General features: G+C 74.1%; 106 protein-coding genes, 3 tRNA genes, 1 other RNA gene, 2 pseudogenes and 1 riboswitch (2 of these 113 only partly in view). Of the genes and pseudogenes, 55 read left to right on the top strand and 57 right to left on the bottom strand.

Translation table 11 applies throughout. From position 1 onward, the window contains the following. The 3 genes in view from Q1A09_RS12375 to Q1A09_RS12365 are tightly spaced (at most 40 nt apart) and all read left to right on the top strand, a layout consistent with a single transcriptional unit that may run on beyond the window. Positions 1 to 421, top strand: the 3' portion of a protein-coding gene (locus Q1A09_RS12375) for a 1-acyl-sn-glycerol-3-phosphate acyltransferase (RefSeq protein WP_299955313.1). It extends 245 nt beyond the left edge of the window; the window shows 421 of its 666 coding nt (coding positions 246–666); its start codon lies off the left edge, out of view; the stop codon is at positions 419 to 421. Positions 422 to 425: 4 nt separating this feature from the next. After that, entirely contained in the window at positions 426 to 1,925 is a 1,500-nt protein-coding gene (locus tag Q1A09_RS12370; protein WP_299955312.1) for a cobyric acid synthase, read from the top strand. A 40-nt stretch (positions 1,926 to 1,965) separates the two neighbouring features. After that, complete coding sequence (locus Q1A09_RS12365) at positions 1,966 to 2,436, top strand: hypothetical protein (protein WP_299955310.1); 471 nt, start codon at positions 1,966 to 1,968, stop codon at positions 2,434 to 2,436. 77 nt (positions 2,437 to 2,513) lie between these two features. Here Q1A09_RS12365 and Q1A09_RS12360 read toward each other — a convergent pair whose 3' ends face one another. Beyond that, positions 2,514 to 2,903: a thioesterase family protein gene (locus tag Q1A09_RS12360; protein WP_299955308.1), complete on the bottom strand. Its 390-nt coding sequence runs from the start codon at positions 2,901 to 2,903 to the stop codon at positions 2,514 to 2,516. A gap of 39 nt (positions 2,904 to 2,942) precedes the next feature. Here Q1A09_RS12360 and Q1A09_RS12355 point away from each other — a divergent pair, with 39 nt between their 5' ends. Next, complete coding sequence (locus Q1A09_RS12355; protein WP_299955306.1) at positions 2,943 to 3,563, top strand: MSMEG_1061 family FMN-dependent PPOX-type flavoprotein; 621 nt, start codon at positions 2,943 to 2,945, stop codon at positions 3,561 to 3,563. 99 nt (positions 3,564 to 3,662) lie between these two features. Then, positions 3,663 to 4,139 carry a hypothetical protein gene (locus Q1A09_RS12350; RefSeq protein WP_299955304.1) on the top strand — a complete coding sequence of 159 codons (477 nt, stop codon included), beginning with the start codon at positions 3,663 to 3,665 and terminating at the stop codon, positions 4,137 to 4,139. On the opposite strand, the gene Q1A09_RS12345 is transcribed toward Q1A09_RS12350, so the two are convergent. Then, positions 4,136 to 4,693 carry a GNAT family N-acetyltransferase gene (locus tag Q1A09_RS12345; protein WP_299955302.1) on the bottom strand — a complete coding sequence of 186 codons (558 nt, stop codon included), beginning with the start codon at positions 4,691 to 4,693 and terminating at the stop codon, positions 4,136 to 4,138. The two genes, Q1A09_RS12350 and Q1A09_RS12345, sit on opposite strands and share 4 nt — an antisense overlap. Positions 4,694 to 5,032: 339 nt before the next feature. Beyond that, on the bottom strand, positions 5,033 to 5,593 hold the full coding sequence (locus tag Q1A09_RS12340) for a nucleotidyltransferase domain-containing protein (protein ID WP_299955300.1): 561 nt from the start codon (positions 5,591 to 5,593) through the stop codon (positions 5,033 to 5,035). Positions 5,594 to 5,924: 331 nt separating this feature from the next. Here Q1A09_RS12340 and lepB point away from each other — a divergent pair, with 331 nt between their 5' ends. Both lepB and Q1A09_RS12330 read left to right on the top strand, forming a co-directional pair. Then, positions 5,925 to 6,692: a signal peptidase I gene (gene lepB / locus Q1A09_RS12335; RefSeq protein ID WP_299955298.1), complete on the top strand. Its 768-nt coding sequence runs from the start codon at positions 5,925 to 5,927 to the stop codon at positions 6,690 to 6,692. Positions 6,693 to 6,720: 28 nt separating this feature from the next. Then, entirely contained in the window at positions 6,721 to 7,353 is a 633-nt protein-coding gene (locus Q1A09_RS12330; RefSeq protein ID WP_299955296.1) for a hypothetical protein, read from the top strand. 68 nt (positions 7,354 to 7,421) lie between these two features. Here the strand turns inward: Q1A09_RS12330 and Q1A09_RS12325 are convergent, their stop codons facing one another. After that, complete coding sequence (locus Q1A09_RS12325) at positions 7,422 to 7,622, bottom strand: hypothetical protein (RefSeq protein WP_299955294.1); 201 nt, start codon at positions 7,620 to 7,622, stop codon at positions 7,422 to 7,424. A gap of 231 nt (positions 7,623 to 7,853) precedes the next feature. Between Q1A09_RS12325 and Q1A09_RS12320 the strand changes: the two genes are divergently transcribed. Continuing rightward, positions 7,854 to 8,474 (top strand): type II toxin-antitoxin system PemK/MazF family toxin, encoded by a 621-nt coding sequence (locus Q1A09_RS12320; protein WP_299955292.1) that lies wholly within the window; start codon positions 7,854 to 7,856, stop codon positions 8,472 to 8,474. A 9-nt stretch (positions 8,475 to 8,483) separates the two neighbouring features. Here Q1A09_RS12320 and Q1A09_RS12315 read toward each other — a convergent pair whose 3' ends face one another. The 6 genes from Q1A09_RS12315 to Q1A09_RS12290 form a co-directional block, all read right to left on the bottom strand. Next, positions 8,484 to 8,690: a hypothetical protein gene (locus Q1A09_RS12315; protein ID WP_299955290.1), complete on the bottom strand. Its 207-nt coding sequence runs from the start codon at positions 8,688 to 8,690 to the stop codon at positions 8,484 to 8,486. Between the two features lie 150 nt (positions 8,691 to 8,840). Beyond that, the gene (locus tag Q1A09_RS12310; RefSeq protein WP_299955288.1) at positions 8,841 to 9,905 is read right to left on the bottom strand and encodes an AI-2E family transporter; all 1,065 of its coding nucleotides are present in this window, start codon (positions 9,903 to 9,905) and stop codon (positions 8,841 to 8,843) included. Between the two features lie 62 nt (positions 9,906 to 9,967). Continuing rightward, positions 9,968 to 11,023 carry an AbrB family transcriptional regulator gene (locus tag Q1A09_RS12305; RefSeq protein WP_299955286.1) on the bottom strand — a complete coding sequence of 352 codons (1,056 nt, stop codon included), beginning with the start codon at positions 11,021 to 11,023 and terminating at the stop codon, positions 9,968 to 9,970. Positions 11,024 to 11,135: 112 nt separating this feature from the next. Then, entirely contained in the window at positions 11,136 to 11,429 is a 294-nt protein-coding gene (locus Q1A09_RS12300) for a transcriptional regulator (protein ID WP_299955284.1), read from the bottom strand. Beyond that, a complete protein-coding gene (locus tag Q1A09_RS12295; RefSeq protein WP_299955282.1) occupies positions 11,426 to 11,908 on the bottom strand; it encodes a hypothetical protein in 483 nt (160 codons plus the stop codon). The genes Q1A09_RS12300 and Q1A09_RS12295 overlap by 4 nt, the downstream gene beginning before the upstream one ends. After that, entirely contained in the window at positions 11,905 to 12,351 is a 447-nt protein-coding gene (locus Q1A09_RS12290; RefSeq protein ID WP_299955280.1) for a hypothetical protein, read from the bottom strand. The genes Q1A09_RS12295 and Q1A09_RS12290 overlap by 4 nt, the downstream gene beginning before the upstream one ends. 64 nt (positions 12,352 to 12,415) lie before the next feature. Then, positions 12,416 to 12,547, top strand: a riboswitch (cobalamin riboswitch). Positions 12,548 to 12,586: 39 nt separating this feature from the next. Here Q1A09_RS12290 and Q1A09_RS12285 point away from each other — a divergent pair. The 7 genes from Q1A09_RS12285 (at position 12,587) to Q1A09_RS12255 (ending at position 22,079) form a co-directional block, all read left to right on the top strand. Then, a complete protein-coding gene (locus tag Q1A09_RS12285; protein ID WP_299955278.1) occupies positions 12,587 to 14,686 on the top strand; it encodes a putative cobaltochelatase in 2,100 nt (699 codons plus the stop codon). A 73-nt stretch (positions 14,687 to 14,759) separates the two neighbouring features. Beyond that, complete coding sequence (gene cobO / locus Q1A09_RS12280) at positions 14,760 to 15,374, top strand: cob(I)yrinic acid a,c-diamide adenosyltransferase (protein WP_299955276.1); 615 nt, start codon at positions 14,760 to 14,762, stop codon at positions 15,372 to 15,374. 49 nt (positions 15,375 to 15,423) lie between these two features. Then, positions 15,424 to 16,812, top strand: a complete 1,389-nt coding sequence (locus Q1A09_RS12275) for a cobyrinate a,c-diamide synthase (protein WP_299955275.1) — start codon at positions 15,424 to 15,426, stop codon at positions 16,810 to 16,812. A gap of 129 nt (positions 16,813 to 16,941) precedes the next feature. Then, the gene (gene cobC, locus Q1A09_RS12270; RefSeq protein WP_299955274.1) at positions 16,942 to 18,318 is read left to right on the top strand and encodes an Rv2231c family pyridoxal phosphate-dependent protein CobC; all 1,377 of its coding nucleotides are present in this window, start codon (positions 16,942 to 16,944) and stop codon (positions 18,316 to 18,318) included. Next, a complete protein-coding gene (cobT, locus tag Q1A09_RS12265; protein WP_299955340.1) occupies positions 18,315 to 19,403 on the top strand; it encodes a nicotinate-nucleotide--dimethylbenzimidazole phosphoribosyltransferase in 1,089 nt (362 codons plus the stop codon). The genes cobC and cobT overlap by 4 nt, the downstream gene beginning before the upstream one ends. Next, positions 19,400 to 20,647: a uroporphyrinogen-III C-methyltransferase gene (gene cobA, locus Q1A09_RS12260; protein WP_299955273.1), complete on the top strand. Its 1,248-nt coding sequence runs from the start codon at positions 19,400 to 19,402 to the stop codon at positions 20,645 to 20,647. The genes cobT and cobA overlap by 4 nt, the downstream gene beginning before the upstream one ends. Before the next feature lie 109 nt (positions 20,648 to 20,756). After that, positions 20,757 to 22,079 (top strand): alpha/beta hydrolase, encoded by a 1,323-nt coding sequence (locus Q1A09_RS12255; RefSeq protein WP_299955271.1) that lies wholly within the window; start codon positions 20,757 to 20,759, stop codon positions 22,077 to 22,079. A gap of 62 nt (positions 22,080 to 22,141) precedes the next feature. Here the strand turns inward: Q1A09_RS12255 and Q1A09_RS12250 are convergent, their stop codons facing one another. Next, complete coding sequence (locus Q1A09_RS12250; protein ID WP_299955269.1) at positions 22,142 to 22,864, bottom strand: (2Fe-2S)-binding protein; 723 nt, start codon at positions 22,862 to 22,864, stop codon at positions 22,142 to 22,144. A 113-nt stretch (positions 22,865 to 22,977) separates the two neighbouring features. Between Q1A09_RS12250 and acs the strand changes: the two genes are divergently transcribed. The 3 genes from acs to Q1A09_RS12235 all read left to right on the top strand — a co-directional run bounded on the left by acs (position 22,978) and on the right by Q1A09_RS12235 (position 26,579). Further along, complete coding sequence (gene acs / locus Q1A09_RS12245; RefSeq protein WP_299955267.1) at positions 22,978 to 24,948, top strand: acetate--CoA ligase; 1,971 nt, start codon at positions 22,978 to 22,980, stop codon at positions 24,946 to 24,948. Between the two features lie 173 nt (positions 24,949 to 25,121). Continuing rightward, the gene (locus tag Q1A09_RS12240) at positions 25,122 to 25,634 is read left to right on the top strand and encodes a phage holin family protein (protein ID WP_299955265.1); all 513 of its coding nucleotides are present in this window, start codon (positions 25,122 to 25,124) and stop codon (positions 25,632 to 25,634) included. Positions 25,635 to 25,649: 15 nt separating this feature from the next. Then, on the top strand, positions 25,650 to 26,579 hold the full coding sequence (locus Q1A09_RS12235) for an alpha/beta fold hydrolase (RefSeq protein ID WP_299955263.1): 930 nt from the start codon (positions 25,650 to 25,652) through the stop codon (positions 26,577 to 26,579). 81 nt (positions 26,580 to 26,660) lie between these two features. On the opposite strand, the gene Q1A09_RS12230 is transcribed toward Q1A09_RS12235, so the two are convergent. The 5 genes from Q1A09_RS12230 to nth all read right to left on the bottom strand — a co-directional run bounded on the left by Q1A09_RS12230 (position 26,661) and on the right by nth (position 30,541). Next, positions 26,661 to 27,842, bottom strand: coding sequence for a MarP family serine protease (locus Q1A09_RS12230; RefSeq protein WP_299955261.1), 1,182 nt, complete (start codon positions 27,840 to 27,842; stop codon positions 26,661 to 26,663). A 5-nt stretch (positions 27,843 to 27,847) separates the two neighbouring features. Beyond that, on the bottom strand, positions 27,848 to 28,237 hold the full coding sequence (locus Q1A09_RS12225) for a plastocyanin/azurin family copper-binding protein (protein ID WP_299955259.1): 390 nt from the start codon (positions 28,235 to 28,237) through the stop codon (positions 27,848 to 27,850). A 134-nt stretch (positions 28,238 to 28,371) separates the two neighbouring features. Beyond that, positions 28,372 to 29,139, bottom strand: a complete 768-nt coding sequence (locus tag Q1A09_RS12220; protein WP_299955257.1) for a CoA pyrophosphatase — start codon at positions 29,137 to 29,139, stop codon at positions 28,372 to 28,374. Beyond that, positions 29,136 to 29,732: a TlpA disulfide reductase family protein gene (locus Q1A09_RS12215; protein WP_299955255.1), complete on the bottom strand. Its 597-nt coding sequence runs from the start codon at positions 29,730 to 29,732 to the stop codon at positions 29,136 to 29,138. The genes Q1A09_RS12220 and Q1A09_RS12215 overlap by 4 nt, the downstream gene beginning before the upstream one ends. After that, positions 29,729 to 30,541 (bottom strand): endonuclease III, encoded by an 813-nt coding sequence (nth, locus tag Q1A09_RS12210; protein WP_299955253.1) that lies wholly within the window; start codon positions 30,539 to 30,541, stop codon positions 29,729 to 29,731. The genes Q1A09_RS12215 and nth overlap by 4 nt, the downstream gene beginning before the upstream one ends. Positions 30,542 to 30,759: 218 nt before the next feature. On the opposite strand from nth, the gene Q1A09_RS12205 reads away from it, so the two are divergent. Further along, positions 30,760 to 31,044 carry a hypothetical protein gene (locus tag Q1A09_RS12205; RefSeq protein ID WP_299955252.1) on the top strand — a complete coding sequence of 95 codons (285 nt, stop codon included), beginning with the start codon at positions 30,760 to 30,762 and terminating at the stop codon, positions 31,042 to 31,044. A gap of 162 nt (positions 31,045 to 31,206) precedes the next feature. Continuing rightward, the gene (locus tag Q1A09_RS12200) at positions 31,207 to 31,881 is read left to right on the top strand and encodes a Crp/Fnr family transcriptional regulator (RefSeq protein ID WP_299955339.1); all 675 of its coding nucleotides are present in this window, start codon (positions 31,207 to 31,209) and stop codon (positions 31,879 to 31,881) included. Between the two features lie 98 nt (positions 31,882 to 31,979). Here the strand turns inward: Q1A09_RS12200 and Q1A09_RS12195 are convergent, their stop codons facing one another. The 3 genes from Q1A09_RS12195 to Q1A09_RS12185 form a co-directional block, all read right to left on the bottom strand. Further along, positions 31,980 to 32,786, bottom strand: coding sequence for an NUDIX hydrolase (locus Q1A09_RS12195; protein ID WP_299955250.1), 807 nt, complete (start codon positions 32,784 to 32,786; stop codon positions 31,980 to 31,982). Positions 32,787 to 32,937: 151 nt separating this feature from the next. After that, complete coding sequence (locus Q1A09_RS12190) at positions 32,938 to 33,408, bottom strand: RidA family protein (RefSeq protein ID WP_222192654.1); 471 nt, start codon at positions 33,406 to 33,408, stop codon at positions 32,938 to 32,940. Between the two features lie 10 nt (positions 33,409 to 33,418). Then, a complete protein-coding gene (locus Q1A09_RS12185) occupies positions 33,419 to 33,592 on the bottom strand; it encodes a hypothetical protein (protein ID WP_299955246.1) in 174 nt (57 codons plus the stop codon). Between the two features lie 109 nt (positions 33,593 to 33,701). Between Q1A09_RS12185 and Q1A09_RS12180 the strand changes: the two genes are divergently transcribed. The 4 genes from Q1A09_RS12180 (at position 33,702) to Q1A09_RS12165 (ending at position 39,496) form a co-directional block, all read left to right on the top strand. Beyond that, positions 33,702 to 34,661 (top strand): ArsA-related P-loop ATPase, encoded by a 960-nt coding sequence (locus Q1A09_RS12180; RefSeq protein ID WP_299955244.1) that lies wholly within the window; start codon positions 33,702 to 33,704, stop codon positions 34,659 to 34,661. Next, a complete protein-coding gene (locus Q1A09_RS12175) occupies positions 34,658 to 35,872 on the top strand; it encodes an ArsA family ATPase (protein ID WP_299955242.1) in 1,215 nt (404 codons plus the stop codon). The genes Q1A09_RS12180 and Q1A09_RS12175 overlap by 4 nt, the downstream gene beginning before the upstream one ends. A gap of 153 nt (positions 35,873 to 36,025) precedes the next feature. Then, positions 36,026 to 37,150, top strand: a complete 1,125-nt coding sequence (locus Q1A09_RS12170; RefSeq protein WP_299955240.1) for a fatty acid desaturase — start codon at positions 36,026 to 36,028, stop codon at positions 37,148 to 37,150. Positions 37,151 to 37,282: 132 nt separating this feature from the next. After that, positions 37,283 to 39,496: a transglycosylase domain-containing protein gene (locus Q1A09_RS12165; RefSeq protein ID WP_299955238.1), complete on the top strand. Its 2,214-nt coding sequence runs from the start codon at positions 37,283 to 37,285 to the stop codon at positions 39,494 to 39,496. Between the two features lie 103 nt (positions 39,497 to 39,599). Here Q1A09_RS12165 and Q1A09_RS12160 read toward each other — a convergent pair whose 3' ends face one another. Then, a complete protein-coding gene (locus Q1A09_RS12160; protein WP_299955236.1) occupies positions 39,600 to 40,052 on the bottom strand; it encodes a GatB/YqeY domain-containing protein in 453 nt (150 codons plus the stop codon). A gap of 66 nt (positions 40,053 to 40,118) precedes the next feature. On the opposite strand from Q1A09_RS12160, the gene Q1A09_RS12155 reads away from it, so the two are divergent. From Q1A09_RS12155 to Q1A09_RS12135, 5 genes are all read left to right on the top strand, one after another. Beyond that, a complete protein-coding gene (locus tag Q1A09_RS12155; RefSeq protein ID WP_299955234.1) occupies positions 40,119 to 41,024 on the top strand; it encodes a metallophosphoesterase in 906 nt (301 codons plus the stop codon). A gap of 72 nt (positions 41,025 to 41,096) precedes the next feature. Then, positions 41,097 to 41,173 (top strand) — tRNA-Pro (locus tag Q1A09_RS12150). 102 nt (positions 41,174 to 41,275) lie between these two features. Next, positions 41,276 to 42,652 (top strand): hemolysin family protein, encoded by a 1,377-nt coding sequence (locus Q1A09_RS12145; RefSeq protein WP_299955233.1) that lies wholly within the window; start codon positions 41,276 to 41,278, stop codon positions 42,650 to 42,652. Next, on the top strand, positions 42,649 to 43,740 hold the full coding sequence (locus Q1A09_RS12140) for a hemolysin family protein (RefSeq protein WP_299955232.1): 1,092 nt from the start codon (positions 42,649 to 42,651) through the stop codon (positions 43,738 to 43,740). Before Q1A09_RS12145 ends, Q1A09_RS12140 begins: the two co-directional genes overlap by 4 nt. A 4-nt stretch (positions 43,741 to 43,744) precedes the next feature. Then, positions 43,745 to 45,550, top strand: coding sequence for a prolyl oligopeptidase family serine peptidase (locus Q1A09_RS12135; RefSeq protein WP_299955230.1), 1,806 nt, complete (start codon positions 43,745 to 43,747; stop codon positions 45,548 to 45,550). A 291-nt stretch (positions 45,551 to 45,841) separates the two neighbouring features. On the opposite strand, the gene Q1A09_RS12130 is transcribed toward Q1A09_RS12135, so the two are convergent. Both Q1A09_RS12130 and Q1A09_RS12125 read right to left on the bottom strand, forming a co-directional pair. Then, entirely contained in the window at positions 45,842 to 46,873 is a 1,032-nt protein-coding gene (locus Q1A09_RS12130) for an aspartate-semialdehyde dehydrogenase (RefSeq protein ID WP_299955228.1), read from the bottom strand. Further along, positions 46,870 to 48,135, bottom strand: a complete 1,266-nt coding sequence (locus Q1A09_RS12125) for an aspartate kinase (RefSeq protein ID WP_299955227.1) — start codon at positions 48,133 to 48,135, stop codon at positions 46,870 to 46,872. Before Q1A09_RS12125 ends, Q1A09_RS12130 begins: the two co-directional genes overlap by 4 nt. Before the next feature lie 83 nt (positions 48,136 to 48,218). Here Q1A09_RS12125 and Q1A09_RS12120 point away from each other — a divergent pair, with 83 nt between their 5' ends. Beyond that, positions 48,219 to 49,808 (top strand): phospholipase, encoded by a 1,590-nt coding sequence (locus Q1A09_RS12120; protein ID WP_299955225.1) that lies wholly within the window; start codon positions 48,219 to 48,221, stop codon positions 49,806 to 49,808. A gap of 236 nt (positions 49,809 to 50,044) precedes the next feature. Beyond that, positions 50,045 to 51,730 (top strand): 2-isopropylmalate synthase, encoded by a 1,686-nt coding sequence (gene leuA, locus Q1A09_RS12115; protein ID WP_366139779.1) that lies wholly within the window; start codon positions 50,045 to 50,047, stop codon positions 51,728 to 51,730. A gap of 30 nt (positions 51,731 to 51,760) precedes the next feature. Here leuA and Q1A09_RS12110 read toward each other — a convergent pair whose 3' ends face one another. The 12 genes from Q1A09_RS12110 to Q1A09_RS12055 all read right to left on the bottom strand — a co-directional run bounded on the left by Q1A09_RS12110 (position 51,761) and on the right by Q1A09_RS12055 (position 65,812). Continuing rightward, a complete protein-coding gene (locus tag Q1A09_RS12110; protein ID WP_299955221.1) occupies positions 51,761 to 52,726 on the bottom strand; it encodes a hypothetical protein in 966 nt (321 codons plus the stop codon). A gap of 155 nt (positions 52,727 to 52,881) precedes the next feature. After that, on the bottom strand, positions 52,882 to 53,355 hold the full coding sequence (gene mnhG / locus Q1A09_RS12105) for a monovalent cation/H(+) antiporter subunit G (RefSeq protein ID WP_299955219.1): 474 nt from the start codon (positions 53,353 to 53,355) through the stop codon (positions 52,882 to 52,884). Continuing rightward, entirely contained in the window at positions 53,352 to 53,687 is a 336-nt protein-coding gene (locus Q1A09_RS12100; RefSeq protein ID WP_299955217.1) for a monovalent cation/H+ antiporter complex subunit F, read from the bottom strand. The genes mnhG and Q1A09_RS12100 overlap by 4 nt, the downstream gene beginning before the upstream one ends. Beyond that, a complete protein-coding gene (locus Q1A09_RS12095; RefSeq protein ID WP_299955216.1) occupies positions 53,684 to 54,268 on the bottom strand; it encodes a Na+/H+ antiporter subunit E in 585 nt (194 codons plus the stop codon). The genes Q1A09_RS12100 and Q1A09_RS12095 overlap by 4 nt, the downstream gene beginning before the upstream one ends. Beyond that, on the bottom strand, positions 54,265 to 56,040 hold the full coding sequence (locus tag Q1A09_RS12090; protein ID WP_299955214.1) for a Na+/H+ antiporter subunit D: 1,776 nt from the start codon (positions 56,038 to 56,040) through the stop codon (positions 54,265 to 54,267). The genes Q1A09_RS12095 and Q1A09_RS12090 overlap by 4 nt, the downstream gene beginning before the upstream one ends. Then, positions 56,037 to 56,564 (bottom strand): Na(+)/H(+) antiporter subunit C, encoded by a 528-nt coding sequence (locus tag Q1A09_RS12085; RefSeq protein WP_299955213.1) that lies wholly within the window; start codon positions 56,562 to 56,564, stop codon positions 56,037 to 56,039. The genes Q1A09_RS12090 and Q1A09_RS12085 overlap by 4 nt, the downstream gene beginning before the upstream one ends. Beyond that, on the bottom strand, positions 56,561 to 59,488 hold the full coding sequence (locus Q1A09_RS12080) for a Na+/H+ antiporter subunit A (RefSeq protein WP_299955212.1): 2,928 nt from the start codon (positions 59,486 to 59,488) through the stop codon (positions 56,561 to 56,563). Before Q1A09_RS12080 ends, Q1A09_RS12085 begins: the two co-directional genes overlap by 4 nt. Positions 59,489 to 59,626: 138 nt before the next feature. Next, the gene (locus Q1A09_RS12075; protein ID WP_299955210.1) at positions 59,627 to 61,483 is read right to left on the bottom strand and encodes an ABC-F family ATP-binding cassette domain-containing protein; all 1,857 of its coding nucleotides are present in this window, start codon (positions 61,481 to 61,483) and stop codon (positions 59,627 to 59,629) included. Positions 61,484 to 61,526: 43 nt separating this feature from the next. Further along, the gene (locus Q1A09_RS12070; protein ID WP_299955209.1) at positions 61,527 to 62,171 is read right to left on the bottom strand and encodes a dihydrofolate reductase family protein; all 645 of its coding nucleotides are present in this window, start codon (positions 62,169 to 62,171) and stop codon (positions 61,527 to 61,529) included. Between the two features lie 70 nt (positions 62,172 to 62,241). Then, complete coding sequence (locus Q1A09_RS12065) at positions 62,242 to 63,162, bottom strand: transglutaminase family protein (RefSeq protein WP_299955207.1); 921 nt, start codon at positions 63,160 to 63,162, stop codon at positions 62,242 to 62,244. Continuing rightward, on the bottom strand, positions 63,159 to 64,109 hold the full coding sequence (locus Q1A09_RS12060) for an alpha-E domain-containing protein (protein ID WP_299955205.1): 951 nt from the start codon (positions 64,107 to 64,109) through the stop codon (positions 63,159 to 63,161). The genes Q1A09_RS12065 and Q1A09_RS12060 overlap by 4 nt, the downstream gene beginning before the upstream one ends. Continuing rightward, positions 64,103 to 65,812, bottom strand: a complete 1,710-nt coding sequence (locus Q1A09_RS12055; RefSeq protein WP_299955203.1) for a circularly permuted type 2 ATP-grasp protein — start codon at positions 65,810 to 65,812, stop codon at positions 64,103 to 64,105. Before Q1A09_RS12055 ends, Q1A09_RS12060 begins: the two co-directional genes overlap by 7 nt. Before the next feature lie 649 nt (positions 65,813 to 66,461). Between Q1A09_RS12055 and Q1A09_RS12050 the strand changes: the two genes are divergently transcribed. Next, complete coding sequence (locus Q1A09_RS12050; RefSeq protein ID WP_299955201.1) at positions 66,462 to 66,620, top strand: hypothetical protein; 159 nt, start codon at positions 66,462 to 66,464, stop codon at positions 66,618 to 66,620. After that, positions 66,613 to 67,668 (top strand): annotated as a pseudogene (locus Q1A09_RS12045) (MFS transporter); the annotation flags it as partial. The gene Q1A09_RS12050 and the pseudogene Q1A09_RS12045, both read left to right, overlap by 8 nt. A 504-nt stretch (positions 67,669 to 68,172) precedes the next feature. On the opposite strand, the gene Q1A09_RS12040 reads toward Q1A09_RS12045, so the two are convergent. From Q1A09_RS12040 to Q1A09_RS12025, 4 genes are all read right to left on the bottom strand, one after another. Beyond that, entirely contained in the window at positions 68,173 to 69,444 is a 1,272-nt protein-coding gene (locus Q1A09_RS12040; RefSeq protein WP_299955199.1) for an MFS transporter, read from the bottom strand. Between the two features lie 69 nt (positions 69,445 to 69,513). Beyond that, positions 69,514 to 70,083, bottom strand: coding sequence for an NADPH-dependent FMN reductase (locus Q1A09_RS12035; protein ID WP_299955197.1), 570 nt, complete (start codon positions 70,081 to 70,083; stop codon positions 69,514 to 69,516). Positions 70,084 to 70,116: 33 nt separating this feature from the next. Then, positions 70,117 to 71,157 carry a LacI family DNA-binding transcriptional regulator gene (locus tag Q1A09_RS12030; RefSeq protein WP_299955195.1) on the bottom strand — a complete coding sequence of 347 codons (1,041 nt, stop codon included), beginning with the start codon at positions 71,155 to 71,157 and terminating at the stop codon, positions 70,117 to 70,119. 410 nt (positions 71,158 to 71,567) lie between these two features. Beyond that, the gene (locus Q1A09_RS12025; protein ID WP_299955193.1) at positions 71,568 to 72,596 is read right to left on the bottom strand and encodes a LacI family DNA-binding transcriptional regulator; all 1,029 of its coding nucleotides are present in this window, start codon (positions 72,594 to 72,596) and stop codon (positions 71,568 to 71,570) included. 199 nt (positions 72,597 to 72,795) lie between these two features. Between Q1A09_RS12025 and Q1A09_RS12020 the strand changes: the two genes are divergently transcribed. The 7 genes from Q1A09_RS12020 (at position 72,796) to Q1A09_RS11990 (ending at position 80,554) form a co-directional block, all read left to right on the top strand. Then, positions 72,796 to 74,115, top strand: coding sequence for an ABC transporter substrate-binding protein (locus Q1A09_RS12020; RefSeq protein ID WP_299955191.1), 1,320 nt, complete (start codon positions 72,796 to 72,798; stop codon positions 74,113 to 74,115). Positions 74,116 to 74,261: 146 nt separating this feature from the next. Then, positions 74,262 to 75,245 carry a carbohydrate ABC transporter permease gene (locus Q1A09_RS12015; RefSeq protein WP_299955190.1) on the top strand — a complete coding sequence of 328 codons (984 nt, stop codon included), beginning with the start codon at positions 74,262 to 74,264 and terminating at the stop codon, positions 75,243 to 75,245. Positions 75,246 to 75,254: 9 nt separating this feature from the next. Then, positions 75,255 to 76,163: a carbohydrate ABC transporter permease gene (locus Q1A09_RS12010; protein ID WP_299955188.1), complete on the top strand. Its 909-nt coding sequence runs from the start codon at positions 75,255 to 75,257 to the stop codon at positions 76,161 to 76,163. Between the two features lie 49 nt (positions 76,164 to 76,212). After that, positions 76,213 to 77,310 carry an ABC transporter ATP-binding protein gene (gene ugpC / locus Q1A09_RS12005; protein WP_299955185.1) on the top strand — a complete coding sequence of 366 codons (1,098 nt, stop codon included), beginning with the start codon at positions 76,213 to 76,215 and terminating at the stop codon, positions 77,308 to 77,310. Between the two features lie 115 nt (positions 77,311 to 77,425). Beyond that, positions 77,426 to 78,823, top strand: a complete 1,398-nt coding sequence (locus Q1A09_RS12000; RefSeq protein ID WP_299955182.1) for a GH1 family beta-glucosidase — start codon at positions 77,426 to 77,428, stop codon at positions 78,821 to 78,823. After that, the gene (locus tag Q1A09_RS11995; RefSeq protein WP_299955179.1) at positions 78,820 to 79,545 is read left to right on the top strand and encodes an SDR family oxidoreductase; all 726 of its coding nucleotides are present in this window, start codon (positions 78,820 to 78,822) and stop codon (positions 79,543 to 79,545) included. Before Q1A09_RS12000 ends, Q1A09_RS11995 begins: the two co-directional genes overlap by 4 nt. 61 nt (positions 79,546 to 79,606) lie before the next feature. Further along, complete coding sequence (locus tag Q1A09_RS11990) at positions 79,607 to 80,554, top strand: glycoside hydrolase family 88 protein (RefSeq protein WP_299955176.1); 948 nt, start codon at positions 79,607 to 79,609, stop codon at positions 80,552 to 80,554. A 112-nt stretch (positions 80,555 to 80,666) separates the two neighbouring features. Here Q1A09_RS11990 and Q1A09_RS11985 read toward each other — a convergent pair whose 3' ends face one another. From Q1A09_RS11985 to Q1A09_RS11965, 5 genes are all read right to left on the bottom strand, one after another. Further along, the gene (locus Q1A09_RS11985) at positions 80,667 to 82,352 is read right to left on the bottom strand and encodes an ABC transporter ATP-binding protein (RefSeq protein WP_299955173.1); all 1,686 of its coding nucleotides are present in this window, start codon (positions 82,350 to 82,352) and stop codon (positions 80,667 to 80,669) included. Further along, positions 82,349 to 83,425: an ABC transporter permease gene (locus Q1A09_RS11980; RefSeq protein WP_299955170.1), complete on the bottom strand. Its 1,077-nt coding sequence runs from the start codon at positions 83,423 to 83,425 to the stop codon at positions 82,349 to 82,351. The genes Q1A09_RS11985 and Q1A09_RS11980 overlap by 4 nt, the downstream gene beginning before the upstream one ends. Positions 83,426 to 83,427: 2 nt before the next feature. Then, positions 83,428 to 84,534, bottom strand: a complete 1,107-nt coding sequence (locus Q1A09_RS11975; protein ID WP_299955167.1) for an ABC transporter permease — start codon at positions 84,532 to 84,534, stop codon at positions 83,428 to 83,430. A 117-nt stretch (positions 84,535 to 84,651) separates the two neighbouring features. Then, positions 84,652 to 86,292 carry an ABC transporter substrate-binding protein gene (locus tag Q1A09_RS11970; protein ID WP_299955164.1) on the bottom strand — a complete coding sequence of 547 codons (1,641 nt, stop codon included), beginning with the start codon at positions 86,290 to 86,292 and terminating at the stop codon, positions 84,652 to 84,654. A 182-nt stretch (positions 86,293 to 86,474) separates the two neighbouring features. Further along, complete coding sequence (locus tag Q1A09_RS11965; RefSeq protein ID WP_299955161.1) at positions 86,475 to 88,592, bottom strand: TPM domain-containing protein; 2,118 nt, start codon at positions 88,590 to 88,592, stop codon at positions 86,475 to 86,477. Positions 88,593 to 88,920: 328 nt separating this feature from the next. Between Q1A09_RS11965 and Q1A09_RS11960 the strand changes: the two genes are divergently transcribed. Continuing rightward, positions 88,921 to 89,274, top strand: coding sequence for a Rieske (2Fe-2S) protein (locus Q1A09_RS11960; RefSeq protein WP_299955158.1), 354 nt, complete (start codon positions 88,921 to 88,923; stop codon positions 89,272 to 89,274). A 14-nt stretch (positions 89,275 to 89,288) separates the two neighbouring features. Here the strand turns inward: Q1A09_RS11960 and Q1A09_RS11955 are convergent, their stop codons facing one another. The 5 genes from Q1A09_RS11955 to Q1A09_RS11935 form a co-directional block, all read right to left on the bottom strand. Continuing rightward, positions 89,289 to 90,110 (bottom strand): MetQ/NlpA family ABC transporter substrate-binding protein, encoded by an 822-nt coding sequence (locus tag Q1A09_RS11955; protein ID WP_299955155.1) that lies wholly within the window; start codon positions 90,108 to 90,110, stop codon positions 89,289 to 89,291. Positions 90,111 to 90,147: 37 nt separating this feature from the next. After that, the gene (locus Q1A09_RS11950) at positions 90,148 to 90,807 is read right to left on the bottom strand and encodes a methionine ABC transporter permease (protein WP_299955152.1); all 660 of its coding nucleotides are present in this window, start codon (positions 90,805 to 90,807) and stop codon (positions 90,148 to 90,150) included. Further along, positions 90,804 to 91,892, bottom strand: a complete 1,089-nt coding sequence (locus Q1A09_RS11945) for a methionine ABC transporter ATP-binding protein (RefSeq protein ID WP_299955149.1) — start codon at positions 91,890 to 91,892, stop codon at positions 90,804 to 90,806. Before Q1A09_RS11945 ends, Q1A09_RS11950 begins: the two co-directional genes overlap by 4 nt. 517 nt (positions 91,893 to 92,409) lie before the next feature. Next, positions 92,410 to 93,009 carry a recombination mediator RecR gene (gene recR, locus Q1A09_RS11940; RefSeq protein WP_299955146.1) on the bottom strand — a complete coding sequence of 200 codons (600 nt, stop codon included), beginning with the start codon at positions 93,007 to 93,009 and terminating at the stop codon, positions 92,410 to 92,412. 43 nt (positions 93,010 to 93,052) lie between these two features. Next, on the bottom strand, positions 93,053 to 93,394 hold the full coding sequence (locus tag Q1A09_RS11935) for a YbaB/EbfC family nucleoid-associated protein (protein ID WP_299955143.1): 342 nt from the start codon (positions 93,392 to 93,394) through the stop codon (positions 93,053 to 93,055). A 77-nt stretch (positions 93,395 to 93,471) separates the two neighbouring features. Between Q1A09_RS11935 and Q1A09_RS11930 the strand changes: the two genes are divergently transcribed. Genes Q1A09_RS11930 through Q1A09_RS11920 form a run of 3 tightly spaced genes read left to right on the top strand, consistent with a single transcriptional unit; the run spans position 93,472 to position 96,427 of the window. Further along, positions 93,472 to 94,707, top strand: coding sequence for an MFS transporter (locus Q1A09_RS11930; RefSeq protein ID WP_299955140.1), 1,236 nt, complete (start codon positions 93,472 to 93,474; stop codon positions 94,705 to 94,707). 56 nt (positions 94,708 to 94,763) lie between these two features. After that, positions 94,764 to 95,246 (top strand): cation:proton antiporter regulatory subunit, encoded by a 483-nt coding sequence (locus Q1A09_RS11925; RefSeq protein WP_299955137.1) that lies wholly within the window; start codon positions 94,764 to 94,766, stop codon positions 95,244 to 95,246. Next, complete coding sequence (locus Q1A09_RS11920) at positions 95,246 to 96,427, top strand: cation:proton antiporter (RefSeq protein ID WP_299955135.1); 1,182 nt, start codon at positions 95,246 to 95,248, stop codon at positions 96,425 to 96,427. The genes Q1A09_RS11925 and Q1A09_RS11920 overlap by 1 nt, the downstream gene beginning before the upstream one ends. A 45-nt stretch (positions 96,428 to 96,472) precedes the next feature. Here the strand turns inward: Q1A09_RS11920 and Q1A09_RS11915 are convergent, their stop codons facing one another. Next, on the bottom strand, positions 96,473 to 98,893 hold the full coding sequence (locus Q1A09_RS11915; protein ID WP_299955132.1) for a DNA polymerase III subunit gamma and tau: 2,421 nt from the start codon (positions 98,891 to 98,893) through the stop codon (positions 96,473 to 96,475). Positions 98,894 to 99,063: 170 nt separating this feature from the next. Here Q1A09_RS11915 and Q1A09_RS11910 point away from each other — a divergent pair, with 170 nt between their 5' ends. Next, positions 99,064 to 99,585: a SigE family RNA polymerase sigma factor gene (locus tag Q1A09_RS11910; protein WP_299955129.1), complete on the top strand. Its 522-nt coding sequence runs from the start codon at positions 99,064 to 99,066 to the stop codon at positions 99,583 to 99,585. After that, positions 99,582 to 100,457: a hypothetical protein gene (locus Q1A09_RS11905; RefSeq protein WP_299955126.1), complete on the top strand. Its 876-nt coding sequence runs from the start codon at positions 99,582 to 99,584 to the stop codon at positions 100,455 to 100,457. Before Q1A09_RS11910 ends, Q1A09_RS11905 begins: the two co-directional genes overlap by 4 nt. 7 nt (positions 100,458 to 100,464) lie before the next feature. On the opposite strand, the gene Q1A09_RS11900 is transcribed toward Q1A09_RS11905, so the two are convergent. Both Q1A09_RS11900 and ffs read right to left on the bottom strand, forming a co-directional pair. After that, positions 100,465 to 101,133 carry a YceI family protein gene (locus Q1A09_RS11900; RefSeq protein ID WP_299955123.1) on the bottom strand — a complete coding sequence of 223 codons (669 nt, stop codon included), beginning with the start codon at positions 101,131 to 101,133 and terminating at the stop codon, positions 100,465 to 100,467. Between the two features lie 73 nt (positions 101,134 to 101,206). Continuing rightward, positions 101,207 to 101,302: signal recognition particle sRNA small type (gene ffs / locus Q1A09_RS11895), an RNA gene on the bottom strand. A 60-nt stretch (positions 101,303 to 101,362) separates the two neighbouring features. On the opposite strand from ffs, the pseudogene Q1A09_RS11890 reads away from it, so the two are divergent. Continuing rightward, positions 101,363 to 102,187 (top strand): annotated as a pseudogene (locus Q1A09_RS11890) (EamA family transporter); the annotation flags it as partial. Positions 102,188 to 102,253: 66 nt separating this feature from the next. Here the strand turns inward: Q1A09_RS11890 and Q1A09_RS11885 are convergent. After that, positions 102,254 to 102,338 (bottom strand) — tRNA-Ser (locus tag Q1A09_RS11885). Positions 102,339 to 102,476: 138 nt separating this feature from the next. Between Q1A09_RS11885 and Q1A09_RS11880 the strand changes: the two genes are divergently transcribed. After that, positions 102,477 to 102,824, top strand: coding sequence for a hypothetical protein (locus Q1A09_RS11880; protein WP_299955120.1), 348 nt, complete (start codon positions 102,477 to 102,479; stop codon positions 102,822 to 102,824). A gap of 22 nt (positions 102,825 to 102,846) precedes the next feature. After that, a complete protein-coding gene (locus Q1A09_RS11875; RefSeq protein WP_299955117.1) occupies positions 102,847 to 104,709 on the top strand; it encodes a serine/threonine-protein kinase in 1,863 nt (620 codons plus the stop codon). 107 nt (positions 104,710 to 104,816) lie between these two features. Here Q1A09_RS11875 and Q1A09_RS11870 read toward each other — a convergent pair. From Q1A09_RS11870 to Q1A09_RS11855, 4 genes are all read right to left on the bottom strand, one after another. Then, positions 104,817 to 104,904, bottom strand: a tRNA-Ser gene (locus Q1A09_RS11870). A 10-nt stretch (positions 104,905 to 104,914) separates the two neighbouring features. After that, positions 104,915 to 105,355, bottom strand: a complete 441-nt coding sequence (locus tag Q1A09_RS11865; RefSeq protein WP_366139778.1) for a nucleoside deaminase — start codon at positions 105,353 to 105,355, stop codon at positions 104,915 to 104,917. A 100-nt stretch (positions 105,356 to 105,455) separates the two neighbouring features. Then, positions 105,456 to 106,094 carry an HAD-IA family hydrolase gene (locus Q1A09_RS11860; RefSeq protein WP_299955111.1) on the bottom strand — a complete coding sequence of 213 codons (639 nt, stop codon included), beginning with the start codon at positions 106,092 to 106,094 and terminating at the stop codon, positions 105,456 to 105,458. After that, on the bottom strand, positions 106,091 to 106,615 hold the full coding sequence (locus Q1A09_RS11855) for a tRNA adenosine deaminase-associated protein (RefSeq protein ID WP_299955108.1): 525 nt from the start codon (positions 106,613 to 106,615) through the stop codon (positions 106,091 to 106,093). Before Q1A09_RS11855 ends, Q1A09_RS11860 begins: the two co-directional genes overlap by 4 nt. Positions 106,616 to 106,627: 12 nt before the next feature. On the opposite strand from Q1A09_RS11855, the gene Q1A09_RS11850 reads away from it, so the two are divergent. Then, positions 106,628 to 107,572, top strand: a complete 945-nt coding sequence (locus Q1A09_RS11850) for a prephenate dehydrogenase/arogenate dehydrogenase family protein (RefSeq protein ID WP_299955106.1) — start codon at positions 106,628 to 106,630, stop codon at positions 107,570 to 107,572. Between the two features lie 81 nt (positions 107,573 to 107,653). Continuing rightward, on the top strand, positions 107,654 to 107,887 hold the full coding sequence (locus tag Q1A09_RS11845) for a DUF2630 family protein (RefSeq protein ID WP_299955103.1): 234 nt from the start codon (positions 107,654 to 107,656) through the stop codon (positions 107,885 to 107,887). A 99-nt stretch (positions 107,888 to 107,986) separates the two neighbouring features. Here the strand turns inward: Q1A09_RS11845 and Q1A09_RS11840 are convergent, their stop codons facing one another. Beyond that, complete coding sequence (locus Q1A09_RS11840; RefSeq protein WP_299955099.1) at positions 107,987 to 109,204, bottom strand: CdaR family transcriptional regulator; 1,218 nt, start codon at positions 109,202 to 109,204, stop codon at positions 107,987 to 107,989. 271 nt (positions 109,205 to 109,475) lie between these two features. Between Q1A09_RS11840 and Q1A09_RS11835 the strand changes: the two genes are divergently transcribed. The 4 genes in view from Q1A09_RS11835 to Q1A09_RS11820 are tightly spaced (at most 45 nt apart) and all read left to right on the top strand, a layout consistent with a single transcriptional unit that may run on beyond the window. Next, complete coding sequence (locus Q1A09_RS11835) at positions 109,476 to 110,279, top strand: ABC transporter ATP-binding protein (protein ID WP_299955096.1); 804 nt, start codon at positions 109,476 to 109,478, stop codon at positions 110,277 to 110,279. Then, a complete protein-coding gene (locus Q1A09_RS11830) occupies positions 110,272 to 111,042 on the top strand; it encodes an ABC transporter ATP-binding protein (RefSeq protein ID WP_299955093.1) in 771 nt (256 codons plus the stop codon). The genes Q1A09_RS11835 and Q1A09_RS11830 overlap by 8 nt, the downstream gene beginning before the upstream one ends. Positions 111,043 to 111,087: 45 nt before the next feature. Then, a complete protein-coding gene (locus tag Q1A09_RS11825; protein ID WP_299955091.1) occupies positions 111,088 to 111,972 on the top strand; it encodes a branched-chain amino acid ABC transporter permease in 885 nt (294 codons plus the stop codon). Between the two features lie 2 nt (positions 111,973 to 111,974). Next, positions 111,975 to 112,661, top strand: partial view of a branched-chain amino acid ABC transporter permease gene (locus tag Q1A09_RS11820; protein ID WP_299955090.1) — the 5' portion only. It continues 477 nt past the right edge of the window; the window shows 687 of its 1,164 coding nt (coding positions 1–687); it begins with the start codon at positions 111,975 to 111,977; the stop codon falls past the right edge of the window.

Below are 112,661 nucleotides of genomic sequence, written 5' to 3'. Positions count from 1 at the left end.
CCTCGGCGCGCTGCCGGTCGAGCGGGAGGCGTCCCGCGCGGCGCAGGCCGCGCTGGACACCGCGATGGAGGTGCTCCGGGCCGGTGGCGCGTTCGGCATCTACCCGGAGGGCACCCGTTCCCGCGACGGCCGGCTGGCCCGCGGCAAGACCGGGGTCGCCTGGCTCGCGCTGACCGCCGACTGCCCGGTCGTCCCGGTCGCCGTCCGGGGCACCGACAAGGTGCAGCCGGTCGGCGCGCGGTGGCCCCGGCCGCAGCGGGTCTCGGTGACCTTCGGCGAGCCGCTGACCTTCCCCGAGCACCGCGGGCTGGCCGGCAAGGGCAAGGCCCGGCGCGAGGTCACCGACCAGGTGATGGAGGCGATCGCCGAGCTCTCCGGCCAGGAGAAGGCCGGCTGGGGCAACACCCCGACCGCCGCGTGACCCGATGAGTGGCGCCCTCCTGGTCGCCGGCACGACCTCCGACGCCGGCAAGTCGGTGGTCACCGCCGGCATCTGCCGCTGGCTGGTGCGCCAGGGCGTCTCGGTGGCGCCGTTCAAGGCGCAGAACATGAGCAACAACTCCATGGTCACCGCGGACGGCGCGGAGATCGGCCGGGCGCAGGTGATGCAGGCCGCGGCCGCCCGGGTCGAGCCCGAGGCCGCGATGAACCCGGTGCTGCTCAAGCCGGGCGGGGAGAACGCCAGCCAGGTCGTCGTCCTCGGCAAGCCGGTCGCCGACGTGACGGCGCTGTCCTACCGGCCGATGAAGGCGGCGCTGCTGGAGCAGGCGCTGGCCTGCCTGGCCGACCTCCGCTCCCGGTTCGACGTGGTGGTCTGCGAGGGGGCCGGCTCCCCCACCGAGATCAACCTGCGGGCCGACGACATCGCCAACATGGGGCTGGCCACCGCCGCACAGCTGCCGGTGGTCGTGGTCGGCGACATCGACCGCGGCGGGGTGTTCGCCGCCCTCTACGGCACGGTCGCGCTCATGCCGCCGGCCGACCAGGCGCTGGTGGCCGGGTTCCTGGTCAACAAGTTCCGCGGCGACGCCCGGCTGCTCGCCCCCGGGCTCGACCAGCTGGCGGCGCTCACCGGCCGGCCGACGCTGGGCGTGCTGCCCTGGCGCACCGGCCTGGAGCTGGACGTCGAGGACTCCCTCGGCGTCGACGTCCAGCGGGCACCCGCCGGCCCGCCGCACGGCGAGGACGTGCTCCGGGTGTCGGTCGCCCGGCTCCCCCGGCTGTCCAACTTCACCGACCTGGACGCGCTGGCCGGCGAGCCGGGCGTGCTGCTGCGCTACGCCACCCGGCCCGAAGAGCTGGCCGACGCCGACCTGGTGGTGCTGCCCGGCACCCGCTCGACCGTGGCCGACCTGCGCTGGCTGCGGGAGACCGGGCTGGCCGACGCCGTCTCCCGCCGCGCCGCGGAGGGCCGGCCGGTGCTCGGCATCTGCGGCGGCCACCAGATGCTCGCCCGCACGATCAGCGACGACGTGGAGTCCCGGGCCGGCGTCGTCCCCGGGCTGGGCCTGCTGCCCACCGACGTCACGTTCGCCCGGGACAAGACCCTCGGCCGGCCGGCCGGGACGGCGCTCGGCCAGCCGGTGCGCGGCTACGAGATCCACCACGGCATCGCGGTCGTCGACGACGGCGCCGAGCCGTTCCTGGACGGCGCCCGGGCCGGCGCGGTCTTCGGGACGACGTGGCACGGTGCACTGGAGTCCGACGGGTTCCGCCGGGCCTTCCTCACCGAGGTCGCCCGGATCGCCGGCCGCCGCTTCGTGGTCGCACCGGACACCGACTTCGCCGCGGTCCGGGAGGCCCGGCTGGACGTCCTCGGTGACCTGATCGAAGAGCACGCCGATACCGACGCGCTGTGGCGGCTGGTGGAGTCCGGCCCGCCGGCCGGGCTGCCGGTGCTGGCGAGCGGGCTCAGCCCGCGCTGACCCGGGCCCGGACGTCGTCCGGGAGCATGCACTGGGAGCCTTGACCGGCGCGTTCCTGCAGTGCTGCGGCGGGATCGCCCGGCATCCTCTGTGTCGTGAGGATGGCGTTCGGCCCACGGCCCAGCGGCCGTACGGGATGAGCAGACCGATCACCGGGCTGCCCCGTCGACGGGTACTTCCGGGCCTGGTGCTCGTGTTGCTGGCCGCGGTGGTGACCGTGGGCGCGCTCGCGATCGCCTGGGCACCGGCGATCGGAGATGGCCGCAGCCAGGTCTGCCTCGACCGCGGCGCGCCGTATGCCCCGCCCTACGAGAGCTGGGGCGTCGAGCCTGCAGGGTCCTGGCTTCCGCTGGGGGTCGCCTGCACCTGGACGGACCCGACCACCGGCAACGTCATCCGCCAGGATCCGGCCTGGACGCCGACGGTCCTGGCCGGAGCGAGCTTCGTGTCCGGACTGGCGTGGGTCGCAGCCGTCGGCTGGCGCAGCCGTCGGCATCCAGCCACGGCCTGACGGACTGCAGGCCGCTACGCCGCCCCGGCAGTGCCCCGCTGCCGAGTCACGCACAGCGCACCACCCTGCTGCCGAGCTCAGCCCGCGCTGACCCGCGCCCGGACGTCGTCCGGCCAGGGTGCCGGGCGGCCGTCGGCGGTGGCCACGTAGGTGGTGCGCACGGTGCAGCAGACCCGCTCGCCCACCCGCACGGTGAACAGCACGGTGAGGCTGGTGCGGCCCAGCTGCTCCAGCTCGGCGTCCACGACCACGGTGTCGCCGTACCGGACAGAGGAGACCCAGTCCAGGGCACTGGCCTTGACGTAGTACTCGAGCCCCCAGGCGTCCAGCGCGCCGTAGGGCAAGCCGATCCCGGCCCACCAGGCGTTCAGCGCCTCGTCGGCCCAGGTCAGGTAGTGGGCGTTGAACGCGACGCCCTGCTGGTCGCACTCGGCGAATCGGACGGGAGCACTCCAGACCTCGGGCACGAGGGGGCAGGCTACCCAGCGGCAGCTACCGTCGTAGCAGTGACCGTCGCCGACGCCGCCGCCCCTGCCGACCGAGAGGTGCTGGCCGGCTACCGCGCGCCCAGCCAGCTGGTGCTGGACAAGGAGATCGACCGGATCGACCGGCACTGTGCCGCGTTCATCGGGCTCTCCCCCTTCGCCACGCTCTCCACCGCCAGCGCCGAGGGCTGGCCGGAGGTCAGCCCTCGCGGCGGCGACCCGGGCTTCGTGCACGTGCTCGACGAGCATCGCCTCGCGCTGCCCGACCGCACCGGCAACAACCGCGTCGACAGCCTGCGCAACCTCACCGAGAACCCGCGGGCCGCGCTGCTGTTCTTCGTGCCCGGCGCGGAGGAGACGCTCAAGGTCTTCGGGACGACGTCGCTGGTCGGCCCGGACGACCTGGGCGTCGACCTGACCGAGTTCGGCCGGGCGCCGAGGTCGGTGCTGGTCGTGCAGGTGCAGCGGGCCTACTTCCAGTGCGGCAAGGCGGTCATGCGCTCCGGCCTCTGGGACGCGGCCACCCACGTGGACCGCTCGACCATGACGCCGTTCGGCGAGGTGCTGCGGGAGCACTGCCGGCTGGACACCCCGCTGCCCGACGACGCGACGATCCGCGCGGAGCTCGCCCAGGAGCTCTAGGGCGCAGCGGCGTCGGTCGCCGCACCGCCTGCCTCCCTCGGACTCACGATCTGGTGACGGGGGGTGCCGGCGAGGACCGGCGATGACCACACTCACCGCGTGCGCGCCCGGACTGGACTAATGATGCTGCCGCTGATCGCGGCCATCGGCGGTTGCGCAGCCGGCGTGGGCGGGGATGCCGCCTCGTGTGTCGGTCCGCAAGTGTCCGTCTCCTCGGCCACCGCCTCCCCGGGCGAGACGGTGACCGTCTCCGGCGAGTGGCTCCACTCCGGCTGCGACGACGGCAGCGGCGAGGACGAGGAGCCCTACACCGATGCGGCAGTCCTCTTCCTCCAGGCCGACCGGTCGATCGAGCTCGCGCGCGTCGACGCCACCGGCGACCGGTCGACGGCGACCGTCGACGTCATTGTCCCCGCCGACGCACCGCCCGGCGCTGCAGCGTTCGCCATCGCGATCACGGACGGTTCGTGCCCTCCCGCTGCGCCCGTCACGATCCACGGCACCGGAACGACGGCGGCACCGTTGGCCGGCACAGCGTCGCTGTGCGGCCGCTGGCCGACGGCGACGATCGACTAGCGCAGCTCCCCGGGGAGCAGGCTGTAGATCAGGCTGTCTCGGCGGGCTCCCTTGAACGGTACGTAGGAGCGGAGGAGCCCCTCGCAGGTGAATCCGCAGCGATCGGCAACGTGCTGCGACGCTTCGTTGTCGGGTCCGCAGGTCAGCTCCAGCCGGGCTAGTCCCAGCTCGGCGAAGGCCCACCGGGCGATCACGCGTACTGCGTGCGTCACAACACCTCGGCCACGGGCCTCGTGGGCGAGCCAGTACCCGATCGCGGCACGCCCCTGATCGAGGTGGACGTCGTACAGCGAGATGCCGCCGAAGACCGTGTCCTGGTCCGATGGGTCGACCAGCGCGAGCGTGAGCATGTCGCCCTGCCTCTGGAACTGCTCCTGCTCACTGAAGTAGTTGCGCGCGTCAGCATCGGTGAAGGGAGCAGTGCGCCATGAGAACTGCTGCATGGTCGGGTCACTGAAGGCCCGCACCATGCTCGGCAGGTCGGTCTCTCGCCACGGGCGCAGCCTGACCGCGGCGTCAGCCAGGGGCGGGTCGGGGAAGAAGAGCTCGGCCATGCCGAGATGATCCCTTCGCGGGAACTACGTTGCTGGGATGGATCACCTGGCTGATGTGGGCTGGCTCTTCGGGCTGCGCGAGCGGCCGCGGCCGTCGGCCAGGACTGGGCGGGGCGGGGCGGGGCGGGGCGTCACGCTGCATGATCGTGAAGAGTCGGGCGGAGCAGCCACAGACGTGAGGGGCGACTGCTATCCCTTCACCGGCACCGCCGTGTTCAGCAACGCATCTGAGCAGCAAGAGAAGGCGCGGGCAGTCCTCTCCGCCTAGGGCGCTCGCCGACGAGCTGGCGCCTCTGGAGTTCTCACCGCCTGACCCGTCGGCGTCCTGTTGGCCTTGGCTCAGCAGCCCTCAGCCGGAAGGCGGCTCCAGGGCTCAGGCGACTGGGAAGCGGCCCAGCGTCGGTAGTCGGCCGGTACCGGCACGTCGAACCGTGCGCAGAGGGCCGACACGTCTGCCCAGTCGAGATCGTCGACGGGGTAGCCGGTGTGGAACTGGACCAGCCATTCCGGGCTGATGCAGGACACTGACCGACCGGCGACAGCGCCGCGGCCAGTCAAGGCGGCAGCCGGGTACTGCTCACCATCCTCGAGCGGCCCGTAGTTGCCATTCCCGTCGTCGTCCAGGACGACGACGTGGACATCGATCCGATGACCTGCGCCGGAGGCCAGTACGAAGTTCCAGGGACGCTCCCGGTCCCGGTCCACTCGCCGGTGACCACGTGCGACCAAGAGGTCTTCCAGTGCCTGAAGATGGCTTTGCTCCACCACGATGTCCAGGTCCGCGTGCGCTCGGGTCTGCCGCCCCAGTAGTGCGTCGACTCCCCAACCTCCATCCAGCCAGATCGGAGCCCCGACGCACGCCGCCAGCTCCAGGAAGGCGACGACATCCTCGGCCTCCATCGACGGGTGCTCACACTTCGGGGCTGTCCGACGCACGTCCTCAGTGTCTGAACTCGTTCGACTCGAGCAACTCGCGTTGCCGCAGACCCACTGCGTTGGGACCGCCGATCGAAGGCCCACTTCATCCGCCCTACCGGTGCTCGGCCATTCACGGGCCGATGACGGTCAGCGGCACGTGGCGCTACGCGCCATCCACGAGCGTGCGGCACATCGACCTGACGCGGTGCCCCTCACTCCGCGTCCACTTGTCCTTGCTCATCACCGACGCCGGCCGTCCACCAGGCGGGTCGGACGCAACGGCGAGCCTCCGCGAACCGTACGGTGACCGCCCATGAGCACCACCGGGCCGCCCGACCCCGTTGAGCCCACGGGCGGTGGGCCCGCCCTTCCGGCCAACGGAGGCAAGCCGCGCAGGAAGGGATCCCTGCTGCGCGAACTGCCGGTGCTGCTCGTCAGCGCCTTCGTGCTCGCGCTGCTGGTGAAGACCTTCGTCGTCCAGCCGTTCTTCATCCCCTCCGGGTCGATGGAGCAGACCCTGCACGGTTGCCCGGGATGCACCGGAGACCGTGTGCTGGTCGACAAGGTCCCCTACTGGTTCGGGCAGCCGGAGCCCGGCGACATCGTCGTCTTCCAGGGACCGGACACCTGGCCGTCGCAGTCGACCGCCGACGAGCCGGGGAACTGGGTGTCCCGCGGGCTGCTGACAGTGGGCCGCGCGGTGGGCCTCGCCCCGCCGGGCGCCGACGACTACGTCAAGCGGGTCATCGCCGTCGGCGGGCAGACCGTGCAGTGCTGTGACGACCGGGGCCGGGTGACCGTGGACGGCGAGCCCCTGGACGAGCCCTACGTCCACGAGGACTCTCCGCTGGGCGGTGGCGGGTGCAACGGCCGGGAGTTCGGCCCGGTCCCCGTTCCCGAAGGGCGGCTGTGGGTGATGGGTGACCACCGGTCGAACTCCGCGGACTCACGCTGTCACGTGCAGGACCAGTACTCGGGCACCATCGCCGTCGACGACGTCATCGGCAAGGCCGCGCTCACCGTCTGGCCGCTGGACCGGATCGGCGTGCTGCACTCCCCCGACATCCAGGGCCGCGACTAGCCTCCGACCACCTCGACGAGGAGAGCTCATGACCACGCCCGCACTGCCTGACGACCCGACCGGCCTGCGGATGGACGTCTTCGCCGACGATGACCCGTCCGCGGTGGTGCCCACGGGGGTCGGCGACCTGGCCCTGCTGGTCGACGGCTGGATGGAGAGCCGCTCACCCGAGGGCGGCCGGGGCGCGCACCTGGCGATACGGCAGGCCCGGCAGGCCGATGCCGCGCCACTCGTCGTCCACGTCAGCCAGGTCCCGGCCCTCGTCGCGACTCTCGCCGAGGTCTCCCTGCGGCTGACCCAGCTCTGGGAGCGTGACGGCCGGGCGTACTGGGCCGGGCAACCAGCGCCGGGCGGGACCGGGCCACAGGACCCTGGACCGCACACCGCCGAGCCCCGGCCGACTCCCGAGTCCGAGGCTGAACGGGACGAAGCCCGCCGTGTCCGCCGCCGGCTCAAGGCCGAGGTGATGGAGCGCGTCCACGCGCGGGCTCCCGAGGTGCTGGCCACGTTCCTCGAGGCCGAGGACGACGACCAGGTGGCGAGCGCACTGGCGCCGCTGCTGGACGTACCGCTGGAGATGGCCACGGACATCGCGCGCCACCTGCAGTTCCGGGAGTTGACCAGGGCTGCCCGCTCGGCCCACAGCGCGCCCCGCGCCTGACGGTCTGCACGGTCGGGCGCCCGCCGGCGAGCCGCCCCGGGCAGGCGCTCGAGCCGCAGGGGCGGGCGTCAGGTGGTGCGGTGTTCCCGTTCGGCCTTGCGGTCGGCCACCGCGCGCTGGGCCAGCAGCCGCCGGCGCTCGTTGCGGCGGCGGCGCTCCGGCGTCCGGTAGCGGGCGTCCTCCACCAGCTGCCAGGCCGCCAGCGCGCTCGCCCGCACGACCGGCGACACCAAGGCCTCGGCCGGGTTGACCGGCTGCACTGTGGTCATCTCAGACCCTCTCCCCCGTGGCGGACCGGTGGGCGGGCCGCCGGTACAAGTGTGGCCCCGCAACCGTCGTCCGACCCATCGTTGTGACCGGTTCGTCCCCTGTCGCGCACCATCAGTCACCAGAATCACACGCGTGTCGTTCCGCAGGTAGCGGACCCGCTGGGCGGCTCGCCCGCTCCCGGCGTGTCCCGCCCGGGCGCGCCGGGAGGGTCATCGCCTAGCGTGCCGGGGGTGGCGGGCAGCAGCTGGCGCAGGGCACTCGGTCGACTGGCGGACGTCGTCCGCTCGAACAGCACCCGGAGGCAGGGTGGCGGTGCTCCGACACCGCCGGTCACCTCGTGGGTCGGCGCACCGGCCGACCTCGCCCCGTGGACCGACGCGGCGCACGACGCCGGCGTGCCCGAGCGCGCGACGCTCCCCCCGGCGGCCCCGCCGCGCCGCGGCTCGGGTCAGGCCACCGAGTTCCACGGCCCGCTGAACATCGACTACGCCCCCCGGGACGACGCCCACCCCGACCCCGGGGAGATCGTCTGGGCCTGGGTGCCCTTCGAGGAGGGCGACGGCCGGGGCAAGGACCGGCCGGTGCTGATCGTCGGCCGGGACGGCACCGGCCTGCTCGGGCTGATGCTCAGCAGCAAGGACCACGACCTGGACGCCGCCGACGAGGCCCGGCACGGGCGGCACTGGGTGGACGTGGGCACCGGCGGCTGGGACCGCCGGGGCCGGCCCAGCGAGGTGCGGGTGGACCGCGTGCTGCGGATCGACCCGGACGACGTCCGGCGGGAGGGCGCGGCCCTGGACCGGCGCCAGTTCGACGCGGTCGCCGAGGGAGTGCGCCGCTTCCGCGGCTGACCCGGCGCGTCAGTCCTGCGGGTCGTCGTCCCGCTGGGTGCGCGGGCGCAGGTGGTAGACGCCGGCCGAGCCGGTCAGCGGCTGCAGGTCGTACCGGTGCACCACCTTGGGCCCGCCGTGCAGGTGCACGTGGGTGATCGTCGGCAGCGGCTCACCGTGCCGTGCCTCGCGGATCTCCACCCGGCCGTCCAGCGGCCCGCCCACGAACAGCAGCACGGCACCCTCGTCCTCCGCGGTGCCGGTGGCGGTGGCGGTGGGGTCGTCCTCGGTCAGCGCGGTCCTCCTCGGTCGGTGCCAGTGCCCCGCCGGGTGGCGGCCCCGACCAGGGTAGGCACCGATGGGCTGCGCGTCCCGTGTCGCGGACGGTCAACCGCCGGCGATCGGGCGTGATCCGTGCCGCGTCCAGACCTCGTGGCCGGCCGCCGAGGCGGCCGCCAGCAGCGGCACGAACAGCAGCGCACCGGCCAGGCCCCACAGCAGGCCACCGGCAGTCACCGCGATCAGCACCATGGCCGCGTTGATCGGCAGCCGGCGCTTCATCACGTACGGCTCGATCACGTCGTTGCCGATCTGCTGGACGAGCACGACCAGCCCGAGCACGAGAGCGGCGGTGCCGAGCCCCTCGGCGCCGTAGGCGACCAGGACGGCCAGCGCCCCGGCCACGAACGCGCCGATCGTGGGGACGTAGGAGGCCAGGAACTGCAGGACGGCGAGGGTCAGCGCCAGCGGGACGCCGAGCAGCAGCAGGCCGAGCCCGATGCCCACCGCGTCGAACAGTGCGACGAGGGTCAGCCCGCGGACGTAGGCGCCCACCGTCTGCCATGCCGCCCGGCCGCCGGCGTCGACGTCCTCGCGGAGCCGGCCGCCGAACTTCCCGAGCACCCACTGCCACATCCCCGGGCCGCTGCTCAGGAACAGGAACGCCAGGGCCAGGGCGAGGAAGACCGCGAGCACCACCTCGAGGACCGTCTGGGCCGGACCGATCAGCGCGCCGATGCCCGACCCACCTCCTCCCCCGCTGCCCGCCAGGTCACCGAGGGAGGGCATCGAGACGCCGAGCTGCTCCGACAGCTGGGTGGAGACCCGGTCCAGGGCGTCGCGGAGCTGGGGCAGCTGGGAGGCGATCCGGGCGGCCAGGCCGAGGCCCACGCCGACCACCACCACCAGGAGCAGCAGCACGGCGGCACCTGCGGACAGCCACCGCGGGACGCCTCGACGGCTCGCCCACTGCACCGCCGGCGCGCCCACCCCGGCGAGCAGCAGCGCGGTCAGCACGGCGACCAGCACCAGGGTGAGCTGCACGGCCAGGCCGGCGAGCAGCCAGAGCAGGACGGCGAGCACGAGCAGCCGCCCGCCGACGGCGGCGGCGCGCACCAGCCAGTCCGGGGCCGCGCGGGCGTCGAGGTCGGGTCGGGGCTCCTCAGCTGCCATGCCCTCAGGGATGCCACGCCGGCGCGACCTGACACATGGCATCTGTGTGTCAGGTCGACGCGCTAAGAGCGTTGGCCCCGGCCCAGCCAGCGGGCCAGCAGCGGTGCGGTGAACAGCATCACGAACAGCCGCAGCACCTGGACGGCGAGCACGAAGGTGGCGTCGGCGCCGCTGCCGGTCGCGGTGGCCAGCACTGCGTAGAGGCCGCCCGGGGTGGTCGCCAGGTAGCCGTCCAGCAGCGTCACCCCGGCGGTGCGGGAGAGCAGGACGCCCAGCCCGGCACAGGCGACCACCGCGGCCACGATCAGCAGCAGTGCCAGTGGCAGCGCCCGGCCGACCAGCGCCAGGCTCGAGCGGGTGAAGCCCAGCCCGACCTGCAGCCCGATGGCGAGGAACCCGGCAGCCTCCACCAGGCCGGGCACCGACGCCCCGTGCGCCAGGCCGGTCACGTCCAGCACCGCGGCCACCGCGAGCGGCCCGAGCAGCGCGCCGACCGGCAGCCGGCTCAACCGGCCCAGCAGCAGCCCGAGGCCGACGCAGACCACGGTGAACAGCAGGCCGGCGGGCCAGCCGGGTCCGTCGGCGGCCGGCGCCGCCCCCGCGCCGCCGGAGGCGCCGTAGACGGTGGTGGCGACGATCGGCATCGCGATCACGATGAGCAGCACCCGCAGGTACTGCAGGACGGCGACCACCTGCTCGTCGGCGCCCAGGTCGCGGGCCATCGCGGTGATCCCGGAGGCGCCGCCGGCGATCATCGCGAAGGCGCCGGTGACCGGGCTGATCCCCCGCTGCAGCCGCATCAGCTGGCCGGCGACCAGGCTGACGCCGAGCGTGGCGACGGTGACGCCGAGCACCGGCAGCCAGTGCTCGGCGACGGTGCGCAGCGTGTCGGTCTGCACCAGCGCGCCGATCGAGACGCCGATGACCGCCTGCGCCGCAGTGCCGGCCCGCCCCGGCAGGGTGAGCGCGGCCCGGCCCAGCAGTGCCCGGCCCAGACCGGCGACCAGGCCGCCGAACAGGGCGGCCGACGGGACGCCGAGCAGCCCGAACGCCCAGCTGACGCCGACCCCGACGGCCAGGACGGCGGCCCAGTCGAGCACCCGCCGCCGGTCCGCCACGCCCGCACTCTGCCCGACCGCGTCCAGCCGCGCTGCAGTGTCCCGCTGCAACGGCCCCGCCGCAGGGGCCCAACGCGAGCCTGCGAGTGGTGGGGGGCAGCGGGGTCCTTCTTCAGAGGCCGGCGATCTTCCGCAGCTCGGCGACGTGGGCGTCGAAGGCTGCCCGACCGGCCTTGGTCAGCGCGAGGCTGGTGCGCTGCCGGGAGGCGATGGTGGCCTTGCGCACCTGCACGTAGCCCGCCTCCTCCAGCTGCTTGACGTGCTTGGACAGCACCGAGTCGCTCACCTGCACCGCGTCCCGGACGGCGGCGAACTCCATCGTGTCGACCACCGCCAGCAGCCCGCAGATCTGCAGCCGCGGCGGGGCGTGCACGACCGCGTCGAACCGCGGCTCGACGGCGGTCACAGTTCCCCGCGCAGCTCGGCGATGTAGATGCGGCTCCACCACCGGCTGATCAGCGCGATGCTCAGCCCCATCAGCGCGCCGACGACCACCAGCGGCCACCGGACGTCGAACCCGAGGGCGAGCACGAGCGCCGGGCCGACCGAGAGCGCGTAGAGGACGAACCAGACCCTGATCGCCTTCTGCGTCGGCCCGGGGCGCAGCCCGTTGACCCAGAAGCCGGTGAGCCGCTGGTAGGTGGCCATCAGCCCGCGCAGCCCCAGGGAGAACAGGACGACGGCGCCGATGACCAGGAACGGGTTGTCGGTGGCCAGCACGGCGAAGAGGCCGAAGACCAGCAGCCCGAGCAGCGCGTCGTACCACCAGGGCTGCATCGCCCGGTCGGCCATCGCGGCCCGGTCCGACTGCAACCCGGCCAGCTGCGCGGCTGCCTGGTCGCGGTCGGCCACCGGCCCGTCCACGTCGCGCGGGTCGCCGGTCACTGCTCGCCGCGCAGTTCGGCGGCGTAGGCCCGGCTCCAGTGCCGACCGAAGAGGGTGACCGCGATCCCGAGGACGGCACCGGCCACGACCATCACCCAGTGCTGGTCGAAGGCCTTCTGGATCACGAAGGCCGGCCCGAGGACGACCAGCACGAGCGCCGCCCACAGCGCCAGGTGGGGGCCGTCGATGTTCACCCAGATGCCGGTCACCCGCTTGTAGGCCGCGACCAGCGCACCGAGCCCGGCACAGAAGACCAGGGTCGCCGGGAAGGTCACCCAGAGCGAGTCGAAGGCGTAGCTGGCCAGGAAGCCGAACAGCAGCAGCCCGAGCGCGACGTCGTACCACCAGGGCGGCACGACCCGGTCGGCCAGCGCGGCGCGGTCGGCCTGCAGGGCGGCCAGCTGGGCGGTGGCGTCGTCCCGGTCGAGCCTGTTGCTTTCCATGCCGGAAAGAGTGGCGCACGACTTTCCACTTCGTCAAGAGACACGCCCCTGGTCCCACCCCGGGCGCCCGTGGTCGAATGACGGTCCAACTGCGACGGCAGTGGAGGAAGCCCGGTGCGACTCCGGCGCGGTCCCGCCACTGTGACCCGGTCCGGCCGGGGAGCCAGGAACTCCCGCCGTCGCTTCCTGCCACCTCCGGGCGTGGACACCCGGGGAGAGGACCTGTGGTCTCTTCATGACCTACCCCTTCGGCGCCGTGGTCGGCATGGACGACATGCGGCTGGCGCTGCTGCTCAACGCCGTCTCCCCCGCCGTCGGCGGCGTCCTGGTGCGCGGTGAGAAGGGCACGGCGAAGTCGACGACGGTGCGCGCCCTGGCCGCCGTCCTGCCCCCGGTCGACGTCGTCGCCGGCTGCCGCTTCGCCTGCGACCCCGCCGCCCCCGACCCCGAGTGCCCCGACGGCCCGCACTCCGTCGACGACCGCGCCCTGACCCGCCCGGCCAAGCTCGTCGAGCTGCCGGTCGGCGCCTCGGAGGACCGGCTGGTCGGCTCGCTGGACCTGGAGCGGGCGCTCACCGAGGGCGTGAAGTCCTTCGAGCCCGGGCTGCTGGCCGGCGCGCATCGCGGCGTCCTGTACGTCGACGAGGTCAACCTGCTGCACGACCACCTGGTCGACCTGCTGCTGGACGCCGCCGCGCTGGGCCGGGCCTACGTCGAGCGGGAGGGCGTCTCGGTGCGGCACGCCGCCCGGTTCCTGCTGGTGGGCACCATGAACCCGGAGGAGGGCGAGCTCCGGCCCCAGCTGCTGGACCGCTTCGGCCTCACCGTCGAGGTCGCCGCCCCCCGCGACGCCGACCTGCGCGCCGAGGTGGTCCGCCGCCGGTTCGGCTACGACGCCGACCCGGCTGCGTTCGCCGCCGCCTGGGCGGACGAGGAGTCCGCGCTGGCCCGGCAGATCGCCGACGCGCGCGCCCGGCTGCCCCGCGTCGTCCTCTCCGACGCCGCGCTGCGCCAGGTGACCAGCGTCTGCGCCGCCTTCGACGTCGACGGGCTGCGCGCCGATCTGGTCACCGCCCGCGCCGCCATCGCCCACGCCGCCTGGTGCGGCCGCACCGACGTCACCGAGGACGACGTCCGGGTCGCCGCCCGGCTCGCCCTCCCGCACCGCCGCCGGCGCAACCCCTTCGACGCACCTGGCCTGGACGAGGACACCCTCGACCAGGCGCTGGAGGACTCCCGCCCCGACTCCCCACCCGACGACGACCCCACCCCACCCGAGGGCACCGACCCCACCGACGGCAACGGCCCCGACGGCAACGGCGGCGGATCCGCCCCCGACGACGGCCATGGTGGCGAACATGGCCGCTCGGACGGGCCGGCCGACGGTCAGTCGTCCGGCCCGGAGTCCGACCATGCTGGCGAACATGGCCGCGAGGACGACGGGCCGACGACGGCGCCGCGGGGTGAGGGTGGCGGGCACACCGAGGCCGCCCCGGCGCCGGAGAAGGCGGCCGTCGCCCCGGACGCGCCCTTCCGCATCCAGCGGCTGGAGGTGCCCGGCATCGGCGCGGGCGCGGCCGGCCGGCGGTCCCGGGCCCGCAGCGAACGCGGCCGGGTGGTGGGCTCGACGCGGCCCGAGGGCAGCGTCACCCGGCTGCACCTGGTCGACACCGTGCTCGCCGCCGCACCGCACCAGGTGGCCCGCGGCCGCAGCGGCACCGGCCTGCGGGTCGAGCGCGCCGACCTGCGCCAGGCCACGCTGGAGGGCCGGGAGGGCAACCTCGTGCTGTTCGTCGTCGACGCCAGCGGCTCGATGGGGGCCCGCTCCCGGATGGCCGCGGTGAAGGGCGCCGTCCTCTCGCTGCTGATGGACGCCTACCAGCGCCGGGACAAGGTCGGGCTGATCACCTTCCGCGGGGGCGACGCCGAGCTGACCCTGCCGCCCACCTGGTCGGTGGAGGCGGCCGCCGCCCGGCTGACCAGCCTGCCCACCGGCGGCCGGACGCCGCTGGCCGCCGGGCTGCTGCGGGCGCACGAGACGCTGCGGCTGGAGCGGGTGCGCGACCCGCAGCGCCGTCCGCTGCTCGTCGTCGTCACCGACGGCCGGGCGACCGGCCCGCGCGGCGGTGACCACCTCGCCGACGCCCGCCGGGCCGCCGGCCTGCTGGCCACGGCCGGGACGGCGAGCATCGTCGTCGACTGCGAGTCAGGGCCGGTGCGGCTGGGCCTGGCCGCGTCGCTGGGCGTCTCGCTGGGCGCCCGGACGATGCGGTTGGAGGAGCTGGGCGCCGAGGCCCTGTCCGGCGTCGTCCGCTCGGTGCGAGAGGCCGCCTAGTGAGCGAGCTTGCGAGCTCACCGATGAGCACAGCGCCAGGCAGTCGGCCGACGAGCGCCAGCGAGGAGGACTAGTGCCACAGGGGCAGGTCACCGCGGTTCCGGTCGACGGGCTGACCACCCGGCAGCGCCGCAACCGGCCGCTGCTGGCCGTGCACACCGGAGAGATGAAGGGCAAGTCCACCGCCGCCTTCGGGATGGCGATGCGGGCGTGGAACCAGGGCTGGTCGATCGCGGTCTACCAGTTCGTCAAGAGCGCCAAGTGGAAGGTCGGCGAGGAGAACGCGCTGACCGCCCTGGGCCGGGTGCACGAGACGACCGGCGAGGGCGGCCCGGTGGTCTGGCACAAGATGGGCTCGGGCTGGTCGTGGTCGCGCAAGCACGGCGACGAGACCGACCACGCCGGTGACGCCGCCGAGGGCTGGGCACAGATCAAGCGCGACCTGGCCGCCGAGGCGCACCGCTTCTACGTGCTCGACGAGTTCACCTACCCGCTGAAGTGGGGCTGGGTCGACGTGGACGACGTGGTGGAGACCCTGACCAACCGGCCGGGCAGCCAGCACGTCGTCATCACCGGACGCAACGCCCCGCCGGCGCTGATCGAGGCCGCCGACCTGGTCGTGGAGATGACCAAGGTCAAGCACCCGATGGACGCCGGTCAGAAGGGCCAACGGGGGATCGAGTGGTGACCCCCCTCCCGGCCATGTTGGCCAACATGGCCGCCCAGGGGGTCGGCCGATGAGCGCGCACCGCATCCCGCGGATCGTGGTGGCGGCGCCGTCGTCGAACGCGGGGAAGACGTCGATCACGACCGGGCTGATCGCGGCGCTGACCAACCGTGGGCTCAGCGTCAGCCCGCACAAGGTGGGCCCGGACTACATCGACCCCGGCTACCACGGCCTCGCGGCCGGGCGGCCGGGGCGCAACCTGGACAAGTGGCTGGTCGGCGACGACCGGATCACCCCGCTGTTCCTGCACGGCGCCCGCGGCGCGGACGTCGCGGTGGTCGAGGGCGTGATGGGGCTGTTCGACGGTGCCGCGCACGCCAGCGTCGAGCCCGGCTACGGCTCCACCGCCCAGGTCGCCGCTCACCTGCAGTCCCCGGTGGTGCTGGTGGTCGACGCCGCCTCGCAAGCGCGCAGCGTCGCCGCGCTGGTGCACGGGTTCGCCACGTTCGACCCGTCGGTGCGGATCGGCGGCGTCGTGCTCAACCGGGTCGGCTCCGACCGGCACGAGTCGATCCTGCGCGAGGCGCTGGGCGCGGCCGGGGTGCCGGTGCTCGGTGCGGTCCGCCGGATCACCGAGCTGCAGACCCCGTCCCGGCACCTGGGCCTGGTGCCCGCGGCCGAGCGGTCGGCGGAGGCGGTGCGCACGGTGCGCGCGCTGGGCGCGGTGGTCGAGTCGAGCATCGACCTGGACGCCGTCCTCCGGCTGGCCCGCACCGCGCCCGACCTGGCCGGCGACCCGTGGGACCCGGCCGCCGAGGTCGAGCGCACCCCCGGCCGCCCGGTGGTGGCCGTGGCCGGCGGCCCGGCCTTCACCTTCGGCTACGCCGAGACCGCCGAACTGCTCGCCGCCGCCGGCGCCGAGGTGGTGACGGTCGACCCGCTGCGGGACGACGCCCTGCCCGCCGGCACCCGGGCGCTGGTCGTCGGCGGCGGGTTCCCCGAGGTGCACGCCAGCGCGCTGAGCGCCAACGTCGGCCTGCGGACGGCGATCGCCGAGCTGGCCCGCTCCGGAGCGCCGATCGCGGCCGAGTGCGCCGGGCTGCTGTACCTCTCCCAGGAGCTGGACGGCGAGCCGATGTGCGGCGTGCTGCCCACCACGACGGCGATGCACCCGCGACTGACGCTGGGCTACCGGTCCGCGGTGGCGCTCACCGACAGCGTGCTGGCCCCGGCCGGCACCCGGGTGCGCGGGCACGAGTTCCACCGCACCACCGCGGGTCCGGCCGCCGGTGCGACGCCGGCCTGGCAGTGGAACGCCGACGGGCCGGAGGGGTTCGTGGCCGGCAACGTGCACGCCTCCTACCTGCACCTGAACTGGGCCGGGTCGCCGGGGATGGCCTCCCGCTTCGTCGCCGCGGCGGCCCGCGTCCCCATGGGCGCTCTCCACGCCCGTGGCTGAGCGGTCCCTCCTCCCGGCGGGCGGGACGGTCGCGGCCGGGTCAGCACCGCCGAGTGCGCGCCCCGGTGGCGCTCTCCTCCGGGACGTCGACGCCGGCCGTCCCGGCGCGCCGAGGTGCTGACCGTCGGGGTGGGCGCGTCCACGGGTGCGACCGCCGAGGAGGTGCTGGCCGCGATCGACGCGGTGCTGCCGCCCACCGCCGGGCCGGTGCGGCTGGCCACGCTGGACGCCCGGGCCGCCGAGCCGGGGCTGCAGGAGGCCGCCGCCCGCCGGGGCTGGCCGCTCACCGGGCACCCGGCCGCCGCGCTGGCCGCCGTCCCGGTGCCGACCCCCTCGGACCGGGTCGCCGCGGCGGTGGGCACCGCCTCGGTCGCCGAGGCCGCGGCCCTGCTGGACGGCGGCGAGCTGCTGGTCGGCAAGACGGCACTCGGCCGGGTCACGGTCGCGATCGCCGTCCGCGACGACACGGGCGACGTCGACCTCCGGCATCACGGCGACGCCGAGGTCGCCCCCGGGCTGGTCGACCTCGCGGTCAACGTTCGCGCCGACGCCCCGCCCGCCTGGCTGCGCGAGGTGCTGCACCGGGCGGTCGACGCCAGCGCCGGCTACCCCGACCCGCGCCCGGCCCGCGCCGCGGTCGCCGCCGCGCACGGCCGGGACGAGGCCGAGGTATTGCTCACCGCCGGGGCCGCCGAGACCTTCACCCTGCTCGCCCGGGCGCTGCGCCCGCGCCGCGCCGTCGTCGTCCACCCGTCGTTCACCGAGCCCGAGGCAGCGCTGCGCGCCGCCGGGCACCCGGTGGAGCGGCTGCTGCTCCACCCGCCGTACGACCGGCTGACCGGCGTCCCCGACGATGCCGACCTGGTCGTGCTGGGCAACCCGACCAACCCCACCTCCGCGCTGCACCCGTACGCCACCCTGGCCGCGCTGGCCCGGCCCGGCCGGGTGCTGGTGGTCGACGAGGCGTTCGCCGACACCGTGCCCGGGGAGACCGAGTCGCTGGCGCACCGCACCGACCTGCCGGGCCTGCTGGTGGTGCGCAGCCTGACCAAGACGTGGGGGCTGGCCGGGCTGCGGGTCGGCTACGCGCTCGGCCCGGCCGACCTGGTCGCCGCGCTGGCCGCCCAGCAGCCGCACTGGCCGGTGTCCACCCCGGCGCTGGCCGCGCTGGCCGCCTGCACCACGCCGGCGGCCCGGGCGGAGGCCGACGAGGTGGCCCGCCGGCTCGCCGTGCACCGGTCCGCCCTGCTGGCCGCGCTGCCCGACGGCGTGCAGGTGGTCGGCGAGCCGGCGAGCGCCTTCGTGCTGCTGTGCGTCCCGGGCGGGGCGTGGGTGCGGGAGCGGCTGCGCGAGCGTGGCTGGGCGGTGCGCCGCGGCGACACCTTCCCCGGCCTGGACGGCGACCACCTGCGGGTCGCCGTGCGCGATCCCGGGACCTCCCGTGCGTTCGCGTCGGTGCTGGCTGAGATCCTTGCCGAGGTCCAGACCCCTGAGGAGACCCGCTGAGCACCGATCCGCCCCCGTTCCCCGGCACGCTGCTGGGCGCCACGATCGCCGCCGTCCGGCCGCGGGACGTGGCCGCCGAGCGCGCCGCGCGGGAGCGGCTGGACCGGATGACCAAGCCGCCGGGCTCGCTCGGCGTGCTGGAGGACGTCGCCGCCCAGCTGGCCGGCACCGCCGGGCAGTGCCCCGCCCCGCTGCCCACCCCCGCGGCGGTCGCGGTGTTCGCCGGCGACCACGGGGTGCACGCCCAGGGCGTCACGCCCTGGCCGCAGGAGGTGACCGCGCAGATGGTCGCCAACCTCGCCGCCGGCGGCGCGGTGGTCAACGCCTTCGCCGCCCAGCTCGGGGCCGACGTGGTCGTGGTCGACGTCGGCGTGGCCACCCCGGTCGGGCCTGCGGCGGGCCTGCTGGAGCGGAACGTCCGCCGGGGCACCGCCGACCTGGCCCTCGGCCCGGCGATGACGCTGGACGAGGCCCGCCGGGCGGTCGAGGTGGGCATCGAGGTGGCCACCTCGCTCGCCGACGGCCACGGCTGCCTGGTCACCGGCGACATGGGGATCACCAACACCACGGCCTCCGCCGCTCTGGTCTGCGCGTTCACCGGTGCGGCCCCGGCCGAGGCGACCGGTCGCGGAACCGGCGTCGACGACCCCACGCTGGCCCGCAAGGTCGACGTCGTCACCCGCGCGGTCGCCCGGGTGCCGGCCAGCCCGACCTCGCCCGCCGAGGCGCTGGCCGCGCTGGCCGAGGTCGGCGGCCTGGAGCACGCCGCGCTGGCCGGCTTCGTGCTGGGCGCCGCCGCGGCCCGGGTGCCGGTCCTGCTGGACGGCGTGATCGCCGGCTCGGCCGCCCTCGTTGCCGCCGCCCTCTGCCCGGCGGCGCTGGAGCACGCACTGGCCGGCCACACCTCGGCCGAGCCCGGCCACGCCCTCGCGCTGCGGGCACTGGGCCTGCGCCCACTGCTGGGGCTGGACCTCCGGCTCGGCGAGGGCACCGGCGCACTGCTCGCGCTGCCGCTGGTGGCCAGCGCGGCCCGCGCGCTGCGCGACGTCGCCACCTTCGACTCGGCGGGTGTCACCGAGAAGTGACCAGCACCCGAGACGCGTCCGGCACCCCCGACCCGGCGAGCGTCTACCCCGTGGGCCTGCGGCTGGCCGGCCGGCGGGTCGTCGTCGTCGGCGGCGGGCAGGTCGCCCACCGCCGCGTCGCCGGCCTGCTCGAGGCCCGCGCCCAGGTCACCGTGGTCAGCCCGGAGGTGACCCCGGCCCTGGAGGCGCTGGTCGCCCCCGGCTCGGTCACCTGGCACCCCCGGCGCTACGTCCCCGGCGACCTGGCCGGCGCCTGGTACGCCGTCGCGGCCACCGACGACCCGGCGGTCAACGCCGCCGTGGCCGACGAGGCCGAGCGCGACCGGGTGTTCTGCGCCCGCGCCGACGACCGCTCCGCCTCCAGCGTCTGGACCCCCGCCGTCGGCCGGCAGGGCGACCTCGTGGTCGGCGTGCACGGCGGCGGTGACCCGCAGCGGGCCGTCGGCGTCCGGGATGCGGTGCTGGCCGGGCTGACCGACGGCTCCATCGCCGACCGCGCCTCCCGGGCCCCCTCGGTGGCCGCCGGCAGCGTCGTCCTGGTCGGTGGCGGGCCGGGTGACCCCGGGCTGGTGACGGTGCGCGGCCGGCAGGCGGTGGCCAGCGCGGACGTCGTCGTCGCCGACCACCTCGCGCCGCAGGCGCTGCTCGCCTCGCTGCCCGCCGACGTGCTGGTCATCGACGCCTCCAAGCTGCCGCGCGGTCGGTCCATGGCCCAGGAGCAGATCAACGAGCTGCTGGTCAGCCACGCGCTGGCCGGCCGCCGGGTGGTGCGGCTCAAGGGCGGCGACCCGTTCGTCTTCGGCCGCGGCTACGAGGAGCTGGAGGCCTGCGCCGCCGCCGGCGTGCCGGTGGAGGTCGTCCCGGGGATCACCAGCGCCATCGCCGTGCCCGGGCTGGCCGGCATCCCGGTCACCCACCGCGGGATGACCCACGAGTTCGTCGTGGTCTCCGGGCACGTGCCCCCCGGGCACCCGGCCTCGCTGGTCGACTGGGCGGCACTCGGCCGGCTGCGCGGCACCGTCGTGGTGCTGATGGGCGTGGACACCGCACCGGCGATCGCCGCCGCGCTCGTCGAGCACGGCCGCCCCGCCGACACCCCGGTCGCGGTCGTCACCGACGGGGCGATGCCGACCCAGCGCACGCTGCGCACCACCCTGGCCGGGTTGGCGCAGACGATCGCCGACGAGGGCGTGCGCCCGCCGGCGGTCTGGGTCGTCGGCGACGTCGTCTCCCTCGGCGCCTGAGCCGCTTCCCGACGGACGATGAGCCCCGACTGAGACCCGCCGGTGTGATCCACACCACCGCGGGCTAGCGTCCGAGGACCGTCAACGACGACGTCCTCCGGAGGCCCCCATGAGACGCCCTCTCCGCCTGCTGCTGGTGCCCACGGCACTCGCGCTGGTCAGCACCGTGTTCGTCAGCCCGGCCAGCGCCCGGCCACCACAGCCGGACTACCCCCAGCCGGCGGAGGTCGACTACTACGTCGACGAGACGAAGCTGCCCTTCGAGGCCCTGCCCGGCACCACGACCGACCGCCAGTGGGGCGTGCTGGACGGCGCCGGCTACCGGATCGAGGTACCGGCGGACTGGAACGGCGACCTGGTCATGTGGGCGCACGGCTACCGCGGCACCGGCCCGGAGCTCACCGTCGACGCCCCGCCCACCGGCCTGCGCCAGTACCTGGTCGACTCCGGATACGCGTGGGCGGCCTCCAGCTACACCGAGAACGGCTACGACGTCGAGGCCGGCGTGGACAGCACCCACGACCTCGGCCGGTTCTTCGACAAGGCCGTCGGCAAGCCCGACCTGCGCTACATCGCCGGGGTGTCGATGGGCGGGCACGTCACCGGCGTCAGCATCGAGCGCTACCGCGCCGAGTACGACGGCGCGATGCCGGTGTGCGGCGTGATGGGCGACCGCCGGCTGTTCGACACCTTCCTGGACTACAACGCCGTGGCCCAGGCCCTCACCGACACCCCGCCGGTCTACCCCGCCCCGGCCGACTACGTCACCACCACGGCCGCGCAGATGAAGACCGAGCTCGGCACGCCGTACCCGGCCGTGCTCACCGAGGCCGGCGAGGACCTGCGCGCGGTCACCGAGCAGCGGACCGGCGGCGAGCGACCGCTGTTCGAGGCCGGCTTCGCCAGCTTCGCCGACTTCCTGTTCACCGTGTACCCGGTCTTCCCGGGCCTGGGCGAGGAGCCCGGGGCGGTCGGCGGCAACGCCGACACCGTCTACCAGCTGGACGCCGACCCGCGGCTCACCGCCGAGGAGAAGGCGCTCAACGCCGAGGTGCTCCGGGTCGAGGCGGCCCGCAGCCACCGTGGGCTGGACGGCGTGCCGACCATCGACGGCCGGTTCCGGATCCCGGTGCTGACGATGCACGGCCTCGGCGACCTGTTCGTGCCCTTCAGCATGGAGCAGGAGTACGCCCGGGACGCCGCGGCGCGGGGCAACAGCGACCTGCTGGTGCAGCGGGCCATCCGCGCCGTCGGGCACTGCGACTTCAGCGCCGAGGAGTACCGGACGGCCTTCGCCGACCTGGTGACCTGGGTGGAGGACGGCGTGAAGCCGGCCGGGGACGACGTGCTGGACCCGGCCGTGGTGGCCGACCGGCGGTACGGCTGCCGCTTCACGATGCCGCAGCGGGTCTACGACACCCAGGTCTGCTGACCGCCGGGCGCCGGGGGCCCGCCAGGCGGCGAGCCCCCGGCGCCCGCTCACATCCGTTCGGCTCACATCCGTTCGGCAAGGTCCTCCAGGAGCACCTGACGCTGCACCGGGTCCCGGCGCGGGCAGGAGGTGCAGACGACCTCGTGCGGCACCTGCCACAGCAGGCAGCACGACGCCCGGCGGGTGAACCGGACGGTGCGGCCGGCCGGCGCGGACACGTCGACGTACCGGGGCCCGGGCAGCGGGGTGCCGATCGCGGCGGCCAGCGGCGCCGCCAGCGCGGTCACCGCCTCGACGTCCCCGACCGCCCGGCCCACCGCGAGCAGCCGGTTGGCCAGCGAGTCGGTGGCGATCGCCCACAGCGGCCGCTCCCGCATGTCCCCTGCCTCGGCGACGGCGGAGACCACGGCGGCCAGCGCGGTTCGCAGCTCCGGCACGAGGTCGCCCTGCCCGGCCCGGGTGGTGGCGGCCACCGGCGTCCCGCCGCCGAGCAGGTGCAGCCGGGTGTCGGCCAGCTCGGCCGAGAGCCGCACCCCGGTGGCCAGCCCGGCGAGCACCGGGGTGAGCAGCACGCTGGACGCCGAGTACCACCACAGCGTCGCCAGCACCCGCCGGTCGGCGGTGCGCTGGCGGGCGGCCCGCGCGGTGAGCACCTGCGCCGTCCACTCCGGGTCGGCGAGCCGCAAGGCGGGGACGACGACGGCGCCCGGCGGGGCCAGCAGCCCGAGCGCCGCCGCCCCGGGCACCCGGGCAGCGACCGCCGCCTGGGCTCCGTCGTCGGTCACCCCGCGAGTCTGCCGTGCGCACCGGACCTGACGAGAGGGTGACCGGGGCCATAGGTTGTGTCCGAGGCAGCGCCGCCACGAGGGGAGGCGGCGCCCGGACCCCGGAGGTGCGCGTGAGCGAGACGACCGACGAGCAGAACCTGTCCAGCCGACTGCCGGAGGGCGGTTTCCCGCCGCCCGAGGCGCTGGCCGCGGCCGCCAACGTCGGCCCCGACGTCTACGAGCGCGCGGCCGCCGACCGGATCGGCTTCTGGGAGGACGCCGCCCGCCGGCTGGACTGGGCGCAGCCCTGGGACACCGCGCTGGACTGGGACAACCCACCGTTCGCCAAGTGGTTCGTCGGCGGCAAGCTCAACGTGGCGGTCAACTGCGTCGACCGGCACGTCGACGCCGGGCACGGCGAGCAGGTCGCCTACCACTGGATCGGTGAGCCCGGCGACACCCGCACCCTGACCTACGCCGAGCTCAAGGACGAGGTCTGCCGCGCGGCCAACGCGCTGACCGAGCTCGGGGTGCAGGCCGGCGACCGGGTGGCGATCTACATGCCGATGATCCCGGAGACGGTGGTCACGATGCTTGCCTGTGCCCGCATCGGCGCCGTCCACATGGTGGTCTTCGGGGGCTTCTCCCCCGACGCCCTGGCCAGCCGGATCACCGACGCCGACGCCAAGGTCGTCGTCACCGCCGACGGCGGCTACCGGCGCGGGGCGCCGAGCGCCCTCAAGCCCAACGTCGACGAGGCGCTGACCAAGGCCGAGGGCGTGCGCAGCGTGCTGGTCGTCAAGCGCACCGAGCAGGACGTCGAGTGGACCGAGGGCCGCGACGTCTGGTGGCACGACCTGGTCGCCGGCCAGTCGGCCGAGCACGAGGCGCAGGCCTTCGACGCCGAGCACCCGCTCTACATCATGTACACCTCGGGCACGACGGCGAAGCCGAAGGGCATCCTGCACACCTCCGGCGGCTACCTGACCCAGGTCAGCTGGTCGCACAACGCCGTCTTCGACCTCAAGCCCGACACCGACGTCTTCTGGACGGCGGCCGACGTCGGCTGGGTCACCGGCCACAGCTACATCGTCTACGGCCCGCTCTCCAACCGGGCGACCTCGGTGATGTACGAGGGCACCCCGGACACCCCGCACCAGGGCCGCTGGTGGGAGATCGTGCAGGAGTACGGCGTCACGGTCCTGTACACCGCGCCCACCACGATCCGCACGTTCATGAAGTGGGGCGAGCAGGTGCCCGCCGGGTACGACCTCTCGTCGCTGCGGCTGCTCGGCTCGGTCGGTGAGCCGATCAACCCCGAGGCGTGGCTCTGGTACCACGAGCACATCGGTGGCGGCCGCTGCCCGATCATGGACACCTGGTGGCAGACCGAGACCGGCGCCCACATGATCACCCCGCTGCCCGGTGTCACCACCCTCAAGCCCGGCTCCGCCCAGCGCCCGCTGCCCGGCATCGGCGCGCAGGTGGTGGACGAGGAGGGCAACCCGATCGAGCCCGGCGCCACCGGCTACCTGGTGCTCACCGAGCCCTGGCCGGCGATGCTGCGCACCATCTGGGGCGACGACGAGCGGTACCAGGAGACCTACTGGAGCCGCTACGGCGAGGGCGTCTACTTCGCCGGGGACGGCGCCAAGCTCGACGAGGATGGCGACATCTGGCTGCTCGGCCGGGTCGACGACGTGATGAACGTGTCCGGGCACCGCATCTCCACCACCGAGGTCGAGTCGGCGCTGGTCAGCCACCCGACGGTGGCCGAGGCTGCGGTCGTCGGCGCCACCGACCCGACCACCGGCCAGGGCATCGTGGCGTTCGTGATCCTGCGCGGGGACGCCGTCGACTCCGGCGAGGACCTGGTGACGGTGCTGCGCCAGCACGTGCGCAAGGAGATCGGCCCGATCGCCAGCCCGCGCCAGATCATGGTCGTGCAGGAGCTGCCCAAGACCCGCTCCGGGAAGATCATGCGGCGGCTGCTGCGGGACGTCGCGGAGAACCGGGACCTCGGCGACGTCACCACCCTCACCGACTCCTCGGTGATGGACCTGATCAGCGCCAAGCTGCCGTCCTCCCCCAGCGAGGACTGAGGAAGCACCCCCCTCACAGGGCCCCGCGAAGGGGCCGGATGGGGTCCCAGCGCCCAGGTGACCGGGCGCTGGGACTCCATCGGGGGGTCCGGGACGGCGGAGCGGACGATCATGCGGCACGATCACCCGAGGAACCGCGTCGCCGATCGGCGCTGATGAGGGAGGAGCCACCCGTGGCCCACAGTGTCTCGACGACGTCCGGCGCACCGCTGGCCGGCCGCACCGCCGGCCCGGCCGAGCCGTCGGTCGGCACCCTGGCGAAGAGCGCCATGGCCGACATGTCCACCCTGATCCGCTCGGAGATCGAGCTGGCCAAGGCCGAGGTCACCACCTCGGCCAAGCGCGGTGGGATCGGCGCGGCCGCCTTCGCCGCCGCCGGCGTGATGCTCGCATTCGCGGCCATCTTCTTCTTCGTCGCCCTCGCCGAGTTCATCACCTGGCTCGGGCTCGCGCGGTGGATCTCCTACCTGATCGTCTTCGCGCTCCTGGTGCTCCTGGCCGCCGTCGTGGGGTTCATCGGCTTCCGGCAGGTGAAGAAGATCCAGAAGCCCGAGCGCACGATCGAGACGCTGCAGGACCTCCCCGACGTGATGCGCCGCGAGGCCCCCGGCCAGCGCCAGCACGACCTGCCGACCGTCCGGGACGGCCAGGTCGTCCGGCAGGACCCGCACGCCCGCCTGCGCTGACGTGACAGCGCTGACGTGACAGGGCCGGTGGCCGGGCAGCCGGATGCGACCAGCGTCCTGCTGCCCGGCCCCTGGGCGCACCGCGACATCTCCGCCAACGGCGTCCGGTTGCACGCCGCCGAGGCGGGCGAGGGGCCGCTGGTGCTGCTGCTGCACGGCTTCCCGCAGTTCTGGTGGTCCTGGCGCAACCAGCTGACCGGGCTGGCCGCGGCCGGCTTCCGGGTGGTCGCCCCCGACCTGCGCGGCTACGGGGCCAGCGACAAGCCTCCCCGGGGCTACGACCTGCCGACCGCTGCCGCCGACGCCGCAGCCGTCGTCCGCGCGCTCGGCGAGACCGAGGCGGTGGTGGTCGGCGCCGACTGGGGTGGCCTGGTGGGCTGGACGATGGCCGCCCTGCACCCCCGCAGCGTCCGCCGGCTGGTCGTCGTCTCCGCCGCCCACCCGCGGCGGCTGCGCAGCTCGGTGTCCGATGCCCGGCAGCGCCGTGCGCTGGCCCACGCCCTGGCCTTCCAGCTGCCCCGGTTGCCCGAGCGGCGGCTGACCCGTGCCGACGACGACCCGGTCGCCGAGCTGATGCGCCGCTGGTCCGGGCCGTCCTGGGCGCAGACCGCCGACTTCGCCGAGGCGGTGGACCAGTACCGGGCGGCCGCCCGCATCCCGCAGGCCGCCTACGGCGCGATGGAGTACTACCGCTGGGCCGGCCGGTCGCAGCTGCGCCCGGACGGGCTGCGCTTCGCCCGGCGGATGGCCGCCCCGATCACCGCGCCCACCCTGCAGCTGCACGGTGCACTGGACCCCTACGTGCTGCCGTCCACCGCGGTCGGCTCCGGCCGTTACGTGGCCGGCGCGTACGAGTGGCGGCAGCTGCCCGCCACCGGCCACTTCCCCCAGGAGGAGTCCCCGGCCGAGGTCACCGCCGCCATCGCCGCCTGGGCCGTCAGCTAGCCAGTCCAGCGGGGCGCCGGATCGGCCCCCGTGCAGGGGCCCGCCACGAGCGTGCGAGTGGCGGGGGGCACGGGGGTCCTTTCACTCGCAGGGGCCGGTGTCGGCGGCAGCCACCGCACCGGCGCCCGCGGCGGCCGCCTCGGCGACCTCCGTGGCGGTGAGCGCGTAACCGGTGTCCGGGTCGTCGATCGCCGAGGCGAAGACGACGCCCAGCACCGTGCCGTCCGGCGCGATCAGCGGGCCGCCGGAGTTGCCGGCCCGGACCTGGCCGTAGAGGGCGTAGACGTCGCGCTGCACCGTGCGGGTGGCCCGGAAGTCCGGTCCGCTGATCTCGCCCCGGTCGCGCACCCGCGCCGGCCCGAAGTAGAAGGGGCCGCCACCGGGGTAGCCCATCACGATCGCGTCGGCGTCCGTGTCGACCGGCGTCGGCGCGAAGGACAGCGGCTCCTGCGGCAGGCCGGGGACGGCGAGCACTGCGACGTCGGTCTCCTCGTCGACGTAGACCGGCGTCGCGTCGTAGCTCTCCCCCTCGGCGATCACCGTCGGCTGGCTGACCCCGGCCAGGACGTGGGCGTTGGTCATCACCCGCTGGTCGGCGTAGACGAACCCCGAGCCGTCGATCTGCCGGGAGCAGGACTGGGCGACGCCCCGGATCTGCACGACCGAGCCCGACACCTGGGCCACCACCGGACTGGACAGCAGCGCCTGGTCCGGTGCCGGCACCTCCCGCGCCTGGGTCGGGGTGAGCGGGTCCAGCACGTCGGGGAGCCCGTTGCGGTCGATCGCCTCGCGCAGCGAGTCGTACAGCGTGCGCACCTGATCGGGCACCGTGCGGTCGACGGCCTGCACCAGGGCCGACTGGCGGACCGAGCTGGCCACCCCCGGGAACGGCGAGCTGGCCAGCGGGGTGGCCACCATCCAGGCCACCAGCAGGACGGCGGCGGCCGAGACCACCGCACCGGCGACGGCGTCGAGCATCTCGGCCGGCTCCCAGGTGACCCGCTTGCGCACCGCGCGGCCGATCAGCCCGGCCAGCAGCTGACCGACCAGGGCGCCGGCGAGCACGACCACGAGGGCCACGAAGACCCGGGTCACCGAGGAGTCGGCGAGGTCGTCGGCGATCGGACCGGACAGCTGGGCCCCCAGCACCGCGCCCCCGAAGAACCCGACGAAGGACGTCGCGGAGACGATCACCCCTTGACGGAACCCGGAGAGCGCGAACAGCAGCGCCAGGACGATCAGCGCGACGTCGACGGCGGACATGCCCGTCAGCCGCTCACCGTCATGGTGCCGACCTGCCCGAGTGCGGTGTGGAAGCTGCACTCGAAGCGGTGGTCGCCGGGGACGGTGACGGTGAACTCGATCGTCTCGCTCTGCCCGGGGGCCAGGTAGGGGATCTGCTCGGTGATCTCCTCCGGGCCGGCGTCCGCGGTGAACAGGAAGTTGTGGGTCAGCTGGTCACCGACGTTCCGCACGGTCAGCCGCACCTGCCCCGGGGCGACGGTGAAGGCGTCGGGGGTGAAGACGTAGTCGTCCCCGGTCTCCAGGGTGATCTCCTGGACGCCGTCCGCGGCGGTGCTCACCGCCCCGACCTCTCCGTCGGTGGTGCGGGTGGCCTCGGGCAGCGTCGGCTGCTCGTTGCTGCAGCCGGTCAGCACGGCCAGCAGCGTCGTCAGGGTCAGCAGCAGGCCTGCCAGCAGCCGGCCAGGTGATCGTGCGGCTCTGCCGCCAGGTCGTCGGGCGGCTCTGCCGCCAGGTCGTCGCGCGGTTCCCGCGCCGGGCACAGTCGCGCTCATCGCCCTGGGACCGTACGCGCGGATCCGCTCCCGGCGGCGCCGTCGGCCACGGTCGGCGCGGCGCGGTCGGCGAGGTCGGAGTCGATCGGCTCCTCCTCGCTGTCGGCCGGCGCGGCCGCCGCCAGGCCGGCGAGTGGCCGGACGTCGTCGGCGTCCCACCGCTGTGCCAGCCCGGCCGCCTCGAGGACGGCGTCCAGCAGGGCCGCGGTGAAGCCCCAGACGACCATGTCGGCGACGCCGAACGCCGGCCCGACGTAGCCGGCCGGGTGGCGCACCCGGAAGCGGTTGGCCGGGTCGACCAGCTCGCTCAGCGGCACCCGGGCCACCCGCGCCACCTCCAGGGGGTCGCCGGTGGTGACGTCGCGCGGGTCGTCCCACCAGCCCAGCACCGGGACGACGAGGTTGTCCGACGGGCCCAGGAACAGCGCCGGCAGCGTGGCCAGCACCCGCACGCCGGCCGGGTCGACGCCGGCCTCCTCGTGCGCCTCGCGCAGCGCCGTCCCGACCGGGTAGTCGTCGCCGGGGTCGGCGCCACCGCCGGGGAAGGCCGGCTGGCCGGCGTGGCTGCGCAGGTGCGCGGACTTCTCGATCAGCAGCACGTCGGGGCCGCCCGGGCCCTCGCCGAAGAGGATCAGCACGGCCGAGCGCCGCGCGCTGGTCGAGGGCTGCCCGTGCCGGTGCCACAGCGGCAGCTGCCCGGCGTTGGCGACCAGTAGCTGCAGGTGCGCCGGGAGGCCGGCCAGCTCGGCGTCCGGGATGGTCACAGCTGCACGTCCAGGTGCTCGGCGACGAGCTCCTCGAACTCCTCCAGCGTGTGCACCGGCCCGATCTGCAGGTGGGCCACGGACCCGTCGGCGGCGAGGAAGACCGTGTGCGGCAGGTTGTTCACGCCCAGCGAGCTCATCACCTCGCCGTCGGCGTCGAAGGCGCTCGGGAACGTGACGCCGGAGTCCTCGGCGAACGAGGCGGCCTGAGGGACGCCGTCGACGCTGACCACCCCGAGCACCCGCACCTGGTCGCCGGCCACGTCGGCCAGCTGCTGCACCAGCGGCAGCTCCTCGCGGCAGGGCGCGCACCAGCTGGCCCAGAGGTTGAGCACCGTGGGCACCCCGGGCGCCCGGCTGAGGTCGAGGGTGCCGCCGCCGAAGCACTCGAAGACCGTTGGTGGCAGGTCGCTGTCGGCGGCCGGCACGTCGGGCTGCTCGGGGCAGGCCACCAGGTCGGTCTCCACGTCGGGCAGCTCGCTGCTGGCCGAGCTGGGGGCCGCGACGTCATCCGGCTCGTCGGAGGTGCAACCGGCCAGCAGCGCCGTGCCCAGCGCGAGGACGGCCACCAGGGACCTCAGGGCGCGGCTCACTCGGTGTCCGATGCGGCCGGGGTCTTGACCAGCTTCGCGGCTGCCTCGGGGTCCAGCGGCCCGATCCCGTACGACGGGCACCACGCGGCCAGACCGCACGCCCCGCAGGCCGGCTTCTTGGCGTGGCACACCCGGCGGCCGTGGAAGATCACCCGGTGGGAGAACATCGTCCACTCCTTCTTCGGGACGATCTCCGCGATCTCGGCCTCGACCTTGACCGGGTCCTCCTCCGCCGTCCAGCCGAACCGGCGGACCAGCCGGCCGAAGTGGGTGTCGACGGTGAGACCGGGCACGCCGAAGGCGTTGCCGAGCACCACGTTCGCGGTCTTGCGGCCGACCCCGGGCAGCGTCACCAGGTCGGTCAGCCGGCCGGGCACCTCACCGTCGAACCGTTCCACCAGCGCCTGGCCCAGGCCGATCACCGAGTTGGCCTTGGCCCGGAAGAAGCCGGTGGGCTTGAGGACCTCCTCCAGCTCGGCGCGGTCCGCCCCGGCGTAGGCGGCGGCCGTCGGGTACCGGGCGAAGAGCGTGGGGGTCACCTTGTTGACCGTCCTGTCGGTCGTCTGCGCCGACAGCACGGTGGCCACCAGCAGCTCCAGCGGCGTGGTGAAGTCCAGCTCGCAGTGCGCATCGGGGTGGATCACCGCCAGCTCCCGGGCCATCCGCCGGGCCCGCCGGGTGCGGGCCAGCGGGCTCTCCTGCGGGTCGAAGGGCGACACGCCCAGCCGCGCGACCGGCCCGGGGCGGCGGGCACGGGCGGGGCGGGTGTAGGCCGGGAGGGCATCGGGTGACGTCACTGGCCGGGACACGCACGCGAGGGTAGGCGTCGGTCCTGACAGGACGCGCCGAGAGGACGCTGACAGGACGTGCCGCCGCGACGCCGTCCGCCGTGCCGTCACGACGTGGACGGCGGGCGACCTGCATACTCGCTGCAGGTGGCACACCGGACCGGTCCGTGCCCGACCGCACGACGACATCGTCTCTCCCCCGGGCCTCCCCGCCCGGAGACGTCGCCGAGGAGGTGCTCGTGGTCGCCCTCATCGTGATCCTGTTCCCCCCGCTCCTGATCGCGTTCCTGCTGGTCATGGAGCGCGTCGAGGAGCCGCTGCGCCGTCCGACGTCCCAGCGCGAGGTCGAGGACTTCCTCGGCACCGCCACGGCGGCCGAGGTCGGCACGCTGGCCAACTCCGGCATCCGCCGGGCGATGAGCCGCTGGCGCGCCCGCCGCCGCGGTCGCGCCCGCACCTCGGCCCGGCCGGTGCTCACCGAGCGCGGCCCCGGACCGTCCGGGCCGGTCTCCGACACGGACTGAGCGCGGTGCCACCGGCCCGCCTGGGAAGGCTCTGACCAGCCACCTGCCACTCAGAGTGGGCAGATCGGTGACGGAGTGCACTGGTGAGCCGAGCCACAGGCCCTAGACTCTTCGGAAGCGCGGGTCGCCATCGCACCCGTGAGGACGTTGCGAGAGGTGCACGTGGACGAGGTCCTTGCCCAGTCCGGTCTCTTCCAGGGATTGTCGGAGGAGGCTGCCGAACCGGTCGCGAGCGGGCTGGAGACGGTGACGCTGCCCCGCGGTCGCGTGGTCTTCAACGAGGGCGAGTCGGGCGACAGCCTCTACGTCGTCCTGTCCGGCAAGGTGAAGATCTCCCGCCGGGCACCCGACGGCCGGGAGAACGTCCTGGCCGTGATGGGCCCCTCCGACCAGTTCGGTGAGCTCTCGGTGTTCGACCCGGGCCCGCGGACAGCGACGGCGACCGCGGTCACCGACGTGCGGCTGGCGAAGATGCCGAACACCATGCTGCGGCCGTGGATCACCGCCCACCCGGAGATCGGTGAGCAGCTGCTGCGGGTGCTGGCCCGCCGGCTGCGCCGCACCAACGACTCGGTGGCCGACCTGATCTTCACCGACGTCCCCGGTCGGGTGGCCAAGGCGCTGCTGCAGATGGCCGACCGGTTCGGCAGCCGGGAGACCGACGGCCTGCGGGTCAAGCACGACCTGACCCAGGAGGAGCTGGCCCAGCTGGTCGGCGCCTCCCGCGAGACGGTGAACAAGGCGCTGGCCGACTTCGTGCACCGCGGCTGGATCCAGCTGCAGGGCAAGTCGGTCGTCGTCCTCGACGAGGACCGCCTCCGCCGCCGCGCCCGCTGACGCAGCACTGAACGCGAGCGGCCCAGGACTCACCGAGAGTCCTGGGCCGCTCGCGTTCGACACCCTGCGACGGGCCCGGAGGGTGGCCACGTGCACTCTCACGAGGAGAGCGGCACGACCATCCGGATCCGGGTGCCGTCGGGCAGCACCGCCCAGCGGCCGTCGGGGCCCTCGGCGAACGTGGGCATGATCGGCTCCAGGGGGGCCGGGGGCGAGCCGGCCATCGCCGCGGCGGCGTCCGGGAAGGGCGTCAGCTGACCGAGGGTGTGGATGGTGGGCGGGAGCATCGGCCGGGTGCCGCCGGCGTGCTGGTCCAGCGCCGCGCCGGGCGTCGTCCAGACCGCCTCGTCGGCCTCGCCGGAGACGTCCCGCGCCTCCTGCCCGGTGGGCACGAGCGCGGCGAAGAACTTGGTGTCGTACCGCCGGCTCTCCCCGGGCGGGGTGATCCAGTGCGCGAACGGGCGGAGCAGGTCGGCCCGCAGCGCGAGTCCGCGGCCGGCGAGCAGCTCGGCGAGGGAGAGCTCGTGGGCCATCAGGGCCTGCCGCTGGGCCTCCCAGTCCTCACCCGAGACGTCCGGGACGACGCCGGCGCCGTCGGCCGGACCGGCCAGCAGCACGCCGGCCTCCTCGAACGTCTCCCGGACGGCGGCACAGACCAGTTCGCGGGCCAGCCGCTCGTCGCAGCCGAACGCGCTCGCCCAGTCGGCCGGCGGCGGCCCGATCCAGGCCAGGTCGGTGTCGCCGTCCCGCTCGTCGACCCCACCACCGGGATAGGCGCTCATCCCGCCCGCGAAGGGCATGCCCTTCGTGCGCCGCAGGAGGTAGACCTCCATCCCCACAGCGGCGTCCCGCAGCAACAACACCGTCGCCGCCTGCCGGATCGCAGCGGGGAGAGACGAGCTCACCGATCGTCCGTACGGACGCCGACGAAGGAGGCGGTGGCCCCGGCGCGGGGGCCGGAGGCTCCCCGCCGGGGCCACGGCGACACGCTCGTCGCCGTCCGCACCGCCTCCTGGCCGCGGTGCGATCCGGAGGATCGCAGGGCCACGCCGGCCATCAGCGCAGTTCGACGGTGAGCTCGACCTCGACGGGGGCGTTCATCGGCAGCTCGGCGACGCCGACGGCGCTGCGGGCGTGCTGCCCGGCCTCGCCGAACACCCGGCCGAGGAACTCGCTGGCGCCGTTGACGACCCGCGGCTGGCCGGAGAAGCCCTCGGCGCTGGCGACGTAGCCGACCACCCGGATCACCCGGGCGACGGAGTCGAGCCCGACCAGGTCGTCGATGGCGGCCAGCGCGTTGAGCGCGCAGACCTTGGCGTCGGCGGCGGCGTCCTCGGCGTCGACCGAGCCGCCCACCTTGCCGGTGCGGCGGAGGCCGCCGTCGACGAAGGGCAGCTGGCCGGAGGTGAACACCAGCTGGCCGGTGCGGACGGCCGGCACGTAGGCCGCGACCGGGGCGGCGACCGGGGGCAGCCGGACGCCGAGCTCGGCGAGGCGGGCGTGCCAGCTGTTGGTGGGGGCGCTCATCTCGTCGGCCTCAGCTGGTCGGGCGCTTGAGGTAGGCCACCAGCTGGTCGCCGCCACCCGGGCCCGGGACGACGGTCACCAGCTCCCAGCCGTCGACGCCCCAGGAGTCCAGGATCGCCTTGGTGTTGTGGGTGAGCAGCGGGATGGTCGCGTACTCCCAGGTGCGGCGGGTGGTTTCGCTCATGGCGCGACGCTAGCGCAGCCGGGACAGGCCGGGATCGGCCGCCGCTCGTAGGCTCGGTGGGGTGACCTCCGCTCCCCCGCCCGGCGCCTCCTCCGTGCGGTGCCATGTCGTGACCGGCAAGGGGGGCACCGGCAAGACGACCGTGGCCGCCGCCCTCGCGCTCTCCCTCGCCGCCGACGGCCGGCACGTGCTGCTGGTGGAGACCGAGGGCCGGCAGGGCATCGCCCAGCTCTTCGACACCCCGCCGCTGCCCTACGAGGAGCGCCGGGTCGCGGTCGCCCGCGGGGGCGGTGAGGTCAAGGCCCTGGCGATCGACGTCGAGGCGGCCTTCCTCGAGTACCTGGACATGTTCTACAACCTGAAGCGCGCCGGCTACGCGCTGCGCAAGATGGGCGCGGTCGACTTCGCCACCGCGATCGCCCCGGGCCTGCGGGACGTGCTGCTGACCGGGAAGATCAAGGAGGCGGTCACCCGTCGCGGCAAGGACGGCCGACCGGTCTACGACGCGGTCGTGGTCGACGCCCCGCCGACCGGGCGGATCACCCGCTTCCTGAACGTGACCAACGAGGTGGCCGGGCTGGCCCGCTCCGGGCCGATCAAGGCGCAGAGCGACGGGGTGATGGCGGTGTTCCGCTCGCCGCTGACCGCGGTGCACCTGGTGACCCTGCTGGAGGACATGCCGGTGCAGGAGACCGCCGATGCGATCGCCGAGCTGACCGCCGCGCAGCTGCCCGTGGGGTCGGTGATCGTCAACATGGCCACCGAGCCGCTGCTGCCGGCCGCGAGCATCGCCCGCACGGCCGAGGGCCGGCTCACCGCCGCCGACCTGCTTCCCTCGCTCACCGCCGCGCAGGTGCCGACTGCTCCGGAGGTGGCGGCGGGGCTGGCCGCCGAGGCCGTCGAGCACGCCCGCCGCTGGATCGCGCAGGACGCGCTGCGCGGGGACGTCGAGGCGCTGGGCCGCCCGGTGGTGGAACTGCCGCTGTCGTCGTCCCCGATCGACCTCGGCTGCCTGTTCGAGCTGGCCGAGCGGCTCGAGGGCCACCTGCAGACCGGGGTGGCGGCGTGAGCGCCCCGCGGCGCCCCGCGGTGGCCCCGGCGCTGGACCTCGCGGCCCTGGTCGAGGACCGGGCGACCCGGATCATCGTGTGCTGCGGCTCCGGTGGCGTGGGCAAGACCACGACGTCGGCGGCGCTCGCGCTGGCCGCCGCGGAGGCCGGCCGGGAGGTCGTCGTCCTGACCATCGACCCGGCCCGCCGGCTGGCCCAGTCGCTGGGCCTGGTGGAGCTGGACAACGAGCCGCGGCTGGTCGAGACGCCCGGTGCCCCCGGCGAGCTGCACGCGATGATGCTGGACATGAAGCGGACGTTCGACGACGTCGTGTCCGCGCACTCGACGCCCGAGCGGGCGCAGGTGATCTTCGACAACCCCTTCTACCAGGCGCTGTCGTCCTCCTTCGGCGGGACGCAGGAGTACATGGCCATGGAGAAGCTGGGGCAGCTGCGGGCCAGCGACCGCTGGGACCTGGTCATCGTGGACACCCCGCCGTCCCGGTCGGCGCTGGACTTCCTGGACGCCCCGAACCGGCTGTCCCGGTTCCTCGACGGCACGATGATCCGGCTGCTCACCGCCCCCGCGCGGGCCGGTGGGCGGGCCGGCGTCCGGCTGGTGGGGGCAGGCTTCTCGCTGTTCAGCCGGATCATCAGCAAGATCCTCGGCGGGCAGCTGCTCAACGACATCTCCGCCTTCGTCTCCGCGCTGGACACCATGTTCGGCGGGTTCCGCGAGCGCGCCGACGCCACGTACCAGCTGCTCCGCCAGCCCGGGACGTCGTTCGTGGTGGTCGCCGCCCCGGAGCCGGACGCACTGCGGGAGGCCTCCTACTTCGTCGACCGGCTGTCCACCGAGGGCATGCCGCTGGCCGGGCTGGTGCTCAACCGCACCCACCCGCCGGCGACGACCGCACTGTCGGCGACCCGCGCGGAGGCCGCCGCGGAGGCGGTCGCCGAGGCCGGTGGGCCGGGGTCGAAGCTGGCCGCCGGGGCGCTGCGGGTGCACGCCGAGCGGATGACGGTGGCCGCGCGGGAGCAGCGGCTGGCCGACCGGTTCACCAGCGCCCACCCGGAGGTGCCGATCCGCGCGGTCCCGGCCGCGGCCGGCGACGTGCACGACCTGGACGGGCTCCGGCTGATGGGCGAGGCGCTGCTCGCCGCCGAGGCCGACGCCGGCACGGGCACCCCGCGCAGCCGGGTCCTGCCGCTGCGCCCCACGGCCGGCTGACCTCCTCGTTCGTGGGGCAGGAGGGACGCACGGGGCAGGACGAGGTCCCGTGCGTCACCCGTTCGTGTCCGCGTCGCCCGGGGGCCTGGTCCCGGTCGTGACGCACGGTTAGCTTCCGCCCGACCGTTCCGTCGGAGGGATGACACACCAGGCATGAGCACCGCACCCGAGCTCGACCGCAGCACCGCGACGACCACGCCGCCGGCCGGGCTCTTCGGCACCGGCACCGCCGTCCCCGTCGACGTCCCGCCCGCCGCCGAACTGCCGGTCGAGATCCCGGTCGACCTCACCGGCATGGACGCCGACGACAAGGCCCGCACCAAGGTCATCACCTCGGCGATCCGCCGTCGGTCCCAGGAGCTGCGCCGGGAGCACCCGGTCCTCCGCCACCAGGACGCCCTGGGCCTCACCGCGTTCGGCGTCGCCGTCCTCGGCTTCGCCGGCAGCGGCGCGCTGTACCTGACCGGCGTGCTGCCCTGGTACGTGACGCTGTTCGTCTCCGCCGCCTTCGCCGCGATCGGGCACGAGGTGGAGCACGACCTGATCCACGCGCTGTACTTCCGTCGCCGCAAGGCCGTGCGGTACGGGCTGCTGTTCGGTGTCTGGGCGATCCGGCCCTACACGATCAACCCGGTCTACCGGATCCGGCTGCACCTGCGGCACCACGCCTACTCCGGCCTCCCCGACGACATCGAGGAGGTGTCGATCACCAACGGCAAGCCGTGGGGCGCCGTCCGGCTCTACAGCCTGCTCGACCCCTACGTGCCGGCGATGATCCGGATCGTCACCACCAGGCCGAAGGACGCCGAGGACGCGCTCTGGCGGAAGACCATCCTCAAGGCCAGCATCGGGCTGACCCCGGTGGCGATCACCATCTGGTACGCCTTCCTCGGCCTGCACGTGGCCTCCTGGCTGGGCGCCGACGTGCCGGCGAGCTGGCTGCACGCGCTCACCGTGCTGACCGTCGTCTGGGTCGGCCCGAACGTGTGGCGCGGCTTCTGCCTGCACTTCATCAGCAGCAACATGCACTACCAGGGCGACGTCGAGCAGGGGAACGTCCTGCAGCAGACCCAGGTGTTCAACAAGTGGTACCTGGCGCCCTTCCAGGTGTTCTGCGCCAACTTCGGCAGCACCCACCCGATCCACCACTTCTACGTGGCCGACCCGTTCTACGTGCGCCAGCTGATGGAGCGGGACATCCACCCGGTGCTCGCCGCCAACGGCGTCCGCTTCAACGACATGGGCACCTTCAAGCGGGCCAACCGGTACAACGGCTGACCTCGTCCGGGGTGTGATCGGGGCCACTCCCCGGCACGCCCCGGACGACGCGCCGAGCGCCGTGGCACCACCCAGCGCGTCGGCGTCCGAGGCAGCGGACGACGGCCCCGCGGACAGGTACCTTGGCCTGCGATGTCCGAGTCTGCGAACCCCCGTCTGGGCGCCCTGGTCAAGCTGGCCGTGACGATCGTCGTCGCCGGTGCCCTCGTCGCCGCCATGCTGCTGCCCTGGGTGGGCGGACCGGGCCTCGTCGCCCGCAACTCCACCAGCCTGCTCGACGCCCTGCCCGTCGAGCTGACCGACGAGACGCCGAACGGCAACACCAGGGTGCCGGCCGCCGACGGGTCGCTGATCACGGAGTTCTACACGAACAACCGCACCCCGGTGACCCCCGACCAGGTCTCCGACGTGATGAAGCAGGCCCTGGTCGACATCGAGGACTCGCGCTTCTACCAGCACAACGGCCTGGACGTCGAGGGCACGATGCGCGCCCTGGTCAAGAACCTCGCCGCCGGGGAGGTCGAGGAGGGCGGTTCGACGCTCACCCAGCAGCTGGTCAAGCAGACCCTGCTGCAGACCGCGGACACCCCCGAGGAGCGCGAGGCGGCCGACGACAAGACGGTGGGCCGCAAGCTGCGCGAGGTGCGGCTGGCGCTCGCCCTGGAGGAGACCTACTCCAAGGACGAGATCCTCACCCGCTACCTGAACATCGCCTACTTCGGGGCCGGCGCCTACGGCATCCAGGCCGCCGCGCAGACCTACTTCAGTGTCAACGCCGTCGACCTCACCCTCCCCCAGGCCTCGGTGCTGGCCGGGCTGGTGCAGAGCCCGGGCAACACCGACCCGATCTCCCACCCCGAGGCCGCAGCGAACCGGCGCAACCAGGTGCTGGCCCGGATGCACGAGCTCGGCCACATCACCGACCAGGAGCTCGCCGACATCTCGGCCAGCCCGATCCCGATCGCGGAGGGCGGCAAGGCGCCGAACGGCTGCGCTCAGGCGGTCGTCGGCGGCTTCTTCTGCGACTACCTGCAGAGCTACTTGATCAACGAGCTCGACTTCACCCAGACGCAGCTGGACAACGGCGGCTACACCATCCAGACGACACTGCGCCCGGACATGCAGGCCGCCGGCGACCAGGCGGTGCTGAAGACCCTCGGGATGGGCGACCCGCTGGCCGGCATCTACACCGCGGTCGAGCCGGGCACGGGCAAGGTGCTGGCGATGAGCGTGAACCGGCAGTTCGGCTGCGACGCGGCCAACCCGGCGTGCGAGTCGGTGAACCTGAACGTCGCCGCCAGCCAGGGCTCCGGATCGACCTACAAGGTCTTCACTGCCGCGTCCGCCCTGGAGCAGGGCTACGGCGTCAACTACCGGATCACCACCAGTGACCCCTACTACTCACGGGTCTACAAGCAGATGGGCGGCACCACGGGCAAGGCGTACGGCCCGATCGGCAACGTCGGCACGCTCCCGAGGACGCTGACCATGCACGATGCACTGGCCCGGTCGTCCAACACCTACTTCGTGGCCATGGAGGACCAGCTGGGCAGTGTCCGCGGCCCGGTGGAGATGGCCCAGCGGATGGGGCTCAACCTGCCCGAGGAGCGGGCACGGGTCACGATCGAGGGCGAGCAGGGCTCCTTCACGCTGGGCGCCATCGAGACCAGTCCGCTCTACCTGGCCAGCGCCTACTCCACGTTGGCCGCCAGTGGCACCCAGTGCGACCCGGTCCCGGTGGTCCAGATCCTGAACCGGGCCGGCGAGCCGCTCACCGGTGAGGACGGGCAGCCCCTGGTCAAGGGCGACAACTGCAACCCCGACGCCGTCCCGGCCGGCGTCGCCAACACCCTCAGCCAGGTGCTCACCGCCGACGTGAAGAGCAACATCGGCACCGGCACCCGGGCCAACGTCCCCGGCCACCAGATCGCCGGCAAGACCGGGACGTCGCAGGACCGCAACTCGGCCGCGTTCGTCGGCTTCCTGCCGGAGTACGCAGCGAGCGTCATGGTGCTCAACCCCAAGGGCAACCAGGACGTGGGCAGCTACGGCGGCGGCAAGCCCGCGCAGATCTGGCACGACGCCATGGAGCCGATCCTGAACCAGGGGCCCACCCGGGAGTTCCCAGCGGCCGACCCGGCCGTCGCTGCGGGCACCAAGGGCACCGGAGCCGTTGTGCGCAGGGAGAGCAACGACAGCACCTCGAGCAGCAGCCGAGGGGGCGGGTCGACCTCCACCCCGACGACGCCGGCAGCGCCGACCACCGAGGTGACGCCGCCGGCGGATGTCCCCGCAGCCGGAGGCGACGCGGTGGCACCCCCGACGACCGAGGGCACCACGAACTGACCGCAGCATCGCGCACGACGAGGGGGGCAGAGCCTGGTGGCTCTGCCCCCCTCGTCGTGCGACAGCATTCCCCGGGAGAGCCGACCGAGCCGGCTCCCACCGCTCAGCCGAGCTGCTTGCGCACCTCCGCGGCCACCCGGCCGCCCTCGGCCCGACCGGCCACCTGGCCCTGCACGGCACCCATCACCTTGCCCATGTCCTTCATCCCGCTGGCGCCGGTCTTCGTGACCACGTCCGCGACCAGGGCAGCGAGGTCGGCGTCCTCGAGCTGGGCAGGCAGGTAGGTGGCCAGCACGCCCTCCTCGGCGCGCTCCCGCTCGGCCTGCTCGGCCCGGCCGGCGCCGCCGAACGCCTCCGCCGCCTCGCGGCGCTTCTTGGCCTCGCGGCGCAGCACGGCCTGCACCTCGTCGTCGGTCAGCTCGCGGGCCTCCTTGCCGGAGACCTCCTCGGCGCTCACCGCGGCGAGCACCATGCGCAGCGTGGCGGTGCGCAGCTCGTCGCGGCTCTTCATCGCGGTGGTCAGGTCATTGCGCAGTCGGTCCTTCAGCTCACTCACGACCCAGAGCCTGCCACTCCGGACCGACCCGGACGACGCAGTTCCCCGTCCCCCTAGGCTCGCGGCATGCGCGCCACCACCGCCGTCCCCGCCGCACTCGTGGCCACCGGTGCCGCCACGGTCGCCTACGCGGGCCTCGTGGAGCGGACGCACTGGACCCTGCGCCGCTTCGACGTCTCCGTCCTGCCGCCGGGTTCCGCGCCGCTGACCGTGCTGCAGCTGTCGGACCTGCACATGACCGCCGGGCAGCGCAGCAAGCAGGAGTGGGTCGCCGGGCTGGCCGACCTGCGCCCGGACCTGGTGATCACCACCGGTGACAACCTGGCCGGCATGGACGCCGTCCCGGCGACGCTGCGGGCGCTCGAGCCGCTGATGGACCTCCCCGGCGCGTTCGTGCTCGCCAGCAACGACTACTACGCCCCGCGGCCGAAGAACCCGCTCAAGTACTTCAAGACGAACCACAAGCGGGTGCACGGCGACCCGCTCCCCTGGCGCGAGCTGCGCAACGGGATGACCGGCCGGGGCTGGCTCGACCTGACCAACGGCACCGGCGCGCTGACCGTGGCCGGCACCCGGATCGCCTTCGCCGGGGTGGACGACCCGCACCTGAAGCGGGACCGGTACGACCTCGTCGCCGGACCGGCCGACCAGTCCGCCGACGTGCGGATCGGGCTGGTGCACTCCCCCGAGCCGCGCGTGCTGGACCGGTTCGCCGCCGACGGCTACGACCTGCTGCTGTGCGGGCACACCCACGGCGGCCAGCTGCGGGTGCCCTTCTACGGCGCGCTGGTCACCAACTGCGGCATCGACCGGCAGCACGTCCGGTGGCTGCACCGGTGGACACCGCCGTCCGCGGGGCACCCGACCGGCACCTGGCTGCACGTCTCGGCGGGGCTGGGCACCAGCCCGTACGCGCCGCTGCGGTTCGCCTGCCCGCCCGAGGCCACGCTGCTGACCCTCACCGCGCGCTGAGCGACCCCGGTCGCGGGGCCGAAGGGGGCCGCAGAGCCCGATCGGGCATCGGTTACAGTTGTCGACGCACCTCGGGGTGTGGCGCAGCTTGGTAGCGCGCGTCGTTCGGGACGACGAGGCCGCAGGTTCAAATCCTGTCACCCCGACCAGCCACTCAGGGACCGCCGATCCGGCGGTCCCTGAGTGCGTTCAGGGCACAGGTCACTCCGCCGGGCCGTTTCCGCCCGTAGCCACCCGGGCACCGTCCCCCGGTGACCGAATGGCTGCTCCTGCTGGCGGCCGTGCTGCTGACCGCGCTCACCGGGTTCTTCGTCGCGGCCGAGTTCTCCCTCACCACCGTCGACCGTGGCAAGGCCCAGGAGGCCGCGCAGGCCGGGGACACCGGCGCGGCCGGGGTCGTCACCGCGTTGCGGGGGCTGTCCACCCAGCTGTCGGCGGCCCAGCTGGGCATCACGCTGACCACCCTGATCGTCGGCTTCCTCGCCGAGCCCGCACTGGGCGGCCTGCTCGAGCCGGTGCTGGCGGCCATCGGGCTCCCGGAGAACGCGACCAGCCCGATCGCGATCGGGCTGGCCATCTTCCTGGCCACCTTCCTGCAGATGATCATCGGCGAGCTGGGCCCGAAGAACCTGGCGATCGCCCGCCCGCTGCCGACCGCCTCGCTCGTCGCCCCCGGCATGCGGCTGTTCACCACGGTGGCCGGACCGGTGGTGCGCACCCTCCAGCGGCTGGCCAACGCGATCGTGCGCCGGCTGGGGTTCGAGCCCCGCGAGGAGCTCGACGACACCCGGGACGCGCAGGGCCTGGCCGCGGTCGCCCGGCGCTCGGCCGAGGAGGGTGACCTCTCCCCCGTCGCCGCCCGGCTGCTGGCCCGCTCGCTGGGGCTCCGCGAGAAGTTCGCCACCGACGTGATGACCCCCCGGACCCGGCTGTGGACGCTGAGCTCGGCGGCGACCGCGGCCGACGTCATCGACGCCGCCATCCGGTCGGGCAACTCCCGGTTCCCGGTCTACGGCGCCGACCTGGACGAGGTGACCGGCGTGGTGCACGTCAAGCACGCGGTCTCCGTGCCCGACGAGGAGCGGCTGGAACGCACCGCCGGGGAGCTGGCCGAACCGGTGCTCGCCGTCCCGTCGTCCCTGCACCTCGACCCGCTGCTGGACCTGCTGCGCGAGCAGGGGCTGCAGCTGGCGCTGGTCGTCGACGAGTGGGGCGCCACCCACGGCATCGTGACCCTGGAGGACATCGTCGAGGAGCTGGTCGGCGAGATCACCGACGAGACCGACCGGCCGCTGCGCCAGCTGCGCCGGGACGGCGACGACTGGCTGCTGTCGGGCCTGCTCCGCCCGGACGAGCTCCGCGAGCGCACCGGCATCACCGTCCCCGAGGGCCGGTACGAGACCGTGGCCGGGTTCGTCGTGGAGCAGCTGGCCCACCTCCCGGAGGAGGGCGAGTCGGTCGACGTCGAGGGCTGGCGGCTCACCGTCGACGAGGTCGAGGGACGGCGCGTCGCACGCCTGCGGGCCACGCCCGCCCCGGACTCCGACGACACCCCGCACGACCAGGACGTCGCACGACCGGCCGGCGCCACCGCCGTCCGCCCCGAGCGAGAGGTGGCGCAGGCGTGAGCGACGGTCTGGCCCTGCTGGTGCTCGTCGTGCTGCTGCTGGGCAACGCGTTCTTCGTCGCCGCCGAGTTCGCCCTGGTCTCGGCGCGTGCCGACCAGATCGAGCCACGCGCGGAGGCCGGTTCGGTGCGGGCGCAGAAGACGCTGGCCGCGATGCGCAACGTCAGCCAGATGATGGCCGGGGCGCAGCTGGGCATCACGCTGTGCTCACTGGGGCTCGGCGCGGTCGGCGAGCCCGCGGTCGCGCACCTGATCGAGGTGCCGCTGGAGGCGGTCGGTGCGCCGGAGGCGCTGCTGCACCCGATCGCGCTGGTGATCGCCCTGTCACTGGTCACCGTGCTGCACATGGTGCTGGGCGAGATGGTGCCGAAGAACATCACCATCGCCGGGCCGGACCGGGCGGCGATCGCCCTGGGCCCGCCGCTGGCGGTGCTGGTGCGGGTGCTCAAGCCGTTCATCTGGTTCTTCAACACCGTCGCCAACGCCTTCGTGCGGCTGTTCGGGGTCACTCCCACCGACGAGGTGTCCGCCAGCTTCGACCACGACGAGATCCAGTCGATGATCACCCAGTCGCGGCGCGAGGGGCTGCTGGGCGCCGAGGTCAGCGACCTGGCCGCCGGCGCGCTCACCTTCGAGCAGCACGACATCAGCTCGGTCCTGCTGCCCACGGACTCGCTGGTCACCGTGCCCCGCTCGTCCACCCCCCGGCAGCTGGAGGGCGTCGTCGCCGAGCACGGCTTCAGCCGCTACCCCATGCGCGCCGAGGACGGCACGCTGGTCGGCTACGTGCACGTCAAGGACGTGCTGGGCACCGGGCCCACGTCGCGGGACCAGCCGGTGCCCGACCAGGCGGTGATCGACTTCGTGCAGCTCACCCCGGCGGAGCCGCTGCCGGAGGTGCTGCGGGAGATGCGCCGCTCCGGTGCGCACCTGGGACTGGTCCGGGACGGCGACCGGGTGCTCGGCCTGGTGGCGCTGGAGGACGTGCTGGAGCAGCTGATCGGCGACGTCCGGGACGCCGGCGTCGAGCGGCCGACCGCCGGCCGGCCGCCCGTCGCGGAGGCCGGCGCCGGCGCAGGGGGAAGATGACCCGGTGACTGCCGAGCCCACGCAGAACCCGCCCGCACCCGCCCTGCCGGAGGAGGTCACCGCCCGCTGGCAGGCCCGCTTCCGGGCACCGCGGGTGAGCCTGCCGGACTGGGCCGACGACGCCCCGCACCGCAGCCTGTACGCCTCCGACGTCAGCGGCGTCGTGGAGCAGTACGCCTGGGACCGGGAGACCGACGTCCACCGGCAGGTCACCGACCGCGCCAACGGCACCCTGGCCGCCACGCTGAGCCCCGACGGCGAGACGATCTGGTGGTTCGCCGACACCGACGGCGACGAGTTCGGCGTCTGGATGACCCAGCCCTTCGCCGGCGGCCCCGACAGCGTCGCGATCGCCGAGGTGGGCCCCGCCTACCCCGCCGGGCTGGAGATCGGCCACTCGGTGGTCGCCGTGGGCCGCTCGACCGACGACGGCAGCGAGCTGTGGATCGCCCCGGTCGGCGGTACCCCGTCGGTCTTCTACTCCTCCCCCGACACCGCGGGCGTCGACGCGCTGTCCCAGGACGACACGCTGCTGGTCTACTCCCACTCCGAGCACGGCGACCCGCGCTACCCGGCGCTGCGCGTGCTGCGCACCGCCGACCTGTCGCTGGTCGCGGACAAGTGGGACGGCGAGGGCCGTGGCCTGCACGCGCTGAGCTTCTCCCCCGTCGCCGGGGACCAGCGGCTGCTGGTCGGGCACGAGCGCCGTGGCCGTGAGGAGCTGCTGATCTGGGACGTCGCCACCGGCGAGGAGACCGAACTGCGGCTGGACCTGCCCGGCGACGTCACGGCCGGCTGGTACCCCGACGGCTCGGCGCTGCTGGTCGGCCACGACCACGCCGCGCGCAGCGAGCTGTACCGCTACGACCTGGCCTCCGGTGCGCTCGAGCAGCTGGACACCCCGCGCGGCGTCGTCCGCGGCGCGACGGCCCGCCCCGACGGCTCGGTGGAGCTGGCCTGGTCGTCGGCGGAGCTGCCGCCGGTGATCCGCCGGGCCGACGGCCCGGTGGTGCTCGCCGCCCCGGGTGAGGCCCCGCCGGCCGCCTACCCGGTCGAGGACCGCTGGGTGCCCGGCCCGGGCGGCGACGTGCACGCCCTGCTGGTCCGGCCCGCCGGCGAGGGCCCGTTCGCCACCGCCTTCCTGGTGCACGGTGGCCCGGAGTCGCAGGACGACGACTCCTACCGCGCACGCCGGGCCGCCTACGTGGACGCCGGCTACGCCGTGGTGCACGTGAACTACCGCGGTTCCACCGGCTACGGCAGCGAGTGGCGCGACGCGCTGACCGGCCGGCCCGGCCTGACCGAGCTGGAGGACGTCGGCGCGGTCTACGACGCGCTGGTCGCCGAGGGCGTGGTCGACCCGGCGCGCACGATCCTCAGCGGCGGCTCGTGGGGCGGCTTCCTCACCCTGCTCGGTCTGGGCACCCAGCCCGAGCGCTGGACGGCGGGGATCGCCGAGGTGCCGGTGGCCGACTACCTGGCCGCCTACGAGGACGAGATGGAGGGCCTGCGGGCCTACGACCGGGCGCTGTTCGGCGGCTCACCGGAGGAGGTGCACGACGTCTACGTGCGCTCCTCGCCACTCACCTACGTCGACGCGGTCGCCGCCCCGGTCCTCGTCGTCGCCGGCGCCAACGACCCGCGCTGCCCCATCCGCCAGATCGACAACTACCTCACCGCCCTGACCGAGCGAGGCAAGACCCACGAGGTCTACCGCTTCGACGCCGGCCACGGCTCCCTGGTCATCGAGGAGACCATCCGCCAGGTCGAGGTAGCCCTCAGCTTCGCCCTGAGGCACGTCAAGCCGTAAGGGCGGGCCACCCGCGGACGCGCTCGTGGGCATCACCACCCCCGAGCGCACCCGTGGGGCACGACCACGCGTGGGCACGCCCCTGGACGTGACCCCGCACCACTACGGACCCGTGGCACCGCAGCGAAGCTGCTGGTGCTCGCCCGGCGCGGGGCCGGAGGCTCCCGCCGGGCGAGCACCGCGTGCCGCAGTCGCCGCCCGTCGCGGCGGCCGGAGGCTGCCCGACGAGCGGCGACGAAACGGCTCAGCGCAAGCCGGGCACGGCTCCTGGCCGCGGTGTGACCCGGAGGGTCACAGTGACGCAGCAATCAACTCCGCGAGCTGCACCGTGTTCAGCGCGGCGCCCTTGCGGAGGTTGTCGTTGCTGACGAACAGCGCCAGGCCGCGGTCGCCGTCCTGGCGGATCCGGCCGACGTAGCTCGGGTCGTTGCCGGCGGCCTGCAGCGGGGTCGGGACGTCGGACAGCTGCACGCCCGGCGCGCTGGAGAGCAGCTCGGTCGCCCGGGCCACCGACAGCGGCTCGGCGAACTCGACGTTCAGCGACAGCGAGTGGCCGGTGAACACCGGGACCCGCACGCAGGTGCCGGAGACCCGCAGGTCGGGGATGCCGAGGATCTTGCGGCTCTCGTTGCGGAGCTTCTGCTCCTCGTCGGTCTCGAAGCTGCCGTCGTCGACGATCGAGCCGGCCATCGGCAGCACGTTGAACGCGATGGGCGCCACGTACTTCACCGGCGCGGGGAAGGTGACCGCGCTGCCGTCGTAGGCCAGCCCGTCGGCCTTGTCCACGACCGCCTTGACCTGGCCGTGGAGCTCGTCGACGCCGGCGACGCCGCTGCCGGAGACCGCCTGGTAGGTGCTGGCCACGATCCGGACGAGCCCGGCCTCGTCGTGCAGCGGCTTGAGCACCGGCATCGCGGCCATCGTGGTGCAGTTCGGGTTGGCGATGATCCGCCCCGTCCCGGCCAGCGCGATGTCGCCGGGGTTGACCTCGCTGCAGACCAGCGGGATCGCCGGGTCGCGGCGGAAGGCGGAGCTGTTGTCGATGACGGTGACGCCGGCGGCGGCGAACCGCGGCGCCTGCGCCCGCGAGGTGGTGGCGCCGGCGGAGAACAGCGCGACGTCCAGCCCGGTCGGGTCGGCGGTGGCGGCGTCCTCGACGACGACCTCCCCGTCCCCCCAGGGCAGGGTCTTCCCCGCCGATCGGGCGGAGGCGAAGAACCGGATGGAGGCCAGCGGGAAGTCCCGCTCGGCGAGGATGGAGCGCATCGCCACGCCGACCTGACCGGTCGCGCCGACGATGCCCAGGTGCAGGGGGCGGCTCATCGTCCGGTACCTCCGTAGACCACTGCCTCGCCCTGCTCGGAGCCGAGGTCGAACGCGTCGTGCACCGCGCGGACGGCGAGGTCGACGTCGGTGTCGCGGCAGACCACGGAGATGCGGATCTCCGAGGTGCTGATCAGCTCGAGGTTGACCCCGGCGTCGGCGAGCGCGCCGAAGAACTTCGCCGAGACCCCCGGGTGCGAGCGCATGCCGGCGCCCACCAGGGAGACCTTGCCGATGTGCTGGTCGAAGCTGACGTCGGTGTAGCCGACCGTGTGCTTGACCCGCTCCAGGGCGGCGATGGCGGTGGGGCCGTCGCTGACCGGCAGCGTGAAGGAGATGTCGGTCAGCTTCGCCTCGGTGGAGACGTTCTGCACGATCATGTCGATGTTGACCTCGGCGTCGGCGAGCACGCGGAAGATCTGCGCTGCCTCACCCGGGCGGTCGGGCACCCCGGAGACGGTGATCTTGCCCTCGCTCCGGTCGTGCGCGACGCCGGTGATGATCGCCTGTTCCACGGTGAGGTCCTCCATCGAGCCGGCCACGATCGTGCCGGGGAGCTGTGAGTAGGAGCTGCGGACGTGCACCGGGATGCCGTACCGGCGGGCGTACTCGACGCAGCGGAGCATGAGCACCTTCGCCCCGGAGGCGGCCAGCTCGAGCATCTCCTCGTAGGTGATGGTCTCCAGCCGCTTGGCGTTCGGCACGATGCGCGGGTCGGCGGTGAAGACGCCGTCCACGTCGGTGTAGATCTCGCACACGTCGGCGCGCAGCGCGGCCGCGACGGCGACCGCGGTGGTGTCGGACCCGCCACGGCCCAGCGTGGTGACGTCCTTGGTGTCCTGGCTGACACCCTGGAACCCGGCGACGATCACGATCGAGCCGTCGTCCAGCGCGTCGCGCAGCCGGCCCGGCGTGACGTCGATGATCCGCGCCTTGCCGTGACTGGAGGTGGTGATCACCCCGGCCTGCGAGCCGGTGAACGACCGGGCCTCGTAGCCGTGCGTGGAGATGGCGATGGCCAGCAGGGCCATCGAGATGCGCTCGCCGGCGGTGAGCAGCATGTCCAGCTCGCGGCCCGGCGGGTCCGCGGTGATCTGGCTGGCCTGGTCGAGCAGCTCGTCGGTCGTGTCGCCCATCGCGGAGACGACGACGACCACATCGTCGCCGTTCTTCTTCGCCTCGACGATGCGCTCGGCCACGCGCTTGACGCGCTCGGCGTTCGCGACGGAGGAGCCGCCGTACTTCTGTACCACCAAGGCCACGGGTCCAGGCTACCGGCGGTGACCTGCGGGCCGGTGCGCGCGCACCGCTTGCCGCCCCGTTGTCCAGCAGGTGGGATGGCCGGGTGCCCCGCACCGACCTGTGGTTCCTGTCCGAGCGCGAGCGGGCGAACGCGGCGACCCGGCTGCCGGCCTGGCGCCCGGACAACCTCGCCGAGCCCCTCGTGCACGGCGCCGGCTACTTCGACCGGCTGGTCGAGGAGGTCCGCGCACTGGCCCCCGGCGACCAGCTGTTCTTCGCCGACTGGCGCGGCGACCCCGACGAGCGGTTGCGGCCCGAGGGCCCGACGGTGGCCGAGCTGTTCAGCGACGCGGCCGCCCGGGGGGTGCACGTGCGCGGGCTGGTCTGGCGCTCGCACTGGGACGGCCTGTCGTTCAGCAAGGCGCAGAACCGCTCGTTGGACCGCGAGGTGGAGGCCGGCGGCGGGCGGGTGGTGCTCGACCAGCGGGTGCGCGCCTTCGGCAGCCACCACCAGAAGTTCGTCGTCCTGCGGCACCAGGACGACCCGGCCCGGGACGTCGCCTGGCTGGGCGGCATCGACCTGTGCCACAGCCGCCGGGACGACGCGAGCCACCGCGGCGACCCGCAGCCGGTGGGGATGTCGCCGGCGTTCGGGCCACGGCCGGCCTGGCACGACGTCCAGCTGCAGGTCCGGGGGCCGGTGGTGGCCGACGTGGACACCGTCTTCCGGGAGCGCTGGTCGGACCCGACCAGCCCGGTCGCCTACAACCCGATCGCCTGGCTGCGCGGTCTGCTGCGGGGCGCCCGGCTGCACCCCGAACCGCTGCCTGACCCGCTGCCCGCACCCCCGGCGGCCGGTCCGCACCAGGTCCAGCTGCTGCGCACCTACCCGCGGACCCGCAGCCGGTACCCGTTCGCGCCGCGCGGCGAGCGGTCGATCGCCCGCGGGCACTCCAAGGCCCTCGCCCGGGCGGCCCGGCTGGTGTACCTGGAGGACCAGTACCTCTGGTCCACCGACGCGGCCGCGCCGTTCGCCGCCGCGCTGCGTCGCGAGCCGGACCTCCACCTGGTGGTGGTGCTCCCCCGGCACCCCCAGCAGGACGGCGTGGTCTCCCGCGCCGAGCGGGTGGGCCGGTGCGCCGCACTGGAGCTGCTGCGCCAGGCCGGTGGCCGGCGGGTGCACGTGTTCGACGTCGAGTCGCCGGAGGGGCTGCCGGTCTACGTGCACGCGAAGGTGGAGGTCGTCGACGACGTCTGGGCCGCCGTGGGCAGCGACAACGTCGGCCGCCGATCCTGGACGCACGACAGCGAGCTCTGCGGCGCGGTGCTCGACCCGACCCCGGACCCCCGGGAGCCGCGGGACCCGGCCGGCCGGGGGGACGGCGCCCGGGTGTTCGCCCGTGACCTGCGGCTGCAGCTGGCCCGCGAGCACCTGGACCGGGCCCCGGACGGCAGCGCGGACGACGACCTGCTCGAGCCCGGCTCCTTCATCGCGGCACTGGAGGCGAGCGCCGCCGCGCTCGAGGCCTGGCACGCCGGTGGCCGTCGCGGTCCCCGCCCGCCCGGCCGGCTGCGGCCGCACGTCCAGGCCGGGTTGTCCCGGTGGGAGCGGCTGTGGGCGGTCCCGGTGTACCGGGTGCTGCACGACCCGGACGGTCGACCCCGCTGGATGCGCCGCCGCGGCCTGTTCTGACCCACTGCCGGAGGTGCCCGCCCGAGGTGGGCGCTGTTACCGTGACGGCGTGCGCGGCAGCCTCCTGCTTATCAGCCGCGGCGAGGCCCTCTCCTAGGTCGGCTCCCTCGCCGCGGTGATCGCGCGTCCGGTGGGCGCCAGCTGACCGCATCCCGGTGCTGTTCGAGCAGCCCGCCAGAGGAGCCCCTGTGTCCGAGAACCACCCGCACGCCCGCAACCCCCAGCGCCCCTCGCCGATGCCGATCGGCAAGTACGCGCCGTTCACCCCGATCGCGCTGCCCGACCGCACCTGGCCGGAGAAGACGACCACGGCCGCACCGCGCTGGTGCGCCGTCGACCTGCGGGACGGCAACCAGGCGCTGATCGACCCGATGACCCCCGACCGCAAGCGGCGGATGTTCGAGCTGCTGGTCCGGATGGGCTACAAGGAGATCGAGGTCGGCTTCCCGGCGGCCAGCCAGACCGACTACGACTTCATCCGCCAGCTGGTCGAGGACGACCTGATCCCCGACGACGTGACCGTCCAGGTGCTGACCCAGGCCCGGGACGAGCTGATCGAGCGCACCTTCGAGTCCCTGCGCGGGGCGAAGCAGGCGATCGTGCACCTGTACAACTCGACCTCCACCCTGCAGCGCCGGGTCGTGTTCAACTCCGACCGCGCCGGGATCACCGACATCGCCGTCCACGGGGCGCAGCTGGTGCGCAAGCTGGCCGAGCAGGCCGGGGACACCGAGATCCGGTTCGAGTACTCCCCCGAGTCGTTCACCGGCACGGAGCTGGAGTTCGCGGTCGAGGTCTGCAACGCCGTCACCGACGTGTGGGAGCCCACCGTCGACCGGCCGACGATCCTCAACCTGCCGGCGACGGTGGAGATGGCCGAGCCGACCGTCTACGCCGACCAGATCGAGTGGATGCACCGCAACCTGGCCCGCCGGGACGCCGTCGTCCTCTCCCTGCACCCGCACAACGACCGGGGCACCGCCGTGGCCGCCGCGGAGCTGGGGTACCGGGCCGGCGCGGACCGGATCGAGGGCTGCCTGTTCGGCAACGGCGAGCGCACCGGCAACGTCGACCTGGTCACCCTGGGGCTGAACCTGTTCAGTCAGGGCATCGACCCGCAGATCGACTTCTCCGACATCGACGACATCCGGCGCACCGTCGAGCACTGCAACCAGCTGGGCGTGCACGAGCGGCACCCCTACGGCGGCGACTTGGTCTACACCGCCTTCTCCGGCTCCCACCAGGACGCGATCAACAAGGGCTTCGCGGTGATGAAGGCCGACGCCGAGGCGGCCGGGACGACCGTCGACGAGATCCCGTGGGCCGTGCCGTACCTGCCGATCGACCCCAAGGACGTCGGCCGCAGCTACGAGGCCGTCATCCGGGTGAACAGCCAGTCCGGCAAGGGCGGCGTCGCCTACATCATGAAGACCGAGAACCACCTGGACCTGCCGCGCCGGCTGCAGATCGAGTTCAGCGCGGTGGTGCAGCGGCACACCGACGACGAGGGCGGCGAGGTCACCGCGGCCCAGATGTGGACGGCGTTCAGCAGCGAGTACCTGCCCGACGCCGACGCGCCCTGGGGCCGGTTCGCCCTCGCCGGCCACGAGCACACCGCTTCGGGCAACGGGCCGGACGAGATCCGGGTCGAGCTGGTCGACCGTGGGGTGCCCACCACGGTGCACGGCCGGGGCAACGGCCCGATCGCGGCCTTCGTCGACGCGCTGCGCACGCTGGACGTCGACGTCCGGGTGCTCGACTACGCCGAGCACGCCCTCAGCGCCGGCGGCGACGCCCGGGCGGCCTCCTACGTGGAGTGCGCCGTGGCCGAGCGGGTGCTGTGGGGCGTGGGCATCGACGAGAACATCGTCACCGCCTCGCTGCGCGCCATCGTCTCGGCGGTCAACCGCGCCGAGCGCTGACCACAGGTCCTCGCGTGCGCCGGCACGGCCTCAGGCCGTGCCGGCCACCAGGACCGCGGCGGCCTCGTCCAGGGCCCGGCGCAGCTGGGCGAACGACGCGGAGCTGGGCGCCTCGCCGAGCAGGACGACGGTCCGCCCGTCACCGAGGACGCCGACCGAGTGCAGGTGCCGCTGACCGGCCACGCAGCACATCCAGCCCTGCTTGGCCGCCAGCGCTCCAGCTGTCCCATCGGCCAGCAGCCCGAACCGCTGGTCGAACCCGTCGGCGGCGTTCGGGCTCGCGTCCCGCATCCAGCCGAGCAGGGTCTCGCCGCCGGGCGCTCCGGCGGTCAGCGCAGCCAGGAAGTGGCCGGTGTCCGCTGCGCTCATCTCCGCCTCACCCCACTGCCCGCGCTGCTCCGGCGGCGCGGTGCCGGTCAGGTCGAAGCCGGCGGCCGCGGACCGGACCAGGGCGGCACCGTCGTGGGCGTCCCAGAGCAGGCTCATCGCCCGGTCGTCCGAGGCGGTGATCGCCCGCTCCATCCGCTCCAGGTCGGTCGGGCCGAGGGAGAGGACGCCGGCCGCCGACCGGGCCAGCAGCTGCTGCACGACCAGCAGCTTGACCAGCGAGGCGCTGGGCACCGGCTGGTCGGCGTCGGGAGTGGAGAGCAACGCCGTGGCGTCCTCGTCGATCACCACCGCGTCCAGCGAGACCCCGGCCGGCTGCACCACCGCCCGGAGCTCGGCCAGCACCGCGCTCTCGTCCACGGCCGGCGGCGTCGCAGTGGCCGGCGACGGGGTGGTCAGCGACGGGGATGTCAGCGACGGGGCGGCGGAGGACGGTGCGGCCGAGGACGGGGCGGCCGCCCCGTCCAGCTGGCGGAGCGGCGTCCCCTCCGACGGGGACTCCTCGCTCCGCGCCGTCCCGGCGGAACAGGCGACCGTGCCGGCCAGCAAGCAGGTCATCGCCGCGCCGGCCAGCCCGCGGCCCGCCCTGCGCATCCGGCTCCCGACCATCTCTCGATGGTGCGCCCGCCCGTGCCCCGGCGCCACCGTTGCCCGACATCAGGTTGCACCCGACCGGTTCGCGGCCCCAGGCGCCGGACCTGGGATCCCGGAGCCCGCGACCGGCGCCGGACGACCGCCGCCCGGTCAGTCAGACGGTCGCCCGGTCAGTCGGGCAGGGCGTCGTCCAGGTCCCGCGGACTCGGGCGCCGTCCGTCGTCCTCCGCCCGGGTGTGCTCGGGGGCGTCCGCGGGCTGGTCGCCGCTCATGCCCTCCTGCCCGGCGCGCAGCTCCGCACCGCGCTGGGCGTCCACCAGCTCGTCGACCACCAGCAGGTCGCGGCGCACGTGCCGACGGCGGTAGGCGATCCGGCTGACCATGTGGGCGTTCACCGGGGCGGTGATCAGCTGGAAGGCGGCGACCAGCAGCAGCATCCAGGTCGCCGACCAGCCGGTGAGCCGGATCGCCCCGCCGATCATGATCAGCAGCACGCCCATCACCTGCGGCTTGGTGCCGGCGTGCATCCGGGACAGCACGTCGGGGAAGCGCAGCACGCCGAGCCCGGCGGTCAGGCACAGGAACGCGCCGACCAGCAGGCACGCCGCGGCGATCCAGTCGGGGATCGAGTCGAAGTCGTTCACGAGGTCTCCTCCCCGGTCCGGGTCACACCGGGTGGCGCCAGCCCCGACTCCTCGCCGTCGTCGGCCGGCGAGCGCATCAGCATGCCGCCCACGTAGCGGGCCACTGCGACCGAGCCGACGAAGGCCAGCAACGAGACGACGACCAGCACCGGCACGATCGTCGGGTCGCGTTGCAGGGCGGCGTACACGGCCAGGCCGGCGGTGATGATCACCAGCAGGGTGTCGGTGGCGACCACCCGGTCCAGCAGCGACGGCCCGAGCGCCAGCCGGACGACCGCCAGCACCGCACCCACCCCGAGCATGGTGTAGAGCGCGAAGGCGTACACCGTCACCGTCGCACCTCCGGCCCGTCGGAACCGGGGGCGAGGTCCTCGACCGGTATCTCCTGGTCCAGCCGGGCGATGTCCTCCTTCGTCCCGAACGCGCGCACCACCCGGTCCTCCATCGTCAGCACGCCGGCCTTCTGGCGCTGCACGTCCTCGTCGTCGTCCACGTGCAGCAGGTGGACGCCCAGGGTGCGCCGTGGCCGGTCCAGGTCGAGCACGATCGACCCCGGCACGAGGGTCAGCGCCTCCGCGATCAGGGTGAGCAGCAGGTCGGAGTCGGTGCGCAGCTGGACGGCGACGATCGCGCCCTGCTGCATCCCGCTGGGCCGGATCGCCTGCCACGCCACCTGCGCGCTGGACACGACCAGGTCCTTGATGAACCAGAACGCGAGCACCAGGAGGGGCAACGGGTGCACCCGGGCGCCACCGATGACGGCAGGCAACGGCAGCACGTTGGTGACCAGCACCGCGACCAGGATCCCGGACAGCAGGTTGGCCCACGACCACGTGCCCCACAGCAGGATCCAGACCAGCACCAGCCAGGTCAGCACCGGCAGCTGGTGCCGGAACCGGAGTGCGCCGCTCACCGGTCGGCCTCCTCGCCGTAGACGGCCTCGATGTAGGGCGTGCGGTCGAGCAGGTCGCGTGCGGCCCGGTCGGTCATGCCGTACAGCGGGCCGGCGATCACCGTGAGCCCGACGGTGAGCGCCACCATCACCGCGGTGGCCGCGGTCATCACCCCCGGCAGCGGCTGGAGCGACGGTTCCCGGTCCTCGTCCCCACCGCTCGGCCGGCCGTCCCCGCCCTCGGGAGCCGCGGTGGCGACGGCGACGTGCCGCGCCCAGGCGCCGCGGCGGCCGGTGCGGCGGGCCTGGGTGGTCGAGGTCGCGCCGCCGGCCGGCTCGGCGACGTCCGCGGTCTCGTCGTCGGGGGTGTCGTCATCGGGCTCGTCGGTGCCCGGCGGGGCCTCGTCCGGACCGTCGTCGGGGCCGGCGTCGCGGGCGGCGGCGGCCGCGGTGTCCGCTGCGGGAGCCTGCGCCGGCGGCCGCCAGAACGCCCGCGTCCACACCCGGGACATCGCCACCAGGGTCAGCAGGCTGGTCACCACCGCGCCGCCGACCAGCACGTAGGCGCCCCAGCCGCCGTCGGCGATGCCGGCGCCGAGCAGACCGGCCTTGCCGATGAAGCCGGAGAACGGCGGGATGCCGGCCAGGTTCATCGCCGGCACGAAGAACAGGACGGCCAGCAGCGGGGACGCCGTGGCCAGCCCGCCGAGCCGGTCGACGGCCATCGTCCCGCCGCGCCGCTCGATCAGCCCGGCGACCAGGAACAGCGTGGTCTGGATGGCGATGTGGTGCACGACGTAGAAGATCGCCCCGGCCAGCCCGGCCGCCGACCCGAGCGCGATGCCGAAGACCATGTAGCCGATGTGGCTGACCAGGGTGAACGACAGCAGCCGGCGGATGTCGCCCTGCGCGACCGCACCGAGGATGCCGATCAACATGGTGGCCAGCGCCGCCCACATCAGCACGTCGTCCAGTGCGCCGTCGGGGAACAGCAGCGTCTGGGTGCGGATGATCGCGTAGACGCCGACCTTGGTGAGCAGGCCGGCGAACACCGCGGTGACCGGCGCCGGCGCCGTCGGGTAGCTGTCGGGCAACCAGGCCGAGAGCGGGAAGACCGCCGCCTTGATGGCGAAGGCGATCAGCAACATGCTGTGCAGCAGCAGCTGGGTACCGGCGGGCAGGTCGCCCAGCCGACCAGCGAGCTGGGCCAGGTTGACCGTGCCGGTCGCGGCGTAGACCAGGCCGATCGAGGCCAGGAAGAGCAGCGAGCTGAGCAGGCTGACCACCACGTAGGTGATCCCGGCCCGGATGCGCGGGGCCGAGCCGCCCATGGTCAGCAGCACGTAGCTGGAGGTGAGCAGCACCTCGAAGCCGACGTAGAGGTTGAACAGGTCGCCGGCCAGGAAGGCGTAGCTCACGCCGGCGATCAGCACCAGGAACGTCGGGTGGAAGATCGACAGCGGGGTGTTCTCGTCGTCGCCGTCGGCGGTGCCCTGCCCGACCGCGAAGACCAGCACGCCCAGGCCCACCGTGCTGGCCACGATCAGCATCAGCGCCGACAGCCGGTCGACCACCAGCATGATCGCCACCGGTACCGGCCAGTCGCCGACGGCGACCGCCGCGGCCCCGTTCGCGTCCGCGATCAGCAGCAGCGCGACCGAGACGGCGACGACGGCGGTGAGCACCACGATGCTGACCGTCCGCTGCAGCCGCGAGTGCCGGCCGACCAGCAGCGCGGCCGCCGCACCCAGCAGCGGCAGCAGCACCGGCAGCGGCGCCAGCACCCCGATCACGACTGGCCTCCGCGGGTCGGCGGCAGGCCGATGTCGTCGGAGGGGACGCCCGCGTAGCGCTGGGCCAGCCGCTCCTCGACGTCCACGTCGGAGGGCAGGGTGTTGCCCTTCCCGGCCGGCCGGTCCTCGGTGGGCAGGTCGTCGGGGTCCATGTCGTCGGCGTCCATGCCCTCGCGGGTGGCGACCCGGCGGTCCTCCTCGTCGACCTCGATGACCTCCTGGCGGACCAGTTGCCAGGAGCGCTGCACCATGGCCAGCAGGAACGCCGTCACCCCGAAGGTGATCACGATCGCGGTCAGCACCAGCGCCTGCGGCAGCGGATCGCTCATCTGCTCCTCCTCGGCGTAGCCGAAGACCGGCGCGAGCGCCGCCGGACCGCTGGAGGAGAGCAGCAGCAGGTTCGTGGCGTTGCCCAGCAGCAGGAACCCGAGGATCACCCGGGTCAGGCTGCGGTCCAGGAGCAGGTAGACACCGGCGGCGTAGAGGCCACCGATGACGACCGGCAGCACGATGGTGGGGGTCATCGGGCGATCACCTCGTCGGGAGCGGCATCGGCCGGGTCGTCCTCGTCGTCCTGCCGGTCCAGCTCGGCACCCAGGCTGCGCAGGATGTCCAGGACCAGGCCGACCACGATGAGGTAGACGCCGATGTCGAAGAAGAGCGCGGTGGGCAGGCTGGCGTGGCCGAGCACCGGCAGGTCGGCCTCCAGGTAGGCCGACTCCAGCACCTGCCCGCCGAGGACCAGCGCCGCGGCGCCGGTGCCGCCGGCCAGCAGGAGGCCGCCGCCGAGCAGCAGACCCGGCGGGACCGGAGCGGCCTCGCCGAGCTCGTAGCGTCCGCCGGCCAGGTAGCGCAGCACCAGGGCGAGCGCGGCCACCAGCCCGCCGGCGAACCCACCGCCGGGGTCGTTGTGCCCGGAGAACAGCAGGAACAGCGAGAGCACCACGATGGTGTGGAACAGGAAGCGGGTGGCGACCTCGAGCACCACCGACCGGCGCTGTGGCGCCAGCGTGTCCGACGCCGAGAGCCACTGCCGACGCGGGGCGCGCCGCGCGTCGCCGCCTCCCCCGGCCGCCTGGTCCTCCCCCACCCGGTCGACCGCACCGGTGCGGCTGCGCAGGAAGACCAGGCTGGCCACGCCGGTGGCCGCGACCACCAGCACCGAGAGCTCACCCAGGGTGTCCCAGGCGCGGATGTCGACCAGGATCACGTTGACCACGTTCTGCCCGTGGCCCTCCTCCAGCGCCAGCCGCGGGATCTCCTCGGAGACCGGCGGGGTGGTGCGGGCGCTCAGCGCCGCGGCGCCCACCCCGGCCATCACCAGCCCGACGCAGACGGCGATGACCGCCCGCACCGTGCGCTCGGCGGGCCGGTGCCGGTCGCCGATGTCCTTGGGCAGCTTGCGCAGCACCAGCACGAAGACGACCAGGCTCAGCGTCTCCACCAGGAACTGGGTGAGCGCCAGGTCCGGGGCGCCGTGCAGCACGAACAGCAGGGCCAGGCCGTAGCCGGTGACCCCGACGGCGAGCACCGCCGACAGCCGCTGCCGGATCCGGATGGTCAGCACCGCGGCGACCAGGACGACGGCGCCGACCAGCGCCTGCAGCGGGGTGTCCCAGGCCCGCCACTCGTCCGGCCACGGCGTCCGGGCCAGCAGCACCGACCCGGGCACCAGCAGGACGACGACCAGGATCGTGCCCAGGTAGGTGGGCAGCGAGCCGCGCTGCGTCGTCCCGGTGACCAGGACGGCGAACCGGTCGAGGGCCTGCAGGGTGTTCCAGTAGCCCTCGTCGGCGGAGGCGCCGACGGCCAGCCGGTGCTGCAGCCGGCTGAACCCCGCGCGGAGCGCGAACAGCGCCGCGCCACCGAGCAGGGTGACCGCGGAGAGCGCCAGCGCGGGCTGCAGGCCGTGCCAGAGGGCCAGGTGCTCGGCCTCCGGCGCGATCAGCGGCAGGGTCTCGGCGTAGACCACCACCAGGTGGTCCAGCAGCGGGCTGGCCGGGCCGGCCACGAGCCCGGCGAGCGCGAGCACGGCGGGCGCGGCGAGGAACAACGGGCCGGGGTGGTGCTCCAGCTCCTCCGGCGCGGTGTCCGGCAGCTCCGGTTTCCGCGCGAACGCCCCCCACAGGTACCGGGCGCAGTAGGCCGCGGTGAACACCGAACCGAGCACCAGGCCGACCAGGACGACGACGGCGGTGAGCCGGTCGGGCACCCCGCCCTCCCACAGCGCGGTGAACGCCGCCTCCTTGCCGACGAAGCCCAGGAACGGCGGCAGCCCGACCAGGCTGGCCGCGGCCAGTGTGGCGATGACGGCGAGGGCGGGCATCCGCCGGCCGAGACCGGACAGCAACCGCAGGTCGCGCACCCCGGTGGCGTGGTCGATCACGCCGACGGAGAGGAACAGGGTCGACTTGCTCAGTGCGTGGGCGATCGTCATGGCCAGCCCGGCGGCGGCCAGCTCCTCGCTGCCGGCGCCGACCATGGTGATCAGGAAGCCCAGCTGGCTGACCGTGCTGAACGCCAGCAGCAGCTTGAGGTCGTTCTGCCGCAGCGAGCGCCAGCCGCCGATCAGCATGGTGGCCACGCCCAGGCCCAGCACGACCGGCCGCCAGCCGGGGACGTCGGCCAGGCCGGGGGCGAGCCGGGCGACCAGGTAGATGCCGGCCTTCACCATCGCCGCGGCGTGCAGGTAGGCGCTGACCGGGGTCGGGGCCTCCATCGCGGCCGGCAGCCAGAAGTGGAAGGGCACCATCGCCGACTTGGTCACCGCGCCGGCCAGCACCAACATCGTGCCGGCCACCAGCACCGGCCCGCTGCCCGGGTCGACGACGATCTCCGACAGCAGCCGGCTGCCGCTGGACCAGGAGACCATCAGCAGGCCGACGAGCATCGCCAGGCCGCCGGCGGTGGTGAGCAGCAGCGCCTGGCTGGCGGCCCGCCGGCCGGCGAGCTTGGCGCCCGAGCCACCGATCAGCAGGAACGAGAAGACGGTGGTGAGCTCCCAGAAGACGTAGAGCACCAGCACGTCGTCGGCCAGGACCAGCCCCAGCATCGACCCGGCGAAGGCGGTCATCACCCCGGCGAACCGGCCGATGCCCTCGTCGTCGGGCTCGAAGTAGCGGGCGCAGTACACCAGCACCATCGCCCCGACCCCGGTGACCAGCGCGGCGAAGGTGAGCGCCAGGGCGTCCAGCCGCAGGGCGATCTGCAGGTCCAGCGCGGGGATCCAGGAGAGGGTCTCGGTGACCTCGCCCCCGCCGGTGACGGTGCCCAGCCGGGTCAGCACCCAGCCGAAGGCGGCTCCGGGGACCAGTGCGAGGGCCAGGAAGGCCTGGCGCCCCCACCAGCGGACCAGCAGCGGTGCGGCGACCGCGGCGAGGAGGTGGAGGAGCAGCAGCAGGCCCAACGGGTCCCTTCCGGTCGTCGTCGGCCGGGCGTGCAGGTGCACGCACCAGGGTGCGGCGCGATCGAAGCGTTGCGCCCCATCTTCCCGGTGATCGCCGCCCCCGGCGACTCGGGGAGATCATCGCCGTCGCGGGCCGCGTCCTCGCACCCCGATGCCCGTTGCCGGGCACCGGGGTCCCCCTCAGCCCTCGGCGATCTCCGCCGCGGCCAGCCAGTCGGTCTCGACCTGCTCCTTCTCCGCCTGCACCGCCTTGAGCTGCGCGTCCAGCTCGGCGGCCCGGCCGTAGTCGGTGGCAGCGGCGGCCAGCTGCTCGTGCAGCGCCTTCTCGTCGGCGTCGAGCTTGAGCATCCGCCGCTCCAGCCGGGAGGCCTCCTTGCGGGCCGCCCGGGAGTCCGCCGCGCTGTGCGCGGGCGCCGAGGAGCTGCCCACCGGGGCCGCGGCACCCGACCCGGGCAGCGCGGCCTCGCCGGCGGCGCGGCGCCGCAGGTACTCCTCCACCCCGCCGGGCAGCGCGGCCAGCGACCCGTCGCCCATCAGCGCGACCACCGAGTCGCAGACCCGGTCGACGAAGTACCGGTCGTGGCTGACCACCAGCACCGTGCCGGGGAACCCGTCGAGCAGGTCCTCCAGCGCGGTCAGGGTGTCGATGTCCAGGTCGTTGGTCGGCTCGTCGAGGATCAGCACGTTCGGCTCGCCCATCAGCAGCCGGAGCAGCTGCAGCCGCCGCCGCTCGCCACCGGAGAGGTCGCCGACCGGCGTCCACTGCCGGTTGGCGGCGAAGCCGAAGCGTTCGGCCAGCGTCGACGCCGAGATCTCCTGGTTGCCGATGCGTGCGATCCGGGCGACGTCCTGCACGGCCTCGAGCACCCGCTGCTTCGGGTTGAGCTCGGTGACGTGCTGGGACAGGTACGCCACCGACACCGTCTGGCCGACGACGATCTCGCCGGAGTCCGGCTTCGTCTCCCCGACCAGCATCTTCAGCAACGAGGTCTTGCCGGCGCCGTTGACGCCGACGATGCCGATCCGGTCACCCGGCCCCACGTGCCAGGTCAGGTCGCGGAACAGCGTGCGCTCGGCCGGGGCGTTCGGGTCGGCGGGACCGGCCGGGTCCTCGGCGTCGTCCACCGCGCCGCGGCCGCGGACGGTGAAGGTGACGTCCTCGACGTCGTAGACGGTCTTGCCCAGCCGCCTGGCCGCGAAGTTGGCCAGCGACATCTTGTCCCGGGCCGGCGGCTCGTCGGCGATCAGCGCCTGCGCGGCCTCGATCCGGAACTTCGGCTTGCTGGTGCGGGCCGGCGGGCCACGGCGCAGCCAGGCCAGTTCCTTGCGGACGAGGTTCATCCGGCGGTCCTCGGTGACCGAGGCGATCCGGGCGCGCTCGGCGCGGGCCAGGGTGTAGGCGGAGTAGCCGCCCTCGTAGGCGTGCACCTGGCCGTCGGCGACCTCCCACGTGGTCGTGGAGACCTCGTCGAGGAACCAGCGGTCGTGGGTCACGACGATGAGCCCGCCGGTGCGGGCCTTCACGTACTCGGCCAGCCACGCCACGCCCTCGACGTCGAGGTGGTTGGTCGGCTCGTCGAGCACCAGCAGGTCCAGCGGGCGGATCAGCTGGGCGGCCAGCGCGACCCGGCGCCGCTCGCCACCGGACATCGGGGCGACCGGGGAGTCCAGCCCCATCCGGTCCAGCTCCAGCCCGGTGAGCACCGAGCGGACGGCGGGGTCGGCGGCCCACTCGTGCTCGTGGGCGAACCGGGACGTCGGCAGGACGACGTCCCGCACCGTGGTCCCGGGCGGGAGGGTGCCGGTCTGGTCGAGCACCCCCATCGCCAGGTCGCCGCGGCGGGTGACCCGGCCGGAGTCGGGCTCCTGGGTGCCGGTGAGGACGCCGAGCAGGGTGGACTTGCCGCCGCCGTTGCGGCCGACCACGCCGATCCGTTCGCCGGCGGCGACGCCGAGGGAGACGTCGTCCAGGATCACCGTCGTCCCGTGGGCCTTCGACACCCGTTCCAGGTTGACCAGGTTCAGGGGTGCGCTCATCACCGCCCAGCATCCCAGGTGCGCCGGGGCGGCCGACGGGGTGTCAGCGGCGCCAGAACAGGTGGTGCGTCACCCCGCTCGGGCTGGGCACGGCCTCGTGGTGGAACCGGTCGACCAGCTCGTCGGGCGAGGTCCACAACCGGGACCCCGCGCCGAGCTCCACCGGGGCCACCGCCACGTGCAGGGTGTCGACCAGGTCGGCGTCCAGGAACTGCCGGACGGTGGCGGCTCCCCCGCCGAGCCGGACGTCCCGGCCGCCGGCGGCCGCCTTGGCCTGCTCCAGCACCGTGGCCGGCTCACCGCTCACGAAGTGGAACGTGGTGTCCGACAGCGAGAACGACGGCCGCTCGTGGTGGGTCAGCACGAAGACCGGCGTGCGGAACGGCGGCTCGTCGCCCCACCAGCCCCGCCACTCGTGGTCGGTCCACGGGCCGCGCTGGGGCCCGAACTTGTTGCGGCCCATGATCTCGGCGCCGATGTTGCGGCCGAACTCGCGCATGAGGTGGTCGTCCAGGCCGCGGGTGCCGCCGGGCACGGCACGGTTGGGCCAGCTCGCGGTGGCGAAGGCCCAGGCGCCCAGCACCTGCGGATCGGCATGGCCGAACGGCCGCTCCAGGCTCTGCCCCTCGCCGGCACCGAAGCCGTCGCTGGACAGCATGAAGTTGTGCACCCTCAGTTCCTGCGTCACGTGGCACCCCTCTGAGCTGGTCGTCGCCAGTGAGGACGCCCCCCGGCCGCAGAACTCATCGCCCGCCCGCTCAGGCCAGGCGGGTGACCTCCACGGTCACGGTCGAGCCCTCGCTGCGCGGGCCGGAGAAGATGCCCTTCAGCGGCGGGACGTCGGCGTAGTCGCGGCCGCGGGCCAGCGTGACGTGCCGGGGCCCGATCTCGGCGACGTTCGTCGGGTCGAAGCCGGACCACCCGCCGTCCCACCACTCCACCCAGGCGTGGCTCTCCCCGGTGACCGCCGTCCCGATGCCGGCCGACGGCCTGGGGTGCAGGTAGCCGGAGACGTAGCGGGCCGGCAGGCCCAGCGCGCGCAACAGGCCGACCGAGACGTGCGAGATGTCCTGGCAGACGCCCTTGCCGCTGGTCCAGGCCTGCATGGCGTTGGTCTTCACGTTCGTCGAGCCGGTCAGGTACTCCATGTGCTCGTGCACGAAGCGGCACACCAGCTGCCCGGCCTCCCGGGGGCCGGCGTCCCCGACCAGCGCACGCACCTCCTGGACGACGGGGGCGTCCATCGCGGTCAGCTGGGTCGGCCGCAGCATCTCCCCGAACCGGTCCAGGACGTCGGGGACGGCCAGCTCGGCCCAGTCGACCGGGTCGGGCAGCTGCGGCTCCGGGCCGGCCTCCACCACCGAGGTGGCCGCCACGATCAGCTCGGTGTGCGGGCCGTGGGTGTCGAAGGCAGTGACCGTGGAGCCCCAGTAGTCGCGGTAGGCGTGCACCGTGGCCGTCGGCTCGATCTCCACCCGGGAGCGCAGCGTCGTCTGCCGGCCGCTGTTCTCCGGGGTCATCCGCGCCTCGTTGTAGGAGGAGCGCACCGGGCCGCCGTAGCGGAACGCGCTGCGGTGCACGACCTGCAGCCGCCAGCGGTCGCTCGGCACCCGGGCCGGCCCGACCTGCGCGTGGAACTGGGTCGTGCCGGACTGCCGCTGCGACTGGGACACGCTCACGCCACGCCTTCCGGCACCCAGACCTGCGGCGCCTGCTCGGTGAAGAAGCGCTCGGTGACCGCCTCGCTGGCCGCCGAGCAGGTGCGCTGCAGCTCGTCGAGCCGGGTCGGCAGCCTCGCCAGGATCTCGTCGGTCTGCATGAACTCCAGCATCGTGCGCGCCCGGCCGACGATCCGGTGCGCCTCGCCGGCGACCCCGATCCGGTGCCCCTCGCGCACGTTGGCCCGCTCCAGCTCGGCCAGGCAGCCCTCGGCCTGCTCGAGAGAGGCGAACACCGACCGCGGGAAGAGCCGGTCCAGCAGCAGGAACTCCGCGGCCCGGCTGGAGTTCACCGCGCCGCGGTAGGTGCGCAGGTAGGGCTCGTATGCCCCGGTCGAGCGCAGCACCAGCGTCCAGGACGGCGCGGCGTCCCCGGCCAGCACGCGGGTGGAGAGCATCCGGGCGGTCATGTCCACCCGCTCCAGCGAGCGGCCCAGGATCAGGAACAGCCAGCTCTCGTCCCGGCTCATCGTGGCGTCGGCCAGGCCGAACACCATCGCCGACCGCTCCCGGACGAACCGGAACAGCGAGTGCGGGCCGTACCGGCGGGCCATCGTCCGCTGCTGGGGCAGCGCGTTGTGGGTGACGTTGAGCGACTCCCAGATCTCCGCCGACAGCACCTCACGCGCACCGCGGGCGTTCTCCCGGGCCGCGGACAGCGCGCCGGTGATCGAGCTGGGGCTGGCCCGGTCGAAGGCGAGGGTGGACAGCACCCGTTCGGTGTCCGCCTCCTCGTCCGGGCAGGGGGCGCCCATCAGCGCGAGCAGGTTCGCGCAGGCCCGCTGCTCGTCGATCCAGGGGTCCTCGACCAGCCGCTGGGTGTGCACGTCGAGGATCCGGGCGGTGTCGTCGGCGCGCTCCACGTACCGGCCGATCCAGAACAGCGACTCCGCGATCCGGCTCAGCACCGCGCACCTCCGCCGTCGACGTCCGTCGGCCCCGTCCAGAGGCTCGCCCCGAGCTTGCGAGGGGTGAGCCGAAGGACCTCGCTGCCCCCCGGCCCTCGCGAGCTCGCACCGGGCCCCTGCACCGAGGCCGACTGCTGCTGTTGCTGGGACTGGGCGACGGCGTTGTCGTTCGGTGGGCCCGGGTCCTGGGCCGGCGGTTCGGCCGGCAGGTCGGCGGTGGTGAACTCGATCCGGGTGACGTCGTGCTCGGGCGCCGGCTCGGCGGCGGGCCGCGGCGGGGTGATCACCCAGGTGTCCTTGGAGCCGCCGCCCTGGCTGGAGTTGACCACCAGCTCCCCCTCGGGCAGCGCGACCCGGGTCAGCCCACCGGGGAGCACCCACACGTCGTCCCCGTCGTTGACGGCGAACGGGCGCAGGTCGACGTGCCGCGGGGCGATCCGGCCGTTGATCAGCGTCGGGGACGTCGACAGCCCGATCGGCTTCTGCGCGATCCAGTCCCGCGGGCTGGCGCGCACCTTGACCGCCAGCTCCTCCAGCGTCCGCTCGTCGGCCCGGGGTCCGATCACGATGCCCTTGCCGCCGGAGCCGTCGACCGGCTTGAGCACCAGCTGGTCCAGCGAGGAGAGCACCCACTCGACGATGTCGGGCTCGTCGAGCCGGTGGGTCTCGGCGTTCTGCAGGACGGGCTCCTCGCCCAGGTAGTAGCGGATCAGGTCGGGCACCCAGGTGTAGAGCAGCTTGTCGTCGGCGACGCCGTTGCCCACCGCGTTGGCGATTGTCACCCGCCCGGCCCGCGCGGCGTTCAGCACGCCGGCGCAGCCGATCACCGAGTCCGACCGGAAGTGCACCGGGTCGAGGAACTCGTCGTCGATCCGGCGGTAGATGACGTCGACGCGCTGCTGCCCGTCCGTCGTCCGCATGCTCAGCTGGCCACCGGAGCAGACCAGGTCGCGACCCTCCACCAGCTCGACGCCCATCTGGCGGGCGAGCAGGGCGTGCTCGAAGTAGGCGGAGTTGTAGACGCCCGGGGTGAGCAGGACGACGGTCGGGTCGGCGACCCCGGCCGGGGCGGAGGCCTTGAGCGCGGCCAGCAGCCGGGCCGGGTAGTCGGCGACCGGCTGGACCCGGTGGTCGCCGAACAGCTCCGGCAGCACCTGGCTCATCGCCGCCCGGTTGGTGATCACGTAGCTCACGCCGGACGGCGAGCGGAGGTTGTCCTCCAGCACCCGGAAGTCGCCGGCCTCGTCGCGCACCAGGTCGATGCCGCTGACGTGCACCCGGACGCCGTTGGGCGGCACCAGCCCGTGCGCCGCGCGGTGGAAGTGCGCGCTGGTGGTGACCACGCTGCGCGGCACGACCCGGTCGGCGAACACCTGACCCGCGCCGTAGACGTCGGCGAGGAAGGCCTCCAGCGCCCGGACCCGCTGGCCGACGCCGCGCTCGACCACCGCCCACTCCTCGTGCCCGATCACCCGCGGCACGATGTCCAGCGGGAAGGGCTGCTCCTCACCGGCGTGGGCGAACGTCACCCCCGCGTCGCGGTAGGTCTGGGAGAGGACGTCGGCGCGGGCGGCCAGCTCCTCCCCCGACATGCGCTGCAGCGAGCTGAACAGGCCGGTGTAGGGCGGGCGGGGTCGGCCGGGCCCGGCGAACATCTCGTCCCAGGTCTGCCCGAGCGGGTAGCCGTCGAAGAGGTCCGCCATGCGACGAACCTAGACAGGCCGTGTGTCCCCCGCGTTTCGACGCCTCCGGGTGGGCGGGCGCCCGTGTCGAGCTGACCGAGGGCAGCGGCGACGCCCTGGCATCCAGGAACTGCCTTGACGGCAGTTCCTGGCTCAGTGTGTACTTCGTCACGTCGGGCCGCGAGCGTCGACAGCACCGCGCCGGCGGCTGCTTCACGACGTTCGCCTCCCCGGTCACGTTCGCCATCCCAGTCACCTGAGGAGCTGGTCCACGCGCGAGGGGCCCGGGCTCGGCGAGCGGTCCCGGAGGAGCCGCTGGGAGGCCGGAGCCGTCCGGGAGCTCGTGCGCATCCGGCTGCGAGCCCCGTGGACCTGGTCCGCGGTCTCATCCGAGCAGAGGGCCTCTCGGATGATCATCGACTGGCTGCAGGCGCGCATCGGGCCGACGAGCCCGGCCCCGGGGCAGCCTGTGCTGGCCGATGCCCCTGCGAAGGGTGTGCGCTCCCACCCGGTCGGCTGGCCGAGCGGGAGTCCGGGCCCAGGGCGCAGGAGCGGCCGCGCCGCCGTGCAGTACCGGGAACGCGGCCTGCTCGCCCATGGGGACGTCATGTCCGCCGGTCGGCGACCGGCAGCACCGCGATGGCGCGACGCCCAGTTCCGGGCTGTCCGGATGACCACCCGCGGGTGGGAGATGGCCGAGTCCCAGCAGCTCTCCGCAGCCGGGGTGCACCTGACCGCGGCGGCCCTCGTGCTGACCGAGCTCACCGGGCGGCGGTCGGGACAGGACGGAGCCGCTCGGCGTCCGCACCGAGGAGCCGGGCGTGAGTGACGCCGGGCCTGCCGCCCCCGCGGGAAGCGGACTCCGGGTCTACGGCCAGCTGCTCCTGTCGCCCCGGTCCGGCGCACTGATCTCCTCGGCGTTCATCGCCCGCTTGCCCGGCGCGATGGTGCCCATCGGTCTCGTGCTCATCGTCGCGGCCCTCCGCGGGTCGTACGCCCAGGCCGGGCTGGTCACGGCTGCCTTCGCCGTGGGCGCGGCGATCGCCGCCCCGTGGTTGGGCCGCCTGCTGGACCGGCACGGTCCGCGACGGGTGATCCCGCTGCCGGCGCTGGTCTCCGGCGGTCTGCTGGTGGCCCTGGCCGCGGTCGTCGCCTCCGCGCCCACTGCCGAGCTGGTCGCCCTGGCCGCTCTGGCCGGCGCGGCCCAGCCGCCGATCGGCCCGGCGCTGCGGGTGGGCCTGCGCAGCCTCTTCGCCGACTCGACGCGCCGCCAGGCCGGCTACGCGCTGGACTCGGTGTCGGTGGAGGCGGTGTACGTCGTCGGCCCGCTGTGCCTGTCCCTCCTGCTGGGCTTCGGGCAGCAGGAGGTCCTCCTGGGCGCAGCTGCCGTGCTGGTGGCCGGCTCGGTGGCCTTCGCCCTGGCGATGCCGCCGACGGAGCGGGTCCCGCAGGAGGTCTCCGACTCCCACGGCCGGCGGCTGTCGGTGCTGCGGGGTCAGGCCGGCCGGATCATCGGGGTGAGCGCCGCGGTCGCGATCACCTTCGGCGTGATGGACACCGCGATGGCCGGCGCGGCCGGCCTCGTGCTCGGCGACCAGCAACAGGTCGGCCTGCTGTTCGCCGCGACTGCTGGCGGGAGCGTGGTCGGTGGTCTGGTCTTCGGGTCCCGGGGCAGCCGGCGGACCCAGCACGCGCTGTTGCGCGTGTTGCTGGGGTGCTTCGCGGCGACCCTGGCCGTGGTCGCCCTGCTGACGGCGGTCGAGGGCGTGTGGCTCTGGGTCCTGCTCCCGTGCTTGTTCGTGTGCGGTCTGACCATCGCCCCGGTGATGATCACCATCGCGAACGTGGTGGACCTGTCGGTCCCGCCCGGACGACTGAGCGAGGGGCAGTCGCTCAGTCGGCAGCGCGACGATGGCGGGCATGGCCGCGGGCACGGCCCTGACCGGGCTCATCCTCGACGTCGGCGGGGTCGCGGTCTCCTTCGCCGTGGGTGCTCTGGTCCTGGCGGCGGCACTGGCCGCCGTCGGCCGGGGGCCCCGCTCGCCGGGCCCGCCGGCCGGGGTGGTGCTGCCCGACCGGGTGGGCGACTCGCCGGATTCCGTGCACTGACGTTGCAGAGCGCCCGGACGTCACCCGCTGGCGGAGCCGCCGAAGCGGGAGAGCAGCTCCAGCACGATCGTGGTCCTCACGGGAGGACCGAGCACCCGCTCGGCGACGGGGTGGGCCTGGGTGAGCAGCCGATGATGCGTTGCTCGGCCGGGTGGGATGCGGCAGGTGCAGCGCCCGGGCCTCCCGATCGAGGAGGACCGGTGCGCCGTCGCGGTGCGACCTGGGCGTGAGGTCGATCTCTTCGGGCCCCCACGTCGTGACGCACTCCTGGGTCAGCTGTCGATCGGCGCACGATGACCACCCCCGGTGGCCCGAACCGCATCGGCCGCCGCGGTGGTGCCCCGACGCCTCAGCGCGGGCCGGGGCTCGAAGAGGACCAGGGCCAGAGCCACGACGGTGAAGGCGGCACCCAGCAGGGGCACGCTCTGGACGCTCCACCCGTCGATCACCCGGCCACCGGAGAAGGCGCCGACGGCGATCCCGACGTTGAAGGCCATGCTGATCCCGGCCATCGCCAGGTCCGTGTTGCCCGGCGCGACCTGGAGCCCACCGTGGACGAGAGTGGCGTTCAGCGCCCCGAAGCAGCCGCCGGTCAACGCGATGGACGCCACGACCAGGACGGCTGAGCCACCGAGCGCCCACAGGCCCACCTGCGCGAGTCCGAGGCCGACCAGGGCCAGGGTGAGGCACTGCCTGGAGCGGCTGTCGAGGAACGTGCCGACCACCCAGGTGCCGACCACACCGGCCGCTCCGGAGACCGCCAACACCAGGCCGAGGCTGGACTCGGACATCCGGGCGTGGTCGAGCACGTACGGCGCGATGTAGGTCAGCACGGCCATGCCCCCCGCCACCGCGGCGCAGGTGGTGGCCAGCAGGAAGACGAACCGCGGCAGGCTCGGGGCGGTCCCACGGGCCGCCCCGCCGTCCTCGGGCGCGTGGGACGGGAGCAGGGCGAACACGGTGACGGCGACCGCGATGCTCAGACCACCCAGGACGGCGAAGGCCACGCGCCAGTCGGCATGCTGACCGATCCAGGTACCGAGCGGGACCCCCAGCACAGGGCCGAGCGAACTGCCGATCGACAGCCTCGCCACCATCCGCCCACGGATCTCTGGTGGGAACAGCCCCGTGGCCGCGGCTGCCGCCACCGACCAGAAGAGCGCGTGGGTCAGGCCCGAGAGGACCCGGGCAGCGACCAGCACCTCGAAGGTCGGGGCGAACGCGGCCAGCAGTGTGGCCGCGCTGAAGACGGCGAGCGTGGCGGTCAGCAGGCCGCGGCGGGGCGTCCGCATCGTGAGGCGGGTCAGCGGCAGGGAGAAGACCACGACGACGACCGCGTAGGCGGTCACCAGCTGTCCCGTCGTGGAGACCGACTCGCCCAGTCCCTCCGCGATGAGGGTGAGCATGCCGCTGGGCAGGGTCTCGGTCGTGACGAAGCAGAACGCGCCGGCGGCCAGGGCGGCCAGGGCCAAATCTGCGCGCCGTCGGGACACGAGCGGGGGCATGGCTCCGGGCGACCGGACGACGGGCGGCGGGCTGGTCATGACGGGGCTCCTTCGCCGGGTGCGAGGGTCATGGGGCACGACGCACTCGGCGCCGGGGGGCGCCAGCGCTCAGGCAGCGACGACCGAGCGCCGAGCCGCGCGCAACGCCTCGGCCCACCACAGGACCTGGTCGAGCATCGACGCGGCAGCCCGCTCATGCCGTTCGGGGTCGGGCAGGCGGCCGGCGTCGTCGAAGCGCTCCCAGACGCCGGGGAAGGCCACGGCGTCCCGGACCGTGACGACCTGGAGCTCGGCGAAGACCGGTCGCAGCTGCTCCACCGACCGGGAACCGCCTGCGAGCCCGCCGTAGGACACGAATCCCAGCGGCTTCGCCTGCCACTCGTCCACCACGGCGTCGATGGCGATCTTGAGATACCCGGGGTAGCCGTGGTTGTACTCGGGCGTGACGACCACGAAGGCGTCCGCCGCGGCGATGCGGGCGCACAACCGTCCGGTGTCACCCGAGCCGTCGAGCCCGACCGGGATCGAGAAGTCGGCCAGGTCGATCACGTCCAGGTCGATGCCGCCGTGCGCCTCGATGCGCTGCTGCACCCAGGCGGCGACGACGGGCCCGAACCTCTCGGCGCGGACGCTCCCGATGATGAGGCCGAGCCGGATGTCGGTTGCTGCAGCGTGCATGGTCGATGTCCCTGCGCTCGTGGTGACCCGGCGCTAGCTGGCGGCGGGGGCGGTGCTGGTCCGGATGACGACTTCGGTGGGGAGGGTGACTCGCGTCTGGCCGTACGTCGGGTCGACGAGCATCCGCGCCATGACCCGGCCCTTCTCCCGGACGGGCTGACGCACGGTCGTGAGGCCGGCGTCCTCGGCACGCGGGATGTCGTCGAAGCCGGTCACGGAGATCTCGGCGCCGACCTGGAGGCCCTGCGACCGGAGCGTGTCGATCACGCCCAACGCCAGGACGTCGGTGGTGGCGGCGATGACCGTGGGCTGCGCGCCTGCGGCGGCCGCGACCGCCAGCACGGCGGCGGCGGCCTTCCGGCCAGACTCCAGGGTGTTCGTCCCCGCCGACACCGGGGTCACCTCCGCCCCCGGTCCCAGACCGGCGCGCAGGCCCTCCAGACGCAGCCGGGCGTAGGGGAACAGCCGCGACTCGTCACGCACGCCGACCACGGGCTCGTCGTCGTCCATGCTGTCGATGATCACGGCGCAGCGCCGGTGCCCCAGCTCCCGGAGATGGCGGCCGACCTCGACGGCGGCACCTCGGTCGTCGACCAGGACGCAGGGGCTCCCGGTGTCGACCGTGCTGATGATCGGGATCCCGCGGTTGGCGAGGACGCGCAGCACGGGGTGCTCGGTGTCGACACCGTCGGCGATGGCGCCGTCGAGCACCGCCCGGCGGACGTTCTGCACCAGACGCATCTCCTCTGCGCGCGAGTGGCCCTTCGAGACGGAGTGCGGCCCCACCGGCATCAGCAGGACGTTCGTCCCGGTGGTCGTGGCGACCTCCGCCACGCCGGTGAGCAGTTCGGCGCAGTACGGGTCGGAGAACGCATAGGTCAGTTCCTGGGCGAACAGCACGCCGATCGAGCCGGCGCGACGACCCCGCAACGAGCTCGCACTGGGGTCGGGTCCCGAATAGCCCATCTGCTCGGCGAGCTCGAGGATGCGCTCGCGGAGCGCCTCCGAGAGCTGCTCGGGACGGTTGTAGGCGTTCGAGATCGTCGTGGGAGACACCCCCGCAGCTGCCGCCACGGCCCGCAGGCTGGGTCGTTGGACCATTCCGCACCCGCCCCCGGAGTCGTCGACTTGAACGTTCTACTGGGACGTTACAGTAATCCGGTCGACGGTCAAGGACCTCAGGCTCGAGCGGGTGTGCTGCCGAAGCGTCCGAGTCGCGAGTCCTCGTCCGTCACGACCACGAAGCCCCTCCCCTCGGCCGCGAGACGGCGCCTCTCCCCACGCAGGTCCCACAGCCGCCCACGTACACGCCGCCCGGCACGAGATGTCCCGGAGGCGCGGTCGCTCGACCCCCTGCGGTGTCACCGGCCGGACCGGGAGGACCTCACACCCGGCCCACTGCACCCACCGACCAACCGGGTGACGTGGGGGGACGACCCCACTGGAGGGTCGCGCGCCGAGCCAGCGGCTGCGAGCAACGACCCTCAGGCAGAGGCGCGGCGGACCAGATGGGTGCGGCAGACCCGGGACTCCGCCTGTTCGCCGACGCCCTCGATCTGGCGCAACAGCAGCTCGGTGAGCAGCGGCGTCATGTCGGTGAGCGGCTGGGCGACCGTGGTCAGTGGCGGGTCGCAGCGCTCGGCGACCGCGGCGTCGTCGAAGCCGACCACCGCGACGTCCTCGGGCACCCGCCGGCCGGCTTCACGCAGCGCGCGGAGCGCACCGACCGCCATCGGGTCCGAGGCGACGAACACCGCGTCCAGGTCGGGCGCGCGCTCGAGCAGCGCCGCCATCGCCCGCGCGCCGCCGACCTCGGTGAAGTCGCCCTCGGCGAGCAGGTCGGCGCGCACCTCCTGCCCGGCGGCCGCCAGGCCGGCCTGGTAGCCGGCCAGCCGGTCGACCCCGGCGATCATGTCCAGCGGGCCGGTGATGGTGGCGATCCGCCGGCGCCCCGAGGCCGCGAGGTAGGCCGCCGCCTCCCGCGCGCCGCCGCGGTTGTCGGCGTCGACGTAGGCCACCGCACGGTCGTCGAAGGGCCGGCCGCACAGCACCAGCGGGATGCCGGCCTCCTCGAGGATGTCCGGCAGCGGGTCGTCGCTGTGCACCGACATCAGGATCACGCCGTCCACGTGGCCCTGACGGGCGTACCGGCCGATCTTCTCCTGCTCCCGCTCGTCCTGGGCGGTGAGCAGCACCAGGTTCAGGTCGGTGTCGGCCAGCGTCGCCGACACCCCACGGACGATGCTGGCGAAGAACGGGTCGGAGAACACCTGGGTGTTCGGCTCGTTGAGCACCAGGGCGACCGTGTCGGTGCGCCGGGTCACCAGGCTGCGGGCCATCCGGTTGGGCACATAGCGCAGCTGTGCCACCGCCGACAGCACCGCCTGGCGGGCCTCGGGGCTGACCTTCGGCGAGTCGTTGACCACCCGGGAGACGGTGGCGCGCGAGACGCCGGCGAGCACGGCCACCTCGTCCAGCGTCGGCGACGCGGCGCGCGAGGTCGTGTCGGTCATGCGGTCTCCAGTGCTCGGGCGGTGCACACATGGTGCACCGTGAGAGCGCTCTCCGACAGCCCCTGGGCGTTACCCAGCTGTTACTTGACAGTCGCTTGTGGCCCAGACCACTCTGTGCGTCACGGCCGTGAGAGCGTTCTCACGCCCCCGGCGGACGGTGCATCGGAGCACCCGTCCCGGGAAGGACCCAGGAGGTCAGATGTTCCATTCCACGAGGAGCAGGGCGGCGTGGGGAGCGGCTCTGGCCGCGGTCCTGCTGACCGCCGGGTGCGGCGGTTCGGACGATGCGAGCGCCGACGCCGCCGACTACGACCCCGACGCCCCGGTCACCCTGACCGTCGGCACGTTCGGGACGATGGACTTCGACAACGCGGGGCTCTACGAGGAGTACATGGAGCTCCACCCGAACGTCACGATCGAGCAGAACAACGTCGCCCAGTCCGCCGCGTACTACAAGTCGCTGCAGACCCGGCTGGCCGCGAACTCCGGCCTCGACGACATCCAGGCCTTCGAGATCGGCTTCATCGCCGACGTCGTGCGCAACCACGCCGACGCGTTCGTCGACTTCGCCGCGGAGGAGAACGCCGACGAGCTCGAGGGCAACTTCTACGACTGGAAGTGGGGCCAGGCCTCCACTGCGGACGGCAAGACCATCGGCCTGGGCACGGACACCGGCCCGCAGGCCATGTGCTACCGCACGGACCTGTTCGAGCAGGCCGGGCTGCCCACCGAGCGCGCCCAGGTGGCCGAGCTGTGGCCGACCTGGGACGCGTACCTGGACACCGCGCGCCAGTACCAGTCCACGTCCGACGCTGCCTTCGTCGACAGCCCGGCGAGCATCTTCTCCTCCTCGGTCTACCAGGGCGAGGTCGCCTACAACGACGAGGAGGGCAACCCGATCCCCGAGGAGAGCGACGGCGTCGAGCGGGCGTGGGAGTACGCCAGCACGGCCGCCGACGAGGGCCTGACCGCCAACCTCAGCCAGTTCGGTGACGAGTGGAACGCCGCGTTCTCCAACGGCGCCTTCGCCACCATCGCCTGCCCGGCCTGGATGCTCGGCTACATCAACTCCCAGATGGGTGACGCCGGCGCCGGGCTCTGGGACATCGCGCCGCTGCCGGGTTCCGACGAGAGCGCCAGCAACTGGGGCGGCTCGTTCCTCGGCGTCCCGGCCGGCGGAGAGAACGTCGAGGCCGCCAAGGACCTGGCCGAGTGGCTGACCGCCCCGGAGCAGCAGGTCAAGATGTTCACCGACGCCGCGCACTTCCCCTCCAGCCCGCAGGCTGCGGAGGACCCCGGGGTCATGGACGCGACCAACGAGTACTTCAGCGGCGCCCCGACCGGCGAGATCTTCGGTGAGTCCGCGGCGAACATCCAGCGCACCCCGATCGGCCCGTACGACACGCAGATCCAGGAGGCGTTCACCACGGCGCTGACCGACATCGCCTCCGGCGGTGCGACCCCCGACGAGGGTTGGGAGAACGCGCTGAAGGCGGCTCGCCAGGCCACCGGCGGCTGACCCCAGGTCACGCAGCCGCCGACCGGACGCGGTGCCCGGGGGCGTCGAACGCCCCCGGGCACCTGCCCGGTCCGCCGTCCCGGCCCGCTCGAGCCCCCGGGACCCGTCCGGCCCGATCCGCGCACCCGATCCGTCGAGGACCCTGCATGACCATCGCCAGTGGCACCGTCCGTGAGGCGGCGATCGCCGCGCCAGCACCAGACCGGACCGAGCTCCCCGGCCGCCCCCGCAAGCGCCGCCAGCTGACCCGCAACCGCTGGGGCTACGCCTACGTCGCACCGTTCTTCCTGGTGTTCGGGGCGTTCAGCCTCTACCCGTTCATGTACACCGCCTGGGTCTCGCTGCACGAGACCAGCCTGTCGAACATCAACGGCGGCACCTGGGTCGGGCTGGAGAACTACCGGGAGCTGCTGCAGAGCGAGTTCTTCTGGAACGCCGCCCGCAACACCCTGACCATCGGCATCCTGGCGACGGTCCCCCAGCTGTGCATGGCCCTGGGGCTGGCCCACCTGCTGAACTACAAGCTCCGCGGCCGCACCTTCTTCCGCACCGTGATGCTGATGCCGTACGCGACCAGCATCGCCGCCGCGACCCTGGTCTTCTCCCAGCTCTTCGGCCGCGACTACGGGCTGATCAACACCATGCTGGAGGCCGTCGGCCTGAACCGGATCGACTGGGAGTCCGGGACGGTCAGCAGCCAGGTCGCCATCGCGGTGATCGTCACCTGGCGTTGGACCGGCTACAACGCGCTCATCTACCTGGCCGCGATGCAGTCGATCCCCGGGGAGCTCTACGAGGCCGCGGAGATCGACGGCGCGAGCAAGTGGAAGCAGTTCCTCAACGTGACGATCCCGTCGCTGCGCCCGACGATCCTGTTCACCATCGTCGTGTCGACCATCGGCGCGGTCCAGCTGTTCGGTGAGCCGCTGCTGTTCGCCGGCAACGGCACCACCTCCGGCGGCGCCTCCGGGCAGTACCAGACGCTCGGCCTGCTGATGTACCAGCAGGGCTGGAGCAACTTCCACATCGGGCAGGCAGCCACCACCGCCTGGGCGATGTTCATGATCATCCTGGTGATCGTGGGGGTCAACGCCGTCATCGGCCGCCTCCGCGCCCGGGCCGACCGGTAGGAGACCGGCATGGCGACCCTCGCTCCCCCCGTACCCGATGCCGGCCGGGACCCCTCCCCCGCCGCACCCGCCGCCCGCCGCCGGCACCGGGGCGGCAGCAAGGCCGGCAGGCCCGGCCCGGTCACCTACACGATGCTCACCCTCGTGGCACTGGTGTCGATCTTCCCGCTCTACTGGACCCTGGTCGCGGGGTCGCACACCAACGCCGAGATCGCCGCCACCCCGCCGCCGTTCCTGCCGAACGCCAGCCTGTTCGAGAACTTCCAGCTGGCTCTCGAGCAGGCGCCGATCGGCAAGGCGATCCTCAACTCGGTGCTGGTCTCCGGCGCCATCACCGTGGGCACCGTGCTGTTCTGCACGCTGGCCGGGTTCGCCTTCGCCAAGCTCGCGTTCCGCGGCAAGGGCGTGCTCCTCGCCCTGGTGATCGGCACGATGATGGTGCCGACCCAGCTCTCGGTGATCCCGCTGTTCATGATGATCGCCGAGCTCCAGTGGGTGAACCAGCTGCAGGCGGTCATCCTCCCCACGCTGGTGAGCGCCTTCGGCGTCTTCTTCATGCGGCAGTACCTGATCTCCGCGCTGCCCAACGAGCTGCTGGAGGCCGGCCGGGTCGACGGCGCCTCGACGTTCCGGATCTTCTGGTCGATCGTCGTCCCGGTCGCCCGGCCCGCGATGGCCGTGCTGGCGATGCTGACCTTCCTCACCGCCTGGAACGAGTTCTTCTGGCCGCTCATCGCGCTGACCACCGCGAACCCCACCGTGCAGGTGGCCCTGGCGGGGCTCGGCTCCGGCTACGTGCCGCAGCGCTCGGTGATCATGGCCGGCACCCTGCTCGGCACCCTGCCGGTGCTCATCGTCTTCACGATCCTGGGCAAGCAGATCGTCGGCGGCATCATGCAGGGCGCGGTGAAGGGATGACCCGCTGCGCCCACCCCACCCCCCTCCCTTCTCCGAGAGGTTCTTGACCATGGCCACCGTCTCCTTCCAGCAGGCCAGCCGGATCTACCCCAAGGCCGAGCGGCCGGCGGTGGACTCGCTGGACCTGCAGATCGCCGACGGGGAGTTCCTCGTCCTGGTCGGCCCGTCCGGGTGCGGGAAGTCCACCTCGCTGCGGATGCTCGCCGGGCTGGAGGAGGTGGACTCCGGGGCGATCGTGATCGGTGACCGGGACGTCACCGACTCCCCGCCCAAGGACCGCGACATCGCCATGGTGTTCCAGAACTACGCCCTCTACCCGCACATGACGGTGGAGGAGAACATGGGCTTCGCCCTCAAGCTAGCCGGCATCGGCAAGGACGAACGGGCCACCCGGGTGCGGGAGGCAGCCAAGATCCTGGACCTGGAGCCCTACCTGTCCCGCCGGCCCAAGGCACTGTCGGGTGGCCAGCGGCAGCGGGTGGCGATGGGCCGGGCGATCGTGCGCAACCCGCAGGTCTTCCTGATGGACGAGCCGCTGTCCAACCTCGACGCCAAGCTGCGGGTGCAGACCCGCACCCAGATCGCGGCCCTGCAGCGCCGGCTGGGCACCACCACCGTCTACGTCACCCACGACCAGGTCGAGGCGATGACCATGGGCGACCGCGTGGCGGTGCTCAAGGACGGCGTCCTGCAGCAGTGCGACACCCCCGGCGCGCTCTACGACCGCCCGGCCAACGTGTTCGTCGCCGGGTTCATCGGCTCCCCGGCGATGAACCTGGTCACCGGCTCCGCCATCGACGGCGGCGTGCAGGTCGGCGGCGCCGTGCTGCCGGTGCCGCGCGAGCAGCTCACCCGCGCCGCGGCGAGCAACGGCAAGGTCACCGTCGGGTTCCGCCCCGAGGCCGTGCGCCTGGCCGGCACCGGGGAGGGCCTGCCGGTCCGGGTCGAGGTGGTCGAGCAGCTGGGCTCGGACGCCTTCCTCTACACCTCCCTGGCCGACGCCCCCGACGACGTCCTGCACTCCGCCGACCTCGTCGTCCGCACCGAACCCCGCACCCCGGTCACCACCGGCCAGCAGCTCTGGCTGAGCGCCGACCGAGGTGCCCTGCACGTCTTCGACGCCCAGACTCAACAGCGGGTCGACTGACGAAGGACCCCCTGCCCCCGCCCCTGCAGGGGGCCGAAGCACCTCCCGCGCGACCCGGTCCCGGCCGCGCCGGTCAGCCACGCACCAGACCACCCGAGCTAGGAGCAGCACCGCCATGACCTCCACCGACGTGCGCCCGGACACCGCCTCCGGGCTGTCCTTCCCGCCCGGTTTCACCTTCGGCGCCGCCACCGCCGCCTACCAGATCGAGGGCGCGTTCGACGTCGACGGCCGGGGGCCCTCGATCTGGGACACCTTCAGCCACACCCCGGGCAAGACCCACCTGGGCCACACCGGCGACGTCGCCGTCGAGCACTACGTCCGCTACCCGCAGGACGTGGCGCTGATGAAGGACCTCGGCCTGGACGCCTACCGGTTCTCCGTCTCCTGGCCGCGGGTGCTCCCGGCCGGGGCCGGCGCGGTCGAGCAGCGCGGGCTGGACTTCTACCGCCGGCTGGTCGACGAGCTGCTCGAGGCCGGCATCGCGCCGTGGCTGACGCTGTACCACTGGGACCTGCCGCAGGCGCTGCAGGACCAGGGCGGTTGGACCGACCGGGACACCGCCTACCGCTTCGCCGAGTACGCCGGCGTGGTCTACGACGCCCTGGGTGACCGGGTGCCGCACTGGTCGACGCTGAACGAGCCGATGTGCAGCTCGCTGCTGGGCTACATGGCCGGCCAGCACGCCCCCGGCCACCAGGACCCGGTCGAGGCCTCCCGCGCGGTGCACCACCTGCTGCTCGGCCACGGCCTGGCCACCCAGGTGATGCGCGACAAGGGCGCCGACCACCTGGGCATCACGCTGAACTTCACCCCGATGAAGCCGGCCACCGACTCCGCCGCCGACGTCGACGCCGCCCGCCGGCTCGACGGCCAGCAGAACCGGATGTTCCTGGTGCCGATCGCCACCGGCGAGTACCCGGCCGACGTCGTCGACGACCTGGCCGCGGCCGGGGCGCCGCTGCCGGTGCAGGACGGCGACCTGGAGATCATCTCCACGCCCGTCGACTGGCTGGGCATCAACTACTACTTCCAGTCCACCGTGCGCGCGCTCAGCGAGCCCAGCGGCAAGCACCCCACCTTCATCGGCGCGGAGCTGGTCGAGGACCTGCCGCCGGAGGGCACCACCACCACGATGGGCTGGGGCATCAACCCCGAGGCGTTCACCGAGCTGCTGACCTGGATCAGCGGCGTTGCGCCGGGCCTGCCGATGTTCATCACCGAGAACGGCTCGGCCTGGCCGGACCAGGTCTCCGCCGACGGGCAGGTGCACGACCCCGAGCGGGTCGACTACCTGCTGCGGCACCTGGCCGCGATGACCGAGGCGATGGACGCCGGCGCCGACGTGCGCGGGTACTTCGCCTGGTCGCTGCTGGACAACTACGAGTGGGCCCGCGGCTACGACCAGCGCTTCGGCATCGTGCACGTCGACTACGAGACCCAGGTGCGGACGCCGAAGGACAGCGCCCGCACCTACGCCGACGTCATCCGCAGCGCCAAGGACGGCGTGTGACGGAGACGTCCCCCAGCGCCGACCTCGCGGGACGCCGGGTGCTGCTCACCGGCGCCTCCCGCGGGGTCGGCGCGGCCGTCGCCCGGCAGCTGGTCGCCGCCGGCGCGGACGTGCTCGGCACCGCCCGGGACGCGGCGGCCCTCGACCGGCTGGCCACGGAGCTGACCGGCGGGGCCGGCTCGTTCACGTCCGTGGTCGCCGAGCTCACCGACGACACGACGCCCGCGCGGCTGGCCGAGGCGGTCGGGCAGCGGTGGGGTGCCCTGGACGTGCTGCTGAACAACGCCGGGGTGATGCTGGCCCGCGACGCCCGCTTCGAGGACGAGCCGGCCGGGACGCTCGAGGAGAGCCTGCTGGTCAACTGCGTCGTCCCGCACCGGCTGGTGCTGGCGCTGCTGCCCGCCCTGCGCAAGGGCACCGACCCGCGGGTGGTGCACGTGAGCTCCGGCGCGGGCACCACCGAGCTGATCCGGGACGCCGGGATCGGCAGCTACCGGGTGAGCAAGTGGGCGCTCAACGGGCTGGTGCTCATGCAGGCCGCCCAGCTCGCCGGCGAGGTGGCGGTCAACGCCCTCGACCCCGGCTGGGTGCGCACCGACCTCGGTGGCGACGAGGCGCCGGGCACCCCGGAGCAGAGCGCGGCCGGCGCGCTGGCGCTGCTGCGCGAGCCGCCGACGGTGACCGGCCGGATCTTCAAGGACGGCGCCGAGATCTCGTTCTGACCACCGCTCGAGCCCTGGCCTGCACCTCGGGCCAGGGCTCGAGCCGTCCAGGAGGTCCCCAGTGCTCGACCCGGACACCCGCCGGCGCGTGCTCGACTGCCTGCTGGTGAGCCAGCGCCACTCCTGGGACCAGGGCCTCACCGCCGCCGTGCTGGCCGACGCCGGCGCGACCGGCCCGCTGCGCGCGCTGGTCGACGACGCGGTCGCCCGGCAGCGGGCCGACGGGCGGCTGGCCGAGCTGGACCCGGTGTGCGCGGTGAACAGCGGCGCGGTCGGCGAGTTCGTGCACGACCTCGCCGTCCGCGCCGGCGACCCGGTGCTGACCGCGGCGGCGGCCGGCCAACGAGCCTGGCTCACCAGCGGGGCGCCCCGGGCCGCGGACGGCACGCTGTTCCACCTGCTCGGCAGCCGGCAGGTCTGGGCCGACACCGTGTACATGGCGGTGCCGTTCCTGGCGGCGGTCGGCGAGCCGGCCGCCGCGCTCGCCCAGCTCGCCGGCCACCGGGCCCGGCTGCGCGACCCCGGCACCGGTTTGTGGGCGGCACGGTGGGACGAGGACGCCGGCGCCCTCGCCGACGCCCGCCCCTGGGGCACCGGCAACGGCTGGGTCGCCGCCGGCGCCGCCCGTGCGGTCGGCCGGCTCACCGGGGACGCCGCCGACGCCGTGGCCGCCCAGGTGCGCGAGCTGCTGGACGCCTGCCTGGTGCACCGCCGTCCGGACGGGCTGTTCGGCGACGTGCTCGACGACCCGGCCGGGCCGGCGGACACCGACGTGGCCGCGATGCTGGCCACCGCGGCGCTGACCGGAGCGGCCGAGGGGTGGCTGCCGCCGTCCTACGGCACGACGGGCGAGTCGCTGCTGGCAGCGGTGGTCGACCGGGTGGACGACCTCGGCCGGGTCACCGGCGCCAGCGCCGCGCCGCACTTCGACCGGCCGGGGCACTCCCCCGAGGCCCAGGCCTTCCTCCTCCTCGCCGACGCCGCCCACCGCCGCTGGCGCGCCCCCTGACCGCACCACCCCGGGTCACCTGAGCGGCCATGTTGGCCAACATGGCCGCCCAGGCCCCCTTGCAGGGGCCCGCCCCGAGCCCGGGAGGGGTGGGGGGCAAGGGGGTCCTTCGTCAGTCGGCGTCGCGGAGGGCCTGGAGCTGGGTGCGGCGGGTGGCCTGCTCGTCCGGGTCGGGCACCGGCAGGGAGGCGAGCAGCCGCTGCGTGTAGGGGTGCTTCGGCGCACCGAGCACCTCGGCGCCGGTGCCCTCCTCGACCAGCCGGCCGCGGTAGAGCACCGCGATCCGGTCGGCGAGCAGGTCGACGACGGCGAGGTCGTGGCTGATGAACAGCGCCGCGAACCCCAGCTCCCGCTGCAGCTCGTCGAAGAGCTCCAGCACCCGGGCCTGCACCGAGACGTCCAGCGCCGAGGTCGGCTCGTCGGCGATGAGCAGCTCGGGCTCCAGCGCCAGCCCGCGGGCCAGGCTGGCGCGCTGCCGCTGACCACCGGAGAGCTCGTGCGGGAACCGGTCGCCGAAGGCCTTGGGCAGCTGCACCGCCTCCAGCAGCTCGTCGACCCGGGCCCGCGCCGCGGCCGGGTCCTTGGCGCGCTTGTGCACCACCAGCGGCTCGGCCACCGCCTCGGCGATGGTGAGCAGCGGGTTGAAGCTGGACGCTGGGTCCTGGAAGACGAAACCGATCCGCTCCCGCACCGGCCGGAAGGTGCGCTCCTTCATGCCGTTCATCTCGGTGCCGAGCACCTGCAGCGACCCGCCGCCGACCTTGGTCAGCCCGGCGATGGCCCGGCCGATCGTGGTCTTGCCACTGCCGGACTCCCCCACCAGGCCGAGCACCTCACCGGGCCGGATGGCGAAGCTGACCCCGTCGACGGCGACGAAGTCCGGCTGGCGCAGCCGGCCGGGGTAGACGATCCGCAGGTCGCGGGCCTCGACCACCGGGGTGGCCTCCGCCCACCCGGCCTTCCGGCCGGCCGCCCGCTCCCGGGTGCGCGCCACGCCCTGCCCCAGCCGCGGGACGGCGCCGAGCAGCTGCTTGGTGTAGTCGTCCTGCGGCGCGGAGAACAGCGTGCGGACGTCGGCCTGCTCGACGATCCGCCCCTGGTACATGACCGCGACCCGGTCGGCGAGGTCGGCGACCACGCCCATGTTGTGCGTGATCAGCACGATCGCGGCGCCGAACTCGTCCCGGCAGCGGCGCAGCAGGTCGAGGATCTCGGCCTGCACCGTGACGTCGAGGGCCGTCGTCGGCTCGTCGGCGATGATCACGCCGGGGTCGAGCACGAGCGCCTGGGCGATGACGATGCGCTGCTTCTGCCCGCCGGAGAACTGGTGCGGGTAGTGGTCGACGCGCTCCTCCGGGTCGGGGATGCCGACCCGGCGCAGCACGTCGATCGCCTTGACTCGCGCCTCCTTCTTGCTGAGCTTCCCGTGCGCCCGCAGCCCCTCGGCGATCTGCCAGCCGACCGGGTAGACCGGGTTCAGCGAGGTCGAGGGCTCCTGGAACACCATGGCGGCGTCCTGCCCGCGCACCTCGCGCAGCTGCGACCCGCGCAACGGGACGACGTCGTGCTCGTCCGTGCCGTCCTTGCTGCTGAGCACCACCGCGCCCCGCACCCGCGCGGTCTCCGGGAGCAGGCCGAGGATGCTGCGCGCGGTGACGGTCTTGCCGCTGCCGCTCTCCCCGACGATGGCCAGCACCTCACCGGCCTGCACCTGCAGGCTGACGTCCTTGACCGCGGCGACGCTGCCGGCGTCCGTGGCGAAGGTGACCTGCAGGTCCTTGATGTCGACGACGCTCATGCTCGGGTACCTCCGGTGTGCGGGGCGCCGACCCCGTCGGGGCCGCTGAGGGTGCCACCGGGCACGGCCGACACCTCGGGAGTGCCCGCTGGGGCGTCCTCGACCTCGTCCTCCGGGACGTCGGCGGCCCGGCGGCGGGTGCGCAGCCGGGGGTCGGCCAGGTCGTTGAGGCTCTCCCCGACCAGGGTCAGGCCCAGCACGGTGAGCACGATCGCGGCGCCGGGGAAGACCGACGTCCACCAGATGCCGCTGGAGACGTCGGACAGCGACCGGTTGAGGTCGTAGCCCCACTCGGCCGCGGCGGTGGGCTGGATGCCGAAGCCGAGGAAGCCCAGCCCGGCGAGGGTGAGGATCGCCTCGGAGGCGTTCAGCGTGAGGATCAGCGGCAGCGTGCGGGTGGCGTTGCGCAGCACGTGCCGGGTCATGATCCGCCGGTTGCTCGCGCCGATCACCTTGGCCGACTCGACGAACGCCTCGGCCTTGATCCGCACCGTCTCGGCCCGCACCACCCGGAAGTACTGCGGGATGAAGACCACGGTGATCGAGATCGCCGCGGCGAAGATGCCGCCCCACAGCCGGGACTGGCCGCCGCTGATCACGATGGCGACGACGATGGCCAGCAGCAGCGTCGGGAAGGCGTAGACGGCGTCGGCGATGACCACGAGGACGCGGTCCAGCCAGCCGCCGAAGTAGCCGGAGACCAGGCCGAGGAGCACGCCCAGCACGATCGACAACAGCACCGCGATGACGATCACGTACAGCGCGGTGCGCGAGCCCCAGATCACCCGGGACAGCACGTCGTAGCCACCGACCGTGGTGCCCAGCCAGTGCTCGGCCGAGGGCGACTGCTGGGCCCCGAAGGTGCCCTCGGCGTCGCGCAGCTGGCCGTACTCGTAGGGGGCCAGCAGGGGCGCGAACACCGCGGTGAGCACGAAGACGCCCATCAGCACGAGGCCGGCGATGAGCATGCCGCGCTGCAGGCCGACGCTCTGCCGCAGCTGGTGCACCACCGGCAGCCGGCGCCAGGAGCGCCGCCGTCCGGCCTGTTCAGGAGTGGTGACAGCGGTCGCCATGGTCAGTACCTCACCCGGGGGTCGATGAGCGCCGCGATGACGTCGACGATGAAGTTGGTGACGGCGACGATGACGGCGAGCAGGGCCACGATCCCCTGCACCGCCACGAAGTCACGCGCCTGCAGGTACTGCGAGAGCTGGAAGCCCAGGCCGCGCCACTCGAAGGTGGTCTCGGTGAGCACCGCGCCCACCAGCAGCAGGGCGATCTGCAGGCCGATGACGGTGATGATCGGGATCAGCGCCGGCCGGTAGGCGTGCTTGCGCAGCAGCCGGGACTCGGCGACGCCGCGGGAGCGGGCTGCCTCGACGTAGCCGGTGCCCAGCGTGCCGATGACGTTGGTGCGCACCAGCCGGAGGAACACCCCGGCGGTGAGCAGGCCGAGTGCGATCGACGGCAGGATGGCGTGCTGCAGCACGTCGCTGACGACCTCGCCGTTGCCGGTCTGGATCGCGTCGATGAGGGCGATGCCGGTGGGGTTGTCCACGCTCTGCAGCTGGATCTCGGCGATGGTGGAGGCGCGGCCGGCGACCGGCAGCCAGTCCAGCCAGACCGAGAAGATCAGCTTGAGCAGCAGACCGGCGAAGAAGACCGGGGTGGCGTAGCAGAGGATCGCGAAGACCCGCAGCAGCGCGTCCGGCGTCCGGTCGCGGAAGTAGGCGGCGATCATGCCCAGCGGGATGCCGATGATGAACGCGACGATCAGCGCGTAGACCGACAGCTCGAGGGTCGCCGCACCGAAGGTGGTGAGCACCTCACTGACCGGCCGGCGGTCGCTGAGCGTGGTGCCGAAGTCGCCCTGCAGCAGGTTGCCCAGGTAGTCCAGGTACTGGGCGAAGAGCGGGCGGTCGTAGCCGGCCTCGCGGATCCGCTCGGCCAGCTGGTCGGCGGGCAGCCGGCCACCGAGCGCGGCGGTGATCGGGTCACCGGTGGCGCGCATCAGGAAGAAGACGGTCGTCACCAGGATGAAGATCGTCGGGAAGATCAGCAGGAAGCGGATGAGGACGTAGCTGCCCAGCCCGCCACCCCCGCTGCGGCGCTTGCGAGCCGGGGTCGCCTCGCCGGCGGGCTCGGTGGAGCCGGTGGTGGGCTCCGTGGTCGTGGTGGTCATCGCTCCCAGTCCATCAGGTGTGCTCGTGCGTGCGACACGCCGGTCCGGACGCGCCGAGCCCCGGGTGACCCGCGCTGCGGGTCACCCGGGGCTGCGTGCTGCGCTGTCCGGCTCGGGTCAGCCCTTGGAGAGGGCGCCGTAGCGGAACTTGAACGACGCGTCGAGGGTGTCCTCGGCGCCGGAGACGTCGGTGCCGGTGACGGCGACCTGCGCGCCCTGCAGGTACGGGAGCGTGGACAGGTCCTCGGCGACCTGGGTCTGGATCTCCTCGATCAGCGCCTGCCGCTCGGCCGGGTCGGCGGTGGTGGCCTGCTGCAGGATCAGGTCGTTCACCTCCTGGTCCGAGTAGTGGTTGGCAAGGAAGTTCTCCGTGAGGAAGAACGGCGTGAGGTAGTTGTCCGCGTCCGAGTAGTCGGGGAACCAGCCCAGCTGGTAGGCCGGGTAGACGTCGGCGACGCGGTCCTTGGAGTACTGCACCCACTCGGTGGTCTGCAGGTTCACCGTGAACAGCCCGGACTCCTCCAGCTGGTTCTTGATCAACGCGTACTCGTCACCCGAGGACGGGCCGTAGTGGTCGTTGGAGTACTGCAGGTTCAGCTCGACCGGGGTCTGGACACCGGCCGCCTGCAGCCGCTGCGCGGCCGCGTCGGCGTCGGCGCCACCGGAACCGTCGCCGTACTGCTCCATGAGCGGCTCGATCGCACCGGTCAGGCCCTCGGGGACGTGGGAGTACAGCGGGGTGTAGGTGCCCTTGTAGACCTGGTCGGCCAGCTCCTCGCGGTCGATCAGGTCCGCGACGGCCTGCCGGACGGCGACGGCCTTGGCCGGATCGGCCTCAGGCGTCGTCGCACCGTAGGGCTGGGTGTCGAAGTTGAACGTGATGTAGCGGATCTCGCCGCCGGGACCGTCGAGGACCTCGACCTGGTCGTTGCCGCGCAGGTCCTCGATGTCGGTCGCGGACAGGCTCCGCCACGCGACGTCGATGTTGCCCTCCTGCACGTCCAGCTTCAGGTTCGAGGCGTCGGTGTAATACGCGACGTTGATCGTGTCGGTCTCCGGGGCGCCGAGCAGGCCCTGGTAGCCGTCGAAGGCCTCGTAGGAGACCAGGTTGTTCTGGTCGTAGTTGGTGATCGCGTAGGGGCCGGCGAAGGCGTTGCCGTCGACGATCTCCTCGTCCGGGGTCAGCGCGTCGGCGGCGAAGACGTCCTCGTCGACGATCGGGCCGGCCGGGCTGGAGAGGATCTGCGGGAAGACCTGGTCGTCGGGCGACGCCAGGTTGAACACCACGGTGGTGTCGTCCGGGGCGTCGACGCTCTCGAGGTTGTACAGCAGCGACGCCGGGCCGTTCTCGTCGTTGATCGCGACCATGCGGTCGAAGCTGAACTTCACGTCCGAGGCGGTCAGCTCGTTGCCGTTGGCGAAGGTCAGGCCGTCCTTCAGCGTTACCGTGTACTCGGTGGGCGAGGTGAACTCGGCCGACTCGGCGATGTCCGGCTCGACGTCCGGGCTGCCCATCGGGGTGTTCATGAGGAACGGGTAGACCTGGTTCATCACGGCGAAGGAGCCGTTGTCGTACGAACCGGCCGGGTCGATCGTGGTGATCTTGTCGGTGGTGCCGATGGTCAGTGCCCCACCACCGGAGCCACCGCCCTCGCCGTCACCGTCACCGCCGCCGCACGCCGACAGCACCAGGGCCGTCGTCGCGATGCCCGCCGTCGCGACCAGCGTGCGCCGGCCGCTCCTGGACAGGGAGTTCATCCGCTACCTCGTTCTCATGGGAGGCGAGCCGCGGGCGCAGGGAGGCGCGCCACCGCGGCCGCCTGTGGTCATCGGAACTGCATGACTAACACATCGATCTCACTGGGCGAGAACTCGGGACCAGGCTGTGATCGTGTTGTGACCCCGCCGCCCGGTGTGCCTCCCCGGCTCCCGGACCGCCGTCAGAAGTCCCCGCCGCCGCCGAAGTCGCCGCCGCCGAAACCGCCACCACCGCCGAAGTCCCCACCGCCCCCGAAGCCGCCACCGCCGCCGAAGTCCCCGCCCCCGCCGCCGTACCCGCCCCCGTAGCCGCCGCCGAGCCCGCCCAGCAGCACGCTGCCCAGCAGCCCGCCGGCCACGCCACCGGCGAAGCCGCCGCCGAAGCCGCCCCCGCCGTAGCCGCGCCGGTAGCCGCCGCCGTAGCCGGGGCCGCCGTAGCCACCTGCCTGGTAGGTCTGCACGTCCTGCTGGGCCGCCGCCAGCGCCTGCTGGGCCAGCCCGTCGGCCCGCTGGGCCGAGCGCAGCGCGGCGACCGGGTCGGAGCTGCCGAGCCGGGCGGCGTCGTCCAGCAGCCGCTCCGCCTCGGCCAGCCGGGTGCGGGCGGAGCTGCCGACCGCTCCCCGGCGGGTGGCGATGAAGTCACCGGCCACCGCCACCGAGGTGTCCGCCGCGCGGTAGGCCTGCTGCAGGTGCGCCGCCGCCCGCTCCTGCTGCTGGCGCACGTCGCGCGCCGGCTCCAGCGCGGCCTCCAGCGCGAGATCGGCCTCGTCGAGCTGGCGGACGACGGCCAGCGGGTCGGGCAGCGCACCGTCCCGGGGCTGCAGTCGGCCGGCCGACCCGGCCAGGGCGCTCTCCGCCCGGGCCAGCTGCTCGCGCAGGCCCGGGGTGTCGACGCCGCGGGCCAGCAGCGCCTGGGCCTCGGCGATGTCCTTCTCCGTCTCGGCGCGCACCTCGTCGAAGCGCCCCTGCGCCGCAGCCAGGTCACCGGCGACCCGGCCCACCGCCTCCAGCAGCGTGCGGCTCTGCGCCAGCGCGTCCTCGGCCGCGCGGATCGCCGGCACCGCGCCGGCCGGCCGGCCCTCGGCCAGCTCGGTGCGGCCGTGCGCGACGGCCTGCTCGGCCAGCTCGATCCGGGAGCGCGCCTCGGTCACGTTGTCCTCGACCGGGGCCCAGGCCGTGCGCGCGTAGCGCTGCTCCAGGTCCTGCAGCGAGCGTTCCGCCGCCGGCACCTGGCCGCGGGCCGCCTCGATCGCCGGGGCGAGGGCGGCCAGCGCCTCCGGCGCGGACTCCTGCAGGTGCCGTAGCCGGCCGTAGGCCTCGGCCTGGTCGGCCAGCCGGGCGTCGGCCGCCCCGGTCAGCTGGAGCAGGTCGGTCAGCATCTGACGCTGGGTCGGCTCGTCCTCGGGGTACTCGTCGTCCAGCTCCTGGCGGATGGTGAACGCCCGGGACAGCTCGCCCTTGGACTGGTCCAGCGCCTCCTGGAAGCCGGCGACCGGCTGCTCGCCGTACTGCGAACGGGCGTAGGCCAGGTCGAGCTCGGAGGTCTTGACCGCCTCGTCCAGGGCCAGCAGCTGCTCGCTGGCCCGGTACATCAGCTGCTCGGTGGACGTGCCGTGGTGCGGGTCGCGCGCGGCGGCCTCGGCCTCGGCGCGCTCCCGGGCGGCCTGCGCCTGGGCCGCGGCCCGCTTCTTGCGGCTCCGGCTGCGCATCAGGGCGTAGCCACCACCGCCGACGACGGCGATCCCGAGCAGCACGGCGAGCGCTCCCCCACCGCCGCCGTCGCCGCCGGTGGCCGTTCCGGCGGACGTCCCGGTCCCGGCGCCGTCGTCCTGCAGCGCCTGGGCCATCGCCGTGGCTGCACCCGCCCAGTCCCCCTGCCGGAGCTCCGGCCGGACGTCGGTGTCGATCAGCTGCTCCAGCTCGGCCTCGTTCGCGACCCCGGTCGCCGGCCCTGACTGGTAGCCGACCTGCCCCTCCGTGGTGGCCGTGGGCGGGGCAACGGCCAGCAGCACGGCGTCGTCGGGCAACCCCGCGTCGAAGGCCTGGTCGACCCAGACGTCCGGGTCGATCCCGTCGAAGGAGTCCACGTAGACGACGTAGAGCTGGGTGCCCTCCTGGGCCTCGAGCTCCTGCAGCGCCGACTCGACCTCGCTCTCCTCGCCGCTGTCGAGCACGTCGGCCTGGTCGGTCAGCTGCTCGGACGGGAGGAACGGGTCGACGGCCGACGCCGGCCCGGCACCGAGCAGCACGATCCCCGAGCCCAGGGTGCCGACGGCGGCGGAACGCAGGAGGTGACGCATGCCCCCATCGTCGCCGATCGAGCTGTGCGCTGCGCCGCCGGCGCCCCCCGAAGCCGGGACCGGGGTCGAGGTCATCCCAGTCGAGGACCGCCGCGTAGAAGGTGCGGCGGCGACGTCGGGGGGCTCCAGGTCGACCCAGCACGGGGTGCCGGCGGGCCGGGCGGTGTCGCGAGTGGGCACGTCTCCTCCTCGGGAAGGACTGCACTCGGTCCGACGGCCGAGGCGACGACCGTCGCGCCGGGCCCCCGCGCACCGATCTCCGCGCTCACGTCTCCCGTGTCGCTGCCGTGGGTAGGTGCCCGGGCACCCACCGAGACCAGGAGGCCCCGTGTCCGACCGCATCCGTGCCAGCGACCTCCCACCGGGCACCGTCCGCCCCGCCGGACCGTGGGCGGTGGTCAACACCGGCGACCGGCTGTCCGCCGTCTCCCGGCGCTGCCGCCACCAGCTCGCCGACCTGGCCGAGGGAACCGTCGATGCCGACGGCTGCCTGGTCTGCCCGTGGCACCAGGCCCGCTACGACACCTCGACCGGGGAGATGGTGTCCGGGCCGCGTGGGTTCCTCGGCTGGCACGGACCCACCCCCGGCTACACCACGCTGGTGCGCTGGTTCGGCCAGGTCGCCCAGTTGCGGGTGCGCCGGGCGGTCCGGCGGGGTCAGGACGTCGTCGTCGACCCCTGACCCCGACCTGCGCATCAGAAGGCGGGGATGACGGCGCCCTCGTAGGTGTCCTCGATGAAGGTGCGCACCTCGTCGGAGTGCAGCAGCTCCTCCAGCTGGCCGATGCGCTCGTCGTCCTCGGTGCCGGCGCGCACGACGACCAGGTTGGCGTTCGGGTTGTCCTCGGCCTCCTCCAGCGCGAGGGCGTCCTCGGCCGGCGACAGGTCGGCGTCGATCGCGTAGTTGCCGTTGATCACCGCGGCGTCGACGTCGGCCAGCGACCGCGGCAGCTGGGCGGCCTCGATCTCCGTGATCTGCAGGTCCTTCGGGTTGTCCTCGATGTCCAGCGAGGTCGGCGCCGCGTCACCGGTGTCGGCCAGCGTGATCAGGTCGTTGGCGGCCAGCAGCCGCAGCGCCCGCCCGGCGTTGGTCGGGTCGTTCGGGATCGCCACCGTGGCGCCGTCCGGCAGGTCGGCGAGGTCGGTGAGCGAGTCGGAGTAGATGCCCAGCGGCTCGATGTGCACCGGCTCCAGCGCGGTGAAGTCGTAGCCGGCGTTGGCCTCCTGCTCCTCCAGGTACGGAATGGTCTGGAAGTAGTTGGCGTCGATCGAGCCGTCGTCCAGGGCCACGTTGGGCTGCACGTAGTCGGTGAACTCGACGATCTCCAGGTCCAGACCGGCGTCGTCGGCCAGCTCCTCGTCGACGAACCGCAGGATCTCCGCGTGCGGCACCGGGGAGGCGCCCACCCGCAGGGGCTCGTCCTCGGCCGACAGCTCGGCGCTGCCCCCGCCGCAGGCGCTCAGCACCAGGGCGGTCGCGACGGCGGCAGCAGCGGCCAGGGGGTTCTTCGCACGCATGATCAGGTGTCTCCTCGGAACAGGTGGAACGGGACGGTCAGTGGGTGGCGAGGCGGCGGGCCCAGCGGTCGCCGGCCCACTGCAGGAGCTGCACCACCACGAGCAGCAGGACGACGGTGGCCAGCGTGATGTCGGTGCGGAACTGCTGGTAGCCGTAGCGGATGGCGAAGTCGCCCAGCCCGCCGCCGCCGATCGCGCCGGCCATGGCCGAGTAGCTGATCAGCGCCACGACGGTGACGGTGACGCCGGCGACCAGCGAGGGCAGCGCCTCGGGCAGCAGCACGCTGCGGACGACGTCCCGGCGGCGGGCGCCCATGGCGAGGGTGGCCTCGACCTTGCCGTGCGCGACCTCGCGCAGGCTGGTCTCCACCAGCCGGGCCAGGAACGGGACGGCGCCGATGGTCAGCGGCACGATCGTCGCGGTCGAGCCGATCGTGGTGCCGACGATGCCGCGGGTCACCGGGGCAACCAGGACGAGCAGGATGATGAACGGCAGCGAGCGACCCAGGTTGACCACCAGGCCGAGCAGCCGGTTCAGCAGCGGGTGCGGGGCGAGCGCGCCGGGGGCGGTGACGGTGAGCAGCACCCCCAGCGGGACGCCGAGCAGCACGGTCAGCGCGGTGGCGACACCGACCATGTAGAGGGTCTCGCCGGTGGCGTCCAGCAGCTGCGGGGCGATCCGCGACCAGTCGTTCACCGCTGCACGTCCGGGGCGTCGGCGAGGCGCTGCACGTCGGGCTCCTGTTCGGCAGGTGGTTCGTCGTCGGCGGCGGGCGCCGGGCGCGGGTCACCGGCGGTGGTGCGCTGGACGAGCGCGCCGGCCGCGCGGAGCCGGGCCAGCGCAGGGTCCAGCCGGCCGTCGTCGCCCTCGACCCGCAGCAGCAGTCGGCCGAAGCGGCGGCCGGCGACGGTCTCCACCGAGCCGGCGGCGACCTCGACCGACAGCCCGAGCTCGGCGGTCAGGGTCTGCAGCACCAGGCCCTGCGGGCTGGCGTCGGTGACGGTGAGCTGCACCAGCGCGCCGTTCCCGGTGTCCGCCGCGGCCGGTGCCGGTACCAGCTGGGCGGCCAGCGCCGAGTCCGGGCGGGCGAGCACCTCGGTCAGCGGGCCACCGTCGACCACCCGGCCGGCGCTCATCAGCACGGCGCTGTCGCAGACCGCCCGCACCACCGACATCTCGTGGGTGATCAGCAGCACGGTCAGGCCCAGCTCGGCGCGCACCTGACGCAGCAGGTCCAGCACGCCGGCGGTGCTGGCCGGGTCCAGGGCCGAGGTGGCCTCGTCGCAGAGCAGCACCGACGGGCGGGCGGCCAGCGCGCGGGCGATGGCGACGCGCTGCTTCTGCCCGCCGGAGAGCTGCCCCGGCCGGGCGGCGTGCCGGTCGGCCAGGCCCACCAGGTCCAGCAGGTCGGCGACCCGGCGGCGGCGCTCGGTGCGGCCGACCCCGGCCAGCTCCAGCGGGTGCTCGACGTTGCCGGCCGCGGTCCGCGAGTCGAGCAGGTTGAAGTGCTGGAAGATCATCCCGATGCTGCGGCGGGCCTCGCGGACCCCGGCCTCGTCGAGGTCGGTGAGCACCCGGCCGTCGACGGTGACCGTGCCGGAGGTCGGCCGCTCCAGCAGGTTCACCAGCCGGGCCAGCGTGCTCTTGCCCGAGCCGCTCGGGCCGACCACGCCGGCGAACTCACCGCGGGCCACCGACAGGCTGACGCCGTCCACGGCGGTCACCTCGCCGGCGCCGCGGCGGGCGGGGAAGACCTTGCGGACGTCGGACAGCTCGATCATGGGCGTGGCTCGATCATGGGCGTGGTCCTCGGGCAGGATGCGGGCGGTCGGGCGCTGCTCCCCGGACGGCGGTGCCACGTGTGTGGCGACCCGGCGCGGGAGCTCCTCGACAGGAGGGACGGGGCGGCGCCGCGTCAGAGCGTGCTGGCGACGCGCATCAGGTCGATGGCGCGACGACGCGTCAACGAACCCGGCTCGACCACCCGTCCAGAGTGCCGTGCCCCCGGGTCAGCTGCCACTTCCGGACCGCCACTGTGATGGAACGCTCAACCACGGACACCGGCGAGATCTGCGATCTCGGGCTCTCCAGGGCGTCATCGGCCCGAGATCGCAGATCTCGCGGGCGGTCACCGCAGCTGCGGGCGGAGATGGCCACATCTGCCCGGTGACGTGCTGGCATCGCCCCCTTGCACCGGCCCCGTGCAGGGGCCCGCGCCGAGCCCGGTGACGTGCCGGACGGCCCCGCTGCAGGGCCCCGCTGCGAGCTGGCGGGTGGTGGGGGCAGCGGGGCCGTTCTTCAGGCGTCGATGCGGCGGCGGCCCTCGAAGGCGCGGCCGAGGGTGACCTCGTCGGCGTACTCGAGGTCGCCGCCCACCGGCAGGCCGCTGGCCAGGCGGGAGACCGCCAGACCCAGCGGGCCGACCAGCCGGGCCAGGTAGGCGGCGGTCGCCTCGCCCTCCAGGTTCGGATCGGTGGCGATGATCAGCTCGGTGACCTGGCCGTCCATCAGCCGGGTCATCAGCTCCTTGACCCGCAGGTCGTCGGGGCCGATGCCCTCGATCGGGCTGATCGCGCCACCGAGCACGTGGTAGCGGCCCTTGAACTCGCGGGTGCGCTCGATCGCCACGACGTCCTTGGGCTCCTCGACGACGCAGATGACGTCGAGGGTGCGCCGCGGGTCACGGCAGATCCGGCACTGCTCACCCTCGGCGACGTTGTAGCAGGTGACGCAGAAGCGGACCTCGGCCTGCACCCGCTGCAGGGCGGCCACCAGCCGCCCCACGTCGGCCGACTCGGCGGCCAGCAGGTGGAAGGCGATGCGCTGCGCGCTCTTGGGACCGACGCCGGGCAGTCGCCCGAGCTCGTCGATGAGGTCCTGGACAGCGCCCTCGTACACGGTTCTCCTTACGAGTGGGGCGGCGGAGCGCCGCCCCGGTGGGTCAGAAGCCGGGCAGACCCATGCCGCCGCCACCGAGGCCACCGGCGAGCGGGCCCATGGTGGAGGAGGCGAGCTCGTTGACGGCCCGCTGGGCGTCCCGGACGGCGGCCAGGACGAGGTCCTGCAGGGTCTCGACGTCGTCGGGGTCGACGGCGGCCGGCGCGATGGTGACGGCGGTGACGTCGCCGCTGCCGGTCATCGTGACGGTGACCAGCTCGCCGCCGGCGGAGCCGGTGACCTCGGCGTTGGCCAGCTCCTCCTGCGCAGCGGCGAGTTGCTGCTGCATCTTCTGGGCCTGCTTCATCAGCTGCTGCATGTCGGGCTGGCGTCCGGGTCCGGGCATGCTCCCGAGAGTAGGTGCTGGCACCGACAGACCGCCGCACCGGCGGCCCCGGCCCGGCGGGCGGGCAGGATGACGCCATGCCGCACGCCGGCCCCGCCGTCGGGGCGCCCGCCCCGGCGCTCCGCTCCCCCGGGCCGCAGCTGGCGCTGATCGCGCTGACCCAGGTGCTGGCGCTGGCGGTCTGGTTCTCCGCCTCCGCCGTCCTGCCGGTGCTGCGCCGGGACTGGGAGCTGGGCACGGCGGGTGCGGTGGGCCTCACCGTCGCCGTCCAGCTGGGCTTCGTGGTGGGTGCGCTGGTCTCGGCGACGACCGGGCTGGCCGACCGGGTGCGGCCGGAGCGGCTGTTCGCCACCGGCGCCGGAGCCGCGGCCGGGTGCACCCTCGCGGTCGCCGTCCTCGCCGACGGGCCCGGGGTCGCCGTCCCGCTGCGCTTCGCCACCGGAGCCGGGCTGGCGCTGGTCTACCCGATCGGCATGAAGCTGATGGCCTCCTGGTTCGGCGCCCGCGGCCGGGGCCTGGCCCTGGGCGTGCTCGTCGGGGCGCTGACCCTGGGGTCGCTGCTGCCGCAGCTGCTGGTCGGGGTGCTCGGCGACTCCTGGCGCACCGTGCTGGCCGCCGCCGCCGGCTGCGGCGCCGCGGCCGGGCTGCTCGCCCTCGCCCTCCTGCGCACCGGCCCGCACCTGTCCGTCGGCGCGCGACCACGGGCCGCGCAGGCCCTCGACGGCTTCCGGTCGGCCCGGCCGCGGCTGGTGAACCTGGCCTACCTCGGCCACATGTGGGAGCTCTACGCGCTGTGGGCCTGGGCCTCGGCCTGGCTCACCGCCTCCCGAGCGGTGCACGACCCGGCACTGGACGCCGCCGGCATCGCCCTGCTGGCACTGGTCGCGTTCGGGATCTGCGGCGCCGCCGGCTGCGTGCTGGGCGGCTGGGCCGCCGGGCGGGTGGGCCGGGCACCGGTCGCCACCGTCGCGGTGGCCACCAGCGGCGTCTGCTGCCTGCTGTCGCCGTGGGCCTGGTCGTGGCCGACCGGGCTGCTCGCCGTCTTCGTCTGCGTGTGGGGAGCCGCCGTCATCGCCGACTCGGCGATGTTCTCCACGCTGCTCAGCGAGGTCTCCGACCGCCGCTGGGTGGGCACCGCGCTCACCGTGCAGACCGCCACCGGTTTCCTGCTGACAACGGTGACGATCAGCGCGCTGCCCTACCTCGCCGAGGCGGTGACCTGGCGCTGGACGCTGGTGCTGCTCGCCGCCGGCCCGGTGCTCTCGGTCGCCGCCCTGACCCGGTTCCGGCGGCTGGGCGTGGCGTCCGGCTGATCCGGCACCGGCATCATGGGCGCGGCCCGACCAGGGACCACGACGGGAGGACACCGATGGACGTCGAGGAGACGCGGCTGCCCGGCATCGGCCTGCGGCACGACCTGGTGACCGCGCAGGGCCGGCGGGTCGGGGTGATCTCCCAGCGGAACGGGGCCCGGCACGTCGTCCTTTACGACGAGCGCGACCCGGACGCCACCGCGGCCACGATCGAGCTGACCCCGGAGGAGAGCGAGGTCGTCGCCGAACTGCTGGGCGCCCCGCGGATCACCGAACGGCTGTCCCGGCTGCGCGAGCAGGTCGAGGGGCTGGCCACCGAGGGCCTGCCGATCGAGCCCGGCTCCCCCTATGTCGGGGCGACGCTCGGCGAGGCCGCGATCCGCACCCGCACCGGCGCCTCGGTCGTCGCGGTGGTGCGGGGCGAGGAGATGATCGCCTCCCCCAGCCCGGACTTCCGGTTCCAGGTCGAGGACCGTCTGGTCGTGGTCGGCACCTCGGACGGCGTCGCGGCGGTCGGTCGCCTGCTGAACGCACACTGATGGACGTCGGGCACACCGCGGTCCTCCTCCTGGAGCTCGGTGCCGTCGTCTTCGGGCTCGGGGTGCTCGGTTCGCTGGCCGGGCGGATCGGGCTGTCCCCCATCCCGCTGTACCTGCTGGCCGGGCTGGCGTTCGGCAACGGCGGGCTGCTGCCGCTGGAGGCCCCGGAGGGCTTCTTCGCCACCGGTGCCGAGGTGGGCGTCGTCCTGCTGCTGCTGGTGCTCGGGCTGGAGTACACCGCCGGCGACCTGGTGGAGAACCTGCGCCGGCAGGCCCCGGTCGGGGTGGTCGACCTGCTGCTCAACGGCCTGCCCGGCGCCGCGCTGGCGCTGCTGCTGGGCTGGGGGCCGACGGCGGCGCTGGCCCTGTTCGGCGTCACCGCGATCAGCTCGTCCGGGATCATCTCCAAGCTGCTCACCGACCTGGGCCGGCTCGGCAACCGGGAGACCCCCGCGGTGCTCGGCGTCCTGGTCATCGAGGACCTGGCGATGGCCGCCTACCTCCCGGTGCTCACCGGCATCGTGGCGGCCACCAGCACCGGCGACGCGGTGCTGTCGGTGGCGGTGGCACTGGCCACCCTCGCGGCGGTGCTGGTCGTCGCCGTCCGGCACGGCAGCACGGTCACCCGCTTCGTCGGGGCGCGGTCGAACGAGATCCTGCTGCTACGGGTGCTCGGGCTGGCGCTGCTGGTCGCCGGGGCCGCCGAGGCGGTGCACGTCTCGGCCGCGGTCGGGGCCTTCCTGCTCGGCATCGCGCTCTCCGGGGAGGTCGCCGAGCGGATCGGGGACCTGCTCTCCCCGCTGCGCGACCTGTTCGCCGCGGTCTTCTTCGTCTTCTTCGGCCTCTCCACCGACCCGACCGAGCTCTCCGGGGCGCTGCTGCCGGCCGCGGCGCTGGCAGCCGTGGGGATCGGCACCAAGCTGCTCACCGGCTGGATCGCCGGGCGCCGGGCCGGGGTCGGCCCGCCCGGCCGGGTGCGCGCCGGGGCGGCGCTGATCGCCCGCGGCGAGTTCTCGATCATCATCGCCGGGCTGGTGCTGGGCAGCGTGCCGGCCGCCTTCGGCCCGACGGTCGCGGCCTACGTGCTGATCCTGGCGGTCATCGGGCCGCTCGCGCCCCGGCTGGCCGACCCGTGGGCCCGCCGGCTCGCCGCCCGGCCGGCCCGGCGCACGCCGGCCTGACCCGACGCACTGATCTGGTGCGCCGGCCTGACCCGGCCGGCGCGGTCAGCTGTCGATCGGGCGAGCGCCGAGCTGGGTGCGGAGCAGCTGCAGCGCGGCGGCCTCCGGGTCGAGCGCCGGGGGCGCCTCGGCGCCGTCGGCGGGGACGTCGGCGGCGCGCTCGGCCATCAGCTCGTCGGCCTCGGCGCTCTCCGCCGCCTGCGCCGCCGCCCGGGCGGCCTCGGGCGTGACGGCGGGGCCGGCCGGGGCCTGCCCCGGCGTGTCCACCGTGACCTGCACCTTCCAGCGGACGCCGAGCAGCTCCTGCAGGGCCTGACGCAGCACGTCCTTGTTCAGGTCGTCGCCGAGCCGGCGGGCCAGCGCCGGTGAGGTGGTGGTGAGGGTCAGCGTGCCGGCGGCCAGCTCGTGCACCTGGGCGCTGTGCAGCAGCGCCTCGGTGGTGCGCTTGTGCCGCTTCACGACGCCGAGCAGCTCGGGCCAGATCCGCCGGACGTCGGCGGTGGTCAGGTCGCCGTCGCCACCGGCGGGCTCCGCCGGGGTGGCCGAGACCAGCGGCGTGGGCTCTCCGCCGCGGGGGGCGGGGGCGGACTCCGCGGCGGCCCGCAGCCCCGGTGCCGACTCCTCGGCCGACCGCGGCGCCGGCGCCGCGGTGCGGGCCGGTGCGGCCGGCCGGGAGGACTGGGGCCAGTCCTCGTCGTCGGTCGGCTCCGGGGGCAGCGGGACGTCGGGCTCGGTGGCGGCCGCCTGCGGCCGGGGACGCGCGTCCCCGGCCGGCTCCGACCCGGAGGGACCCTGCTCACCCGGCGACGAGGCACCCGCGGCGGGGGCACCTCCGGACGGGGCGTCTCCCGCCGGCGCGTCCGCGGACAGGGTGGGTGCCGGGGCGGGGGCTGCGGCCATCGCGCCGGGACGGGCGGTCACCGGCCAGCCGTCCTCCCCCTCGGGCGCGGCCGCGGGCCGGGCCGGAGGCGTGCCGGGCCGGGCGGTCGCCGGCCAGCCGTCGTCTCCACCGGAGGACGCGGTGCCGGGACCGGCCGGTGCGGCCGGTGCGGCGGGCGACTGCGCGGCACGCGCCTGGGACGGGCGCACGTAGGCCGGCCGGTCACCACCCGCCGGAGCGGCCGGCCGCGCTGCGGGGGCAGCCGGGGCAGGGGCAGCGGACGCAGGGGCAGCGGACGCAGGGGCAGCCGGCGCGGGAGCAGCGGCGGCGGGCTCGGGTGCCCGGACGGGCGCCGGGCGGGCCGTCTCGCGCACCGGGGCGGGCGCCGCGGCGGCGGCCTCCGGGCGGCCGGCGTGCTCACCGGCGATCGACATCCGCCGCTCGAGCCGCTCCAGGCGCTGCAGGGTGCCCGCGGCCGAGCCGTCGACGCCGGGCAGCAGCATCCGGGCGCAGACCAGCTCCAGCAGCAGCCGGGGCGCCGTCGTGCCGCGCATCTCGGTCAGGCCCTCGTGCACCGTGTCGGCCAGCCGGGACAGCGTGGCCGCCCCCAGCGCCTGGGCCTGCCGGGTCATCAGGTCCAGCCGGTCGGGCGGGCAGTCCAGCAGGCCGTTGGCGCCGGCCTCGGGGACGGCGTCCAGCACGATCAGGTCACGCAGCCGGTCGAGCAGGTCGGTGGCGAACCGGCGCGGGTCGTGCCCGGCCTCCACCACCCGGTCGACGGCCTGGAAGACGCCGGGGGCGTCGGAGGCGGCGAGTGCGTCGACCGCCTCGTCCAGCAGCGCCTCGTCGGTGACGCCGAGCAGGCCGACCGCCGAGCGGTAGGTGACGCCCTCGGGGCCGGCGCCGGCCAGCAGCTGGTCGAGGATGGACAGCGAGTCGCGCACCGAGCCGCCGCCGGCCCGCACGACCAGCGGGAAGACGGTGGGCTCGACGGTGACGCCCTCGGCGGCGCAGGTCTTCTCCAGCAGCCCGCGCAGGGTGCTCGGCGGCACCAGCCGGAACGGGTAGTGGTGGGTGCGCGAGCGGATGGTCGGGAGGACCTTCTCCGGCTCGGTGGTGGCGAAGACGAAGACCAGGAACTCCGGCGGCTCCTCGACCACCTTGAGCAGGGCGTTGAAGCCCTGCGTGGTGACCATGTGCGCCTCGTCGACGATGTAGACCTTGTAGCGGCTGTGCACCGGCGCGAAGAACGCCTTCTCGCGCAGGTCACGGGCGTCGTCGACACCACCGTGGCTGGCCGCGTCGATCTCCATCACGTCGATCGAGCCCGGGCCGTCCGGCGCCAGCGCGATGCACGAGCCGCAGACCCCGCACGGCGTGGAAGTCGGCCCCTGCTCGCAGTTGAGCGAGCGGGCGAGGATCCGCGCTGACGACGTCTTGCCGCAGCCGCGCGGCCCGCTGAACAGGTAGGCGTGGTTGATCCGGCCGCCGTCCACGGCGTTCATCAACGGGGTGGTGACGTGCTCCTGCCCGACCACCTCGGCGAAGGTCGCCGGACGGTACTTGCGGTAGAGCGCCAGAGCCACGCCGCGAGGTTACGTGGCCGCACCGACGGTCCGGCGAGGACGCGGCCCCACGCGGTGGGCTCCGCGCCCGGTCCACTCCGACCGTTACCGGACCGATACCACCGGGCATGGGGTCCGCGCGGCCGTCCGGCGCGTCTGTCCAGGTGAGACCCCACCACCAGGAGGCGTGCGTGACCGACCAGCGGGACGACGAGTTCACCGCGTTCGTCGTCGAGCACGGCGCCGCGCTGCTGCGTACCGCCTGCCTGCTCACCGGCGACCGGGGTCACGGGGAGGACCTCGCGCAGACGGCGCTCGCCAAGGCCTACGGCGCGTGGTCGAAGGTCCGCGCCGCCGACGTGCCCGTCGCCTACGTGCGCCGGGTGCTGGTCAACAGCCACCTGAGCTGGCGGCGCCGGCTGATGAGCACCGAGCAGACCGTGGAGACCCTGCCGGACCGGGGCGGTGGTGACCACCAGGACGCACACGCCGACAGCGACGAGGTGCGGCGGGCCCTGCTGCAGCTCTCGCCGCGGGTGCGCACCGCCGTCGTCCTGCGCTACTTCGACGACCTCAGCGAGGCCGACACCGCGCGGCTCATGGGCTGCTCACCGAGCACCGTGAACAACCAGGTGACCCGCGGGCTGGCCGTCCTGCGCACCCTGCTCGCCCCCGAGACCGACCTGACGACCGCCACGAGGAGGCGACCGTGACCGACCTGGAGCGCACCCTCGGTCCGCAGCTGCACCGCCTGGCCGAGGAGCTGGCCCCCGACGCCGACCCGCTGGACCAGGTCGCCGGCGCCCGCACCCGCCACCGCCGGCAGCGCCGGACCCGGGCCGGGGTCACCGCCCTGGCCGTCGTCATCGCCGCCATCGTGGTCGGCGTCCCGACCACGCTGGACAGGCTCTCCGCGGATCCCGGGGACGTCGCCGGACCGCGGCCGACCATGACCCCGACGACCGGAGAGCGCTCGCAGACGCAAGCCGAGGCGGACGCGCAGGCCGCCTTGGAGGACGACGCGGCAGCCCGGGCCGCACAGGCCGCAGCCGAGGAGGCACGCGCAGCCGCAGCCGGCGCGTCGCGGGAGGAAGCGGAGCAGGCAGCGCAGCTGGCCCGCACCGAGGTGATCGTCACAGCGCTCACCGACCGCGACCCGCCGCTGGAGCTGCGGGCCGGCACCGACCGGTCCTGCCCGGACGCCGGCCCTATCGGCGCCGCTCCCGACCCCGGGCCCGTCACCGACCTCGCCGGTGGCTGCCGCTGGTCCGGCCAGAGCCTCACGTTCGGGCTGCGGCTGGCCGAGGGGCAGACCGAGGACGAGATGGTGGCAGAGGTCGACCGGGAGGTCGCGATCGACGGCTGCACCGTCCGGGCGATGCCGAGCACCGTCGACGTGACGCCGCTGATCCTGTGCCCGCCCGATGCGGACCAGGCGGCCGGCACGACCTGGACGCTGCGGGTACCCGACAGTGCCGGGGCCGGCTACTGGGTGCTGTCGGCAGCCGAGGGCAGCGGGGCGGCCGTCGATGCCGGCGGCGGCGGGCTGCTGACCCTGGTGGACCTCGCCGCCGCCCGGTGGTGACCGCCGCTCAGAGGGTCAGGTGGAGCAGGAACTCCACCGAGCCCTGGTCCTCGACGCTCACGAAGCCCAGGTCCGGCGGCTCGATGCCGAAGTCGGCGAAGGCCACCGGCACCGAGCCGGAGACGTCGATCCCCTCGGCGGTGCGCACCACCGACATCTCCGCCTGCACCGGCTGGCTCATCCCGGCCAGGGTCAGCTCGCCGGTCACCGGCACGGTCACCGGGGTGCCGGAGAGCTCGGGCAGGTCGGCGACCTCGGTCACGGAGAAGGTCGCGGTCGGGTTCGCCGCGACGTCCATCACGTTGTCCCGGAAGTAGCCGTCCCGCCGGTCGCTGTCGGTGGTGATCGACGCGACGTCGACGGTCACGTCGGCGTCGGCCAGGTCGCCGCCGGTGACCACGACGGTGCCGGTCACCTGGTCGGTGGTGCCGGCGACGGTGACGTCGGCGCCGTTGAGCACCTCGTCGACCCGGTAGCCGGCGGTGGAGCCGTCGACGATCGTCCAGGTGCCGTCGGTGTCCAGCGTGAGCTCGGCGTCCTCGGGCTGGACCTGCACGGTGGGCGCGGGTGCCGCGTCCTCCTGCAGCGCCGCGTAGGCCAGGGGCCCGCCGATGGCCGCTGCGGCGACCACCGCCACGGCCCCGCCGGTGATCCACCAGGTACGACGACTGGGCATGGCCACTCCCCTGTTTGAAGGTTCATGCAGTCAACCGCACGAACCTGGGAGCAGCATGTGGATCAGGTGAACGAGAAAGGACCCCCCGCACACCCGCCAGAGCCCGCTTATCCTTGCTGCCTTCCGGCCCTGGGGAGGTTCACAGGGTGACGCCGTACGAGGGGTCTGCCGCCACTGTAGAGGACGACGCGGACCGGACCGCCAGGCCGCCCCCGTACGCTCCCGCCGCATGACCGGGCACACCTCCGCGGGCATGACCCCCGCCCGGGGTTTCGCCCTGGTCGTGCTGGCCGCGCTCTGCTGGGGCACCTCGGGCATCACCGGCGACCTGGTCGCCGACCGCACGGACCTCGACCCGCTGGACGTCGCCTGGCACCGGATGGCCGTGGGCGCCGTCCTGCTGGTCGCTGTGCACCTGTCCTCCCGCCGCCGCACGGGCGCCCGCACGGTCTGGACCCGCCCGCTGCGCAGCCGGCTGGCCGCCGTGGGCGTCGGCCTGGCCGTCTACCAGAGCGCCTACTTCGCCGCCGTCGCCACCGCCGGGGTGAGCATCGCAACGCTGGTGGCCCTGGGCCTCGCCCCGCTGCTGGTGGCGGTCGGCGCCGCCGCCCTCGGGCACGGTCGCCCGGACCGGGCGACCGGCACCGCTCTGGTGGTCGCCCTGGTCGGGCTGGTCCTGCTGGTCGGGGTCTCCGCCGGCGGGGACGACGGCGACGCCGTGCTGCTCGGGGCGCTGGCCGCCGTCGGGTGCGCGGTCGCCTACGCGGGCGTGGTGCTGCTCTCCTCGGGAGCACCCGCGGGCGTGCCGACGACGACCGTGGGCTTCGCGGTGGGTGCGGTGCTGCTGACCCCGGTCGCCCTGGTGGCCGGGCTGGACCTCACCGGCGACCCGGTGGCCCTGGGCCTGCTGGTCTACCTGGGAGCGGTGCCGACCGCGCTGGCCTACGGGCTGTTCTTCACCGGGGTGCGGGCGGTGCCCGCCGCGGTGGCCTCGATCGTGACGCTGCTCGAGCCGCTCACCGCGACCGCGTTGGCCACCGTGCTGCTCGGCGAGCGGCTGGCCCCGACCGCACTGGCCGGGGGCCTGCTCATGCTCGGCGCCGTGACGGCGCTCTACCTGCGGAGGATGGGAGATTCGAACTCCCGAGGGCTTGCACCCAACCCGCTTTCCAAGCGAGCGCCATAGGCCACTAGGCGAATCCTCCAAGTGCGGTGCCACTGTACCGGGCACCCTGGAGGCGCTGCGCTGCTCCCCTCCCTCCCGAGCGGCCCGCGAGCCGCCGGGGTGGTTGAGTGATCACCCGGGACGGCGCCCGCCGCGACCCCTGGACCGGAGGACGGACATGAGCGAGACCGAGCAGGTGCGCCCGGAGGTGGTGGCCGCGATCGTCACCGCCCTGCAGCAGACCGATCCCAGCAACCTCCCGGCCGACGCGACCCGGGCCGAGAAGGACGCGGCCAAGGACGCCTACCTGTCCGGCATGGTCGCCGACCGGGCCCAGCGCGACCGGCAGAGCCGCGCGTGGGAGCTGCTGCTGACCCGCGGTCACCAGGACCCGCCGAGCTGGCAGCAGCTGTTCGACGAGCTGCCCGAGTCGTCCGTCGCCGAGCTCGGCGAGCTGTACGACGCGCTGCCCGAGGGGGCCCAGGCGGAGTACGCACGCCGCTACGGGGCCCCGGTCTCCGCCTGATCCACGACCGGCCGGACGCGCGGTGACCTCACCTGGTTCCCGGGTCGCCGGGCGCTACCTGCTGCGCTCACGACTCGGTGGCGGCGCGATGGGCGCCGTCTGGCTGGCCCGGGACGAGCTGCTGGGGCGCGACGTCGCCGTCAAGCAGGTGATCGTGCCCCTGGGCAGCGACCCCGAGGCGACCGCCGGGCACCGCGAGGCGGCGATGCGCGAGGGCCGGATCGCCGCCCGGCTCACCCATCCGCACGCGGTCTCCGTGTACGACATGGTCGACGACGGCGGGACGCCGTGGCTGGTCATGGAGTACTTGCCCTCGCGCAGCCTGGCGACGGTGCTGGCCGAGCGGGGCCGGCTGCCGGTCGGGCAGGTCGCGCAGATCGGCGCGCAGGTGGCCGACGCGCTCGTCGCGGTGCACGCCGCCGGCGTCGTCCACCGGGACGTGAAGCCGGGCAACATCCTGATCGGCGAGGGGCCACGCAGCGACGGCCTGGTGAAGATCACCGACTTCGGCATCTCCCGGGCCCGCGGCGACGTCTCGCTGACCCAGACCGGCGTGGTCAAGGGCACGCCTGCCTACCTGGCTCCCGAGGTCGCCCGCGGCCGGGAGCCGGACGAGGCCAGTGACGTCTTCTCCCTCGGGGCGACGGTCTACGCCTGCCTGGAGGGCACCCCGCCGTTCGGGATGACGGAGAACCCGCTGGAGATGCTGCACCGGGTCGCCGGCGGGGACGTGGCCCGGCCGCGCAACGCCGGCCCGCTCAGCCGGCCGCTGATGCGGATGCTGCACAACGACCCGACCAAGCGCCCGACGATGGCGCAGGTGCGGGACCAGCTGGCGAAGCTGGCCGCCGGCAAGGACCGGGACGTCACCGAGGTGCTGACCGCCCGCACCCCGCTGGCGCCGACCCTCGCCGACCTCCGTCCCGGGGCCCCGGCCGGCGGGCCGGGCACCGTCACGGAGCTGCCGGCGCCCTCGACCGGGGCCCGGCCACCGGCCGCGCCGGGCGACGGGGGCACGGCCGGGCCGGACGGCGACGGAACGGCCACGCCGGACGACGGGGACGTCGCCGGGCCGGGCGCCGGCCCCGCGGCCGGGCGCACGGGACGGGACGGCGCGGTGCCCGCCGTCGGTGCCGCGGCCGCGACCGGGGCTGCGGCCGGGCCCGGGGGCGTCGCCGGGCCCGGGGGCGAGACGCGCCCAGGTGCGGGCAGCGCACCCACGACGTCGGCGCGCCCGGCAGCCGCTCGCGAGCGGCGTCGGCGGGGCCGGCTGCTGGCGGTCGCCGCCGTGCTGGTCCTCGCGCTGCTCGGCACGGTCGGCGGCGTCTGGCTGACCACCCGGGGCGACGACGGCAGCACCCCGTCGGCCGCGGACAGCAGCGCGCCCCGGACGCCGTCGTCCAGCTCGCCGTCACCGACGGAGCAGGAGACCCCCCCGCCGGAGACGACGGCGCCGACGACCGAGGAGACGACGCCGTCCACGCCCACCCCGACGCCCACGCCCACCCCGACCCCGACGCCGACCCCGACACCCCTGCCGGCACCGTCGACCCCGGCCGGCCCGGCGCCGGGCTCGGCTGCCGAGGTCGAGCAGACGATCGCGAGCTACTACGCGCTGCTGCCCGGCAACGCGTCGACCGCCTGGGAGCTCACCGGGCCACGACTGCGGGCGAAGATCGGCAGCCGGGCCGACTACCTCGCCTTCTGGAACCGGTTCAGCAGCGTCAGCCGCGGGGAGGTGCAGGCCCAGGACGGGTCACTGGTCGCCTCGATGCCGGTGACGTACACCGAGCGCGACGGCAGCGTGATCCCCGAGCAGCACGAGATCACCCTGGTCCGCGGCGACGACGGCCGGCTGCTGGTCGACTACGACCTGCCCGTCTGATCGAGCACCCGCTACTGCGGGCCGCCCAGCGACACGGCGCGAGGGACGACGTCACCGGGGCGGAACGCGAGGAGGCGGCGCCCCGCACGGGGCGCCGCCTCCTCGGCTGGCGGTGGCGGTGGGATTTGAACCCACGGAGGCTTGCACCTCACACGCTTTCGAGGCGTGCTCCTTCGGCCGCTCGGACACGCCACCGCCGGAGAGACTACAGGCCCCGCTTCGCACGGAAGAAGGCGCGTAGCAGCGCGCCGGACTCCTCGGCCCGCACCCCGGCGACGACCTCGGGCCGGTGGTTGAGCCGCCGGTCCCGGACGACGTCCCACAGCGACCCGGCCGCACCGGCCTTCGGGTCGTCGGCGCCGTAGACCACCCGCGCCACCCGGGACAGCACGCTGGCCCCGGCGCACATCGTGCACGGCTCCAGGGTGACCACCAGCGTCGCGCCGGTCAGCCGCCAGCCGTCACCGTGCTCGGCCGCCGCGGCCCGCAGGGCCAGCACCTCGGCGTGCGCGGTCGGGTCACCCCGCTTCTCCCGCTCGTTGGCCGCCTCGGCCAGCACCGCGCCGTCCGGGCCGAGGACGACGGCGCCGATCGGGGTGTCACCCCACTCCTGCGCTGCGGCGGCCAGCTCCAGGGCCCGCAACATCGCGCCGTCGACGTCCACCGGGCCGGTCACCGGTGCACGTCCGGGACGCTGGTGCGCTGCGTCGCCGGCGCACGCAGCGCACCGGCGTCCTGAGGAGCCGTCACCGCAGCTCGATCCCGGTCAGCGCGGACAGCTCGGCGAGCGCGGCGTCCGGGTCGACCACCTTGACCGTGTGCATGCCCAGCGCGCGGGCCGGCTTCAGGTTGATGCCCAGGTCGTCCAGGTAGGCGCAGTCGGCCGGCTCGATGACCCGGCCCACCGCCGCGGCCAGCCGCTGCACGGCCAGCGGGTAGATCGCCGGCTCGGGCTTGCGGATGCCCTCGACCGAGGACTCGACGACGGCGTCGAACTGCGCCAGCAGCTCCCCCAGCCGCCCGGTCCGCGGCATCGGCGCCACGTTGTTGGACAGCAGCGCCAGCGGCACCCCGGCGTCCCGCAGCCGGGCGACCGCGGCCACCATCGCCGGGCGCAGCTCGCCGGCCAGCGCGGCGAGCACCCGACCGGCGTCCACGGTGAAGCCGGCGGCGGCGGCCTCGGCCTCGAAGGCGGCCCGAAACCCGGCCTCGTCCAGCTCCCGGCGCTCGTACCGGGCCCAGGCGTTGGTGTCCGGGTCGGTGCTGTTGAGCCGGCGGATCAGCCCGTCGGGCAGCGCAGCCTCCGACTCGTAGGCGGCGAAGGCGGTCATCGGGCTCTCGGTGAGCACGCCGCCCAGGTCGAAGACGACGGCCTGCACGGTCACGGCGCGGCCACCGCGGTCAGCTCGGCGGCGAAGCCGAGCCGCTCGGCGATCCGCAGCACCATCTCGTCGGCCCACAGGTCGTCGGCGTCCAGCAGCCGGCCCAGCTCGTCGGCGGGCAGCCCGGCGTCGGCGAAGACGTCCAGGTCACCACCGGGCCAGCCCTGCTCGTCGTCGTCGAAGGCGTCGTCGATCGTCGTCCCGGTCTGCACCTCGATGCCGTAGCGCTCGACCACCTCGGCGGCGAGCAGCCACTCCTGGAACGAGGCGTCGGAGATCAGCGCCCGGACCATCCCGCCGGGGCCGTGCCGCAGCACCACGAAGTACAGCCGGCTGTCCACGACGAGGACGAACGGGCCGGGCCACTCCGCCGGGCCGGGCTCGCCGAGGGCGCGTTCGAGCACCGGGAGCTCGTCGTCGGCGTCGGCGGCCAGCAGGTCGACCTGCCACCGCCCGCCGGCGCGGCCGACGCGGACGGCGAAGCTCTGCCGCAGCGCGGCGCCGGGGTCCGGGGGGAGGGCCATAGCCTGTAGATCATGGCCGACGCCCCTCCCGACGACCGCGCGCCGGCCTTCCCGGTGCCGACGATGCCCGCACCCCCGGTCTCGGTGGTCGGACTGGGCCAGCTCGGGGGCTCGCTGGCCGCCGCGCTGGCCGCCGCCGGACGGGCGGTGTCCGGCTGGGACGTCGACCCGGCCGCCCGCGCCGTCGCCGAGCAGCACGGGGTGTTCGTCACCCGGGAGCTCACCGGCGTCGTCGTGCTCGCCGTCCCGCTGCCGGTGCTGGGCACCGCGCTGGACGGGCTGCGGATCGACCCCGGGGCCACCGTCACCGACGTCGGCTCGGTCAAGGCCCCGGTGCTGGCCGAGCTGGGCGCGACGCTCGGTGACCGGTTCGTCGGCGGCCACCCGATGTGTGGGACGGAACGGTCCGGCCCGGACGCCGTCGACCCGGAGCTGTTCCGCGGCGCGCGCTGGGCGCTGTGCCTGGAGCCGGGCACCGACCTCCGCCGCTGGCTGCGGGTCGCCGAGATCGCACTGGCCGTGGGCGCGGAGGTCGTCCCGGTGACCGCCGTCGAACACGACGACGCGGTCGCCGCGATCAGCGCCGTCCCGCACCTGCTGGCCGCAGCGTTGGCGGCCACCGCCGGGGAGGCCGGCCCACTGGCCCTCTCGCTGGCCGCCGGCAGCTACCGGGACGGCACCCGGGTGATCGCCAGCGACCCGGCGTTCGTCACCGCGCTCGTGCAGGGCAACGCCGGGCCGGCCGCCGCGGCGCTGGACCGGGTGCGCGCCCAGCTGGACCGCCCGGTGCCCGAGCTGGTCGCCGCAGGGCACGCCGTCCGCACCGAGACCCCCGGACGGCGCCCGGTGCGGGTGCCGCTGGACCGGACGGCGCTGCTGGCGCTGGGCCACGCCGGCGGAGCCGTCACCCGGCGGCTGGCCGCCTTCGTCGAGGGCTGGGTGCCCGATCGGGCGTGACCCGCAGGCGTGGGCGGCCGGCGGAGCGGGCAAGGTGATCACCAGCTGACGAGGAACACCGGGCACGAGGAGAGGGAGACGATGGACGACACCGAGATCCGCGGCAAGATCGAGGCACTGGTCGAGGAGGAGCACGCGCTCCGCAACGCCAGTGAGCACACCGACGAGCAGCGCGCCCGGCTCAAGCAGATCGAGGAGGACCGGGACCAGCTGTGGGACCTGCTCCGCCAGCGGGACGCCAAGCGGCAGTACGGCGAGGACCCCGACGAGGCGCAGCCCCGCCCGGAGCCCCAGGTGGAGAGCTACCTCCAGTAGCGGCCCGGTGGACCGGCCATGTTCGCCAACATGGCCGTCCATCGAGCCGGCACGTCGCGACCCAGCGGCCATGTTGGCGAACATGGCCACTGGTGGGCGTCAGGGGCGGGTGGCCGGCCCGTGCTCGGCGGCCAGCAGCGCCAGCTGCCACAGCAGGCGCACCCGGGGGTCGGTCACCGACCGGCCGGTGACCTGCTCGATCCGCCGCAGCCGGTGCATGACGGTGTTGCGGTGGCAGTACAGCTGGTCGGCTGCCCGGGTCGGTGAGCCGTCCGCGGCGAGGAACGCCGTCAGGGTGTCCAGCAGCACGTCGCGCTCGTCACCGGGCAGGTCCAGCAACCGGCCCAGGCACTGGTCGACCAGGCGCCGGGTGATCTCCGGCGAGCTGCTCAGCAGCGCCTCGGGGAGCCGGTCGTCGATGGAGACCACCCGCGCCGCACCGGCCGGCAGGGTGCGGGCCGCGGTGTCGGCCAGCCGCCAGGCGGAGCCCACCGACGCCGCGCCCTCCACCACCGCCGACACCCCGACCGGACCCTCGGCGAGCTCACCGAGCCAGCTGAGCACGTCCTCCAGGCGCCGCGAGCCCAGCGCCACCACCCCGACCTGGGCCGCGGACCGCCACCCCCACACCGACCGCACCCCGCGCTTGAGCAACCGCGCCGCCGGATCGGCCAGGGTGGGGCTGCCGGCGTCGTCCGGGGGTGCGACCGCGCAGACCAGCCGGCCGTCCAGCGGCAGCGCGAGCAGCTCCGACGCCGTCCGGACGAACACCGGGTCACCGCCGCGGCCCCCGAGCAGGCCGTCGAGCACCTGCTGACGGGCCTGGTCGTCGATGCCGGCCAGCCGCCGTTCCTCGGCCCGGTACGCCTCGGCCAGCGCGGCGCACTGCACGTCGTTGACGTGCCAGACCGACCCGGCCACCTCGAGCAGGACGTCGCTGTCCCCCGGCGCCTCGGACGCCCGGGCCGCGGCCCGCAGCGCCTCCCAGGTGACCTGCCCGCCCAGCCGGTAGGCGCGCAGCACGGTCTCCAGCGGCACCCCCTGGATCGCCCGGCGGCGGCCGACGTCCCGGGCCGCGGCGAGCGCGGCGCGACCGCCGTCGTCGGCGTCGCCCATCAGGGTGCGCACGGCCCGCTCGAGGTTGGCCCGGCCGGACTCGAAGAGCTCGGCCCGCACCACGGGCCCCTGCTCGGTGTACGCACCCTCGGTGCGCTCGAGGATGCTGACCATCCGGGACGTCATCTCGTCCAGTTGCTCCAGCAACGGCGGGGCGAGCTCGGCCAGCCGCGCGGCGACCTCGGGTCGGAACGGTTGCACGCCGCCACCTCTCTGTGACACACGGCACAACGCACAAGCGATCGGAGCGATCACTGTGCTGGCCGCCCATTGTGACGGCTCTCACGGCACTCCACGCTCGGGGTGTCGGAACACCCGACGCTCGTCAGCCGCGGCATGCCCGGCGGGCGGGGACACCCGAGGCAAAGGAGCCGTGGGCCCGTTGGCGCAGCCGACCCCGAGCGCAGGCAGTACCGCGACCGACCGCCACCCAGGCCGGGACCGGAGCCCGGACCCGGCCGCCCGGCTCGAGATGACCGGGATCTCGGTCTCCTTCGGTGGCGTGACCGCCCTGTCCGACGTCTCGCTCGTCGTCGAACCCGGCCAGGTGCACGGGCTGATCGGCCCGAACGGCGCGGGCAAGACCACGCTGTTCAACGTCGCCTGCGGCCTCGTCCGGCCCTCGGCCGGGGAGATGACCTGGCGGGGCAGCGCGGTGCGCCGGCTGCGCCCGCACCAGCTCGCCGGGCTCGGGATCTCGCGCACCCTGCAGGGCGTCGGGCTGTTCGCCGGGATGACCGTGCTGGAGAACGTCATGGTCGGCGCCCACCGGCACGCCCGGGCCGGCTTCGCCTCCGCACTGCTCGCCCTGCCGCGGTCGGACAAGGACGAGCGTGAGCTGCGGTCCCGGGCGGCCGCCGCGCTGGCCGACCTGGGCGCCTCCCGGTACGCCGACCGCTACCCCGGCGGCCTGCCCTACCCGGTGCAGAAGCGGGTCGCGCTGGCCCGCGCCCTGGTCGCCGACCCCGACCTGCTGCTGCTCGACGAGCCCGCCAGCGGCCTCGCCGAGGACGAGATGCACGAGCTCGGCGAGCTGATCCGCGCCCTCTCCGGCCGGATGAGCGTGCTGCTGGTCGAGCACCACATGGACCTGGTCATGCGCGTCTGCGACCACATCACCGTCCTGGACTCCGGTCGGCAGATCTCCGCCGGCACCCCGGCCGAGGTGCAGGCCGACCCCGCGGTCACCGAGGCCTACCTCGGGGACGACGTCGACGCCGAGGCCGACGCCGCCGAGCTCTCGGCGGCCGGCGAGGGAGGACGCCACCGTGACTGACGCCCGCACCTCCGGCAGCACCGCCGTCACCGCCCCCGGCAGCACCGCCACCTCCCCGGCACTGCTGGAGATCGAGGGGCTGACCAGCTCCTACGGCCCGGTCCGGGCGCTGGACGGGGTGTCGCTGAGCGCCGAGGCCGGCCGGATCACCGCCGTCCTGGGGGCCAACGGGGCCGGCAAGACGACCCTGCTGCGCACCGTCAGCGGCCTGGTCCGCTGCTCGGCCGGCCGGGTGACCCTCGGCGGGGAGGACATCACCACCGCCCCGGTCGAGGCGATGGTCGGCAAGGGCATGGCGCACGTGCCCGAGGGCCGCGGCGTCATCGCCGAGCTCACGGTGGACGAGAACCTGCGGGTCGGGTCGCTGTTCCGCGGCAAGGTCGGCCGGGACGAGTACGACCGCATCTACGACCTGTTCCCGCGGATCGCCGAGCGCCGCGACCAGCCGGCGCACGTGCTCTCCGGCGGCGAACGGCAGATGCTCGTCATCGGCCGGGCGCTGATCGCCAAGCCCCGGATCCTGCTGCTGGACGAGCCGTCGCTGGGGCTCGCGCCCCGGATCGTGGCGCAGATCTTCGGCCTGCTGCGGCACCTGGTCGACACCGAGGGCCTCTCGGTCCTGCTGGTCGAGCAGAACGCCCGCAGCGCGCTGTCGGTCGCCGACGTCGGCGTCGTCCTCAACCTGGGACGCGTGGTGGTGACCGACTCCGCGCGCACGCTGATGGGCGACGAGGACCTCCGCCACGCCTACCTGGGCTTCTGACCCGCCCTCCCGAGAACCCCGTACAGCCAGGAAGGCGTCCCCGTCGTGCAGCAGTTCGTGAACGTCACCCTCACCGGGTTGACCGAGGGCATGGTCTACGCGGCCTTCGCCCTCGCCCTGGTGCTGATCTGGCGGTCCACCCGGATCGTCAACTTCGCCCAGGGGTCGATGGCCGCGGCCACCGCGTTCATCGCCCTGGCGCTGATCCAGTCCGGCTGGTCGTACTGGGCGGCGCTGGTCGTCGCCCTGGTCTCCGGCTTCGTCCTCGGCGCGGTGATCGAGCGGGTCGTCGTCCGGCGGGTCGAGGGCGGGCCGGAGCTCAACGCGGTGATCGTGACCCTCGGCCTCTTCGTCGCCATCCAGGCCGGCATCGCGATCGTCTTCGGCTCCTCGTTCCAGTCGTTCCCCACCCCGTTCGGCCTGCAGGGGTTCCAGGTCGGGGACAACCGGATCGCCTTCACCCCGACCAGCCTCTACGTGATCGTCGCCGTGCTCATCACGATGGGCCTGCTGGTGGCGCTCTTCCGGTTCACCCGGGTCGGGCTGGCGATGCGGGCATCGGCGTTCGGCCAGGAGGTCGCCCGGCTGCTCGGCGTGCGGGTCGGCCGGATGCTCACCCTCGGCTGGGGCCTGGCCGCGGTGGTCGGCTCGCTGGCCGGGCTGCTCATCGCCGGCGGCGAGTTCATCTACCCCGCCTACATGGACAGCCTGATCGTCTTCGGTTTCGTCGCCGCGGTGCTCGGCGGGCTCGACTCCCCGATCGGCGCCGTCGTCGGCGGGCTGATCCTGGGCCTGGCGCTCAGCTACGTCAGCGGCTACGTCCCGCGCGGCAGCGCCCTGGTCAACGTCTCCGCCCTGGTCATCCTGATGGTGGTCCTGCTGGTCCGCCCCGGTGGCCTGTTCGCCAGCAGCACGGCCCGGAGGGCATGACGATGAGCGACCTGCGGAGCACCGCGACCGACACGCCGGCTGCCGGCAAGGCGTCCTCGGACGCGCCCACCGAGGCGACCGCCGGGGCCGACGAGCCCACCGCCACCCGACGCCGCACCCTGCTGCCCAGCTCGACGCTGCTGCGGCACCTGCTGCTGCTCGCGCTCGGGGCGGTGGCGACCGTCGTCATCCTGGAGAGCACCGACCCGTTCACCAACTCCCAGCTCGCGACGCTGAGCTACTACGCCATCGCCGCCGGCGGGCTCACCGTGCTGACCGGGATGAACGGCCAGATCTCCCTGGGCCACGGCGCGCTCATGGCCGTCGGCGCCTACACCACTGCGCTGTTCCTCTCCGCCGAGGAGCCGCTGCCGCTCCCGCTGATCCTGCTCGCCGCGATCCTCGTGGCCACCGCGGTCGGCGCGCTGGTCGGCGTCGCCGCCGCGCGGTTGCACGGCCCCTACCTGGCCGGCGCCACGCTCGCCCTGGCGGTCGGGCTGCCCGGCCTCGCCATCTACTTCCACGACTGGCTCGGTGGCGAGCAGGGGCTGCGGGTCCGCGCGCCCCGGGCGCCGGAGGCGTTCGACTCCTTCATCAGCGCGGTGTCGGGCAACTCGGCCAGCAACACCAAGTGGCTGGCCTACCTCGGTGCCATCTGTCTGCTGATCACCTACTTCCTGCTGGCCAAC

This window comes from uncultured Modestobacter sp., assembly GCF_947486615.1.
Lineage (GTDB): Bacteria > Actinomycetota > Actinomycetes > Mycobacteriales > Geodermatophilaceae > Modestobacter.
This window is presented reverse-complemented; position numbering and strand designations above follow the sequence as displayed.

What these genes read in the sequence shown, in the direction of transcription:
- Q1A09_RS11855 (WP_299955108.1), bottom strand. Translation starts at nt 106,615, where the DNA reads ATGGCCCTCCCCCCGGACCCCGGCGCCGCGCTGCGGCAGAGCTTCGCC.
- ugpC (WP_299955185.1), top strand. Translation starts at nt 76,213, where the DNA reads ATGGCCACCGTCTCCTTCCAGCAGGCCAGCCGGATCTACCCCAAGGCC.
- Q1A09_RS12075 (WP_299955210.1), bottom strand. Translation starts at nt 61,483, where the DNA reads ATGAGCGCACCCCTGAACCTGGTCAACCTGGAACGGGTGTCGAAGGCC.
- Q1A09_RS12050 (WP_299955201.1), top strand. Translation starts at nt 66,462, where the DNA reads ATGACCACCCGCGGGTGGGAGATGGCCGAGTCCCAGCAGCTCTCCGCA.
- Q1A09_RS12085 (WP_299955213.1), bottom strand. Translation starts at nt 56,564, where the DNA reads ATGACCCCCACCATCGTGCTGCCGGTCGTCATCGGTGGCCTCTACGCC.
- Q1A09_RS12290 (WP_299955280.1), bottom strand. Translation starts at nt 12,351, where the DNA reads ATGGAAAGCAACAGGCTCGACCGGGACGACGCCACCGCCCAGCTGGCC.
- Q1A09_RS12255 (WP_299955271.1), top strand. Translation starts at nt 20,757, where the DNA reads ATGAGACGCCCTCTCCGCCTGCTGCTGGTGCCCACGGCACTCGCGCTG.
- Q1A09_RS12190 (WP_222192654.1), bottom strand. Translation starts at nt 33,408, where the DNA reads ATGAGCGCCCCCACCAACAGCTGGCACGCCCGCCTCGCCGAGCTCGGC.
- Q1A09_RS11945 (WP_299955149.1), bottom strand. Translation starts at nt 91,892, where the DNA reads ATGATCGAGCTGTCCGACGTCCGCAAGGTCTTCCCCGCCCGCCGCGGC.
- Q1A09_RS12340 (WP_299955300.1), bottom strand. Translation starts at nt 5,593, where the DNA reads ATGGAGGCCGAGGATGTCGTCGCCTTCCTGGAGCTGGCGGCGTGCGTC.
- Q1A09_RS12055 (WP_299955203.1), bottom strand. Translation starts at nt 65,812, where the DNA reads ATGGCGGACCTCTTCGACGGCTACCCGCTCGGGCAGACCTGGGACGAG.
- Q1A09_RS12015 (WP_299955190.1), top strand. Translation starts at nt 74,262, where the DNA reads ATGACCATCGCCAGTGGCACCGTCCGTGAGGCGGCGATCGCCGCGCCA.
- Q1A09_RS11975 (WP_299955167.1), bottom strand. Translation starts at nt 84,534, where the DNA reads ATGACCACCACGACCACGGAGCCCACCACCGGCTCCACCGAGCCCGCC.
- Q1A09_RS12000 (WP_299955182.1), top strand. Translation starts at nt 77,426, where the DNA reads ATGACCTCCACCGACGTGCGCCCGGACACCGCCTCCGGGCTGTCCTTC.
- Q1A09_RS11850 (WP_299955106.1), top strand. Translation starts at nt 106,628, where the DNA reads ATGGCCGACGCCCCTCCCGACGACCGCGCGCCGGCCTTCCCGGTGCCG.
- Q1A09_RS11935 (WP_299955143.1), bottom strand. Translation starts at nt 93,394, where the DNA reads ATGCCCGGACCCGGACGCCAGCCCGACATGCAGCAGCTGATGAAGCAG.
- lepB (WP_299955298.1), top strand. Translation starts at nt 5,925, where the DNA reads ATGAGCACCACCGGGCCGCCCGACCCCGTTGAGCCCACGGGCGGTGGG.
- Q1A09_RS11845 (WP_299955103.1), top strand. Translation starts at nt 107,654, where the DNA reads ATGGACGACACCGAGATCCGCGGCAAGATCGAGGCACTGGTCGAGGAG.
- Q1A09_RS12285 (WP_299955278.1), top strand. Translation starts at nt 12,587, where the DNA reads ATGACCTACCCCTTCGGCGCCGTGGTCGGCATGGACGACATGCGGCTG.
- Q1A09_RS11985 (WP_299955173.1), bottom strand. Translation starts at nt 82,352, where the DNA reads ATGAGCGTCGTCGACATCAAGGACCTGCAGGTCACCTTCGCCACGGAC.
- Q1A09_RS11925 (WP_299955137.1), top strand. Translation starts at nt 94,764, where the DNA reads ATGGACGTCGAGGAGACGCGGCTGCCCGGCATCGGCCTGCGGCACGAC.
- Q1A09_RS11865 (WP_366139778.1), bottom strand. Translation starts at nt 105,355, where the DNA reads ATGTTGCGGGCCCTGGAGCTGGCCGCCGCAGCGCAGGAGTGGGGTGAC.
- Q1A09_RS11900 (WP_299955123.1), bottom strand. Translation starts at nt 101,133, where the DNA reads ATGCCCAGTCGTCGTACCTGGTGGATCACCGGCGGGGCCGTGGCGGTG.
- leuA (WP_366139779.1), top strand. Translation starts at nt 50,045, where the DNA reads ATGCCGATCGGCAAGTACGCGCCGTTCACCCCGATCGCGCTGCCCGAC.
- Q1A09_RS12130 (WP_299955228.1), bottom strand. Translation starts at nt 46,873, where the DNA reads ATGAGCCGCCCCCTGCACCTGGGCATCGTCGGCGCGACCGGTCAGGTC.
- Q1A09_RS12110 (WP_299955221.1), bottom strand. Translation starts at nt 52,726, where the DNA reads ATGGTCGGGAGCCGGATGCGCAGGGCGGGCCGCGGGCTGGCCGGCGCG.
- Q1A09_RS12185 (WP_299955246.1), bottom strand. Translation starts at nt 33,592, where the DNA reads ATGAGCGAAACCACCCGCCGCACCTGGGAGTACGCGACCATCCCGCTG.
- Q1A09_RS12230 (WP_299955261.1), bottom strand. Translation starts at nt 27,842, where the DNA reads ATGTCCGCCGTCGACGTCGCGCTGATCGTCCTGGCGCTGCTGTTCGCG.
- Q1A09_RS12330 (WP_299955296.1), top strand. Translation starts at nt 6,721, where the DNA reads ATGACCACGCCCGCACTGCCTGACGACCCGACCGGCCTGCGGATGGAC.
- Q1A09_RS12025 (WP_299955193.1), bottom strand. Translation starts at nt 72,596, where the DNA reads ATGACCGACACGACCTCGCGCGCCGCGTCGCCGACGCTGGACGAGGTG.
- Q1A09_RS11920 (WP_299955135.1), top strand. Translation starts at nt 95,246, where the DNA reads ATGGACGTCGGGCACACCGCGGTCCTCCTCCTGGAGCTCGGTGCCGTC.
- Q1A09_RS12010 (WP_299955188.1), top strand. Translation starts at nt 75,255, where the DNA reads ATGGCGACCCTCGCTCCCCCCGTACCCGATGCCGGCCGGGACCCCTCC.
- Q1A09_RS11835 (WP_299955096.1), top strand. Translation starts at nt 109,476, where the DNA reads ATGACCGGGATCTCGGTCTCCTTCGGTGGCGTGACCGCCCTGTCCGAC.
- Q1A09_RS11930 (WP_299955140.1), top strand. Translation starts at nt 93,472, where the DNA reads ATGCCGCACGCCGGCCCCGCCGTCGGGGCGCCCGCCCCGGCGCTCCGC.
- Q1A09_RS11880 (WP_299955120.1), top strand. Translation starts at nt 102,477, where the DNA reads ATGAGCGAGACCGAGCAGGTGCGCCCGGAGGTGGTGGCCGCGATCGTC.
- Q1A09_RS12345 (WP_299955302.1), bottom strand. Translation starts at nt 4,693, where the DNA reads ATGGCCGAGCTCTTCTTCCCCGACCCGCCCCTGGCTGACGCCGCGGTC.
- Q1A09_RS12370 (WP_299955312.1), top strand. Translation starts at nt 426, where the DNA reads ATGAGTGGCGCCCTCCTGGTCGCCGGCACGACCTCCGACGCCGGCAAG.
- Q1A09_RS12310 (WP_299955288.1), bottom strand. Translation starts at nt 9,905, where the DNA reads ATGGCAGCTGAGGAGCCCCGACCCGACCTCGACGCCCGCGCGGCCCCG.
- Q1A09_RS12275 (WP_299955275.1), top strand. Translation starts at nt 15,424, where the DNA reads ATGAGCGCGCACCGCATCCCGCGGATCGTGGTGGCGGCGCCGTCGTCG.
- Q1A09_RS12155 (WP_299955234.1), top strand. Translation starts at nt 40,119, where the DNA reads ATGCGCGCCACCACCGCCGTCCCCGCCGCACTCGTGGCCACCGGTGCC.
- Q1A09_RS11980 (WP_299955170.1), bottom strand. Translation starts at nt 83,425, where the DNA reads ATGGCGACCGCTGTCACCACTCCTGAACAGGCCGGACGGCGGCGCTCC.
- Q1A09_RS11965 (WP_299955161.1), bottom strand. Translation starts at nt 88,592, where the DNA reads ATGCGTCACCTCCTGCGTTCCGCCGCCGTCGGCACCCTGGGCTCGGGG.
- Q1A09_RS12325 (WP_299955294.1), bottom strand. Translation starts at nt 7,622, where the DNA reads ATGACCACAGTGCAGCCGGTCAACCCGGCCGAGGCCTTGGTGTCGCCG.
- Q1A09_RS12040 (WP_299955199.1), bottom strand. Translation starts at nt 69,444, where the DNA reads ATGACCAGCCCGCCGCCCGTCGTCCGGTCGCCCGGAGCCATGCCCCCG.
- Q1A09_RS11970 (WP_299955164.1), bottom strand. Translation starts at nt 86,292, where the DNA reads ATGAACTCCCTGTCCAGGAGCGGCCGGCGCACGCTGGTCGCGACGGCG.
- Q1A09_RS12020 (WP_299955191.1), top strand. Translation starts at nt 72,796, where the DNA reads ATGTTCCATTCCACGAGGAGCAGGGCGGCGTGGGGAGCGGCTCTGGCC.
- Q1A09_RS12170 (WP_299955240.1), top strand. Translation starts at nt 36,026, where the DNA reads ATGAGCACCGCACCCGAGCTCGACCGCAGCACCGCGACGACCACGCCG.
- Q1A09_RS11955 (WP_299955155.1), bottom strand. Translation starts at nt 90,110, where the DNA reads ATGCGTGCGAAGAACCCCCTGGCCGCTGCTGCCGCCGTCGCGACCGCC.
- Q1A09_RS12165 (WP_299955238.1), top strand. Translation starts at nt 37,283, where the DNA reads ATGTCCGAGTCTGCGAACCCCCGTCTGGGCGCCCTGGTCAAGCTGGCC.
- Q1A09_RS12035 (WP_299955197.1), bottom strand. Translation starts at nt 70,083, where the DNA reads ATGCACGCTGCAGCAACCGACATCCGGCTCGGCCTCATCATCGGGAGC.